Origin of the sequence: Streptacidiphilus alkalitolerans, assembly GCF_042511045.1 — a bacterium.
GTDB lineage: Bacteria > Actinomycetota > Actinomycetes > Streptomycetales > Streptomycetaceae > Streptacidiphilus > Streptacidiphilus alkalitolerans.
Map to the genome: position 1 here is coordinate 168,723 of NZ_JBHEZX010000005.1, position 115,343 is coordinate 284,065.

General features: G+C 71.3%; 91 protein-coding genes, 1 tRNA gene and 3 pseudogenes (2 of these 95 cut by a window edge). 53 read left to right on the forward strand and 42 right to left on the reverse strand.

The window, feature by feature from the left end:
- Positions 1–975, forward strand: partial view of a PucR family transcriptional regulator gene (locus ACEZDG_RS12995; RefSeq protein WP_380507388.1) — the 3' portion only. The gene continues 114 nt to the left of window position 1, outside the view; 975 of the gene's 1,089 nt are visible here — the last part of the coding sequence; its start codon lies off the left edge, out of view; it ends in the stop codon at positions 973–975.
- Here the strand turns inward: ACEZDG_RS12995 and ACEZDG_RS13000 are convergent.
- From ACEZDG_RS13000 to ACEZDG_RS13010, 3 genes are read right to left on the reverse strand one after another with little or no spacing between them, the layout of a single operon-like run.
- A complete protein-coding gene (locus ACEZDG_RS13000) occupies positions 960–5,720 on the reverse strand; it encodes a DNA repair ATPase (protein ID WP_380507391.1) in 4,761 nt (1,586 codons plus the stop codon). The two genes, ACEZDG_RS12995 and ACEZDG_RS13000, sit on opposite strands and share 16 nt — an antisense overlap.
- Positions 5,721–5,775: 55 nt before the next feature.
- Positions 5,776–7,800, reverse strand: a complete 2,025-nt coding sequence (locus ACEZDG_RS13005) for an SPFH domain-containing protein (protein WP_380507393.1) — start codon at positions 7,798–7,800, stop codon at positions 5,776–5,778.
- Between the two features lie 55 nt (positions 7,801–7,855).
- Positions 7,856–8,275, reverse strand: a complete 420-nt coding sequence (locus tag ACEZDG_RS13010) for a hypothetical protein (RefSeq protein ID WP_380507396.1) — start codon at positions 8,273–8,275, stop codon at positions 7,856–7,858.
- Positions 8,276–8,712: 437 nt separating this feature from the next.
- On the opposite strand from ACEZDG_RS13010, the gene ACEZDG_RS13015 reads away from it, so the two are divergent.
- A complete protein-coding gene (locus ACEZDG_RS13015; RefSeq protein ID WP_380507399.1) occupies positions 8,713–9,555 on the forward strand; it encodes an arylamine N-acetyltransferase family protein in 843 nt (280 codons plus the stop codon).
- Between the two features lie 34 nt (positions 9,556–9,589).
- On the opposite strand, the gene ACEZDG_RS13020 is transcribed toward ACEZDG_RS13015, so the two are convergent.
- Both ACEZDG_RS13020 and ACEZDG_RS13025 read right to left on the reverse strand, forming a co-directional pair.
- The gene (locus ACEZDG_RS13020; protein ID WP_380507402.1) at positions 9,590–10,231 is read right to left on the reverse strand and encodes an alpha-ketoglutarate-dependent dioxygenase AlkB; all 642 of its coding nucleotides are present in this window, start codon (positions 10,229–10,231) and stop codon (positions 9,590–9,592) included.
- Between the two features lie 37 nt (positions 10,232–10,268).
- Positions 10,269–11,408 (reverse strand): epoxide hydrolase family protein, encoded by a 1,140-nt coding sequence (locus ACEZDG_RS13025; RefSeq protein WP_380507405.1) that lies wholly within the window; start codon positions 11,406–11,408, stop codon positions 10,269–10,271.
- A 63-nt stretch (positions 11,409–11,471) separates the two neighbouring features.
- Here ACEZDG_RS13025 and ACEZDG_RS13030 point away from each other — a divergent pair, with 63 nt between their 5' ends.
- A complete protein-coding gene (locus ACEZDG_RS13030) occupies positions 11,472–12,437 on the forward strand; it encodes a helix-turn-helix transcriptional regulator (protein ID WP_380507408.1) in 966 nt (321 codons plus the stop codon).
- Here the strand turns inward: ACEZDG_RS13030 and ACEZDG_RS13035 are convergent, their stop codons facing one another.
- Together ACEZDG_RS13035 and ACEZDG_RS13040 are read right to left on the reverse strand one after the other, a co-directional pair.
- Positions 12,438–13,544: a calcium:proton antiporter gene (locus ACEZDG_RS13035; RefSeq protein WP_380507411.1), complete on the reverse strand. Its 1,107-nt coding sequence runs from the start codon at positions 13,542–13,544 to the stop codon at positions 12,438–12,440. It lies immediately after the preceding gene.
- 44 nt (positions 13,545–13,588) lie between these two features.
- A complete protein-coding gene (locus tag ACEZDG_RS13040; RefSeq protein ID WP_380507414.1) occupies positions 13,589–15,046 on the reverse strand; it encodes an MFS transporter in 1,458 nt (485 codons plus the stop codon).
- Positions 15,047–15,135: 89 nt separating this feature from the next.
- On the opposite strand from ACEZDG_RS13040, the gene ACEZDG_RS13045 reads away from it, so the two are divergent.
- The 4 genes from ACEZDG_RS13045 (at position 15,136) to ACEZDG_RS13060 (ending at position 21,572) form a co-directional block, all read left to right on the forward strand.
- Entirely contained in the window at positions 15,136–16,137 is a 1,002-nt protein-coding gene (locus ACEZDG_RS13045; RefSeq protein ID WP_380507417.1) for a helix-turn-helix transcriptional regulator, read from the forward strand.
- A gap of 96 nt (positions 16,138–16,233) precedes the next feature.
- A complete protein-coding gene (locus ACEZDG_RS13050) occupies positions 16,234–18,216 on the forward strand; it encodes an APC family permease (RefSeq protein ID WP_380507420.1) in 1,983 nt (660 codons plus the stop codon).
- A gap of 247 nt (positions 18,217–18,463) precedes the next feature.
- The gene (locus ACEZDG_RS13055) at positions 18,464–19,480 is read left to right on the forward strand and encodes a PP2C family protein-serine/threonine phosphatase (RefSeq protein ID WP_380508520.1); all 1,017 of its coding nucleotides are present in this window, start codon (positions 18,464–18,466) and stop codon (positions 19,478–19,480) included.
- Positions 19,481–19,727: 247 nt separating this feature from the next.
- A complete protein-coding gene (locus ACEZDG_RS13060) occupies positions 19,728–21,572 on the forward strand; it encodes a cellulase family glycosylhydrolase (RefSeq protein WP_449341731.1) in 1,845 nt (614 codons plus the stop codon).
- Between the two features lie 100 nt (positions 21,573–21,672).
- On the opposite strand, the gene ACEZDG_RS13065 is transcribed toward ACEZDG_RS13060, so the two are convergent.
- Positions 21,673–21,858, reverse strand: coding sequence for an antitoxin (locus ACEZDG_RS13065; RefSeq protein ID WP_380507426.1), 186 nt, complete (start codon positions 21,856–21,858; stop codon positions 21,673–21,675).
- Between the two features lie 269 nt (positions 21,859–22,127).
- On the opposite strand from ACEZDG_RS13065, the gene ACEZDG_RS13070 reads away from it, so the two are divergent.
- The 8 genes from ACEZDG_RS13070 (at position 22,128) to ACEZDG_RS13105 (ending at position 29,912) form a co-directional block, all read left to right on the forward strand.
- Complete coding sequence (locus ACEZDG_RS13070; RefSeq protein ID WP_380507429.1) at positions 22,128–23,345, forward strand: hypothetical protein; 1,218 nt, start codon at positions 22,128–22,130, stop codon at positions 23,343–23,345.
- A gap of 159 nt (positions 23,346–23,504) precedes the next feature.
- On the forward strand, positions 23,505–24,224 hold the full coding sequence (locus tag ACEZDG_RS13075) for an MIP family channel protein (RefSeq protein WP_380507432.1): 720 nt from the start codon (positions 23,505–23,507) through the stop codon (positions 24,222–24,224).
- Positions 24,225–24,276: 52 nt separating this feature from the next.
- Positions 24,277–24,663 (forward strand): hypothetical protein, encoded by a 387-nt coding sequence (locus ACEZDG_RS13080; protein WP_380507435.1) that lies wholly within the window; start codon positions 24,277–24,279, stop codon positions 24,661–24,663.
- Between the two features lie 363 nt (positions 24,664–25,026).
- Complete coding sequence (locus ACEZDG_RS13085) at positions 25,027–25,785, forward strand: tRNA-dependent cyclodipeptide synthase (RefSeq protein ID WP_380507438.1); 759 nt, start codon at positions 25,027–25,029, stop codon at positions 25,783–25,785.
- Complete coding sequence (locus ACEZDG_RS13090) at positions 25,775–26,995, forward strand: cytochrome P450 (RefSeq protein WP_380507441.1); 1,221 nt, start codon at positions 25,775–25,777, stop codon at positions 26,993–26,995. The genes ACEZDG_RS13085 and ACEZDG_RS13090 overlap by 11 nt, the downstream gene beginning before the upstream one ends.
- Before the next feature lie 111 nt (positions 26,996–27,106).
- The gene (locus ACEZDG_RS13095) at positions 27,107–28,438 is read left to right on the forward strand and encodes a methyltransferase domain-containing protein (RefSeq protein ID WP_380507444.1); all 1,332 of its coding nucleotides are present in this window, start codon (positions 27,107–27,109) and stop codon (positions 28,436–28,438) included.
- Positions 28,439–28,709: 271 nt separating this feature from the next.
- Entirely contained in the window at positions 28,710–29,129 is a 420-nt protein-coding gene (locus ACEZDG_RS13100; RefSeq protein ID WP_380507446.1) for a TOBE domain-containing protein, read from the forward strand.
- A 15-nt stretch (positions 29,130–29,144) separates the two neighbouring features.
- Positions 29,145–29,912: an HAD family hydrolase gene (locus ACEZDG_RS13105; protein WP_380507449.1), complete on the forward strand. Its 768-nt coding sequence runs from the start codon at positions 29,145–29,147 to the stop codon at positions 29,910–29,912.
- Between the two features lie 4 nt (positions 29,913–29,916).
- Here ACEZDG_RS13105 and crcB read toward each other — a convergent pair whose 3' ends face one another.
- Both crcB and ACEZDG_RS13115 read right to left on the reverse strand, forming a co-directional pair.
- Positions 29,917–30,285: a fluoride efflux transporter CrcB gene (gene crcB, locus ACEZDG_RS13110; protein ID WP_380507452.1), complete on the reverse strand. Its 369-nt coding sequence runs from the start codon at positions 30,283–30,285 to the stop codon at positions 29,917–29,919.
- The gene (locus ACEZDG_RS13115; RefSeq protein WP_380507454.1) at positions 30,285–30,938 is read right to left on the reverse strand and encodes a fluoride efflux transporter FluC; all 654 of its coding nucleotides are present in this window, start codon (positions 30,936–30,938) and stop codon (positions 30,285–30,287) included. The genes crcB and ACEZDG_RS13115 overlap by 1 nt, the downstream gene beginning before the upstream one ends.
- Positions 30,939–31,338: 400 nt before the next feature.
- On the opposite strand from ACEZDG_RS13115, the gene ACEZDG_RS13120 reads away from it, so the two are divergent.
- Positions 31,339–34,479: a SpoIIE family protein phosphatase gene (locus ACEZDG_RS13120; protein ID WP_380507457.1), complete on the forward strand. Its 3,141-nt coding sequence runs from the start codon at positions 31,339–31,341 to the stop codon at positions 34,477–34,479.
- 3 nt (positions 34,480–34,482) lie between these two features.
- Here the strand turns inward: ACEZDG_RS13120 and ACEZDG_RS13125 are convergent, their stop codons facing one another.
- Complete coding sequence (locus ACEZDG_RS13125) at positions 34,483–34,893, reverse strand: cupin domain-containing protein (RefSeq protein WP_380507460.1); 411 nt, start codon at positions 34,891–34,893, stop codon at positions 34,483–34,485.
- Between the two features lie 52 nt (positions 34,894–34,945).
- On the opposite strand from ACEZDG_RS13125, the gene ACEZDG_RS13130 reads away from it, so the two are divergent.
- From ACEZDG_RS13130 to ACEZDG_RS13145, 4 genes and pseudogenes are all read left to right on the forward strand, one after another.
- Positions 34,946–35,995 carry a GlxA family transcriptional regulator gene (locus tag ACEZDG_RS13130; protein ID WP_380507463.1) on the forward strand — a complete coding sequence of 350 codons (1,050 nt, stop codon included), beginning with the start codon at positions 34,946–34,948 and terminating at the stop codon, positions 35,993–35,995.
- A 208-nt stretch (positions 35,996–36,203) separates the two neighbouring features.
- Positions 36,204–37,967, forward strand: a complete 1,764-nt coding sequence (locus tag ACEZDG_RS13135; protein ID WP_380507466.1) for a hypothetical protein — start codon at positions 36,204–36,206, stop codon at positions 37,965–37,967.
- Positions 37,968–38,334: 367 nt separating this feature from the next.
- Positions 38,335–38,565, forward strand: a pseudogene (locus tag ACEZDG_RS13140) (hypothetical protein); the annotation flags it as partial.
- Positions 38,566–38,598: 33 nt separating this feature from the next.
- Positions 38,599–39,174: an FtsX-like permease family protein gene (locus ACEZDG_RS13145; protein ID WP_380508523.1), complete on the forward strand. Its 576-nt coding sequence runs from the start codon at positions 38,599–38,601 to the stop codon at positions 39,172–39,174.
- Positions 39,175–39,309: 135 nt separating this feature from the next.
- Here ACEZDG_RS13145 and ACEZDG_RS13150 read toward each other — a convergent pair whose 3' ends face one another.
- On the reverse strand, positions 39,310–42,366 hold the full coding sequence (locus ACEZDG_RS13150) for a protease pro-enzyme activation domain-containing protein (RefSeq protein WP_380507468.1): 3,057 nt from the start codon (positions 42,364–42,366) through the stop codon (positions 39,310–39,312).
- Positions 42,367–43,212: 846 nt separating this feature from the next.
- Here ACEZDG_RS13150 and ACEZDG_RS13155 point away from each other — a divergent pair.
- From ACEZDG_RS13155 to ACEZDG_RS13165, 3 genes are all read left to right on the forward strand, one after another.
- Entirely contained in the window at positions 43,213–43,932 is a 720-nt protein-coding gene (locus ACEZDG_RS13155; protein ID WP_380507471.1) for an LppX_LprAFG lipoprotein, read from the forward strand.
- The gene (locus ACEZDG_RS13160; RefSeq protein WP_380507474.1) at positions 43,929–45,479 is read left to right on the forward strand and encodes an MFS transporter; all 1,551 of its coding nucleotides are present in this window, start codon (positions 43,929–43,931) and stop codon (positions 45,477–45,479) included. The genes ACEZDG_RS13155 and ACEZDG_RS13160 overlap by 4 nt, the downstream gene beginning before the upstream one ends.
- 224 nt (positions 45,480–45,703) lie before the next feature.
- On the forward strand, positions 45,704–46,183 hold the full coding sequence (locus tag ACEZDG_RS13165; protein WP_380507477.1) for an ADP-ribosylglycohydrolase family protein: 480 nt from the start codon (positions 45,704–45,706) through the stop codon (positions 46,181–46,183).
- Between the two features lie 1,031 nt (positions 46,184–47,214).
- On the opposite strand, the gene ACEZDG_RS13170 is transcribed toward ACEZDG_RS13165, so the two are convergent.
- Positions 47,215–47,556: a hypothetical protein gene (locus ACEZDG_RS13170; RefSeq protein ID WP_380507480.1), complete on the reverse strand. Its 342-nt coding sequence runs from the start codon at positions 47,554–47,556 to the stop codon at positions 47,215–47,217.
- Positions 47,557–47,575: 19 nt separating this feature from the next.
- On the opposite strand from ACEZDG_RS13170, the gene ACEZDG_RS13175 reads away from it, so the two are divergent.
- Positions 47,576–48,955, forward strand: coding sequence for a hypothetical protein (locus ACEZDG_RS13175; RefSeq protein WP_380507483.1), 1,380 nt, complete (start codon positions 47,576–47,578; stop codon positions 48,953–48,955).
- Between the two features lie 393 nt (positions 48,956–49,348).
- On the opposite strand, the gene ACEZDG_RS13180 is transcribed toward ACEZDG_RS13175, so the two are convergent.
- From ACEZDG_RS13180 to ACEZDG_RS13205, 6 genes are all read right to left on the reverse strand, one after another.
- The gene (locus ACEZDG_RS13180) at positions 49,349–49,738 is read right to left on the reverse strand and encodes a protein NO VEIN domain-containing protein (protein WP_380507486.1); all 390 of its coding nucleotides are present in this window, start codon (positions 49,736–49,738) and stop codon (positions 49,349–49,351) included.
- Positions 49,739–49,942: 204 nt separating this feature from the next.
- The gene (locus ACEZDG_RS13185) at positions 49,943–50,551 is read right to left on the reverse strand and encodes a HEPN domain-containing protein (protein ID WP_380507489.1); all 609 of its coding nucleotides are present in this window, start codon (positions 50,549–50,551) and stop codon (positions 49,943–49,945) included.
- Between the two features lie 6 nt (positions 50,552–50,557).
- Positions 50,558–51,775: a DUF262 domain-containing protein gene (locus tag ACEZDG_RS13190; RefSeq protein ID WP_380507491.1), complete on the reverse strand. Its 1,218-nt coding sequence runs from the start codon at positions 51,773–51,775 to the stop codon at positions 50,558–50,560.
- 1,200 nt (positions 51,776–52,975) lie between these two features.
- Positions 52,976–53,326 (reverse strand): hypothetical protein, encoded by a 351-nt coding sequence (locus tag ACEZDG_RS13195; RefSeq protein ID WP_380507494.1) that lies wholly within the window; start codon positions 53,324–53,326, stop codon positions 52,976–52,978.
- Complete coding sequence (locus ACEZDG_RS13200) at positions 53,317–53,754, reverse strand: ATP-binding protein (protein ID WP_380507497.1); 438 nt, start codon at positions 53,752–53,754, stop codon at positions 53,317–53,319. Before ACEZDG_RS13200 ends, ACEZDG_RS13195 begins: the two co-directional genes overlap by 10 nt.
- A 46-nt stretch (positions 53,755–53,800) precedes the next feature.
- Positions 53,801–54,232, reverse strand: a complete 432-nt coding sequence (locus tag ACEZDG_RS13205; protein WP_380507499.1) for an NUDIX hydrolase — start codon at positions 54,230–54,232, stop codon at positions 53,801–53,803.
- Positions 54,233–54,315: 83 nt separating this feature from the next.
- On the opposite strand from ACEZDG_RS13205, the gene ACEZDG_RS13210 reads away from it, so the two are divergent.
- The 3 genes and pseudogenes from ACEZDG_RS13210 to ACEZDG_RS13220 all read left to right on the forward strand — a co-directional run.
- Entirely contained in the window at positions 54,316–55,104 is a 789-nt protein-coding gene (locus ACEZDG_RS13210; RefSeq protein ID WP_380507502.1) for a GntR family transcriptional regulator, read from the forward strand.
- Positions 55,105–55,284: 180 nt separating this feature from the next.
- Positions 55,285–55,656: an SCO3933 family regulatory protein gene (locus ACEZDG_RS13215; protein WP_380507505.1), complete on the forward strand. Its 372-nt coding sequence runs from the start codon at positions 55,285–55,287 to the stop codon at positions 55,654–55,656.
- Positions 55,641–56,319: pseudogene (locus ACEZDG_RS13220) on the forward strand (FtsK/SpoIIIE domain-containing protein); the annotation flags it as partial. The gene ACEZDG_RS13215 and the pseudogene ACEZDG_RS13220, both read left to right, overlap by 16 nt.
- A 60-nt stretch (positions 56,320–56,379) precedes the next feature.
- Here the strand turns inward: ACEZDG_RS13220 and ACEZDG_RS13225 are convergent.
- Positions 56,380–56,453: transfer RNA gene (locus ACEZDG_RS13225), tRNA-Gly, on the reverse strand.
- Positions 56,454–56,788: 335 nt separating this feature from the next.
- On the opposite strand from ACEZDG_RS13225, the gene ACEZDG_RS13230 reads away from it, so the two are divergent.
- A complete protein-coding gene (locus ACEZDG_RS13230; RefSeq protein WP_380507508.1) occupies positions 56,789–57,007 on the forward strand; it encodes a hypothetical protein in 219 nt (72 codons plus the stop codon).
- A 411-nt stretch (positions 57,008–57,418) separates the two neighbouring features.
- Here the strand turns inward: ACEZDG_RS13230 and ACEZDG_RS13235 are convergent, their stop codons facing one another.
- The 3 genes from ACEZDG_RS13235 to ACEZDG_RS13245 all read right to left on the reverse strand — a co-directional run bounded on the left by ACEZDG_RS13235 (position 57,419) and on the right by ACEZDG_RS13245 (position 61,819).
- Positions 57,419–58,453 (reverse strand): metal-dependent hydrolase, encoded by a 1,035-nt coding sequence (locus ACEZDG_RS13235; protein WP_380507512.1) that lies wholly within the window; start codon positions 58,451–58,453, stop codon positions 57,419–57,421.
- Positions 58,454–58,518: 65 nt separating this feature from the next.
- Positions 58,519–59,466: a Yip1 family protein gene (locus tag ACEZDG_RS13240; RefSeq protein ID WP_380507515.1), complete on the reverse strand. Its 948-nt coding sequence runs from the start codon at positions 59,464–59,466 to the stop codon at positions 58,519–58,521.
- Positions 59,467–59,587: 121 nt separating this feature from the next.
- Positions 59,588–61,819, reverse strand: coding sequence for a heterodisulfide reductase-related iron-sulfur binding cluster (locus tag ACEZDG_RS13245; protein ID WP_380507517.1), 2,232 nt, complete (start codon positions 61,817–61,819; stop codon positions 59,588–59,590).
- Positions 61,820–62,102: 283 nt separating this feature from the next.
- Here ACEZDG_RS13245 and dnaK point away from each other — a divergent pair, with 283 nt between their 5' ends.
- From dnaK to ACEZDG_RS13265, 4 genes are all read left to right on the forward strand, one after another.
- A complete protein-coding gene (dnaK, locus tag ACEZDG_RS13250) occupies positions 62,103–63,968 on the forward strand; it encodes a molecular chaperone DnaK (RefSeq protein ID WP_380507520.1) in 1,866 nt (621 codons plus the stop codon).
- A complete protein-coding gene (grpE, locus tag ACEZDG_RS13255; RefSeq protein ID WP_380507523.1) occupies positions 63,965–64,600 on the forward strand; it encodes a nucleotide exchange factor GrpE in 636 nt (211 codons plus the stop codon). Before dnaK ends, grpE begins: the two co-directional genes overlap by 4 nt.
- Before the next feature lie 99 nt (positions 64,601–64,699).
- Positions 64,700–65,878: a molecular chaperone DnaJ gene (dnaJ, locus tag ACEZDG_RS13260; RefSeq protein WP_380507526.1), complete on the forward strand. Its 1,179-nt coding sequence runs from the start codon at positions 64,700–64,702 to the stop codon at positions 65,876–65,878.
- 4 nt (positions 65,879–65,882) lie between these two features.
- Complete coding sequence (locus ACEZDG_RS13265) at positions 65,883–66,419, forward strand: heat shock protein transcriptional repressor HspR (RefSeq protein WP_380507529.1); 537 nt, start codon at positions 65,883–65,885, stop codon at positions 66,417–66,419.
- Between the two features lie 166 nt (positions 66,420–66,585).
- On the opposite strand, the gene ACEZDG_RS13270 is transcribed toward ACEZDG_RS13265, so the two are convergent.
- The gene (locus tag ACEZDG_RS13270; protein WP_380507531.1) at positions 66,586–67,392 is read right to left on the reverse strand and encodes an AfsR/SARP family transcriptional regulator; all 807 of its coding nucleotides are present in this window, start codon (positions 67,390–67,392) and stop codon (positions 66,586–66,588) included.
- Between the two features lie 385 nt (positions 67,393–67,777).
- Between ACEZDG_RS13270 and ACEZDG_RS13275 the strand changes: the two genes are divergently transcribed.
- From ACEZDG_RS13275 to ACEZDG_RS13300, 6 genes are all read left to right on the forward strand, one after another.
- Positions 67,778–68,830, forward strand: a complete 1,053-nt coding sequence (locus ACEZDG_RS13275; protein ID WP_380507534.1) for a hypothetical protein — start codon at positions 67,778–67,780, stop codon at positions 68,828–68,830.
- Positions 68,827–69,948, forward strand: a complete 1,122-nt coding sequence (locus ACEZDG_RS13280; protein WP_380507536.1) for a hypothetical protein — start codon at positions 68,827–68,829, stop codon at positions 69,946–69,948. Before ACEZDG_RS13275 ends, ACEZDG_RS13280 begins: the two co-directional genes overlap by 4 nt.
- Positions 69,949–69,979: 31 nt before the next feature.
- A complete protein-coding gene (locus ACEZDG_RS13285; RefSeq protein ID WP_380507539.1) occupies positions 69,980–71,089 on the forward strand; it encodes a hypothetical protein in 1,110 nt (369 codons plus the stop codon).
- Entirely contained in the window at positions 71,086–72,186 is a 1,101-nt protein-coding gene (locus ACEZDG_RS13290) for a hypothetical protein (protein WP_380507542.1), read from the forward strand. Before ACEZDG_RS13285 ends, ACEZDG_RS13290 begins: the two co-directional genes overlap by 4 nt.
- 360 nt (positions 72,187–72,546) lie before the next feature.
- The gene (locus ACEZDG_RS13295; RefSeq protein WP_380507545.1) at positions 72,547–73,563 is read left to right on the forward strand and encodes a helix-turn-helix transcriptional regulator; all 1,017 of its coding nucleotides are present in this window, start codon (positions 72,547–72,549) and stop codon (positions 73,561–73,563) included.
- Positions 73,564–73,754: 191 nt separating this feature from the next.
- Positions 73,755–74,333 carry a hypothetical protein gene (locus ACEZDG_RS13300; protein WP_380507548.1) on the forward strand — a complete coding sequence of 193 codons (579 nt, stop codon included), beginning with the start codon at positions 73,755–73,757 and terminating at the stop codon, positions 74,331–74,333.
- A 40-nt stretch (positions 74,334–74,373) separates the two neighbouring features.
- Here ACEZDG_RS13300 and ACEZDG_RS13305 read toward each other — a convergent pair whose 3' ends face one another.
- Positions 74,374–75,486, reverse strand: a complete 1,113-nt coding sequence (locus tag ACEZDG_RS13305) for an SLAC1 family transporter (RefSeq protein WP_380507551.1) — start codon at positions 75,484–75,486, stop codon at positions 74,374–74,376.
- A 94-nt stretch (positions 75,487–75,580) separates the two neighbouring features.
- Here ACEZDG_RS13305 and ACEZDG_RS13310 point away from each other — a divergent pair, with 94 nt between their 5' ends.
- The gene (locus ACEZDG_RS13310) at positions 75,581–76,528 is read left to right on the forward strand and encodes a LysR family transcriptional regulator (protein ID WP_380507554.1); all 948 of its coding nucleotides are present in this window, start codon (positions 75,581–75,583) and stop codon (positions 76,526–76,528) included.
- A 35-nt stretch (positions 76,529–76,563) separates the two neighbouring features.
- Here ACEZDG_RS13310 and ACEZDG_RS13315 read toward each other — a convergent pair whose 3' ends face one another.
- Positions 76,564–77,364 (reverse strand): carbon-nitrogen family hydrolase, encoded by an 801-nt coding sequence (locus ACEZDG_RS13315; protein ID WP_380507557.1) that lies wholly within the window; start codon positions 77,362–77,364, stop codon positions 76,564–76,566.
- A gap of 178 nt (positions 77,365–77,542) precedes the next feature.
- Here ACEZDG_RS13315 and ACEZDG_RS13320 point away from each other — a divergent pair, with 178 nt between their 5' ends.
- A complete protein-coding gene (locus tag ACEZDG_RS13320; protein WP_380507560.1) occupies positions 77,543–78,373 on the forward strand; it encodes a maleylpyruvate isomerase family mycothiol-dependent enzyme in 831 nt (276 codons plus the stop codon).
- A 29-nt stretch (positions 78,374–78,402) separates the two neighbouring features.
- Here ACEZDG_RS13320 and ACEZDG_RS13325 read toward each other — a convergent pair whose 3' ends face one another.
- The 5 genes from ACEZDG_RS13325 to pdhA all read right to left on the reverse strand — a co-directional run bounded on the left by ACEZDG_RS13325 (position 78,403) and on the right by pdhA (position 84,738).
- The gene (locus tag ACEZDG_RS13325; RefSeq protein ID WP_380508526.1) at positions 78,403–79,737 is read right to left on the reverse strand and encodes an MFS transporter; all 1,335 of its coding nucleotides are present in this window, start codon (positions 79,735–79,737) and stop codon (positions 78,403–78,405) included.
- A 181-nt stretch (positions 79,738–79,918) separates the two neighbouring features.
- Entirely contained in the window at positions 79,919–81,037 is a 1,119-nt protein-coding gene (locus ACEZDG_RS13330) for a M64 family metallopeptidase (RefSeq protein WP_380507562.1), read from the reverse strand.
- 127 nt (positions 81,038–81,164) lie between these two features.
- Positions 81,165–82,604 (reverse strand): dihydrolipoamide acetyltransferase family protein, encoded by a 1,440-nt coding sequence (locus tag ACEZDG_RS13335; protein WP_380507565.1) that lies wholly within the window; start codon positions 82,602–82,604, stop codon positions 81,165–81,167.
- A 17-nt stretch (positions 82,605–82,621) separates the two neighbouring features.
- Positions 82,622–83,605 (reverse strand): alpha-ketoacid dehydrogenase subunit beta, encoded by a 984-nt coding sequence (locus tag ACEZDG_RS13340; protein WP_380507568.1) that lies wholly within the window; start codon positions 83,603–83,605, stop codon positions 82,622–82,624.
- Entirely contained in the window at positions 83,605–84,738 is a 1,134-nt protein-coding gene (gene pdhA / locus ACEZDG_RS13345; protein ID WP_380507571.1) for a pyruvate dehydrogenase (acetyl-transferring) E1 component subunit alpha, read from the reverse strand. Before pdhA ends, ACEZDG_RS13340 begins: the two co-directional genes overlap by 1 nt.
- 268 nt (positions 84,739–85,006) lie before the next feature.
- Between pdhA and ACEZDG_RS13350 the strand changes: the two genes are divergently transcribed.
- On the forward strand, positions 85,007–85,669 hold the full coding sequence (locus tag ACEZDG_RS13350; RefSeq protein WP_380507574.1) for a response regulator: 663 nt from the start codon (positions 85,007–85,009) through the stop codon (positions 85,667–85,669).
- 47 nt (positions 85,670–85,716) lie between these two features.
- Positions 85,717–86,787 (forward strand): phosphotransferase enzyme family protein, encoded by a 1,071-nt coding sequence (locus tag ACEZDG_RS13355; protein ID WP_380507577.1) that lies wholly within the window; start codon positions 85,717–85,719, stop codon positions 86,785–86,787.
- 29 nt (positions 86,788–86,816) lie between these two features.
- Here the strand turns inward: ACEZDG_RS13355 and ACEZDG_RS13360 are convergent, their stop codons facing one another.
- The 4 genes from ACEZDG_RS13360 to ACEZDG_RS13375 all read right to left on the reverse strand — a co-directional run bounded on the left by ACEZDG_RS13360 (position 86,817) and on the right by ACEZDG_RS13375 (position 91,845).
- Positions 86,817–88,364: a protein kinase domain-containing protein gene (locus tag ACEZDG_RS13360; RefSeq protein ID WP_380507579.1), complete on the reverse strand. Its 1,548-nt coding sequence runs from the start codon at positions 88,362–88,364 to the stop codon at positions 86,817–86,819.
- 191 nt (positions 88,365–88,555) lie between these two features.
- Positions 88,556–90,151: a protein kinase domain-containing protein gene (locus ACEZDG_RS13365; RefSeq protein ID WP_380507582.1), complete on the reverse strand. Its 1,596-nt coding sequence runs from the start codon at positions 90,149–90,151 to the stop codon at positions 88,556–88,558.
- A gap of 141 nt (positions 90,152–90,292) precedes the next feature.
- Positions 90,293–90,868, reverse strand: a complete 576-nt coding sequence (locus tag ACEZDG_RS13370) for a bacterial proteasome activator family protein (protein WP_380507585.1) — start codon at positions 90,866–90,868, stop codon at positions 90,293–90,295.
- Between the two features lie 83 nt (positions 90,869–90,951).
- A complete protein-coding gene (locus ACEZDG_RS13375; protein WP_380507587.1) occupies positions 90,952–91,845 on the reverse strand; it encodes a hypothetical protein in 894 nt (297 codons plus the stop codon).
- 462 nt (positions 91,846–92,307) lie between these two features.
- Here ACEZDG_RS13375 and ACEZDG_RS13380 point away from each other — a divergent pair, with 462 nt between their 5' ends.
- Positions 92,308–93,063: a helix-turn-helix transcriptional regulator gene (locus ACEZDG_RS13380; RefSeq protein WP_380507590.1), complete on the forward strand. Its 756-nt coding sequence runs from the start codon at positions 92,308–92,310 to the stop codon at positions 93,061–93,063.
- Positions 93,064–93,120: 57 nt separating this feature from the next.
- Here the strand turns inward: ACEZDG_RS13380 and ACEZDG_RS13385 are convergent, their stop codons facing one another.
- Positions 93,121–94,077 (reverse strand): UbiA family prenyltransferase, encoded by a 957-nt coding sequence (locus ACEZDG_RS13385; RefSeq protein WP_380507593.1) that lies wholly within the window; start codon positions 94,075–94,077, stop codon positions 93,121–93,123.
- 191 nt (positions 94,078–94,268) lie between these two features.
- On the opposite strand from ACEZDG_RS13385, the gene ACEZDG_RS13390 reads away from it, so the two are divergent.
- From ACEZDG_RS13390 to ACEZDG_RS13425, 8 genes are all read left to right on the forward strand, one after another.
- A complete protein-coding gene (locus tag ACEZDG_RS13390) occupies positions 94,269–95,489 on the forward strand; it encodes an ATP-grasp domain-containing protein (protein WP_380507595.1) in 1,221 nt (406 codons plus the stop codon).
- Positions 95,482–96,141 carry an HAD-IA family hydrolase gene (locus ACEZDG_RS13395; protein ID WP_380507599.1) on the forward strand — a complete coding sequence of 220 codons (660 nt, stop codon included), beginning with the start codon at positions 95,482–95,484 and terminating at the stop codon, positions 96,139–96,141. Before ACEZDG_RS13390 ends, ACEZDG_RS13395 begins: the two co-directional genes overlap by 8 nt.
- A complete protein-coding gene (locus tag ACEZDG_RS13400) occupies positions 96,138–97,271 on the forward strand; it encodes a hypothetical protein (protein WP_380507602.1) in 1,134 nt (377 codons plus the stop codon). Before ACEZDG_RS13395 ends, ACEZDG_RS13400 begins: the two co-directional genes overlap by 4 nt.
- Positions 97,268–100,783: an amino acid adenylation domain-containing protein gene (locus tag ACEZDG_RS13405; RefSeq protein WP_380507605.1), complete on the forward strand. Its 3,516-nt coding sequence runs from the start codon at positions 97,268–97,270 to the stop codon at positions 100,781–100,783. The genes ACEZDG_RS13400 and ACEZDG_RS13405 overlap by 4 nt, the downstream gene beginning before the upstream one ends.
- Positions 100,784–100,785: 2 nt before the next feature.
- The gene (locus ACEZDG_RS13410) at positions 100,786–104,373 is read left to right on the forward strand and encodes a type I polyketide synthase (protein ID WP_380507608.1); all 3,588 of its coding nucleotides are present in this window, start codon (positions 100,786–100,788) and stop codon (positions 104,371–104,373) included.
- A gap of 28 nt (positions 104,374–104,401) precedes the next feature.
- Positions 104,402–105,658 carry an MFS transporter gene (locus ACEZDG_RS13415; RefSeq protein ID WP_380507611.1) on the forward strand — a complete coding sequence of 419 codons (1,257 nt, stop codon included), beginning with the start codon at positions 104,402–104,404 and terminating at the stop codon, positions 105,656–105,658.
- A 38-nt stretch (positions 105,659–105,696) separates the two neighbouring features.
- Positions 105,697–106,923, forward strand: coding sequence for a cytochrome P450 family protein (locus ACEZDG_RS13420; protein WP_380507614.1), 1,227 nt, complete (start codon positions 105,697–105,699; stop codon positions 106,921–106,923).
- Between the two features lie 78 nt (positions 106,924–107,001).
- Positions 107,002–107,703, forward strand: coding sequence for an SDR family oxidoreductase (locus tag ACEZDG_RS13425; protein WP_380507616.1), 702 nt, complete (start codon positions 107,002–107,004; stop codon positions 107,701–107,703).
- Positions 107,704–107,782: 79 nt separating this feature from the next.
- On the opposite strand, the gene ACEZDG_RS13430 is transcribed toward ACEZDG_RS13425, so the two are convergent.
- The 3 genes from ACEZDG_RS13430 to ACEZDG_RS13440 all read right to left on the reverse strand — a co-directional run bounded on the left by ACEZDG_RS13430 (position 107,783) and on the right by ACEZDG_RS13440 (position 110,274).
- Entirely contained in the window at positions 107,783–108,418 is a 636-nt protein-coding gene (locus tag ACEZDG_RS13430) for a hypothetical protein (RefSeq protein WP_380507619.1), read from the reverse strand.
- 27 nt (positions 108,419–108,445) lie between these two features.
- The gene (locus ACEZDG_RS13435; protein WP_380507623.1) at positions 108,446–109,213 is read right to left on the reverse strand and encodes a hypothetical protein; all 768 of its coding nucleotides are present in this window, start codon (positions 109,211–109,213) and stop codon (positions 108,446–108,448) included.
- A 95-nt stretch (positions 109,214–109,308) separates the two neighbouring features.
- Positions 109,309–110,274, reverse strand: a complete 966-nt coding sequence (locus ACEZDG_RS13440; protein WP_380507626.1) for an NAD(P)H-quinone oxidoreductase — start codon at positions 110,272–110,274, stop codon at positions 109,309–109,311.
- Between the two features lie 241 nt (positions 110,275–110,515).
- On the opposite strand from ACEZDG_RS13440, the gene ACEZDG_RS13445 reads away from it, so the two are divergent.
- Positions 110,516–111,910 (forward strand): hypothetical protein, encoded by a 1,395-nt coding sequence (locus ACEZDG_RS13445; protein ID WP_380507629.1) that lies wholly within the window; start codon positions 110,516–110,518, stop codon positions 111,908–111,910.
- 84 nt (positions 111,911–111,994) lie between these two features.
- Positions 111,995–112,360, forward strand: a complete 366-nt coding sequence (locus ACEZDG_RS13450; RefSeq protein WP_380507632.1) for a hypothetical protein — start codon at positions 111,995–111,997, stop codon at positions 112,358–112,360.
- Between the two features lie 21 nt (positions 112,361–112,381).
- On the opposite strand, the gene ACEZDG_RS13455 is transcribed toward ACEZDG_RS13450, so the two are convergent.
- From ACEZDG_RS13455 to ACEZDG_RS13465, 3 genes and pseudogenes are all read right to left on the reverse strand, one after another.
- The gene (locus ACEZDG_RS13455; RefSeq protein ID WP_380507635.1) at positions 112,382–113,503 is read right to left on the reverse strand and encodes a potassium channel family protein; all 1,122 of its coding nucleotides are present in this window, start codon (positions 113,501–113,503) and stop codon (positions 112,382–112,384) included.
- Complete coding sequence (locus ACEZDG_RS13460) at positions 113,500–114,708, reverse strand: molybdopterin molybdotransferase MoeA (protein WP_380508530.1); 1,209 nt, start codon at positions 114,706–114,708, stop codon at positions 113,500–113,502. Before ACEZDG_RS13460 ends, ACEZDG_RS13455 begins: the two co-directional genes overlap by 4 nt.
- A gap of 314 nt (positions 114,709–115,022) precedes the next feature.
- A pseudogene (locus ACEZDG_RS13465) lies at positions 115,023–115,343 on the reverse strand (NTP transferase domain-containing protein) (it continues 593 nt past the right edge of the window).

Sequence of the window (115,343 nt, forward strand, 5' to 3'; positions counted from 1 at the left end):
CAGGGCCTGGCCGAGCTGATAGACGAGCAGTTGGCCGCGACCGGCACGGTCTGGGTCGGACGGACCGTGGACGCCGCGTCGCTGGCCGCCCTGCGCGCCGCCGTGGCCGCGCTGGCCGCCGGGCACGGACGGGCCTACCGGCAGCGGCTGCACCAGGAGGAGGCGTCCCGGCGGGAGTTCCTGGCCGATCTGCTGAGCAGCCGCAGCGACCAGGGCCGACTGGCTGAGCACGCGGAGCGGTTCGGGCTCAATCTGGCCTGCGGGCATGTGGTCGCGGTCGCCGAGGGCGACGGCTACGACCTGGAGGACCCGCTGGTGCGCGGGGTGGAGCGGCAGTTGCTCGGCCGCTTCGGCGACCAGGAGGTGCTGCTCGCGGTGAAGCACGGGCGGCTGGTCTGCATCGTCCCCAGCGGTCCCGGCGAGGCCCCGGCGGTGCAGGCGTTCGCGGCGCTGACCGAGGGGCGCCGGGTGGTGGTCGGCCGGCCCCACAGCGGCCCCGGCGGGGTGGTCCGCTCGTACGAGGAGGCCAGGAACGCGCTGGAGCAGGCGAACCGGCTGAACCTGCCGGGGCGGCTGCTGCGGGCGGCGGACCTGCTGGTGCTGCCGGTGCTGCTGCGGGACCGGGAGGCGCTGGAGGACCTGGTGCACGGCGTGCTCGGCCCGCTGGTCACCGCCAGGGGCGGCGCGAAGCCGCTGCTGGAGACGCTGGCCGCGTACGCCGAGTCCCGCTATGTCGCGGCGGAGGCGGCCAGGCGGCTGGGGCTGAGCGTCCGGGCGCTGTCGTACCGGCTGGAGCGGATCGCCCAGCTGAGCGGGCTCGACCCGGACGACGCGCTGCAGCGCTACACCCTGGAGACGGCGGCGCTGGGCGCCCGGCTGATGGGCTGGCCAACGCCGTCACCGTCACCCACACCGACGTCAACGCCGTCACCGTCACCCACACCGACGCCCGCGCCGGGTCAGGGCGCGGCGTAGTCGGCGGTGAGGGCGGCCCAGCGTCGTTGCTGATCCGGCGTCATCCTCCCCCGCAACAGGGCGAGTTTGTGCAGGTTGGCCTCCGCCGCCGCGCCCAGGGTCTGCGCCTCGGCCAGGTAGTGGTCGTCCACCAGCGCCTCCAGTTCGGCGTCGTCGAGTATCGGGTCGACCCGGGCGGCGAGGGCGGCCATGGTCCGGTAGGAGCCCTGGAGCAGGAACGGCGGCTCGGTGCGGCTGCTGTCCTGCTGGGCGGCGGAGGCGATGTAGGCGCGGTTCACCGCGAGCACGGTCTGCTGGATCCGGCGCAGCCGGGTGAGCACGGCCAGGGTCCGGTCCAGGTCGGGCAGCGGACGGGAGAGCTGGTCGGCCTGGGCGGCGGGGTCGCCGGAGGCGATCCGGACCAGCAGCCTGAGGTCCGCCGGGTCGCCCCCGGCGAGCGGGGCCAGCACCGGGTTGGCGGCGAGCGCGTTCTCCAGGAAGCTCAGCGCGAACAGCTCCTCCCGGCCGGTGAGCACCTCGCCGAGGTTCCACACGTCGGCGCGGTTGGCCAGCATGTCCGGGATCTGGAACCGGCTGCCTGAGCCGGTGTAGGGGTTGCCGGACAGGCAGACGGCGAACCGGCGTCCGCGCAGGTCGAAGCTGCGGGCGACGCCGTCGCTGACGGCCTCGATCCGGCGCTGGGCGTCGCAGAGCGGGATGAACTTCTGCAGCAGTTCCGGCGAGAGGTGCTGGATGTCGTCGATGTGCAGCAGCACGTTGCTGCCGGCCTCCAGTGCGAAGACGATCTGCTCCAGCTCGCGGCTGGCGGCGGCGTCCGGGGCCCGGTCCGGGTCGAGCGAGGTGGTGCCGGTGCCGAGGGCCGGGCCGTCGACGTGCACCATCAGCAGTCCGAGCCGGTCGGCGACGTATTCGAGCAGGGTGGTCTTGCCGTAGCCGGGCGGGGAGAGCAGGAGCAGCAGGCCGCTGCGGTCGGGGGTGCGCGAGTCGGCGGCGCCGAGCTGCTTGGCCAGGTTGTCGCCGATCAGCGGCAGGTAGACCTCGTTGATCAGCTGGTTCCGGACGAATCCGGCCAGCGGACGGGGACGGTACTCGTCCAGGCGGAGCCGGGAGCGCTCGGCCTCCAGGGCCACCGCGCGCTGTCGCTGGAAGGCGCGGTGGGCCGGAACCCGGAGTTCCCGGAACTCCTGAGCCCGGAGCGGCAGTTCGTCGATGCGGACGGTGAGCCTGCCGTCCTGGATCCGGGGGTGGTGGCCGAGCAGGCCCTCGACCGTCTCGGCCAGCGGGGCGGTCAGCTCGTAGCGGGGCAGCTCGGGGGCGCAGAGCAGGGCGGTGGCCTCGGCCAGGTCGTCCGGGCCGGTGGTGGTGGCCTGGGCGTAGGAGCCGAGCCAGGCGGTGGCGAGCTGGTGCCGGGCGGCCAGGTCGGGGCCCAGGTCCCTTAGGTCGTCGGTGAGTTGGGAGCTGCCTAGGGTGTGCTGGAACTTGTCGACCAGGGTGCGGGCGGCGGCGCTGCCGGCGAAGCCCTGCGGTGCCGCGGCCAGCTCCTCCAGCAGGTAGGCCCCGGCACCGGGACGGGCGGGACAGGCCGGAAGCCCGCGCGACGCGGTGAACGCGCCGACCGCGTCCGACAGTTCGGCGGCGAGGTCGGCCAGCGCCGGGCTGGGACCGAAGGTGCTGCGGGCCAGCGCGAGCGAGCGGGCCCGGCGCTGCCAGCCGGCCCGGGCGGTCTCGTCGGCGCCGTAGGCCCAGAACAGCTGGGCCGCGGCGCGCTGGACGGCGGGGTAGCGCAGCAGCCCGGCCCCGGCGCGCAGCCGCAGCAGTGCGCCGAGGATCAGCGCCGCGTCCTGGTCGTGCACGCCCCGCTCGTAGCCCTCGTCGTACGCCCCCTCCGCGGCCCGGCGGACCAGCGGCAGCAGCGGTTCGCCGGGGGCGACGTCCAGCAGCGAGGAGTCCAACAGCGAGGAGTCCAGCGCCGAGGCGTCGAGCAGCGAGGCGGCCAGGTACTCGGAGCGGTAGAGCTCCGGGGACTCGCTGACCAGCGGCTGGTTCCAGAACGGTCGCCCGGCGAGCAGTCCGGGGCTGGTCGCGGCCCGGCGGTAGGCCGTGCCGGTGACGCTGAAGACCAAGCCCTCGCCGTCCCGGTCCGGGAGCAGGGCCAGTTCCAGCGGCTCCCGGCGCACGGCGAAGCGGTGCCGGCCGAGCCGTACGGTGGCGCCGCCGTCGGCGGAGAGGTCGGCCTGGTCGCGCAGGGCCCGGACCGCCGACTGCGCGGCGGCGGTGAGTCCGTCCTCCAGCTCGGCCGCTCGGACCGGGTCCGCGAGTTCGCGCAGTTCGGCGGCGGCGGCGCGGACCCGCAGCGCCATCGGGTCGGCGGCGAGGGCGGTGTGCACCTCCGCCGGGTCCCGCAGCCCGGCCAGCCGGCGGCCGAGGGCGGTGAGCGCCCTGGCGGCCGAGGCGGCGAGCCGGTCGGCGCGGGCGGCGGCCTGGTCCAGCAGGGTCTGCCGACGGGCGGCGAAGACCTGGTGCACCTCCTCCCGACGGACCGTCAACTGCTCGGCCAGGTCCTCGGCCTCGGCGAAGCGGGCGTCCAGGCCGTCCAGCCGGAGCAGCAGCCTGGCCAGCTGGTCGTCGGCCCCGGCGGGGGTGTCGGCGGCGGCCAGGGCGGCGGTCGTGGCCTGGGCCAGCAGCGCGGACTCGGCGGCGAACCCGGCCCGGTGCTCGCTGTCCAGCAGGGTGCGGCGGCGTCCGTCCAGGATCGCCCGGGCCCGGTTGACGGCGGCCAGCACCTCGCCGATGGCGAGCAGTACCGCGGTCGCCGCGGCGGCGGCCCCGGGGTCCGCCGGTTCGGTCAGGGTGCCGGTGACCAGGTCGGTGACCCCGGCCAGGGCGTCGGCCTGCTCGGCCAGCCGGTCGGCGAGCCGGGTGGCCGCGGCGGCGGTGTCCACGGCGGCGGCCTCGTCGGCGGCGGCCCTGGCGGCGGCGAGCGGTGCCGCGAAGGCGTCCGCGCCGGGGTCGGAGAGGTAGGCCAGGGCCCGAGTGGTGGCCGAACCGAGCTCCCCCGCGAGGGTGACCTCGACCGCCTCCAGCGCCACCGGGTCCAGCTGCGGCAGTTCGCGCAGCAGGCTGGTCCGGCCCTGGGCCCGGCGCAGCTCGGTGAGCAGTTCGGTCCAGCCGTCGGCGCTGCTGGGGGGCTCGCCCTGGGAGCGGCGGAGCAGCGCCGCGGCCTGCTCCCCGGCCTCGGCGACGGCTGCGGCGGCGCGGGCGGCGAGGGCGCCGATCCGGGCCTGTTCGGCGCCCATCTGCTCTGCGGCGGACCGGAGTTCGGCCAGCGGTTCGAGCAGTCCGGTGTCGGCCAGCCAGTGGTGCCGGTCGACGGCCTTGGCACAGACCTCCAGCAGCACCCCGTCCAGCACCGCCCCGCCGGCCGAGGCAGCCCCGGCGTCCGACGCGGCCCCGGCGGCAGCCTCGGCGGTGCGGACCACGTCCAGGCAGTCGGCGATGCCGCGCACCAGGTCGGCGTTGCCGATGCGTTCCAGCGGCCCGCTGCCGACCGGCTGGGCGGCGGCGTACTCGGCGGTGCTGAAGGGCGTGCGCCAGAGCTGCACGTCGTGGCTGCGCACCGGCTCCTGCGCGGGCTTGAGCAGCACCAGCGCGCCGTCCGCGAGCAGCGCGTGCCCCGCACCGTAGAGCGGTGCGGCGGCCTCCCGGCGCAGGGTGTTCCAGGGCAGCAGCAGTACCTGGGAGCGGCCGGGGCGGCGCAGTACGTAGAGCAGGTCCTCGCCGTTGGGCGAGGCGACCACGGCGTCGAAGCGCAGCCCGGAGGTCTCGGTGCGGAAGCCGCGGTGGGTGCCGTCGGCGAGTTCGTAGCCGCCGGGGAAGATCAGGCCCTGCTCGGCGGGCAGCAGCCGGCAGCCCTGGGCCAGCGTGTCCCGGCGGCGGACCGCGCCGGTGCGGGTGTTGACGACCAGGTAGCGGTCTTCCGCCTCGTTGTAGGGACGGACCCGGAGCAGCAGCAGCGGCGTCAGCGGCGCGTAGGCGATCTCGGCGTCGGCGAGGCTCTGCAGCGGCTCGTCCACCGGCTCCTGGTGCAGCAGCCGGCCGTCGGCGGCCTGGACCGTGAGCCGGCCCCCGGTGGTGGCCACCGTGATGCCCTCGGGGCCGGTCAGCACCCGGTTGTCGCGGTACTGCTCGCGGTCGGTCAGGGTCCAGTCGAGCTGTTCGAAGGCCGGCGGCCGGGGCAGGTCCCGCTCGCCGTAGTTGTCCAGGTAGCTGACCTGACCGTCCGTCACCTGCCAGCGCAGCACCCGGAGATCGGACCCGGCCGGGTCGGTGGCGAAGACCGCCAGCAGCCGCCCGGCGGCGGTCCGGCAGAGGTCCACCAGCCGGGCGTCCCGGTAGTAGCGCAGCAGCTCGGCCAGGTCGTGCTGGAACCGCTCGTCGTCCAGCAGGCCCGGGACGGCGGCCGGTTCGACCGGCTCGCCGTCCGGGGTGTGCAGCGAGAGCAGACCCTCGGCCAGGGTCGGCGCGGACGTCCCCAGCAGCAGGACGCCGGGCCGTACCACCACGATCCCGCAGGTCAGCGCCTCGCTTGCGGTACGCAGCCGGACGGATCCGGCCAGTTCCAGCGGGGCGGCGCCGAAGACCTGCTGCCGCCGGGCGTTCAGTGCGGCGACCCGCCGCCCCAACTCGGCGGCCCGGTCGGCGAGCCGGGCCCGCAGTACCTGGTAGGTGCCGTCCTCGACGCCCATGGCTGTTCCGACTCCTCGTTCAGTGCGGGTTCTGGTAACGCGTGTTGTGGCAGGGCTACTTGGAGGTGCCGTTGAGCAGCGGGGCGGCGATGTCCCCGGCGGGCGCGTCGGCTCCGCCGTGCAGCAGCCGCTGCAGTGCCAGCAGGTTCATCGGGCCGCCCTTGCCCAGCGCGGCCAGCACCTCGGTGGCGTCGGTGCCGAAGCTCCGCTCCCCGTTCAGCCACTCGGCGCCGAGCGCCTGCAGGGTGTCCGAGCTCTGGACTGCCCCGTCGATGCCCTTGCCGAAGGACACCGCGCCGACCAGCCGCTCCAGGAACATGCTGTCGCCGCCCACGATGTCGATGTCGGCGCTCTCGAGCCCGGCCGCGAGCACCGCGGCCTGCGCCTCGGCCACCTGGCGCTGGACGTCGAGACCGGCCAGCCGGATCTCCTTCTCCGCCGCCAGCCGCATCCGGAACTCCTCGTGGGTGCGGGAGGACTCGTCCAGCGCGGCCATCGCCGCCGCCTTCTCCTTGAGGCCCGCCGCCTCGCCGAGCAGCCGCTCCCTGATCCCGGCGGCGTCCGCGATCCCCTTCTGCTCGGCGACCGCGGCCTCGGCCATGCCGACCTTCTGGATGCCCTCGGCCTTCCGGCTCAACCCCTCGGCCTCGGCCTCCAACCGGGCCCGGATCCCGACCGCGTCGGCCAGCGCCTGACGCTCCGACACCTCGGCCGCCGCCAGTCCGGCCGCACCCGCGGTGGCCCGCGCGCCCTCGGCCAGCCGCACCGCGGCGTTCGCCTCCAGCTCGGCGCTCTGCTGCCCGGCCTCGGCCAGCACCAGCTGCTCCCTGGCCCGGAAGTGCGCGGACTGCTCCGCCGCCTCGGCCGCCTTGATGTCCTTGACCAGCGACTCCTGCGCCTCCGCCTCGGCGGCGATGACCACCGCCTGCCGGGTGCGCTCGGCCTCCTGGACCACCCGGACCCGCTTGATCTCCTCCTCCTGCTCGGCGACGGTGCGGTCCACGGCGACCCGCTCGCGGACCACCTCGGCGACGCCCCGGCGCTCCACCTCCAGCTGCTTGTCCTTGCCGGCCCGGGAGAGCTCGACCTCGCGTTCCCGGTTCACCACCTCGAGCAACCGGTCCTTCTCGATCCGCTCGGTCTCGATCGCGATCACCCGCTCGCGGTTCTTCTCGGCCACCGCGATCTCCCGCTGCTGGTTCTCCCGCTGCACACCGAGCAGTTCCTCGGTGCGCAGCAGCGCGCTGTGCGCCTTGAGCCGCTCCTCCTCCTGGACCTGGGAGGTGGTGGACTCCTCCTTGGCCCGCAGCGTGTCGACCTCGCGGCGCTGCCGGATCTCCGCCTCGGAGCGGCGGCGCTCCAGTTCCAGGACGGCCTCGCGGGCGTCCACGTTCTGCCGGGTGATCTCCTTCTCCTCGTTGCGCTGGAAGTCGTTGGTGCGGATGTGCTCCAGCGCGGTCAGCTCGGTGATCTTGCGGATGCCCTGGGCGTCCAGGATGTTCGCCGGGTCCAGCTGGACCAGCGGGGTCTGCTCCAGGTGGTCGATCGCCGCGTCCTCCAGGTGGTAGCCGTTGAGGTCGGTGCCGATGGCGCCGATGATCCGGTCCCGGAACTCCTCGCGCTTGGTGTAGAGCTCGACGAAGTCCAGCTGCTTGCCCACGGTCCGCAGCGCCTCGGCGAACTTGGCGGCGAACAGGGTCTGCATCGTCTCCTGGTGGCTGGCCCGGTCGGTGCCGATGGCCTGGGCGACCTTGATGACGTCCTCGGCGGTCTTGTTGACCCGGACGAAGAAGGTGATCTGGATGTCGGCCCTGATGTTGTCCTGGCAGATCAGGCCCTCGCGGCCGGTGCGGGTGATCTCGATCGTCTTCACCGAGATGTCCATCACCTCGGAACGGTGCAGCACCGGGATCACCAGCGCGCCGGTGAAGGTGACCTCGACGTGCTTGGGTTTGGAGACGATCAGGGCCTCGCCCTGGGTGACCTTGCGGAACAGGCGGCCGAAGAGCAGCAGCGTGCCCAGGCCGATGAGCAGGAGGACGGCGACGAGCACGCCGATTCCGATCGTGACAACAGACATGGCTGGTCCTTCTCCGGACTGGTGCGAGCGAGCGGTACGAGAATGTGAGGGTGTCTCAGAGCAGGGCAGGGAGGTCCGGGATGACCCGGAAGAACTCGCCCTCGGCGTCGTAGTCGTAGATCAGGGCGTACGCGCCCGAGGTCAGCACGCTGCCCGCGCCGGTGGCGTCGTCCGCGCTCTGCCTGACCTGCACCACGGCGGAGGACCCGTCCTCGGCGCGGACCTCGGCCTGGCCGAAGTCGGGGCCGACCCGGCCGGTGCGGATGACGCACCCCCGGCCGACGAAGTCCAGCCGGGACGGCGGCGGCGCGGGGGCCGGCATCAGCCGCCGAAGCGGCCAGGCCAGCACCCGTGCCCCCAGCCATCCCCCGACCAGTGCCGCCGGCAGCAGGACGCCCCCGTGCCTGCCGTCCAGCAGCACCGTTCCGGCCAGCGCGCTGAACCAGGCGAAGGCGATCAGCAGTGACACCGCCACTGTGACCGGGACTCCGCCGAGGCCCAGCGTGCGCTGCAGTCCCCCGTGACCGTGCCGGCCGCCGTGACGGGTACCTCCCCCGTGGCCCTGGTGTCCCCCACCGTGTCCCCCGCCGTGGAGGTGGACTCCCCCGATGAGCACCAGGCCCCAGTACCCGACGACCACCACGAGAGCGAAGCTGAAGACTGCGGTGGGAAAGCCCGTCACCACCCCGATGAAGCCGCCCACCGTGCCCCAACTCCGCCCCTGCAGTGACCGGTACGACCACCACGGCCGTACCTGGCCGAGGGACAGATTGACAGCGCGGGGCGGCGGGTCGCACTGCATGATCCCGGCAATCTTGACGGGTTCTTGACGTCCGGGATCACACCTCCGCCGGAACCGGTACCGGTCGGTTCCCGTCCACTTCAGCGCGTTGCTGTGTGACGATGCACGTCATGACCGACGATCAGGCCGAGTACGACGAGTGGGAGACCGGGACGCTCGATCTGGACGCGTATCTGCGCCGGATCGGCTGGACCGGCGGGCTCCGTCCGGACGGGGCCGTGCTCACCGCGCTGCACCGGGCGCACCTCGCCGCGATCCCGTTCGAGAACCTGGACCTGATGCTGGGTCGCGGGATCCGGGTGGACCTCGGCAGCGTGCAGGCGAAGCTGGTGGGGCAGCGCCGGGGCGGGTACTGCTTCGAGCACGGCACCCTGTTCGCGGCGGTGCTGACCCGCGCCGGGTTCCGGGTGCGGCGGCTGCTGGCCAGGACCGGGGACGATCCGCTGCGGCCAAGGGCCCGGTCGCACCTGGTGCTCAAGGTGGCCGGCGAGGGCGGGGAGCAGTGGCTCGCGGACGTCGGCTTCGGGTCGGGGCTGCTGGAGCCGCTGCCGTTCCGGGAGGACGCCCCGCGCAGCCAGGGCGGCTGGACCTACCGCCTGGTCCGGGACGCCGAACCCGACGGCTGGTGGCTGACCGAGCTGCAGAACGGGCAGTGGGCCCGCCTGTACCGGTTCACCGAGGAGCCGCAGCACGCGATCGACGTGGAGGTGGCCAACCACTACGTCGCCACCCACCCGGCCTCGCCCTTCCTCCGCCGCCCGGTGGTGATCCGCAAGGACGACCGGGCCACCCGGGAGTTGCTGGGCCGCCACTTCGCCGTCGTCCGCCCGGACCGGGCCGCCACCAAGCGGGACCTGCCCGACGGCGAAGTGGCCGCAGTGCTGCGGGAGGAGTTCGGCATCGAGCTCTCGCCGGAGGAGGCGGAGGCGGTGGTGCGGAGGATCCCGGCCTGAACGCCTTTGCCGGCTGCTCAGGACCCGCCGCTGCTCAGGACACCCCGCGCGGGCGGAACTGGATGCTGATCCGGGGCCCGACCGGCCGCGCGGTCTTGGGCACCGCGTGGTCCCAGGTCCGCTGGCAGGACCCGCCCATGACCAGCAGGTCGCCGTGCCCGAGCGACAGCCTGACCTGGGCCGGGCCGCCGCCCCTGGGCCGCAGCTGCAGCGCCCGGGGCTCGCCGACCGAGAGGATGGCGACCATGGTGTCGTGGGTCCGGCCCCGGCCGGACCGGTCGCCGTGCCAGGCGACGCTGTCGCGGCCGTCCCGGTAGTAGCAGAGCCCGGACGTCCGGAACGGCCCGCCCGACTCGGCGGCGTAGCGGACGTTCAACGCGGTGCGGGCCCGGGCCAGCAGCGGGTGCGGCAGTTCGGCCTGCTCGCCGTAGTGGGCCAGCAGCCGGGGGACGCCGACCACGCGCTCGTACATCTCGCGTTCCTCGGCGCGCCAGGGGACGGTCTCCGCCAGGTGTTCGAACAGTGCGTCCGGGTCGGGCAGCCAGCCCGGCAGCAGGTCGATCCAGGCGCCGTGGGCGAGGACGGTCCTGCGCACGCCGGAGAGCGCCGGGAGGCCGCCACCGGAGGCCTCCGGCGGCGATTCCGAGAACAGCGAACCCTGGAACACGACTGCCATGTGTTCCAGGGTACGCCTTGTTCGAATAAGTGTTCTATTAGCTGGAGAGCGTGTCGAAGAAGGTCCGGACGTCGGCCACGAAGGCTTCCGGCTGCTCCAGGGCGAGGAAGTTGCCGCCCCGCTCCAGCTCGGTCCAGTGGGTGACGTTGTGGTCCCGCTCGGCGAAACGCCTGATGGCGATGTCGGTGGTCAGGGCGACGGCGACGCCGGTGGGGACGGTGCCGCGCGGCTTGGGGGCCCAGGCAGCCCCGTCGTGGCCGGCCTCGTAGTAGAGGTTGGCCGAGGACCCTGCCGTGCCGGTGAACCAGTAGACGCTGATATTGGTCAGCAGCCGGTCCAGCCCCACCGCGTCCTCGGGCAGCTCGGCCGCGGCATCGGTCCACTCCTTGAACTTCTCCGCGATCCAGGCCGCCTGGCCGACCGGCGAGTCGTGCAGCCCGGCGGCCAGGGTGTGCGGGCGGGTGGACTGGATCGCGACGAAGCCCATGGCGTCCTGCTGGAAGGCCTCCAGCTTGGCCAGCCGCCCCTGCTCGGCCTCGGTCAGACCCTCGAACTCGGCCGGGTCGCCGGAGGGGAAGGTGACCAGGCCGTTGACGTGGACGCCGACCACCTTCTCCGGGGCCAGCCGGCCCATCTCGGCCGCGATCCAGGCCCCGCCGCCGGTGCCCTGCACCCCGTACCGGGCGTAGCCCAGCCGGGCCATCAGCTCGGTGAACGCTCCGGCGATCCGCCCGGTGGTCCAGCCCGCCTCGCCCAGTGGGCCGGAGAAGCCGGTGCCGGGGGTGGAGGTGACGATGACGTGGAAGTCCTGCGCCAGCGGCCCGATCACGTCGGCGAACTGGACGAAGGAGCAGGGCCAGTCGTGCATCAGCAGCAGCGGCAGCGCGTCCGGGTTCTGCGAGCGGACGTGCAGGAAGTGCACGTTCTGCCCGTCGATGGTGGTGGTGAACTGCGGGAACTCGTTCAGCTCGGCCTCGGCCTTGCGCCAGTCGAACCCGTCCGCCCAGTACCCCACCAGGCCCTTGAGGTACCCGGTCGGCACGCCCCGGCTCCACCCGGTGCCGGGGACCTCGCTGCCCCAGCGGGTGCGTGCCAGCCGGTCGTGCAGGTCGTCGAGCTCGGCCTGCGGGACATCGATGCGGAACGGGCGGATCTCGGTGCTCTCCGTGGTCTCCATGAGGAGAACAGTAGGATCGATATAGGCACGGCAGCTTCCTAATGAAGGCGCAGACTGCAGACCATGTTGGATACCTCGGCACGCCTGCTGCGGCTGCTGTCCCTGCTGCAGACCCCCCGCGAATGGCCCGGGTCCGAGCTCGCCGAACGCCTCGGCGTCAGCGGCCGGACCGTGCGCAAGGACATCGACCGGCTGCGCGAGCTCGGCTACCCGGTGGACGCCAGCCGCGGCGCCACCGGCGGCTACCGGCTGGGCGCCGGGGCGTCCATGCCGCCGCTGCTGCTGGACGACGAGGAGGCGGTGGCGGTGGTGATCGCCCTGCGCACCTCCGCCCAGGGGGCCGTCCCCGGCACCGAGGAGACCGGGCTGCGGGCGCTGGCCAAGCTGGAGCAGGTGCTGCCCTCGCGGCTGCGCCGCCGGGTCCGGGCGCTGCAGGCGTACACCGTGGCGGTGCCGGCCGACCGGCCCGGGCCGACCGTCACCGCGGAGCTGCTGACCACGCTCACCGCCGCCTGCCGGGACCGGGAGCGGCTGCGCTTCGACTACCGGAGCCACGACGGCACCGCGACCCGGCGGGTGGTGGAGCCGTACCGGGCGGTGAACTGGGGTCAGCGCTGGTACCTGGTCGGCTGGGACGTGGAACGCGAGGACTGGCGGACCTTCCGGGCCGACCGGATCACGCCCCGTCCGCCGGCCGGCCCCCGGTTCCCCCCGCGCGAGTTCCCCGGCGGGGACGTGGCGGTGTACGTCTCGCAGCGGGTGTCCGGCGCGGCCTGGCGCTACCGGGCCCGGGTGACCGTGCACGCCCCGGCGCAGCAGGTGGTCGAGCGGATCAACCCGGCCGTGGGCACGGTGGAACCGGTGGACCAGCACAGCTGCGTCCTGGACACCGGCGCGGACACGGTGGAGGTGCTGGGGGTGTACCTGGGCATGCTTGGCCTCGACTTCGACGTCACCGAACCACCGGAACTGGTGGCCCACCTGCGGGAACTGACGCTCCGTTACGGACGCTCCACCGCTTCCGAATGATCAGGGGTTGATCGCGAGGAAGACGAAGGCCGCGAGCAGCACCAGGTGCACCCCGCCCTGCAGCCGGGTGGCCCGGCCGGGGACGACGGTCAGGATGCTGACGCAGACGGTGATCGCCAGCAGCACCAGCTGGGTGGAGCCGAGCCCCAACAGCAGCGGGCCCTTCAGCCAGATCGAGGCGACCGCGATCGCCGGGATGGTCAGCCCGATGCTGGCCATCGCCGAGCCGTAGGCCAGGTTGAGGCTGATCTGCACCTGGCGCCGCCGGGAGGCGCGCCCCGCGGCCAGCGTCTCGGGCGCCAGTACCAGCAGGGCGATCACCACGCCGACGAAGGAGGGCGGGAAGCCGACCGCGTCGACGGCGGACTCGATGGTGTGCGACTCGACCTTGGCCAGGCCGACCACGCCGACCAGCGCGACCAGCAGCAGCCCGAGGCTGACCAGGGCGGCCCTGGTGGTGGCGGGCGGCGCGTGGCCGTCCGGGTCGGCCGACCCCCTGCTCTCCACCGGCAGGAAGAAGTCGCGGTGCCGCCCGGTCTGGGTGAACACGAACATCCCGTAGAGGGCCAGCGAGGCCAGTGCCGCGAAGGTCAGCTGGCTGCCGGAGAACTCCGGCCCGCGGGCGCTGGTGGTGAAGGTGGGCAGCACCAGCGCCAGCGCGCTCAGGGTGGCCACGGTCGCCAGCGCGGCGCCGCTGCCCTCCGGGTGGAACCGGGCGGTGCCGCTGCGGATCGCGCCGAGCAGCAGGGACAGTCCGACGATGCCGTTGGTGGTGATCATCACCGCGGCGAAGACGGTGTCCCTGGCCAGCGAGGCGGTCTCCGACTCCGACCCGCCGGAGATCATCAGCGTGACGATCAGCCCCACCTCGATCACCGTCACCGCGACCGCGAGCAGCAGCGACCCGTACGGCTCCCCCACCCGGTGCGCCACCACCTCGGCGTGGTGCACCGCCGCGAGCACCGCGCCGGCCAGCACCAGCGCGATCACCACGGCCAGCCAGGTGTCGATGTGGTGACCCCAGGTCAGCGCCAGGACCAGCAGGGCGACCGGCGGGGCGAGGACCGTCCAGGACAGCAGCGGGGAGCGGCGGCGGGCATCTGACATGGGATCACAGTGACACAGGAGAACGGACAAACAGCCCATTTCGATCAGTGCGAAAGACCTCGCCGACCCTGGACGGCCAGGACCGACACGGCCACCGCGGCCAGGGCGAAGCAGGCTCCGACGAGGAACGCCTCGTGGAACACGCTCGCCCTGGCCGCCAGCACCAGCGCCGGATCACCGTGGGCGGCCCGGGTCAGCGCGGGCACCCGACTGAAGGCGACGGTCGCGGCGACGGCCACCCCGAGCGCCCCGCCCGCCTCCTGACTGGTGCTGATCAGTCCGGCAGCGAGCCCCGACTCGGCCTTACCGACCCCGGCGAACGCCGCCACCTGCAGCGGGACGAAGGACAGCCCGAGCCCGAGGCCGCCGATCAGGAACGCGGGCAGCAGGTCCACCGGGTAGCTGCCGTGCGCCGGTACCCGCCAGAGCAGCAGCATCCCGACCGCGGTCAGCAGCAGGCCCGCCACCAGCACCGGCTTCGCCGCCAGCCTGGTGACCAGCTGGGAGGCGACGCCCGCGCCGACCGAGACGATGACCGCGAGCGGGACGTAGGCCAGTCCGGTCCTGATCGGCGAGTAGCCCAGCACCTGCTGCATGAACAGGCTGGCGAAGAAGAACAGCGTGACCAGCGTGCCGAACAGCAGCACCGCGGTGGCGTTGGCGGCGCGCAGCACCGGGAGCCGGACCACGGCGGACGGGATCAGCGGCGCCTCGGCCCGCCGCTCCACCAGCAGGAAGGCCGCCAGCAGCGCGGCAGCGAGGGCGAAGCCGCCCAGGGTCGGCACCGAGCCCCAGCCCGCTTCGGCGGTCCGGCCCAGGGTGAAGATGGTCAGCACCAGCCCCGCGGTGAGCAGCACGGCCCCGGCCGTGTCGAAGGACCGGCGCCGCTCGGCGGCCCGGCTCTCCGGCACCACGAACGGGGCGAGCAGCGCCGCGGCCACCCCGATCGGCACATTGACGAAGAAGATCCAGCGCCAGCCCGGCCCCTCGGTGAACAGACCGCCCAGCACCACCCCGGCGACCGAGGCGACGCCGCCGACCGCGCCCCACACCCCGAGCGCCCTGGTGCGCTCCGGGCCCTCGGCGAAGGTGTTGGTCAGCAGGCTGAGCGCGGACGGGGCGATGAACGCCGCGCCGAGCCCCTGCAGCCCGCGGGCGGCGACCAGCAGGACCGGGCCCTCGGCCAGGCCGGCCAGCAGCGAGGCCGCCGCGAACAGCAGCAGGCCGGTCCGCAGCATCCGGCGGCGTCCGAAGGTGTCGGCCAGCCGTCCGCCGAGCAGCAGGAAGCCGCCGAGGACGGTGCCGTAGGTGGTGACGACGTACTGCAGGTAGCTCTCGGAGATGCCGAGGCTCTGCTCGATGCTCGGCAGCGCCACGTTCACGATGGACACATCGAGGAAGGTCATGAACCCGGCGACGCAGAGGAAGACCAGGACGAGCCCGGGACGGGCCGCCCCGGCGCCGGGCGCCGGGGCCTTGGACACAGCTGAAGTGGTGGTCATGCGGCCACTCTGGAAGGTTAACTGTCCACCTTCTGGCCAGTTTCCGGAGGAGGATTCCAGGCATGGGAGCCGAGCATGGGAGGTGAGCCGTGAGAGCCGACCGGCTGGTGGCCGCGCTGCTGTTCCTGCAGACCCGCGGCCGGGTGACGGTGGCCGAGGTGGCGGCGGAGCTGGAGGTGTCCGAGCGCACCGCCAGGCGCGACCTGGAGGCGCTGGCCACGGCCGGCATCCCGGTCTACTCGCAGCGCGGGCGGGGCGGTGGCTGGTCGCTGGTGGGCGGGGCCAGGACCGACCTCACCGGGCTGACCGCCGGTGAGATCCGGGCGCTGTTCCTGGTCACCGGCCCTTCCTCGGCCACCACCCCGGAGCTGCGGGTGGCGCTGCGCAAGCTGGTCCGGGCGCTTCCGGCGACACTGCGCTCCGGTGCCGAGGCCGCGTCCAGGGCGGGGGTCGCCGACGGCACCGACTGGTCCGGCTCGCCGGACGCCTCGGCGTCCCCGTACCTCGACGCGCTGCGGCGGGCGGTGCTGGAGCAGACCCAGGTCCGGCTGGGCTACACCCGTCCGGGCCGGCCGCCGAGCGAGCGTACGGTGCACCCGCTCGGCCTCGCCGCCAAGGCGGGCGCCTGGTACCTGGTCGCCGGTACCGCGGACGGCCTGCGGCCGTTCCGGCTGGACCGGGTCACCGCCGTGGCGCCGACCGGGGAGCCGGTGGTCCGCCCGGACGGGTTCGACCTCTCCACCGCCTGGCGCGCCCTGGCCGGCCGGATGGAGGACCGGATGCTCGCGGCCACCGTCCGCGGACGCGTCGAGGTCAGCGCCGAAGCCGTCCTCGAAGGGCTGTTCGGCAGTCGGCTGCGGCTCGGCCGGACGCTCGCCGACGGCTGGGTCGAGATCGAGGTGGACGGCCCGTCGGCGGAGGTGCTGGCGGCGCAGCTGGCCGGCCTCGGCGCCCGGGTCGAGATCCTGGAGCCCCCGGCGGCCCGGGCCCGGCTGGCCGCCCTGGCCGCCGAACTCGCCGCGCTCTACGGGCCGACGCGGGTTCTCCCGGGCGGCGTTAGGGAGTCGCTAAGATCCGAGACGATTCCTTAACGATAGCCCTATTTGTCCGATTATTCGGGGATGCGGTGGGAGCACTCTTGGCTCCGACACACCCGCACTGCGCCTCTCGGATCGGACGACCACGCCATGGAACTGCCGGAAAGCCTCGCCTACCGGGTGAAGCGGCGATTGCTGGGCAAGCCCCTGGTCACCGAGGAGCTCAGCCACGAGAAGCTGTCCAACCCGGTCGCCCTGGGCGTGCTCGCCTCCGACTGCATCTCCTCCTCGGCCTACGGCTCGGAGGCGATGCTGACGATCCTGATCCCGGTCATCGGCATCGCCGCGTTCACCCTGCTGCTGCCGGTCACCCTGGCCATCCTCTGCGTGCTGACGCTGCTCACCCTGTCCTACCGGGACGTGGTGATGGCCTACACCCGGGCCGGCGGCTCCTACGTCGTGGCCAGGGAGAACTTCGGGCCCAACGTCGCCCAGGTCGCCGCCGTGGCGCTGCTGATCGACTACATCGTCACCGTCGCCGTGCAGACCGCCGCCGGGACCACCGCGCTGCTGTCGCTGGTCCACCTGCTCGGCGGGGACGCCTACAACTGGGTGGACCGCTACCAGCTGCCGATCTCGCTGGCCGTGGTGCTGCTGCTCTGCTGGGGCAATCTGCGCGGCATCCGCGAGGCCGGCAAGGCGTTCGCGCTGCCCGCCTACCTCTTCATGGGCGGCATGGGCCTGCTGTTCGCCGTGGCCGGGATCCGGCTGCTCTCCGGCGACCTGCCGCACGCCGACGTCCACGCGAAGGGAGCGCTGGCCCTCGGCGGCGCGGGCAACCACACCAGCCTGCTGATGGGCGCCTCGGTGTTCCTGGTGCTCAAGGCGTTCGCCAACGGCGGCACCTCGCTGACCGGCCTGGAGGCGATCTCCAACGGCGTCAGCGCCTTCCGCAATCCGCAGGGGCCCAACGCCAGGAAGACCCTGGTGGCGATGTCGGTCACGCTGGGCACCCTGGTGCTCGGCGTCTCCGGGCTGGCCTACCTGACCCACTCGCTCCCCTTCGGCTCCGGCAACCCCAGCGTGCTGTCCCAGGAGGCCAGCCTGGTCTTCGGCGGCAGCTGGCTGGGCCAGGCCGGGCTGGTGTTCCTGCAGCTGGCCACCGCGCTGATCCTCTACACCGGCGCCAACACCTCGTTCAACGGCTTCCCGTTCCTCGCCAGCTTCGTCGCCGAGGACTCCTTCCTGCCGCGCCAACTCACCAGGCGCGGACACCGGTTGGCGTTCTCCTCGGGCATCCTCACGCTGACCGCCGTCTCCATGGCGCTGCTGATCGGCACCGACGCCCGGCTGGACAGCCTGCTCGGGCTGTACGCGATCGGCGTCTTCACCGGGTTCTTCATGGCCGGCACCGGCCTGGTCAAGCACCACTGGACCCGCCGCGAACGCGGACGCACCGCGAAACTGATCGTCAACGCGCTGGCGGCGACCGTCTCCCTGGGCATCGTGCTGACCTTCGCGGTCACCAAGTTCACCGAGGGCGCCTGGCTGGTCGTGGTGCTGTTCCCGGTCGGGGTGTGGGCCCTGATCCGGGTCAACCGCCGCTACCGGGAGGAGGCCGAGGCGCTGGCCGCGGCACCGGCCGACACCACCACCCCGCTGTACCGGCGCCAGGTGGTGTACATCCTGGTGGACCGGGTCGACCTGGCCGCGCTCAAGGCGATCCGCTACGCGCGCTCGCTGCGCCCGCAGGAGATCCGCGCCGTGCACTTCATGATCGACAGCCGGGAGGCCGAGAAGCTGGCCGCGCAGTGGACCGACGCCCAGGTCGGCGACCTGCCGCTGGAGATCGTCCAGTGCCCCGACCGCAGGATCACCCGCGCCCTGCTGGAACTGATCCACCGCAGCACCACCGACCGGCGCAGCCAGATCACCCTGCTGATCCCCGAGCGCAACTACTCCCCGGTGCTGGGCCGGCTGCTGCACCGGCGCACCGCCGACCACATCGCCCGCGCCGTGGGCAAGCTGCCGCACGTGGTGGCGACGATCGTGCCCTTCGACGTGGTCGAGGCCCACGAGGAACTGGCCGTCGCCGAGGCCGCCGGGGCCAGGCTCAGCAAAGTCAGCGGCTGACCGCGGCTGACCGCGGCTGACCGCGGCTGACCGCGAAGCCGAAACCGCCGCACGGACCGGCTCCGGGCGGCGGAAAAGCCGGTCGGCGGGCCCCTTCCCCGCTGCCGGTTTCCTGGGAACCGCTTGCCCGCATCCCCACCGGATGCAAGGGTGCGGGTGAGGGAGCCACGTCTCCTGGAACCAGGAGGGGACCGTGGAACCGAAGGGACTGGCCAGGCAGCCGCTTCTGGTCGGGCTGCCCTTCGTCATGATGGCCGCGGTCGCCGCGGTCGACGTGTTCACCGGGCCCGACGCCGGCTACCTCGCCCTGTTCTCGCTCGGCCCCGCGTTCGCCTGCGTCACCGGCTCGATCCGGCGGGCCCTGCTGGTCGGCGTGCTGGGCCTGCTGCTGTGCCTGGGGGTGTCCTGGCACGACAGCCTGCTGGGCACGCACCGGGCTGCGGTGGCCGTGCTGTCCGTGGCCGGCTCGACCGCGGCGGCGGCCCTCGCCGCGACCATCCGCCGCCGGCACGAGCGTGAGCTCGCCGACGTCCGCTCGGTCGCCGAGGCCGCGCAGCGGGTGCTGCTGCGCCCGGTGCCGCTGCGGGCCGGACGGATGCGGATCGCCGTCTCCTACACCTCCGCCGCCGCCTCCGCCCGGATCGGCGGCGACCTGTACGAGGTGGTCCCCACCTCCCGGGGCACCCGGGTGATCGTCGGCGACGTCCAGGGCAAGGGCCTGGAGGCGGTGGAGACCGCCGCGCTCGTGCTCGGCGCCTTCCGCGAGGCCGCGCCGGACGAGAAGACCCTGCAGGAGGTCGGCGACCGGCTGGAACGCTCGCTGAACCGCCGCCTCAGCGGCGAGGAGTTCGTCACCGCGGTGCTGGCCGAGATCGACGCCGACCACACCATGACCCTGCTCAACTACGGCCACCCGGCGCCGCTGATCCTCCGCTCCAACGGCGCCGTCGAGTTCGCCGAACCGGCGCTGACCGCACCCCCGCTCGGCCTGGCCGTCCTGGGCCCGGAGGGCCCGATCCCGCACCAGGTCGAACTGGGCTCGGGCGACCAGATGCTCTTCTACACCGACGGCGTCACCGAGGCCCGCGACAGCGAACGCACCTTCTACCCCCTGGCCGACCGCGCCTTCCTGCTCGACCAGGACGACCCCGACGAGGCCCTGGAAACCCTCCGCCAGGACCTGGTCATGCACACCGGCGGCCCCCTCCACGACGACGCCGCCATGCTCCTCCTCCGCTACCGCGCCGACCCCGCCTCCCTCTGAAGCCCCTCTGAGCCGACGGGCCGTCTCAGCCCGGTATCCAGGCGCACCCGACTGGGAACGCTCCCATCCGGGGCGGGTTCTGACGCTGCGGCATGGGGCGAAGTTGGGCGTAGGCGTTGACGCGTCCATGATCGTCTGGCTTTATGAGTAGCGGCCAGAGCCGGTAACCCCATCTCCCAGCGAACGCATGGGTCTTCGCTGTCGAATTGGGAGCGCTCCCATCAACTCCAAGAAAGGCAGGTGCGACGTGCGCCACCCCCTACGTCGCCTTCGCAGAGCCGTTGTGACAGTCGCCGCCGCAGCGCTGGTCCTGGTCCCGCTCGGGGTCAGCCAGAGCGCCGCCGCGGCAGCGGGTCGGGCCGCAGCCACCCCGGCGGCTGCCCCCGCCGCGGCCGGGTCGGGCTACTGGCACACCAGCGGTCGGCAGATCCTGGACGCCAACAACCAGGCGGTCCGCATCGCCGGGATCAACTGGTTCGGCTTCGAGACCGACAACCACGTGGCCCACGGCCTGTGGTCGCGCGACTACAAGAGCATGATCGACCAGATGAAGTCGCTGGGCTACAACACCATCCGGCTGCCCTACAGCGACGACCTGTTCAAGGGCACCATGCCCGACAGCATCAACTTCTCCTCCGGGATGAACGCCGACCTGCAGGGCCTGAACTCGCTCCAGGTGATGGACAAGATCGTCAACTACGCCGGCACCGACGGCCTGAAGGTCATCCTGGACCGCCACCGCCCGGACTCCAGCGGGCAGTCGGCCCTCTGGTACACCAGCGCGGTCCCGGAGTCGACCTGGATCGCCGACCTCAAGGCCCTGGCCACGCGCTACCTCGGCAACTCCGCCGTGATCGGCATCGACCTGCACAACGAGCCGCACGACCCGGCCTGCTGGGGCTGCGGCGACACCACCATCGACTGGCGGCTCGCGGCCGAGCGCGGCGGCAACGCGGTGCTGTCGGTCAACCCCAACCTGCTGGTCTTCGTCGAGGGCGTGCAGACCTTCAACGGCAACTCCTCCTGGTGGGGCGGCAATCTGCAGGGCGCCGGGCAGTACCCGGTCGTCCTGAGCGTGGCCAACCGAGTGGTCTACTCCCCGCACGACTACGCCACCAGCGTCTCCAGCCAGCCGTGGTTCACCGATCCGACCTTCCCCGCCAATATGCCCGGCATCTGGGACAAGAACTGGGGCTACCTGTTCAACCAGAACATCGCCCCGGTGTGGCTCGGCGAGTTCGGCACCACCCTGCAGTCCACCACCGACCAGACCTGGCTGCGCACCCTGGTGCAGTACCTGCGGCCGACCGCGCAGTACGGCGGCGACAGCTTCTCCTGGACCTTCTGGTCCTGGAACCCGGACTCGGGTGACACCGGCGGCATCCTCAACGACGACTGGACCACGGTCAACACCGCCAAGGACGCCTACCTCGCCACCATCAAGGCCCCCGGCTTCGCCGGTGGCGGCGGAGGCGGCACCGGCGGCGGCGACACCACCCCGCCGACCGCCCCGACCGCGCTGACCGTGACCGGGACGACCGCCAGCACGGCCACGCTCTCCTGGACCGCGTCCACCGACAACACGGCCGTCACCGGCTACCAGGTCTACCGGGCCGGCAGCCAGGTCGGCAGCACCACCGGCGCCACCACCTTCACCGACACCGGCCTCAGCGCGGGCACCGGCTACAGCTACACCGTCCGCGCCGTGGACGCCGCCGGCAATGTCTCGGCGAGTTCCGCGGCGGTCACCGCGACCACGTCCACCACCGGCGGCGGGGGCGGCGGCAACTCCGGCTGCACCGCGACCCTGCATGTCGACAACCAGTGGACCCCCGGTTTCACCGACACGGTCACCGTCAGCAACACCGGCACCGCCGCCACCCACTCCTGGACGGTCACCTGGTCCTGGCCGAACGGGCAGCAGATCAGCAACGCCTGGAACGCGACCGTGCAGCAGACCGGCAGCGGGGTGACCGCGGTGAACCTCTCCTACAACAATGTGATCGCCGTCGCCGGGAACACCACCTTCGGCGTCCAGGGCGCCTGGACCGGCAGCAACGGGGCGCCCGTCCTCAGCTGCACCGCGACCTGACCGACCTGACCCGAGCTCGACCGCGCACACCACGGCGGCCGGTGGCACCCGACACGGGTGCCACCGGCCGCCTCACGCGGGAAGTCGTCATGCAGTCGGTTCAGGTCGGGTCCGCCGGCGGCTTGTCGCCGATCTGGTTGTGGGCCTGCTTCTGGGCCATGTCGACCTGTGAGCTGAACTTGTTGCCCGTCTTGGCGTCGAACATGTCACCGGCCTTCTCGACCGCCTGGTGGGCCTGGTCCTCGTGGCCCTTCAGCATGCCTTTGATCTTGTCGATAACGGACATGAATTCCTCCTTGCGCACTTACGGACACCTCCAGGGTCCGTGCATCCGGGCCCGTCCGCATCCCGGCAGGGCCCGGTCGCCCCCGCAGCACCCCGCTGCATGCCCACGGCACCCCCGCGGCACGCCCACGAACGGGCGAGTGCAGGGCAATCCTCACGCTCCGTGTTCGGATGATTATCCGATCTTGAGTAAACCGAGAGGATCCTGTGGACCACCGCAACGTAGGCACCCGCCCGTCTTCACGCAGACTGTTCCGGACGGCCGCTGCCGTGGCCGTCGCGACCGTGGCCGTCGCGACCCAGATGGCCATGGCAGCCAGCTCAGGGGCGGCCGCGCCCGAGCGTCCCGGCCCTGCGCACTCGCACCAGTCGCACCAGCTGCGGGCCGGCGACGAAACCGGCCAGCACCCGCTGCCGATGACCACCCGCTTCCAGGCGGACATGCACGGGTCGATCACCCGCATCGGCAACACGCTGATGACCTGCGACGAGAAGCAGGCCCCGCTCACCAAGGGGGTCGCTTCCTGCACGGACGCCCGCAAGGGTGTTGGCCAGGGCATCTACAACAACAACTACAAGATGCGCTACATCAACCAGTACCCGGGCAAGTTCCCGCTCCCGCCGTCCGAGGGCGGCGGCTTCGAGACGCTGTACTCCTCCAGCGGCGCGACGCTCAACCTGATCCCCGGCTCCACGGTCAAGTACGCCCGGCTGTACTGGGGCGGCACCCGAGGCCTCGGCAAGACGATCCTGCCGCTGACCCAGGTCGACGGCGTGCTGTTCAAGACCCCGGACGGCAAGCAGTACCACGAGATCAACACCGACCCGTCCTACAAGGACCTCGGCTACATGACCGGGGTCGGCGAGGGCAACGCCCAGGAGCACGGCTACCAGGCCTCGGCCGACGTCACCGACCTGGTCAAGGCCTCCGGCAACGGCAACTACATCGTCGCCGACATGGACTCGGTCGTGGCCGACCACAGCTGGGGCGGCTGGTCCCTGGTGGTGGCGTACGAGAACTGCGACAAGCCCTACCGCAACATCCAGCTCTCCGACGGGTTCCAGATCGAGCTGCCCGACTCGCCGCCGATCGACTCCAAGGTCACCGGCATCAAGGTCCCCGCGACCGGCCAGATCGCCGCGAACCTCGGCTTCATCGCCTACGACGCCGACCGGACCTACGTCGGCGACACGGTCAGCGTGAAGTCCACCAACGGGCCGCGCACCGTCCTCTCCACCAAGGACAAGCCGGCCAATGACTTCATGAACTCCACCATCAGCGAGTCCATCCCCAGCGACGAGTTCGTCCGCAGCCCGAACTACGTCAACCAGCTGGGCTACGACTCGGACCGGATCGACATCTCCAAGCTGCTGCGCCCCGGTGACACCGACCTGGACTTCACCTTCGACACCAAGAAGGACGGTTACCAGGTCGGCGCGATCTTCTCCTGGGTCAACCTGGACGACAGCGGCGAGACCAATACCTGAGTCGCTGACCTGCAACGATTCCGCGCCCGCGGTACCGGTCGCCCCACCCCGGGGCGCTCCGCCGCGGGCGCGGACCGCTGCCTCCCGAATGGCCCTCCGCCTGCTTCCGGGTGACGCTGAAGAACCGGCAACGTTCAGGACGTGAGGGATGTGACAGGAATGAACCAAGATCTGGACAGGCGCGCGATAGTCAGCGAGTTCCTGGGAACCCTGCTGCTGGTGCTGTTCGCGGTGGGGGCGGCAGTCGTCGCCGGTGACCGCATCGGCGACCTCGGAGTGGCCCTCGCCTTCGGCTTCACCCTGCTGGCACTCGCCTACGCGTTGGGGCCGATCTCCGGCTGCCACGTCAACCCGGCGGTCACCCTGGGCTTCCTGGTGGCCAAACGCATCAATGTGACGACGGCGGTGTCCTACTGGGTCGCGCAGTTCGTCGGCGGGATCGCCGGGGCGGCGCTGGTCTTCTGGATCGCCAAGACGATCCCCGGACTGCAGACCCACGGGAAGATGGGCAGCAACGGCTGGGGTGACCGCTCCCAGGTGCACATCAGCCTGGGCGGCGCGTTCCTGGCCGAGGTGCTGCTGACGTTCCTGCTGGTGTTCGTGGTCCTCGCGGTCACCCACCGGGTCGCGGTCACCGGCTTCGACGGCCTGCCGATCGGCATGGCGCTGGCCGTCATCCACCTGATCGGCATCCCGCTGACCGGCACCTCGGTCAACCCGGCCCGAAGCCTGGGCCCGGCCCTGTTCGCCGGCGGCCCCGCACTCTCCCAGCTGTGGCTGTTCATCGTCGCCCCGCTGGTCGGCGGCGCCATCGCGGCGGCAGCGCACCTGTTCACCCACCCCCAGCCCAACGTCCTCGGCGCCGACCAAGCCGCCTGACCGGTCTTCCGCCGGTTCCGGCAGGTCCGCCGCGGCTCGCCCGGAGGTCCGCATGAAGTACCCCCGCCCGATGCCCGGACAGAGCGCAGTGATCGCCGGCGCGGCACTCGCCGCGGTCCTGATGGCCGCCACACCCGCAGCCGCCGCGTATCTGCGCTGCGACAGCGTCAGGACCATCCTCCGGGACTGCATCGGCACGGAGGGCGGGGCCGAGGAGGACTCCTGCCAGCCCGCCGTGGACCAACTCGCCCTGGCGGTGGGCCCGCAGCCGCTGGCCCGGGCGTCCGCCTGCGTCTGCGTGCACGACATCGAGAGCCAGGAACTGCACTACCACCCCAACCGCGACGTCGCCGCCCTCAACAAGCGGCTCGCGGACAGCGGCCTCTACGCCTGGGACTGCGGACTGCTGGTCACCCAGGCCATGCCGGACGCGCCCTAGGGTCTGCCCGGGGGTCGGCCCGGTCGCCGACCCGGTCGCCGGTCCGGGGGCCGTCTGTGGAAAGACACGAACCTTGCCCGGGCGGGGGCGGGTTGCGGGCCGCCCGGGTCCGGCCGCGGCTGCTTCGGCCCCGCGCGGGCGCGGCGCATTCCGGACACGGAAGCCGTCGGGGCGGCTCCGGCCAGGGCATCTTCCGAACGCCGGGCCGCCCGCGACGGCCTTTGGATGAACCGTGACTGCCTCAAGGCGCGTGGAACTGCCCGTCGTTGACACTGTCCGCGTTCGATCGTTTACTTCTCGTGTCGTCGCCACACCGGGAGCACAGGGCTCCGCCGGGACTTGCGACGCGAAGGACAATCCCTGTTGACGACAGCGACCGAAATCTTAGCGATTCAGTCCTGCCCGCCGGCCGCGACCACGGCCGAAGTCTTCGAGGTACGGCCCTACACCCCGCACTGCCAGGTCATCCAGGCCGAGGGCGACCATGCCGTGATCGGGGTCTCCCCGGGAAACAGCTACTTCTCGGCACAGCGACTTGTCGACCTCGCCCGCTGGGGCGTGGCGCACTTCGACCAAGTCGACTTCGTCTACACCGACCTGCACGTGGCCGAGATGTACGAGGCCCTCGGCTACAGCGCCGACGACGCCCGGCGCAAGGCCGTCAAGAACCTGCGCGGGGTCCGCGCCAAGGTGAACAGCGCGGTCGGGACCGTCGGCTCCGGGGGCGGAAGGCTGCGCGCCCACCCCATGTCGGAGTTCGTGGACAATCCGGCCTACCGCGGCATCCACGACCGCATCCGGACCCTGCTGGACACCGATCCGGAGTTCCGCGGGACCTGCGACACCCTGGTGGACTCCTTCCTGACCTCCAAGGTCCTCGACGGAAGGGCCGGCACCCGGCGGCAGCGCGAGGTGTGCCTGGAGTACGTCTGCGCGGAGGCCCCGCTGTTCCTGGACACGCCCGCGATCCTGCGGGTCCCCTCCTCCCTGAACTGCTATCACCAGCTGCTGCCGATGGCCGAGTTGCTCTACTCCCGCGGATCCGGCCTGCGCGCCTCCCGCAACCAGGGCCATGCCGTGGTCACCCCGCAGCAGCCGAAGGAGAACCCCGATGTCCGTTGAGACCCTGTCGGAACTGCCCGAACCCCCGGCGCTGCCGGAACTGCCCGACTTCCCGTTCTCCTGGCGCGGCGACCGGTTGCCGGACGAGATAGCCGCGTTGCGCGCGGAGCCGGTCAAGCGGGTCCGGACGATCGCCGGGGACCAGGCCTGGCTGGTCTCCTCGCACGCGCTGTGCACCCAGGTGCTCGAGGACCGGCGGTTCAGCCTCAAGGACACCTCGGCGCCCGGCGTGCCGAGGCAGTACGCGCTGACGATCCCGCCGGAGGTCGTCAACAACATGGGCAACATCACCGGGGCGGGGCTCCGCAAGGCGGTGCTCAGGGCGATCAACCCCAAGGCCGACGGCCTGCTGGAGTGGATGCGCTCGTACGCCGACGAGCTGGTCGACGGCCTGCTGGCGCAGGGCGCGCCGGTGGACCTGCGGGCGCGGTTCGCCAACCCGTACGCGGAGGCGCTGCACTGCCGCATCCTCGGCATCCCGCTGCGGGACGCCGCCCGGCTGGCGCCGAGCCTGGACCTCGCGTTCATGAACTCGGCCTGCCCGGTCAGCGGCGCCAAGCTGAACTGGGACCGGGACATGGCCTATATGGTGCAGCGCCTGGACGACCCGTCCACCACCGGTCTGATGGCCGAGATCGCGGCCCTGCGCCAGGACCCGGAGTACGCCCACCTCACCGACGAGATGCTGGCCACGGTCGGCGTGACCATGTTCGGCGCGGGGGTGATCTCCACCTCGGCCTTCCTGACCATGGCCGTGGTCTCGCTGATCCAGCACCCGGAGGCCTGGGCCGAGTTGCGGGCGGACCCGGGCCGGATCCCGGCCGCGGTCGACGAACTGCTGCGGATCAACCTGTCGATCGGCGACGGCCTGCCGCGGCTGGCCCTGGAGGACGTCACCCTGGGGGACGTCCTGGTCAGAAAGGGCGAACTGGTGCTGGTCCTGGTCGAGGGCGCCAACTTCGACCCCGAGGTGTTCGCCGATCCGCACCGGATGGACATCGACCGCGCGAACAGCGTCGCCCACCTGTCCTTCGGCGGCGGCCAGCACTACTGCCCGGCAACGGCGTTGGGCAAGAAGCACACCGAGATCGCGCTGGAGACCCTGCTCCGCCGGATGCCGGACCTGCAGCTCGCCGTCCCGGTCGAGCAACTCGTCTGGCGCACCGGCTTCATGAAGCGCATGCCGGAACGGCTCCCAGTCATGTGGTGATCCGGTGATGTGACCGTCGGCCGCAGCTGCGGGCTGGAAGCAGCGGACCTCCTCGCACGTACAGTTGCACTGGACTGGACGGCTGGTATCTGCGAGGGAGATGACGGTTCGGTGAGTGTCCTGGTGGTGCAGCATGTGCCGGGCGAGGGCCCGTATGTGATCGGGACGGCCCTGGAGAACGCCGGGCTGCGGCTGCGGCACTGCCGGGTCTGGGCGGGGGATCCGGTGCCGGCGGACCTCGAAGGGGTCGAGGCGCTGGTGCTGATGGGCGGCCCGGCCGCCGCCCACAGCGATGACGGATTCCCCACCCGCCGGGCCGAGTTGGCGCTGCTGCGGGCCGCGCTGGCGGCGGAGGTGCCGACGCTGGGGGTGTGCCTGGGCGCGCAGTTGCTGGCCGTGGCGGCCGGTGGCACGGCCCGGGTCGGGAGCGGCCTCCAGGTGGGCTGGGGCTCGGTGCGGTCGACGCCGGCCGCTCGGACCGATCCGCTGCTGGCCGGCCTGCCCGAGCAGTTGCGGGTGCTGCACTGGCACGGCGACACCGTGGACCTGCCGGCCGGGGCCACGCTGCTGGCCTCCTGCGACCAGTACCCGGTGCAGGCCTTCCGGGTCGGCGGCAGCGCCTGGGGGACGCAGTTCCACCCGGAGGTCGACGCCGAGGCGGTGGACGCCCTGGCCACCGCCTTCCCCGAGGAGGCCGCGAGCGCTCCCGGCCTGCGCGAGTCGGCCGCGGCGGAACTGGCCGTCATGGCACCGCAGCGGGACCTGGTCCTGGCCCGGTTCGCCTCGCTGGCGGCGGCCAGGGCGTCCCACACCGCGACCCGCACCTTCTTCGCCCCGCGCGCCGACAGCTGGGAGACCCGTTTCGCCGACGACGCACCCGCCTACGCCGCGGCCGTCGCCCGGATGGACCTGCGCCCCGGACAGACCGTGCTCGACCTGGGCTGCGGCACCGGCCGTGCGCTGCCGCCGCTGCGTGAGGCCGTGGGGGCCACGGGCACGGTCCTCGGCCTGGACGTCACCCAGGCCATGCTCACCACCGCGGCCAAGGCGGGACGGGACCAGCTGGCCCGGCTGCTGCTGGCCGACTGCACCCAACTCCCGCTGCCGTCGGGCGTGGTGGACGGGATCTTCTCGGCCGGGCTGCTCGACCACCTGCCCGATCCGGAGCAGGCCCTGCGGGAGTGGGCCCGGGTGTCCGCCCCCGGCGCGGCCCTGCTGCTCTTCCACCCGTCCGGACGGGTGGAACGGGCCGCCCGGCACGGCCGCCCGCTGAGCCCGAGCGATCCGCTGGCCGAGCCCAACCTCCGACCGATGCTGGAGCACAACGGCTGGCAGCTGGAACTCTACGACGACGCCCGCGAACACTTCCTGGCCCTCGCCCTCCGCAGCGCTGACGCCACGTCAGCACCGTCCGGAACGACCGAGCCGGCGAGGAGCGCGTAGTTACGGGGCTGCATCGCCGGGGCGCACCGGCGGCGGGGGCCACATCTCGGAGCCGCAAGCCGCGCCACACAGCGGGGCCGCGCGTCCGGGGCCGCACAGGCCTCGCGCCGCACGGATCACGCACCGCACAGGCGACGCTGCGGCCCGGTAGGGCCCTTCCGCCCCGCACATGCGAGAGGCCCCCAGCAGACCCGACTCTGCCTCGCTACGGTGGGAGGGACACTGCAGGAACGATCCTGCAGACGCCCCTTCACGTGAGGTCGAACAACTCATGAGCCTGAGCATCCGCAACCAGATCCCCGGCACCGTCACCTCGGTCACCACGGGCGAGGTCATGGCCACGGTCAGGACCCGGCTGGACGGCGGCCAGCACATCACCGCCGCCATCACCCTGGAGGCCGTCAAGGAGCTGGGCATCGCCGAGGGCAGCGCCGTGCGGGCCATGGTCAAGTCCACCGAGGTGTCGCTTGCCACCGGCCCGGTCGCCGGGTTGAGCATCCGCAACCAGATCGCGGGCACGGTGACCGACATCGCCACCGGCGGCGCCATGGCCACCATCAAGATCAGCATCGACGGCGGCGAACTCACCGCCGCGATCACCAAGGACGCCGTCTCCGACCTCGACCTCGCGGCCGGCACTCCGGTCGTCGCGCTGATCAAGTCCACCGAGGTCTCCCTCGCCACGGTCTGACGTAAAGTCAGCCCCATGGGCGAACCAGTGAACGGTCCAGGGCTGGTGCTGTGGGACGTGGACGGGACCCTGCTGGATCCGGCCGGGTTCGGCCGCGACGCGATGCACACCGCGTTCGAACGGCTCTACGGCCGACCGGTCACCACCCAGGTGGCCTTCGCCGGACGCACCGACCGGGCGATCGTCCGGGACCTCCTGGCGCAACTGGGCTCCGGCCACACCACCGCGGACACGACCTCGGACGCCACCACGGACACGACCTCGGACACGACCTCGGCCGAATTCCAGGACCTGGCCGGCGCCATCGCCGAGGAGCAGCGGGACGACTTCCTCGCGGGCGGCGGCCGGGTCCTGCCCGGCGCCGCGGAGGCCCTGGCCGCCCTGGCCGCGCTGCCCGGCCTGGTCCAGTCGGTGCTCACCGGCAACGCGCGCCGGATCGGCCTGGTCAAGCTCGCCGCCGCCGGGCTCACCGACCGCCTGGACCTGGACGTGGCGGCCTTCGGCGACCACCACCTGGTCCGCGCCGACCTGGTCGACGTCGCCAGGAACCTGGCCACGCGCAAGTACGGCGTGGCCTTCCCGCCCGAGGCGGTCGTCCTCGTCGGCGACACCCCGCTGGACGTGCAGGCCGCGCTGGCCCGAGGCGCCACGGCGGTGGCCGTGGCCACCGGCAGCTTCGGCGAGGCGGAGCTCAAGGCCGCCGGAGCCCACACCGTCCTGCCGGACCTGACCGACCTTCCCCGCTTCCTCGCCGCGGTCCGCCCCGCGCCACCGCGCCGCTGACGGCTCACACCCAGGTCAGCAGCCCGTAGCCCAGGGCTGCCGCGGCCAGGCCGAGGGCCAGCGAGCCGACGGCGTTGAGGCCGGCCTCGGCGAGTGAGCCGTCCTCCATGAGCCGCACGGTCTCGAAGGAGAAGGTGGAGAAGGTGGTCAGGCCGCCGCAGAAGCCGGTACCCAGAAGCAGGCTGAGGTCGGCGGGCAGGTGGTGGTGCGCCGAGGCCGCGGCGAGGGCGCCCAGGATGAAGGACCCGGCGATGTTGATGACAAAGGTGCCCCAGGGGAACACGCTGTCGTGGCGCTGCTGGACCGCCTTGTCGGTGAGGAAGCGCAGCGGTGCGCCGACCATCCCGCCGAGGAAGACCATGAGGACGGGCATCAGGCGTTCTCCTGGGCTTCGACAGCGGGGACAGCGGGAACAGCGGTGACAGCGGTGGCGGTGCGTCCGGCCTGGCTGCGGCGGCTGGGGCCGCGGCGTACCGGCAGGCCGGAGACGCGGCGGGCCAGGGCGATCCCGGTCCACACCGCGGCAAGACCGGCGATCAGGCTGGTCAGCGCATAGGCGTCGGCCAGTGCGACCTGCCCGGAGGCCAGCAGGCCGCGGGTCTCGTTCATATAGGTGGAAAAGGTGGTGAAGCCGCCGATGATGCCGACCCCCAGAAAGGGACGCCGGTAGCGGGACGGCGGCCAGACCTCGACCACGTAGACCATCAGCAGGCCCAGGGCCAGGCTGCCGAGCACATTGGTGCTGAACGTCGCCCAGGGGAAGCCGCCGGCCGGAGTGGTCCAGACCCGGGCCAGTCCGTAGCGGGCGATGCTGCCCAGGCCACCGCCGACCGCGACCACGGCCACGACGTCCCACTGCCGCGTGCTGCGGCCGCGGCCCTGCGGTGGCGCCGGCTGGGTGTCCGGGTCCAGCGGGAGGCATTCGGCGGGGAGCCCGCCGGGGGTCGGGTCGGAGGTCGGGTCGGGGGTCGGGTCGGGGGGAAGGCCGTCGCCGGCCTGCCCCTGCGCCGGTTCACGTGCGGGCATCAGTCCTCCTGCCGCAGGGGCCCGCCATGGGCGGACGGGCCGATGGTGGGGTGTGCGGTGTGGATCGGGGCATGGTCCTCCTACCTGAGTCGAGGATCGCCAGGACAGGCGACCGCCAGGTAGGGACCGTTGGCACCCGGGACCAGCCCGGCTGCGGTTGTACGGCGAGCCCCTCCGCCGTAGGCACGAGGATAGCGGCCCGGACGTGCGGAAGCCCGCACCGGGGTATCACCCGGTCGGACGCGCCGCCCGCCACCACCGGCCGCGCGGTACCCGCCCCGCTCCCAGCCGCCTCAGCGCCGCGCGGCGCCGCACCGCCCGTACCGGCAAACCCGCGGTGGCGGGGCTGAGGTGGGAGGATGGCAGGGCGGAATGACGACCTCCGGGTGGTTTCCTGACCATGGACAGCAATGAGCAGCGCGTGGACGAGGCGGACGGCGGTCGCACAGCGGCGAGCCGGGACGCCCATGACGGCACCCTGCTGGCCGTTCCCATCGCGACGGCCCTGATCGAGGGCAGCGGGCGCATCCTGCACTGGAACGCCGACGCGGAACTGCTGCTCGGCTACACCGCCGACGAGGCGGTGGGGGCGTTCGCCGTCCAGCTGCTGGCCACCCCGGAGCAGCGGCCCGGTGTGCTGGACCTCTTCGGTGGCATCGTGGCGGGGCAGCCGTGGTCCGGGGTGTTCCCGGTGCGGCACCGGGACGGACACCTGGTCAGCCTGGAGTTCCGCACCTACCCCATCGCCGGCCCCGGCGGCGCCCCGCTGGTCCTCGCGGTGGCCTCGGACGTCAGGGCGCTGCGCCGGGTCGAGGCCGACCTCACCGTGCTCGACAGCTTCTTCAGCCAGTCGCCGGTGGGCATGGCCGTCTACGATCCGGACCTGCGCTTCGTCCGGCTGAACAGCGCCCTCGCCCAGATCAACGGCGTGCCGGTGGAGGAGCACCTGGGCCGCCGGACGGCCGATGTGCTGCCGGGGATCAACGGCGCCGAGATCGAGACCGTGATGCAGCACGTGCTGGAGAGCGGCGAGCCGGTGGTCGACGCCCGGTCGCACGGCCGCACTCCGGGCGATCCCACCCAGGACCGGGCCTGGTCGGCCTCCTACTTTCGGCTCGAGGAGCCCAGCGGGCGGGTCCTCGGGGTGAGTTCCACCATCGTCGAGGTCACCGCGCGCTTCCTGGCCGAGTCCCGGGCGGCCAGGGCGCGGGACCGGCTGGAGCTGCTGGTCGACGCCACCTCGCGGATCGGCACCACGCTGGACCTGGGGCAGACGGCCCGCGAGCTGGCCGAGGCCATGGTGCCCCGGGTCGCCGACCTCAGCGGTGTCTTCGTCCTGGACCGCCTCGTCGCCGGGCACACCAGCCAGACCGGGGAAACCGCCGAGACCGCGGAAACCACAGAAACCGCCGAAGGCGCCGAGCGGGTGCGCCAGCTCGCGCTGGTCAGCTCGGATCCCGGGTTCGACGCCCCGGTCACCGACCTGTCGGCCGGCGCCGTCTACGACGTCCCCGCGGACTCGCCGTACGCGGAGGCGATGGCCACCGGCCGGACCGTGGTGGTCCCGGCGCAGAGCCTGCCCCCGCTCACCCCGACCGTGCCGTCGGAGCATCCGCAGGCCGACCTCGGCCTGGGCTCGCGCGCGGTGCGGGTGACCCCGCTGGTGGCGCGCGGGATGGTGCTGGGCATGGTGGTCTACTCCCGGCGCAGCGACCGGGACGCCTTCGAGTGGGAGGACATCACCCTTGGCGACGAACTGGCCTCCCGTGCGGCGGTGGCCATCGACAACGCCCGGCTGTACCTGCGCGAGCACGAGACGCTGATGGCACTGCAGCAGGCGCTGCGCGAGTCCGGCACCGCCCACACCCGGCTGGCCCTGCTCAAGGACGCGAGCACCCGTATCGGCACCACGCTCGACCTGCAGCGGACCGCCGAGGAACTGGTCGAGGTGGTCATCCCGCGCTTCGCCGACTTCGCCACGGTCGACCTGCTGGAGTCGATCGTCCAGGGCGGGGAGCAGGAGCGCGAGCAGGCCCCGGTGCCGGACGACGGCCGGATGCTGCTGCGCGCGATGGCCGTCGGGGAGGCGTCAGGGGCCGGTGTGACCGGGGCCGCGGACCAGATCGGGCAGACCTCGTGGTCGGCCAAGCTCTACGCGGAGAGCCTGCGCAGCGGCCGGTCGATCCTGGTCCCGGTGGTGGACGAGGCGGCCATGCACCGGATCACCGGCCACCCGGAGCGGGTGCAGCCGGGCCTCGACGCGGGCATCCACTCCTACCTGATGGTGCCGCTGCTGGCCCGCGGCACGGTGCTCGGCGGTGCCGAGTTCATCCGGACGAACAACCCGGAGCCCTTCGGCCCGGCCGACATGGCGCTCGCCGAGGAGCTGGTGGCCCGCGCGGCCGTGTGCTTCGAGAACGCGCGCCTCTACCGCCGGGAGCGCGACACCGCGCTGACGCTGCAGCGCAGCCTGCTGCCGCAGGAGGTCCACCGCACACCGGGCCTGGAGATCGCCTACCGCTACCTGCCCAGCAGCGTGGTCAGCGAGGTCGGCGGCGACTGGTTCGACGTGGTCCCGCTCTCCTGCGGACGGGTCGCCCTGGTGGTCGGCGATGTGATGGGCCACGGCATCCGCGCCGCCGCTACCATGGGCCAACTCCGCACCGCCGCACGGACATTGATCACCATGGACCTCACTCCCGACCGGCTGCTGCAACGGCTGGACGAGACGGCGTCGGCGATCGGCGAGGGGCAGTTCGCCACCTGCGTCTGCGCGGTGTTCGACCCGGTGGACCGCAGTTGCAGCATCGCCAGCGCCGGGCATCCGCCACCCGTGGTGGCCGAACCGGACGGCTCCGCACGGCTGTTGGACCTGCCGCCCGGGCCGCCGCTCGGGGTCGGCGGGGTGTCCTTCGAGTGTGTGGAGTTCACTCTGCTGGAGGGCAGCCTGCTGGTGCTCTACACCGACGGCCTGGTGGAACGCCGCGACCGCGACCTGGACGTGGGCCTGGACCTGCTGTCCCGCACCGTGGCCGAGCGGCGCGGATCGCTGGAGCAGAGCTGCGACTCCGTCCTCGCGGCCATGTCGGCCGGGGACAGCGACGACGACATCGCCATGATCATGGCCCGCGCGCTGCCGGTGCACGAGGACTGGATCGCCGGCTTCCCGCTCTCGGCGGACATCGCCGTGGTGCGCAAGGCACGGGAGTTCGCCCGGGCCACGCTGGCCGACTGGGGCCTGTCCTCGCTCTCCGAGTTCACCGAATTGCTGGTCAGCGAACTGGTCAGCAACGCCCTGCTGCACGGCGGGGCGCCGACGCAGTTGCGGCTCTTCCGCGACCGGGTGCTCACCGTGGAGGTCGCCGACACGGACACCCACCCGCCCAGCCTGAACCGGGCCACGGCGGAGGACGAGGGAGGCCGCGGCATGCACCTGGTCAATGAGCTGGCCCACCGCTGGGGCAGCAGGGCCACCCGCCACGGCAAGGTGGTCTGGCTGGAGCTGGAGCTGCCGCTCGGCTTCGCCCACCGGGTGGGGTAGGGCTCACGGCGCGACCAGCGGGTGGCCCGTCGTCGCGTCCACATGGTCCGGGAGTTCGCCGCCGTAGCGGTCGGCACGGTCGCCGACGGTCAGGGTTCCGGTGGGTTCGAACATCAGGATCGAGGCTCCGGACGCGGAGGACGGCCGGTGCTCGGTGCCGCGCGGGACCGTGAACACGGACCCCGTGGGCAGGGTGACCGTGCGCTCGCCGACGGGCTCGCGCAGCGCGATCCGCAGTTCGCCGTCGACCACCAGGAAGAACTCGTCCGTGTGCTCATGGACGTGCCAGACGTGCTCGCCCTCGACCTTGGCGACGCGTACGTCGTAGTCATTGACCCGGGTGACGATCCGGGGGCTCCACAGGGCGTCGAACGAGGCCAGGGCTTGCCGCAGGGCGATGGGTTCGTGGCTCATGGGTCCATCCTCGGCGGTGGAACACTGTCGCCGTGAGTGCTAGAAATCGCATATGACGCAAGAATCCTCGCAGTCGGCCGATGCTCCGGAGCCGGAGCGCCCGCACCGGGTCGTGGTGATCGTCGACGAGAACTCGAACCCCTTCGAGCTGGGCTGCGCGACCGAGGTGTTCGGCCTGCGCCGCCCCGAACTCGGCCGGGACCTCTACGAGTTCACGCTGTGCTCGCCCACTCCCCGGACCCTGATGCGGGACGGCTTCTTCACCCTGACGAATGTCGCCGGGCTCGACGCGGCCGACACCGCGGACACCCTGATCGTGCCCAACCGGCCGGACACCGACGTCCCGCGCCGTCCGGCGGTCCTGGCTGCCGTCCGCAGGGCGCACGCCCGGGGCGCCCGGCTGGTGGGCTTCTGCAGCGGCGCGTTCACCCTGGCCGAGGCCGGGGTACTGGACGGCCGCCGGGCCACGGCGCACTGGCAGTGGGCCGACTCCTTCCGGGAGCGCTTCCCCGCCGTGCGGCTCGAACCGGACGTGCTGTTCGTGGACGACGGCGACATCCTCACCTCGGCCGGCAGCGCGGCGGCGCTCGACCTCGGGCTGCACCTGGTCCGGCGCGACCACGGGGCCGAAGTCGCCAACTCGGTCAGCCGGCGCCTGGTCTTCGCCGCCCACCGGGACGGCGGCCAGCGGCAGTTCGTGGAACGTCCGGTCCCCACCGTCGCGGACGAGTCGCTGGCCCCGGTGCTGGCCTGGGCCCAGGCCCGGCTGGCCGACCCGCTCACCGTGACCGCCCTCGCCGCCCGGGCGGCGGTCAGCCCGGCGACCCTGCACCGGCGCTTCCGCGCCCAGCTCGGCACCACACCGCTCGCCTGGCTCACCGGCGAACGGGTCACCCTCGCCTGCCGCCTGATCGAACGCGGCGAGGACCGCCTGGACGTGGTCGCCCAGCACAGCGGGCTTGGCACCGGAGCGAACCTGCGCGCCCTGCTCCGCCGCGAGACCGGCCTCACCCCCTCCGCCTACCGCCGCCGCTTCGCCCCCACCCCGAGGCCGAGCGGCGGCCCGGGCGGCCGGAATCCCCAGGGCCTGTCCGGCCGATGAGCGCCGTTCTACGCAGTGGTACAGTCCAGTCGCTCTGCGATCTTCACCGCGGAGAAGGCTGCACGGACAGCGGACGGGCGGCCGGGGGCGCGGGGGGCCGCAAGCCATTCATGGCAGTCATCGCGCGCACGGCCGAGCCGGCGCGCACTTCCGGCTCACGGCCATGGACCACACATTGACCGGACGAGTCCGGCCGGAGGGAATGCACGTGAACCGAACCGCGCGCCGTCGAGGATGGCTCGCGCTGCTGCTGACCGGAGCGCTCTTCGCTGTGCTTCCGGCAGCAGTTGCCACCGCGGAGACGCCGATCGATCCGACGATTCCGGCTCCAGCCCTGCCAGGGCCCAACCCGCGCACCACTCCCGCAGGGGCCGACGGCTGCGGCAACGACAGCATCGGGTGGCTCCAGTCGGGCTCGTTCACCCTCGCCGTCCCGTGGTCGCCCTTGAACGGGGTCAACTTCCAGGGAGCAGTGCACGTATGGGACGTGGACGGCTCACAGCAGGCCGACGCCTTGGCACCGTGGTCGGGAAACGGCATGACCGTCAACCTGAACGCCGACATCGACCTGCAGGACGGCCACACCTACGGATGGAACGCGTCCACCTACAACGGGACGGCGTACTCGAACCCGACCGCGACCTGCTATTTCAAGGTGGACCGCAGTTCCCCCGGCACGCCGACCATCAGTAACCCGGACTTCCCGCAGGTCGGCGACCCGGGAACACCGCAGAAGGCCGCAGGGCAGCCGACCACATTCAGCCTCAGCTCCAGCGGCGACACCCTGCCCAGCGGTTGCACCGCAGCAGGCACGCCCGACTGCCAGGTCAGCGGCCTGGACCACTTCCTGTACTCGCTGGACCAGCCACTCAGCCTTGGATCCGCTCAGGTCTCCCCCAGTAGTGACGGCACAGCCGAGGTGACAATGACCCCGAGCTGGGGCGTCCACACCCTCTACGTTGCTTCCGTCGACGCGGTGGGGAACCAGTACAACGAGAGCAACTACACGTTCATGGTTCCCTGGCAGCTCCCGCCCCCTGCTGAGACCGTCATCAGTCTCACCGCACCCGCAAAGAGCGGAAGGGCCGCCCCGCTCACGCTCTCCGGTCAGCTCTCGGTCGGTTCCTTCGGTCCCGGCGAGGTCGTTCATGTGACCAGGACCGATGCGGGTCACCCGACCGGCGTGGTGCTGCCCGACGCCGCGCTTTCGGCGGACGGAGCCTTCCAGCTCACCGACACGCCCCAGACCGGCGGCGCGAACACGTACCGCGTGAGCTACCCGGGCGATGCCACCCACCTGGCCTCCTCCGCCTCCGCGACGGTCCAGGTCTCGCGTGTCAGCACCGCTCTGACTGTCAGTACCAATGCTTCGGCGTACGCCTACAGCGCCACCGCCAAGGTGACCGCGCACCTCGGCACTAGCTACAACAGTCGCGTGGTCTCGATCTACGCCCAGCCCTACGGCGGCATGAAGACCCTGGTCAAGACCGGGACAGTGGACAGCCATGGCAACCTGGCGGTTAGCTACAAGGTCTCCCGCAGGACGACCTTCACCGCGACCTTCGCCGGTGACGACCGCTACTCGCCCGCCACGGCAACGCGTGTCGCCTGGGCCTACGCGAAAGTGTCCGACATGCTGAGCTCCTACTACACCAGCACCCACTACGGCACTACCAGCTACCGGGTCTACCACCGCACCGCCAAGGCAGTGCTCAAAGCGGCTGTGACACCCGACAAGGCCCGCCAGTGCATCCGCTTCCAGGTCCAGCGGTACTACGGCCACACCTGGCACACGGTCAGCACCTCCGGCTGCTACAGCCTCAGCACCGCCAGTACCGGCTACGGAAAGCTGACCCTCACCCACTCAGTCGACGAAAAGTTCCGCATGCGTGCCGAGTACGTGCACAGCAGCAAGGACACCACCAACCTCAGCACCTGGGGAGCGTGGCAGTACTTCACCGTCCGCCGGTGAGCACGCAGCCTGCGACCACCGCATAGGAGCACAAAGGGCCCGTCCGTCCCCGGACGGGTCTTTTGTGCTCCGCTGAATTCGGTGGCCGGTTCCGGGACTTGCACGAACTCTTGACACCCCTTCCTTCGCGCGGGCAGGCTCGCCCCAGCTCGGAGAGCGCTCTCTCATTTCCAGGGGACGGAGACGGTGCTGCTGCGGGAGCGGGCCGACCTGCTGATCCTCGACGAGCCCTCGTCCGGCCTGGACGCCCGCGCCGAGCACCAGGTGCACCGGATGCTGGCGACCAGCCGCACCGGGCAGACCCGGCTGCTGGTCTCGCACCGGCTGAACACCGTCAGGGAGGCCGACCTGGCGCAGCCGGGCCACCGAACTCGGGGTGCTGGCCTGCCTGGGCTGGCCCCGGCGGGCGCTGTTCGCGCTGATGCTCGGCGAGGCGGCCGGGACCGGGCTGGTCGCAGGGGTCGCGGGCACCGCGCTGGCCCTGGGCGCCGGGCCGCTGCTGGGCGTGGGGCTGCGCGCCGGGCCGGTCGAACTGGCCGCCCCGGTCGCGCTGCTGCTCAGCCTCGCCGCCGGGCTGCTGCCGGCCTGGCAGGCGACCAGAGCCGACCCCGGTGTCGCGGTCCGCCCGGCGGTGGCCCGGGTCCGGCGCGCCGGAAACCCGCACCGGGTCAGCGGACTGGCCCTCGGCAACCTGCTGCGCCGCCCGGGACGCACCCTGCTGGGCACGCTCAGCCTGGCCCTGGGCGTGGCCGCGCTGACCCTGCTGGCGGTGGTGGACCTGGCCTTCCGCGGCACGGTCGCCGGCACCCTGCTGGGCGACGCGGTCACCGTCCAGGTGCAGGGAAGCGACTACATCGCGGCGGCCATCACCGCGCTGCTGGGCGCGGCCACCGTCGCCGACGTCCTCTACATCGCCATCGACGAACGCTCGGCGGAATACGCCCTGCTCAGCGCGACCGGCTGGACGGACCGGCTGCTCGCCACGCTCGTCGGCTACGAGGCGCTGGGCCTCGGCCTGGTGGGCGCCGTGACCGGGGCGGCAGCCGCCGTCGGCATCGCGGCCGCGATCGACGCGCCCTGGCGCACCGCTCTGCTGCTGAGCGCCTCGGTCGGAGCCGGCGGCACCCTGCTGGCGCTGCTCGCCGCGGTACTGCCGCTGCGCGCCCTGCGCAGGCTGCCGACAGCCCGGCTCCTGGCCGAGGAGTGAGGCTGCCGCACGTGCGAGGGGCCGCCGGTCAGGTTCGACCGGCGGCCCCTCATTGTGCGTGGTGCTGGTTGTGCCTCAGTGGTGCTGGCGGTGCCTCAGGGGTGCTGACGGTGCCTCAGTGGTGCCGGCAGTGCCTCAGGGGGCGTAGTAGCCCAGCACGTCGGCGGCCACATTGGTGGTGCCGAACCGGTTGTAGAAGTCGACCTGCCCAGCCGTGACGCTGACGACCACCATGTTGGAGATCGTCTGCTTGGCGGAGAAGTCGATCCCGGTGGTGGCCGCGGGGATCGGGCCGTGCGGGAAGATGCTCACGTACCCGGTCGCGGTGGGACCGACGACGGTGACGTTGAGCACCACGGCGGTGGCGTTGCCGGGAACCCCGCCGATGCCGGTGACCGGCACCGCCATGGTCTTTCCGGCACCGAGGGCCTTGAAGCCGCCGGTTCCGCCACGGGTGTCGACCAGGTGCGTCGGCGCGAGAGCGTTGAAGCTGGCGCCGGTGGCGGCACTGTAGTAGCCGGTGACGTCGGCCGTGGCATCGACGATGCCGGCGTGGTTGCTGATCGTGATGTTGCCGTCGCTGTCCACCGGGACGATCACCGTGTTGGCGAGGATCTGCTTCGCGGAGAAGCTGACGCTGGTCGCGGCGGCCTGGCCGGCGTTGCTGGGGTAGATCCCGAGGTAACTGCCGATGGTGCCGTTGATCGCGGTGACGTTCAGGGCGAGCGCGGTGACACCGGCCGGGATGCCGGGGGTGTCGGTCGCCTTGATGGTCACCGTGGAGCCGGCGCCGAGCTTGGCGGCCGTGCCGCCGGGCTCACCGACACCGGAGCGGGTGTCCAGCATGTGCGCCGCCGGAATCGGGGTGAAGCCGGAGCCGCCGGTGCCCGTGCTGCTGTAGTAGCCGGTGATGACGGCGGCGACGTCCACGGTGCCGAAGCGGTTGTAGAAGTCGACCTTGCCGTTCTTGACCGGGACGACCACCGCGTTGGGAACGATCTGGCCCTTGACGAAGGTCAGCGTCGCGGCCCCGTGGCCGATGCCGTTGCCGGAGACGCTCACATAGCTGCTGGTGCTGGGGTTGATCGCGGTGACGCTGAGGGCGACCGCGGTCACGCCGGTGCTGGGCACGTTGTCGCCGGCGGCGTTGCCGGTGACCGTGGCGGTGTAGGTGGTGTTGGCGGGAATCGGCGTGGTGTAGCTGCCGACGTGGTAGGCGGCCCGGGTGTCGAAGACGCGGACGGGCGTGATCGGGAAGAAGCTGCCGCCCGCGCTGCTGGCCTTGGTGCCGCACAGCTGACCCACCAGCCCGGCGTACTTGGGCGTGCCCAGGCCGGTGGCCATGTCGTAGCCGGACGTGGAGGCGTACTTGCCGCCCCTGTAACCGGAGGGGGTCCAGTCGTTGTTGCCGGTGGTGATGTCGGTGAAGGAGGTGCCGTAGCTGGAGCGGGCCGCGTTGTAGACGATCGGGTTGAGCTGGCCGACCCGGCCGTTGGCCTTGCAGTCGGCGGTGGTGGCGGCCAGGGCGATCATGGCGGCCCAGGTGGGTGCCGCGGCGCTGGTGCCGCCGATGGTGCCCCAGTAGCCGTCGCCGATGGTGACCACGTAGCCGACGCTGGGGTCGGCCAGGGCGGAGACGTCGGGCACCTGCCGGCAGACCTGGCCGGAGGCTGCGGCGCAGGTGTTGCTGTAGCCGGAGCCGGTGAAGCCGGTCTGGTAGAGGAGAGGACCGTTGCCGCTGTTCCACACGTTCGAGACGCCGCCGCCGCCGGCTCCGCCCAGGCTGGAACCGTAGTTCCAGGTCGCCTGCTTGAGCGTGGAGCCGCTGCCGTTCATCCAGGTGCCGCCGACCCCGGTGACGTACGGCTGGCTGGCCGGGTCGTCCACGGACAGGTTGGCGCCGTTGCTGCTGCCGTCACCGGAGCAGTCGGTGGAACCGGCGTCGCCGGAGGCGGAGACCACGGTCTGCCCCTGAGCGGCGGCCTGGGCGAAGATGGTGTTCTCCGCCGCGAGCTGGGCCGGGTCGGCGTCCAGGTCGCAGACGCCCCAGCTGATGGAGAGGACCTGGGCCTTGTTGTCGTCAACCATCTTCTGGTAGATGTCGAGGACGTTCTGCTCGGTGGCCAGGTCAGCGTCGGGGCCCTCGTAGTCGATGACCGAGGCGCCCGGGGCGAGGGCCATGACGTCCTCGATGTCCAGGGCGGCCTCATTGCCCACGGTGGCGTCCGGGCCCGGGACGGCCGTCACGGTGTGGCCACCGTCGACGGTGACGGTGCTCCAGGCGGAGCTGATGCCGAGGCAGGACTTCCAGTCGCTGATGGCCGACTCGAAGACGTCCTCGAGCTCGAACACTGCGACCGTCGATCCGGCGCCCGCCGTGGTGGTGTGGGGCAGGCCGTAAGCTGCGGCGAGGGCGGGAGGGCTGTAGTAGTCCCGGGTGTCGACCAACCCACGATCTTTGAGCATGCTGGTCGCGGCGGAACAGCTGGGGGTGGGTCCGGAGGCGTGGGCGCTGAGCGCCCGGGAGCCGACCCCGGTGCCGGCGGCCTTCCCCGCCAGGACCGGCTTGGTGTGGTGGCTCTTCATCACGCTGAGGTTGTTGAGCCCGGTGATGCCGGACACCTCGGCGGCCGCTCCGCTGGGCAGCGCGGGGGCGGAGGTGTTCAGATAGCTCTCGGTGCCGTCGGTCAGCTTCACCGTCGCGAAGCCGGTGCCCAGCGCGTGCGAGGCCGTGGCGACGCTGGCGGTGACCGGGATGGACAGGCCGTCCTTGCTGAGCGCGCCCGGCTTGAGCCCGGCCGCGCGCAGGGCCTTGGTGACACTGTCGACGGTGCTCTTGGTGGGGCCGAACGTCGAGGCGAACTGACCCGTTGCGAGGTACCGGTGGTAGTTCGCCGACTTCGGGTCCGAGACCTGGGCGACGAAGGCGCTCAGGGCCGCGGGGTCGCGCGGCTTCAGGTTCACGGCCAGGTGCAGCGTGGTGTCGGCTGCGGCGGAGCCGGTGCGGACCGCTCCGGCAGGTATTCGGGGTGCGCTGCCCACTCGCTTGGGCGTCAGTTTGGCCGCGTTGTCACCCGCAGTGGAGACCGCTTGGGCGGTGCCGGCGACGCCGGCGACAAGGCTGAAGGCAGCGATGGCCGACAGCGCCGCGCCAGCGGCCGTCCGAGTGGAACCGGACCAGAGGGAGGGCATATGCAGGAGTCTCCTCGAAGCAAGGGATGTTGCACGGGCTCAATGGCATGAGCCTGGCCAAGAAAGCACACGGGGCAGGCGTCAACCTCTGCGGCGGTGCGCCGCATATTACTGATGCGCTTATCTGATGAGCCGCCTATTACTACCAGAACCTGTGAAGCCTCCTTCCGCCGGGGTGGCTTCCGCTCGTCGGCAACAACTCGACGCACCCTTTGGGATAAAGCGCTCTTGAGACGAAAGAAGGTGCCTTCGGCAGAAAACGGACTCCCTCCAGAGGAACTTTCCGGTGCCATAGACCTCTGGCGTTACGAGCCCGGTGGAGGGGTCAGTCGCGGTCGGCGCGGTGGCGCGGCGGCCCGGTGGCGCAGCGGGGGGGGCGGTGGCCCGGTGGCCCGGTAGCGCGGTCAGAGGCGGGTGATGTGCGGGCGCGGGCGCGGGCGAGGTGACGCCGAGCAGCAGGACGTGTGCCCCGCTGAGCATGGTCCCGCTGCCGTCCAGGAGGTGCTGCGCACGCTCGACGACATAGCGCGGCGTCCGGGCGCTGATCTCCTGGGCCGGTTCGGACACCCGCGGCAGGCACTCGCTTCGTGCCAAGGACCCCATGGGCGGCACCTGGTGCGTCGCCGACGTCCGGCCCGACGCGACGCATCTGACCGGGGACGGTCCGATGGTCCGGGTGGGGGTCCACTGTGTGCCATTGCCCTGGCACCGCTGGCGGAGGTGGCGCGGAGCGAGAGCCGCCCCCGCGAGGCCACCCGGCACCGGTAGGTGATGCCCCGTCAGCTGATTGCTTGTTGTGCCCTGGAACCACTGCCGCTGACCTCGTGCGACGTCTAGCATCCGACTATGCGAAACCCCCGGGCCCTGGTGGCCGTCACAGCCGTCACGGCCGCACTCGCGCTCCCGCTCTCCGCCTGCTCCAGTGGCGGCGGCAGCGGAAGCGGCAGCAAGGAAACCGCCAACCTTCCGGCAGCCTCGCAGTTGCTGGGCGACGGTGCGACGGCGATGACCGCGGTGCAGTCGGTGCGGTTCTCGATCGACGCGAGCGGCCAGATCTCGGGCCTCGCCCTGCGCAGTGCCACCGGCCAGCTGACCCGGGCCGGGAACGCGCAGGGCAAGGCGTCCGTGTCGGAGAGCGGCGCGCTGGTGGAGATCAACTTCGTCATCGTGGGCTCCACGGCCTACATCAAGGGCGCGACCGGCGGCTACAGCAAGGTCCCGCTCCAGGTCGCCACCGCGGTCTACGACCCCGAGGCGATCCTGGACCCGGACAAGGGCGTCGTGAAGCTGCTGCAGACGGCGACGGGCGGCCGGACGGTGGACCGGGAGACTCTCGACGGGCAGGCCGTCTACCACGTGAAGGCGCTGCTGGCGCAGCCGGTGCTGGCCACGCTCGTACCCGGGGACTCCCAGAGCGAGCAGGGCGACCTGTGGCTGACGGTGGCCTCGTCGCAGCTCGTCCGGGTCTCGTTCCCGGTACGGACGGCATCGGGCGGCAGCGGCTCGGTGACGGCCTCGTTCTCCGACTTCGACGCGCCGGCCACGATCACCGCTCCGCCGTCGTGACCGCCGTCGACACCGGGACGGCGGTCGCGCGGCGGCACGCCGTCCTCGGTGTCACCGGCGTGGTCACGCTGCTCGGGTCGCTGGACGCGTACGTCATCGTCACCCTGCTGAACTCGATCACCAATGACCTGGACATCCCGCTCAACCATCTGGAGCGGGCCACTCCGATCGTCACCGCGTACCTGCTCGGCTATGTCGCCGCCATGCCGCTGCTGGGGCAGACCGCGGACCGGTTCGGGCCGCGGCGGGTGCTCCAGTCCTGCCTCGTCGTCTTCGCGGCCGGCTCGGCGCTCACCGCGAACGCGCACAGCCTCCCCCTGCTGGTCGCGGGGCGGCTGGTGCAGGGCGCCGCGGCAGGTGCGCTGCTGCCCGTGGCGCTCGCGCTGGCCGGGCGCCTGTTCCAGGGCGGGGCAAGGCCCGTGGCACTCGGTTCCGTGGGCGCCGCACAGGAGTTGGGCAGCGTGCTGGGCCCGCTGTACGGAGCCGGCGTCGCGGCGCTGACGGGCTGGCGCGGGGTGTTCTGGGTGAACGTCCCGCTCGTGCTGGTCGCGGTGGTGGTGATGGAGTTCACGGTGCCCGCCGCCCCGATGTCGCCCCAACCGGGCGAGACGGGCGGGACGGGCGGGACGGGCGAGCCGACCGGGAGTCGGCGCACCGACCTGGTCGGCGGCGGTCTGCTGGCGGTGGCGCTGGCGCTGCTGGTGGCGGCCCTGGACAACCAGGATCCGCAGCAGTCGGTGCTGCCGAGCTGGGGCCTGCCCATGCTGCTCGGCAGCGCGGCGGCGCTGGCGGCCTTCGTGCTGTGGGAGCGCCGCAGCCGGACGCGCCTGATCGACATCGGCCGGATGCGGCGGCGCCCCTTCGCCGCGGCGATGGCGACCAGCTTCTGCGCCGGCGTGGCGCTGCTGGTCACGCTGGTGGACGGGGAGTTGGTGGCGCAGTCGCTGCTGGGCAAGAGCTCGGTGGGCGGCGCGCTGCTGCTGATGTGGTTCCTGGTGGCACTACCGGTGGGTGCCGTCATCGGCGGCCTGGCCGGGCGCCGGCTGGGGCACTCCGTCGTGGCCGCGGTCGGCATGGCGGTGGCAGCCGGGGGCTACTTCCTGATCGCGGCCTGGCCCCTGGCGGCTCTGACGTCCCACCTCGGACCGCTTCCGCTGGCACAGACCGACCTCGTGATCGCGGGCCTGGGTCTGGGCCTGGTGATCGCGCCGGTGGCGGGCGCGGTGCTGGACTCGACGGAGCCCGGGCAGCACACGGCGGCCTCGGCCGCAGCGGTGATCTCCCGGACCATCGGCATGCTGGTCGGCGTGGCGGCGCTGTCGGCATGGGGACTGCACCGCTTCCAGTCACTGACGGCCCACCTCAACATGCCCATCCCGGGCACAGCCAACTTCGGGAAGGCGTGGCCGGCCTACCGCCATGCGCTGGACGTGGCCCTGCACACCGAGTACAGCGACATCTTCCGGGTGACGGCCATCGTCTGCGCACTGGGCGCCGTCTGCGCACTGGGACTTGCCGCCCGAACGTCCAGCAACCCGCCACGCTGACCCGCCCGCCGACGGCCGCCTGCCGAGGGCGCCGTCACACAGTCCGACGCCGCCCGGCAGACCAGGGAGCAATGACCGTGCAGCTGTCAGCGTCCTCAGCACATCGACAGCACATCGATCACCTCGCTCGGTCCGCACTGAACACCGCCGGCCTGCGCTGAACGCTGCCTCACCGCGTCAGAAACCCCGTGCCATCACCCACTCACTGCACCTACGCTGCCGCCATGGATCGTGACCAGCGGGTGGCAGGCGCCGTGGTCGGCTCGGCGGTCGGTGACGCGCTGGGTGCGCCCTTCGAGTTCAGCAGGGAGCGCACCTTCTCCGCGCGCTTCCCACAGCCGGACCCCGACAACGAGATGTGCGGAGGCGGAAGCTGGGAACCCGGTGAGGCCACCGACGACCCCGACCAGGCCACCGAGTTCAACGGCGCCGTCTGGCCCTGCCTCGGCTCCGCCGTCTGGGCCCTGCGCACCACCACCTCCTTCGACGCCGCCCTCCGTACCGCCGTCGACCTCGGCGGCGACACCGACACCGTCGCCGCCGTCACCGGCGGTCTCGCCGGAGCCGTCTACGGCCTCGACGCGATACCCGCCCCCTGGACCCGCCCCCTCCACCTCCTGCTACCGGGAACCGGCGGCCGAGAGCTGGACCTCGCTGACCTGACGACACTCGCCGCGCGCCTGGACAAGCAGCCGACCGAGTAGGCCAGGCAGGCCCCGTCATGGAACCAACCCAGGCGACTGATCAGCACACGGTTCACGAACGGCAGGAACGACGGCCCGCCCAAGTGGAGTTGAGCCGCTGCCCGGAATCTCTGCTGCTCTCTCTTCCTACTAGGCAACCCGCAACCTCAACCAGGAATCCGGCAGCCTGGTGCCCGACAGAGCCCCACTCGACAGCCGCAGACATCTCGCGTCCACCTCGGGCAGACCTGATATCAGCACGCCAGCAAAAAGACGACGACGAGAGCAGAGCAACTGGTCTGCCTGTTCCGGTCCGCCTGGGACAGGCTGGCCTGGAATCGGTCATGACACCAGAACCCCCCCAAGCCTTTTGACGGGGGGGTTCTGAGTCGGACGGGGGCGAGAAATGAGCAAGAGAAAGCGCACACCAACCTGGACACGGGCGCCCACGGGGATCACGATCCTCGCAACGCCGGAAGGTTGGCGACACACCATCTGAGCGGGCGGGTTCCTCTGCGGACGCCTAGACCTGCCAGCAGAGGCCAGCGATGACGACGCCGAAGCAGCCGCCCGAACGGTGATCGTCAGTCTCGCCGCGAACTTCCATGACGTCCCCCTGGAGATCGACTAGACCGCCGGCGAGACTCCCCACTCCTGGAACGGTGAAGCACGCCCAGTAGAACTGGTGAGGCCAGACACAGGCTTCTCCACCGCGCGGGGCCCCTCCGAGCAATCGGGCCGCAACGGGCGTGGGCCTCGGAGTGCTCTAGCTAGCAAAGAACCCCCAGTCGCTTGGCCTGGGGGTTCTACATGGAGCGGGTGACGAGAATCGAACTCGCGCTCTGAGCTTGGGAATCACAGCAGGTGACGGCCTGATGAGCCGCATGACCTGCTCAAACGTCGCCATGTGATCTCCCCCAAAGGCTTGCCGATCCTCGTGCTTTACCGCGGTTGACCGTCCCTTCTGGTGCGCATCTGGTGCACGCGGCGGCGAAGAGGGAGTGAGGTCGAGCCCCTATTCCGACTCCCACAGGCTGGGGCGGCTATGCCGCTCACCCTCTGGTGCCTTCGGTGAGAGAAAGCGAGCCAGGCGGCTCCTGGACGGCAGGTTGAGGCGTCTGGCCCACTCCGGCGGCTGGGGTGTGACGACAACCTCCGATCGCGAAGATCGGAAGGATGATCGGCACCGCCGTGGTGGTCACGATACCGGCCACCCAGGGCTGGCCGAGTGCCACGAGCAACACAACTGCCGAGAGCGTGATGATCAGAGCCCAGAATTTCAGACCCTGCGCCCGCTTGGTGATCGCCGCCCAATCGCTGCGTTCTCGATCTTCGGAATCTCCGGAAGAAGAGCAAAGCGCCTGGTGCTCGGTGTGCATGTGGTTGTTCTCCATGCCCTCGTATACTGCCCAGATGGGACATTGGTCCGAGAGCCTCATTGATGAGGTTGCCAGGCAGGTCGGCGGCAACCCCGACCGCAGCCGAATCATGGAGATACTTGGCCAGGTCGGTCGGGAGATAGATACGCTGTCGGGCCGCAGCTTCCACGCGGCGCGTCGGACGACGTCGACGTTCGAGCCCAATGGCCTACCGTTCGTCGAAATCCCGGACCTGCAGGTCGGCTCGATGGAGCCGGTAGACGGCGCGTGGCCGATCCCCGATCCGGTCAACCCAGAGCTTGCAGCTGTCCTGCAGGTGGCATCGGTGGCCGTGCCCGCTGCGACGGCCGCACCCATCGCCGATGCACTCTGGATATCTGGCCAGTTGCTTGCGGAAGCGTCTCAAAAAGGGTGGCTTTCTAGAGACTCCGTCCTGCGCGGACTCGGTGCAGTGGACCCCGAGCAGCGCATGGGGATCATGCGGCGAGCGATGGATCCTACTGTTCGGTTCAGCATCCCGATCCTCGGCGTTGCCGTCAGAGGCTGGTGGATCCAGATCTCCCGCCGACTCATATGGGTGACAAGCGAGACCGAGACTGAAGGACGGCTCCTCGAACTGCTGCTGGACGAAGAGGTGACCGGCAGCAAACCGATCCCGCTCGTTGCCACCGAGCCCGTCTTGATCATGGCTCCAATGACGCGGCAGCCGGCAGATTGGGCATTCACTGCGCGCGTCTGGACCAACGGGGTTCAGCAGTCCAATAATCGACCCTGGGCCAAGCTCGCCAAGGCAATTCACGGCCACGGGATACCGACAGTCACTCTCGACCCCGAATCGACTCCGTACAAAATCGCCTGCCAACTAATTCTCAAAGGTTACTGGCATGGCTACATCGGTGGTAACGAACCAGCTTTGGCCAATGCCCTCGCCATTGCCTACCGACCGCAGGTCGAGCGGATCAAACGCGAAACTCGCGCTCCGAACCTAACGTCTGCAGCAGCAACACTACTCGAACAACTGGTCCGTCCCGGCTTCGACCCGGCACAAGGCGCAGAAGCAACCCGCCGCTACGTGCGCCGGAAAGCAAGCATCGCGATCAAAGAGCACAAGAAGCGCGAGTCACCAGACCGCTACCCCTGGACCCAAGTCGGGATCAGCGAACGTCGCTACTACAAGTTGCTCCCTCTGTTCGCACAGAAGGTTAATGGCCGCTACGAATTGGATCAGACCGAGGTGGTGGCGCGCATGAAAACCCACCTGGACCATCTGGACAATATGCGGGAGGTTCGCGCCCTCGCCCTTGGTCTGCTCCAATCGCGCGGCTTCGGGGAGGCGGCTGCACGCAAGTGGCTGCAACGACACCCTCCTCAAGACGCGGTGAACGCGTGGCCGCGTGCCCAACATTCGTCTTAGCGATGCAACCACGGGACGCCGGGGGCCTCGGGGTCTCCGCACCTAGCGTCTTGAGTGCTTCGTGCGGCTTTGACCTCACCCCCCTCTCCTCAAACTGAGAGTCGAAGTTGGGCGCTTGTTGCGCAGGAAGTGACGACCCGCCTCCCTGGCCTGCGGACCCGTCATTGACCACACCCCTGAGCTGCACCGCAATTGTCGGCTGCTGTCATCGCCGTACGCCCTTGACTGACGTCGCACGGCCCCGGGACGGCCCCGACGCCGCGCCTACTCGGGTTGCTGATGTTCCCGGAGTACGGTGCGACGCCGCCATCGTCGGCGGGACTGTCCAGCCGCTCTCCGTTGCGCTCTCAAGATCGCAGCTGACATCGGATCACTCACTTCATCACAGTCGAGCTATTGCAGCCGCTCCGCAGCATCGTACTCAGCTACTCGGAGGGTCGACCAGTAGGTGCGGGACGGTTTGGCTCGTTCGATCAGCCCCCTAAGCACCTGGCCGTGAAGTACTCGCACGCTCATGGCGCCGTCGGACTGCCCCACGTTGTCGACCACGTAGACGTAGTAAAGTTCCGGATTCTGCTCGAACTCGGCCAACTGCCGCTCCTCAAGGGGGACCGGCGCACCACGCGCCGACCTCCCAAAGGCTTTGACCTCGATCTTGCGAGGCGGACTGTGGACGTCATAGCCATACCCCTTCGTACTGACGTCCGTTGGCTTGCGGCCTTCCGCACGCTCCAAAGTAAGGACGTAGTTGATGGCTATGCGCTCGATTTCCTGATTGCCCATGTCCCTCTCCGCCCGGCTCCCGGAGCTTTCTACAGCAACTCCGCTCGACTCCACTGCCCCTAGTCGTGAGTCTCAAGGTTTCCTTGGACGGCAGCTCTTGCGCGGCCTGGAAATTCCTCCAGGAACAGGAGGGAATGGAGACCCTGAAGCTGCGCAATCTTTTACAGAAGGCCTTTACTATTCACGAAATGCTCTGCGCGATAATTACTTTCGGTCCAAAATTTTGTCTATGTCGGAAAATCCGCTTGATATAGACAGAACCCTCGAATACTCCCCGCGTGGATCCGGACGAGTCTTTACCTTTCCGCTTTGATGAGCCGTGTCGCCTCGCAATGTCGCCCAAGTTTCAACATCATTTAGCCAGATCATGTCAAGCTCGGATGACTCGACACCAACAGCAAGGAGAATCCTCAAAAGGTTCTTCTCTTTGATTCCATTATTCATATTTCGAATATAATTAGTGAGCTCATCCCGGGCGAACTTGGCTCGATCAATAAGCAAAGGGGCTTGCTTCTGCGGCGGCCGAAGCAACGACGTCGGGCCCAAGAATACCTTCTCGGAGTACGCTGAGATCGCCAAAAGGCTAGGTCTGATTCGACCCGTTGCCTCGTATGCCTTTATGGCCTCATTGGCGACATCATAAGCCCTATCCTCAATGAAGGCTTCGAATTCAGCATGAGCTAGCAATCGAAATCCAAGCGTTCGATCGTAAACTCGATCAGAATATAGGCCAGTAGGGCTGAATTTCGACGGCAGTAGGCCGTTCCGCAATTCGGTAATTCGACGCGAAAGTTCCCCATAGCGCGCAGACATTTGATCTTACTCCGAAGGGAGGACCAGTCGGTTTTCAACAAGTGCGGGAACACTCAAATCCATCTCGATAGCCTCCCCCAGCGCCTGACCCCATATAGACAGACGTCGCTGTGTTGCCTCGGTTGTCTTTGTCGTGGTTTGGATCGACTCGACGAACTGGCGATTCCCGGCACAGATGCGCTCGAAAGCAGCCCTGACAAATTCTTCTCTTCCGGAGACCTTTTCGCGAACATCTTTCTTGCTGAAATAGAATGTCATGATATCGAAGACTGCTCGATTGAATCGTCCTTCATATCCGCCGTAAGACCACCTATAGAAGGCCTGATCTCCAAAAACTTCAAAGGTCGTTTCAATCGCAATCTCACAGCTACGCGCCAATCCCTCAATTTTCTCCCTGCATTCAACCCAGGAATCATTTAGAGAGTTGACTGTATTGTCGAGAAATCTCTTCAGGTTTCCCGAGTAATCCTCCAGGAAGAACTCAAATGCGAAATACCTCAACAGCACTTCAACGTCACGCATTCGGAAATCTGGCTTATCGAGACGCAACGCTTTCTGAAGCGACGTGCTCGCCGAGGCCTTATCGTCAAGATAGTCTGTAAACGGACCTGGATGCAGAGCCTGGCGAAGCTCCTGTGGAGACAGCCTAACGCTTCCGGTGTTCAGGCGAAGAAAAACGAGGTTCAGGAATTCTTCGTTCGGCCAGCTCCGCACAACAACTGTTCTGATTGTTTGATTTAGGAATGCATTTAGATCATCGACTAGCTCTGGACTATCCTCAAGCCTCTTTAGGGTGACAAGCCGAAGGTCACTACGTACCTCCAGACCAGTGAGCCCGAATCCCTGAAGTGTCTCACTGTCGGAGTCGGCCGAAGAAATAGACGAACCAACAGCAAACTGCTGGAGTGTGAGAAGGCGCTGCTTCCCATCCAGAACAATAAACTTTCCCCGCCTATTTCTATCCTCCGCAAGGACAATTTGAGGAATTGGCAGTCCTAGAATAAGAGACTCAATAAATCTGCTCTTTCGCGTTTTATCCCAAGCATCACGGCGCTGAAATCTTGGATTGAGCTGAATATTTCCGCGCCGCAGCTGACTAAGGATTGTCTCTGCAGTCCAGTCTGTATCGGTAACGACTGTCCGTGTAATGTCTACAGATCGAACCTCCTCTGGATTTGAATTTTCTTCACCATCTACATCATCCCAATCCGGTTGAGTATTCATTAATTTCTCCATTCTCTAAATAGTACCCATGTGTCGCCTGTTCCCCAAGCAGCATCCTAAGCGCTGATGACACGTAGCGAGTTAAAATCTGCAAATCTCTTGATCCCAATGCTCCGGTAGAGCGAGGGCTCTGCCTACTCAGCACCTGGCTGGCGTCAGGCTCGGGCAAAGTCAGAGGCTTGAACTCACCCGTCTCCCCGGTAGCGAAGGCAGATGCACTTTGCCGGCAACGTCCTCCATCGTCCTCTCTCCGACGATAGCTGCGGTCTGCTGCGCGCGCATGGGCCGCCCGTCTCTTCTGGGCATGTGGTGCAGATCAAGATCCTAGGAGACCAATGGGCTGCTGGGCCCAATAGCTCTGCAGGAACAACAACCCTTTTGCTGCCATCCCGTCTGCCGTCGTCCCACACACCGTGGAGCGGGCTTGCCCCCTGGTGTCCAGGTGGAGCGCCCAACTGGACGAACGACCTGGACACCAGGGGGCAAGGCTGCTCGGCTCTGCCTGGGACGACGGCAGACGGGATGGCGGCTCCCCACCTCAACCACGATCAACCCGAGCGCGCCGGCTGCACCGTGGCCATCCCGGAGCCGGAGCGTCCCCGCCGGAGGCATCGTCTGAAGCCGGTGCCCGCGGGAACGGCATTCGGATGGGCGGAGCTCACCTTGGATGCCCTTTGGCCTATCTCTTGTGGGCGCGGGGGCCGGCGAGCCGCGCGGAGCGGGGCGAAGACAGGAGCGGCGCGCGAGCGCGCCGGGACCCGCGCCCGGCGGAGCGGCAGCGACGCCGGGTGCCTTGAACTAGTAGAGAAAGTTGTTACTCAGTGATCCTCAACCGTGCAGAGCACAGGGGGAGTTCGTCCCTCGACGGGTGTGCCATCGGCAAGAACAGAGCGGGTCGGGCTGTCCAGGCGACGTGTGTGTCTGCGTAGCTGATGGATAAAGCACACGGCTGGTTCCGGGCCAGGGCCTGGACGTCGTCGGTGTAGCCCGTGGCAATCCAGGACCGCGCCCGTTCGGCTGCGGGGGCTTCGAGAGCCGGGGCCATGGTTCGGAGTGCCAACCGGATCCAGCGGACGGCTTGAGCGGCGGTGGTCGTCCTGAAGCACGCGAGAAGGGCGGGGGCTTCTCCGGTGGTCGGACTGTTCGTCCAGCACTCACACCAGAAGCCGCGGTAGGTCGTCGTCACTGTGTCGATCGTGGTCACGGGGTGCTCCTGGTGGGGCGGGCCGACAGAATGTAGCGCGTGGTGTCTTCGCGGATGGAGAGGGAGTACATCTCGCCGCACGCCAGGCTGGAGAGCGCTCGTTCGTGCTCCGCGTGGTCGTCGAGCCATTCATGTGCCGGCCAAGCGGCAGCGGCGTCGAGCTGATCGAGAACGTCTTTGGTCCGCTCACGGAGCCAGCGCAGGGCCAGGCGCGGACTCGGCGTGCTGGTCGAGCCGAGCCAGAAGCTTCGGTCATCGTGGGGCGTGTAGGCGAGTGCCTCACACCAGTAACCGGTGCTGAGCGGCGGTTCGCGTAACCAGTGGAGTCGGTCCAGGGTCAGCAGCACGCCACACCGTCCCTCGTGGGCTTGGGCTCCATGGTCAGCTCTGCCGTCACCGTCTGGCCCTGAGGACCGGAGCGGACGTCGATGTGCGCTGTCAGAGCCGAGATCATGCCGAGCCCCCGCCCCTGTGTCGCCTCGGGGCCGGGTCGCTTGATCTCCGGGGTGGTGTCCGCCTGTCCGTCGTCAGTCACAGAGATGGCGAGGACGTGGCTGGACAGGGCCATCACCACGTGGAAGGTGCCGCAGGGGCGTCCGCTGGCAGTGTGCCGAAGCGCATTGGTGCCCAGCTCGCTCACGATCAGCGCGGCGTCCTCGGCACACGGCCGCTCACCGAGGATTTCGCGTACCCAGCGGCGGGCCCGGCCGATTTCTTCGGGCAATCCTGGACAACTGAGCCCCCAGACCCGTGGGTTACTCATATACTCGTCCATACAAGTTCCTTTACGCTGGTAGGCCGCCATGGGTAGTCGATCCGAGCTAGATGAGTTTGATGCCGTCGTGCGCCCGGACTGCGGGCGGGGATGTGGCATCCAGCGCGTCCAGGACGCGGATGGCGTATGCCTCATCGGCAAGATCGGCGACTTCGTCGCGGGTGGCCCAGCGAAGGGCGCGCGTCTCGTCGCCAGTGGTCAGATTGCCGTCGATCGCTTCGCAGCGGAAGACCAGGGAAACGATCAGGCCGGTCATGTTCTTGTACACGCCGGTGAGGGTGGCCGGAAGAGCGATCTTGATGCCGGTCTCCTCCAACACCTCACGCATGAGGGCGTCGGGGATCGTCTCGTCGGGCTCCAGCACGCCGCCCGGCGGCTCCCAATGGCCGTTGTCCCGCCGCTGGACCAACAACGCGCGGCCCTGGTCGTCGATGACGACCCCGGCGACACTGACGGAGTGAGGGCGATCAGCGTTCACGTTCCTCGGTCCCCTCGAATAACTAGGCTCTCCACCGTAGCAACAAAACTCAGCTGCTCGTCTAGATACCTAAAGGAGTGCCCATGCCGCCTCGCTCCACCGGCCTGCTCGGCGCACTGGACTCGACCAGTGATCGCGCCGTGTTCCGGCAGATCGCCGACCAGCTCCGCGAAGCGATCGACAAGGGTCGGTTTGCCGAGGGTGACAAGCTTCCCTCTGAGACCGAGCTGATCGACCACTACGGCGCGTCGCGGATGACCGTCCGCAACGCCATCTCCCTCCTACAGGGCGAGGGACTGGTCGTCTCCGAGCATGGGAAGGGCGTCTTCGTCCGACCACGTCCCCCAGTGCGCCGGCTGGCCTCGGACCGCTTCGCCCGTCGGCACCGCGAGCAAGGCAAGTCCGCCTTCACCGTGGAGGCGGAAGCGGTAGGAAGCCGTCCCGAGGTTGACGACCTGGTGGTGCGGGAGGAGAGGCCCTCGCAGGACATCGCCACTCGCCTGGGAGGGGCTCGCAAGGTACTGGCGCGCCGCCGCCGCTACCTGCTCGACGGGCGGCCGGTCGAGTTCGCCGTCTCCTACCTCCCGCTTAACCTGGCGCGGAACACCCCGATCGCCGAGCCCAACCCCGGCCCCGGCGGCATCTATGCGCGGCTCGAAGAGCTCGGCCACCGCCTCGACCACTTCGAAGAAGAGATCCGGGCCCGGATGCCCTCTCCGGAAGAAGCCAAGACTCTGCGACTCGCCTCCGGGGTGCCGGTGATCCACCTCATCCGCACGGCATATGACACCGAAGGGCGCCCGGTGGAGGTCTGCGACACGCTGATGGCTGCTGACGCCTACGTCCTGGCCTACCAACTGCCAGCCACCTGAGGGTGGATGGGGTCGCTGACGCATGCCTGGTGTTGTCGTCCAGAACTCGTACACGACAATACGCAAACTCATGTAGACGAGTGGCCCACTTCTATGGCGCAGTGGTTCTCGCAGCCGCTTCAGCGAGTGCAATCAGAGCTACTCATATAGACGAGCAGCCGTCTTGACGAGGAGAATGCGTTGCGTTCCATCCGAGCTGAAACCTCCGCGGCCACGATCCTGCCGACCGAGGCCCCCGAGACGAAGGTCAAGGACCGTCAGACCGGTGAGGTCGCCAAGGACGCCGTCAGCGGCGAGACCCTGAAGACAGTGGGCGTCGTCTACATCGAGGACGGCGAGTCCTCCCTCCTCAAGGTCGCCATCCCCGAGAGCGGGGTGGGGGACGGGCTGGCGCTTGGAGCTCCGGTCTCGCTCCCCGGCCTGGTGGCCCGGCCGTGGGAGAGCACGTTCAACGGTCAGCAGCGGCACGGCATCGCGTTCCGCGCCACTGCCGTGATGGCCGGTACGTTCCCAATAGCCATGGGGGGCCTGACGACATGTCGGAGCTCCTGAGGCTCATGGAGGTGGGTGGTCCGGTCGCCGCATTCGGTGGCGGGGCCGCCTACCTCCGGGCTCGAAACCCTTCCGCCTACTGGTGCACGGTCGGACTGCCGATCTCCACGGCTCGCCTACTCGACTCCTACGCGTCAGTCATGGACGCCTGCGGGCTGACTGTGGCGCCGTCCCGGCTGCGGGCCCTGGCGGTCCGGTCCACCACTCGCCGCGGCGTCCGACCGGTACCGCCGCGACGCGGGCTCATCCGCCCCACTTCGACCGGCATGCGCGTCCGCCTGCGCCTGGCACCGGGCCAGGAACCTGCGGATGTCGCAGCTGCGGCCGAACGCCTCCGGCACGCCTGGGGTGTTCAGGCCGTGTATGTCTCGGAGATCAAGCCAGGCGTGGTCGAGCTGCGCTTGGTCGGCTTCGACGTCCTACGGAGGGCGCGCGGATGCCCCGGCGGTCCGCGGCCTCCTTCCTCAAGGTGCCAGTGGTCTTACAAGGGGGGATGGCACCGCGTTTGTCCGGGACTATCAGGCGGTTCCCCATCAGCTCACACTCGGTGCGACGCTGTCCGGCAAGTCCATGCACCTTCGACACCTGGTGGCCAGGCTGGAGGCGATCCGGTCGACCGGCGTCGCGCCGCCGGTGGAGCCAGCTGGTGCGGATCTGGTGCGCAGGACCTAGAGAGGTCTAGACAACAAGAAACCCCCGGGCCGTTGGCCTGGGGGTTTTGTCTGGAGCGGGTGACGAGAATCGAACTCGCGCTCTGAGCTTGGGAAGCTCATGTTCTACCATTAAACTACACCCGCGTGATCAGCCGTCAGGTATGGCCGACGGCCTTTACTCTACCCCATCGGCGCGGGCGGTTGCAGCGGCCCCGTGGGGAGTCTCGGGTCGGGTTGGAACTGCCGGGTGGCAGTGGTGGACCGCGGGCGTACGGGCATAGTGTGGCGGGCGGTTCCCGAGGTGCTCGTGGTCGGCGCGTCATTGGGCGCGATGTCCGGAACATCCCCTAATGTGACAACGCCGTGCCCCCAGGGCAGGCAGTCGGCCAGGTACCCGGAGACCTCAGCGAGTCGGTCCAGGTCAGCTGCTGTCCGTGCGGGATCTTGGTGCGGCGAGTCGTCCGATGGGGAAGGAAGCAATGGAGCGCACTGTCGTCCGTTGTGCCGAGGGGCACCTGTTCAGTACCGCCACGTTCCCACTGCAGAATCTCGGGCCGGGACGGATCGGCCCCGGGCGGCTCATCCGGTGTCCCCTGTGCGCGAGACTGCGGAGCTCCGTGCCGGCCGACCTGGGCACCCTCACCGGTGAGCAGATTCAGCTGGCGCTGCGGCGGGAGGCTGTGGAGTTTCTCGCCTGATGGGCAAACGCCCTTGTGGCATACACGTGGACGGGCTCCTGCCGGGGATTCTGGCGGGAGCCCGTCCGTGTGCGTATCCCCCGCGTTCGGGGTGGGACGGAGGAGCGGGGGTGGGGATGAGGGGCGGCGTCGGAGGGGCTGGATCGGAGGGGTCGGCGCCAGGGGTTGGAGCTGGAGGGCCGGGGACGGTCGGCCGGGGGGCCGGGCAGGCGGGGGTCAGGGTCGTACGGCCGAGGCCGGGCAGCCAGGGGTTTAGGGCAGGGGTTTAGCGCAGGCGGCTTCGGGACGCGCGGCGGCTCGAACGGCTCAGTTCGGGGCGGGGCGGGTCAGTTCGGGCCGGCTCGGGGCGAGGCGGCCCGGCTCAGGCCGGAGCGGCTCGGGCCGGGCCGCCTCGGCTCAGCGCGGGGCAGGTCAGCGGGGCTTGGGGGTGGTGGTGGCGGTGAGTTCGGTGCCGTCGTCGCTGAGGCGTAGTTCGGTGCGGAGTTCGGCGAGCTGGCCGAGGTGGTGCAGGTGTGTGCCGCCGCAGGCGATGGACGCCTGGCCTTCCGGAAGGTCGCAGGCCCAGCGGCGGCGGGCGGTGAGCTCCGGGCCGGGGGCCTCGACCCTGACCGGTGCGTCGGCGGCGACCCAGGCGGCGAGCCGCTCGTTGACGGCGGCGGTGAGCGCGGGCAGGTCGGCGGCGAGGTCGTCGGAGGTGAAGCCCTTCTTCCGGAGGGACTTGCCGATCCGGTAGACGTCGGTGCTGGCGTGGACGTCCATCCTGGACGAGTCCATCGCCAGGCTGTCGAAGTCCGGGTGGCCCAGCGCGTCGGTGCGGCCTGGGTCCTTGCGCCAGCGCGGGGCGAGTGCCTCGTTGAGGGCCAGCGCCAGCAGGTGGCAGCCGGTGTGGGCGGCGCTCAGCGCGGTCCTGCGGTCGGCGTCCACCCGGAGCTCGACCTCGGTGCCGACGGCCACCGGCTGGTCCGTGACATGGACGACCAGCCAGGCCCAGCCTTCCTCGCCGCGGCGGACCGGGATGTCCGCGCCGAGCAGCAGCAGTGGTGGTGTATCGGTGGGCGGAAGACCGTCCGTCGGCCCGTCCGTCGGCAGGGCAGCGGAACCGTCGGTCGGTCCGGCCGCCGCCCCGGCCGCGTCCGCAACCCCGCCTGCCAGGGCTACTGCGCCGGTGACGCAGTCGCGGACCGGGACGCCGCCGAGGGTGCCGGTGTCGGCGGGTTGGTCGGGCCAGCTGTGGTCCAGCGGGTGGAACGGGGTCTCGGCGGTCACCACCGCCCAGCCGCCGGCTCCCTCGGTGCCGCCACCGGGGATCGGCACGGCGGCGAGGACGGTCGAGCGGCCCTCGACCGACCCGCCCGGGAAGCTCACCCGGGTGGACACGCCGGGGAAGTCGGCGGGGAGAGGAACCGGCAGCGGAAGCGGAGCGGAGAGGGGTGGGGGGACGGGCACGGGGGGCTCCTGAGCGGGACCTGAACGGGGTGGACGAACAGATCCATCCTGCCTGATGGCCGCGGTCAGCCCAGGATCGGCAGCTTGATCAGGATCAGCAGGGCGATCAGCTGCAGCGCCGCCGCACCCGCCGCCTTGCCCCAGGGCAGGTCGTGCAGTTGCCGGACCATCGACGTCAGCAGTCCCGCGCAGAGCAGCCAGGACGCCCACCCCAGCAGCTGGACGAAGGCGTTGTTCGAGGCCAGGAAGAAGGTGAACAGCAGCCTTGGCGCGTCCGTCGTCCAGGTGATGATCATGGACAGGCCGATGGTGGGCGCCCAGGCGCCGTCGCCGCCGAGCCTGCGGGCCAGCACATGAGTGACTCCGCCGAACATCAGTCCGGCGACGATGATGCCGACGGCGCTGGAGATGATGATCGTCAGCGCGATCGAGAAGGTCGCGTCCAGGACCTGGCTGCGGGTGTCGGCGAAGCCGAAGACCGCCAGCGCGCCGTAAACGGCGGAGACGATCAGCGCGGGGGCCCACACCTGGTGCCAGCGCATCTGGGCGAAGGTCCGGTCCGGGTGGCGGTAGATGCCGGCCAGCAGCGGGCGCCAGGCCAGCCGTACGCCGCTGACCTGCGGGTGGCGCTGGCCAGCCCGGTAGGTGGTGACATTGCCGCGGGCGGCGGTCGGTGACTCCTCGGCCGTGCCGTCCGGCGCGGATCCGTATCCGGGACCGGATCCGTCCGACGCGGGTCCGTATCCGAGACCGGATCCGTCCGACGCGGGTCCGTATCCGTCCGGCGCGGGACCATATCCGGGACCGTATCCGTCGGCCGAGTTGACCGAGTCGACCGAGAACGCACGGGTGCTGCCGGGGTTGTCGTCGTCGCGCGTCAGACCGCTCGGCGGCTGAGGCCGGTACGGGGGCTGCTGCGGATGCTGCGGCGGCGGAGCACCCTGGGACCTCGGCGAAGCCCCGTTCCGCTGGGAGCCTTCACTGCGCCTGAGCCTGAATCCATTGGTACCCACTTGGCGAATGTACCCGTAGCAACTCCCCCGGCGCCGGGAAAGGCCATCGCATGCACAAGGTGTGCCCATACTCATTTCGCGAGCATGGGCACACCACGTACTACCGACGTACCGCCGGCTCCTACCCCGCAGGGGCGGGCTCGGGCTCCTCCGCCGGGGCGGCCGGGGCCGCCTTGACCGAGTCGAGCAGCAGCTGCGCCACGTCGACCACCCGCAGGGACTCCTTCGCCGCGCCCTCGCTCTTCTTGCCGTTGGCGCTGTCGGACAGCATCACCAGGCAGAACGGGCAGGCGGTGGAGATGATGTCGGGGTTGAGCGACAGCGCCTCGTCCACCCGCTCGGTGTTGATGCGCTTGCCGATCCGCTCCTCCATCCACATCCGGGCGCCGCCCGCGCCGCAGCAGAAGCCGCGCTCCTTGTGACGGTGCATCTCCTCGCTGCGCAGGCCCGGGACGGACGCGATGATCTCGCGCGGCGGGGTGTAGACCTTGTTGTGCCGGCCCAGGTAGCAGGGGTCGTGATAGGTGATCAGACCCTCGACCGGGTTGACCGGGACCAGCTTGCCCTCGTCGATCAGGTGCTGCAGCAGCTGGGTGTGGTGGATCACCTCGAAGTGGCCGCCCAGCTGCGGGTACTCGTTGGCGATGGTGTTGAAGCAGTGCGGGCAGGTGGCCACGATCCGCTTGACCGGGGCGTCTTCGAGAACCGTGTTCAGGGTCTCGACGTTCTGCGCGCCGAGCATCTGGAACAGGAACTCATTGCCCAGCCGCCGCGCCGAGTCACCGGTGCAGGACTCCTCCTTGCCGAGGATCGCGAAGGAGACGCCCGCGGTGTGCAGCAGTTCGGCGAAGGCCTTGGTGGTCTTCTTCGCCCGGTCCTCCAACGCGCCCGCGCAGCCGACCCAGTAGAGGTACTCGACCTCGGCCGGGTCGATGTCTTCGCCGATCACCGGCACCTCGATGCCGGTCTCCTTCTTCAGCTCCTTCACCCAGTCGAGCCGGGCCTTGGTGGCCATGCCCCACGGGTTGCCCTTGTTCTCCAGGTTCTTGAGCATGGTCCCGGCCTCGGTCGGGAACGAGCTCTCGATCATCACCTGGTAGCGGCGCATGTCGACGATGTGGTCGATGTGCTCGATGTCCACTGGGCACTGCTCGACGCAGGCGCCGCAGGTGGTGCAGGACCACAGCACATCGGGGTCGATGACGCCGTTCTCCTCGGCCGTCCCGATCAGCGGGCGCTCGGCCTCGGCCAGCGCCGCCGCGGGCACACCGGCCAGCTGCTCCGCCGTGGCGGTCTCATTGCCCTCGGCGTCCTTGCCGCCGCCGGCGAGCAGGTACGGCGCCTTGGCGTAGGCGTGCTCCCGCAGGTTCATGATCAGCAGCTTGGGCGACAGCGGCTTGCCGGTGTTCCAGGCCGGGCACTGCGACTGGCAGCGCCCGCACTCGGTGCAGGTGGAGAAGTCCAGCAGGCCCTTCCAGGAGAACTGCTCGACCTGGGAGACGCCGAACACCGCGTCGTCGGCAGGGTCCTCGAAGTCGATCGGCGCGCCGCCGGAGGTCATCGGCAGCAGCTCGCCGAGGGCGACCTCGCCGCTCTCCTCGCGCTTGAAGTAGATGTTGAAGAAGGCCAGGAAGCGGTGCCAGGCCACGCCCATCGAGGGGTTGATCCCGATGGTGATCGCCCAGGTGAAGGAGATCGTGATCTTCAGCATCGCGAAGAAGTAGATCAGGTTCTCCAGCGTGGACGCGCTGAGCCCCTTGAAGGCCAGCACCAGCGGGTAGCTGACCGCGTACGCCGCCTCGTAGTGCTGCACGCCGGCCAGCGCGCCCTCCAGGCCGCGCAGCACCAGGATGCAGATGCCGATGCCGAGGATCACGTACTCGACGAAGAAGGCCTGCCAGGCGATCGACCCGGCGAAGCGGCTCTTGCGGCCGGCCCGCCCGGGCAGCGACAGCAGCCGGACCACGATCAGGGTGAGGATGCCCAGCGTGGTGAAGAGGCCGACCACCTCCTCGAACAGCTCGTACGGCCACCAGTCACCGATGACCGGCAGCGACCAGTCGGCCTGGAACAGCTGGCCGAAGGCCGTGACCAGGGTGAGCACCAGGCAGAAGAAGCCGGTGGCGACGAACCAGTGCGCCACTCCGACCACGCCCCAGGTGGTCATCCTGGTGTGCCCGAGGAACTCCTTGGCCACCGTCTTCACCCGCTGCGCCGGGTTCCCGGTCCTGGCCCCGGCCGGGACGTCGGCGCCGAGCTTGACGAAGGTGTAGATGTACAGGGCGGCGCGCGCGGCCAGCGCGGTACCGACCAGTGTCGTGACCAGTGAGATCACGATCGCGGCGAGCTGCATCGCTCCGTCTCCTAAGGCTGGCGGCATAGCGTTCCACCGATAGTACCGGCCGGTAACTTAAGCCGTCACCGCAGGGTGCCGATCCGGTCCCGATCAGGCGGACGATACCGCGCGCACCCCGCCCCCGCGCACTATGCGGCCGGTCACACCGCCCCTGCGCCGCCCCATTCGGCGTAGGGGCTGCATAAAGTTGAGCCGCTAACACTCACCTCTGTTGACGTTATCGGATCCAGCAGGCATGCTTGAGCCTGTTCAGCTCAACTTCCCTCTGGAGGGTTCCACGATGGCTCGTGCGGTCGGAATCGACCTCGGTACGACGAACTCTGTCGTCAGCGTCCTCGAAGGCGGTGAGCCCACCGTCATCACCAACGCCGAGGGCGCCCGGACCACACCGTCCGTCGTCGCCTTCGCCAAGAACGGCGAGGTGCTCGTCGGCGAGGTGGCCAAGCGCCAGGCGGTGACCAACGTCGACCGGACCATTCGGTCCGTCAAGCGTCACATGGGCACCGACTGGAAGGTGGCCATCGACGGCAAGGACTTCACCCCGCAGCAGATGAGCGCCTTCATCCTGCAGAAGCTCAAGCGCGACGCCGAGGCGTACCTGGGCGAGAAGGTCGAGGACGCGGTCATCACCGTCCCGGCCTACTTCAACGACTCGGAGCGCCAGGCGACCAAGGAGGCCGGTGAGATCGCGGGCCTCAAGGTCCTGCGCATCGTCAACGAGCCCACCGCCGCCGCGCTCGCGTACGGCCTCGACAAGGAGGACCAGACGATCCTGGTCTTCGACCTCGGCGGTGGCACCTTCGACGTGTCCCTGCTGGAGATCGGCGACGGCGTCGTCGAGGTCAAGGCGACCAACGGCGACAACCACCTCGGTGGCGACGACTGGGACCAGCGGGTCATGGACCACCTGGTGAAGCAGTTCCAGAACGGCCACGGCGTCGACCTGTCCAAGGACAAGATGGCGCTGCAGCGTCTTCGCGAGGCGGCCGAGAAGGCGAAGATCGAGCTCTCCTCCTCGACCGAGACCACGATCAACCTGCCCTACATCACGGCCTCCGCCGAGGGCCCGCTGCACCTGGACGAGAAGCTCACCCGCTCCCAGTTCCAGCAGCTGACCTCGGACCTGCTGGACCGCTGCAAGACCCCGTTCCACAACGTCATCAAGGACGCCGGCATCGCGCTGTCCGAGATCGACCACGTGGTCCTGGTCGGCGGTTCCACCCGGATGCCCGCCGTCGCCGAGCTGGTCCGCGACCTGACCGGCGGCAAGGAGCCCAACAAGGGCGTCAACCCGGACGAGGTCGTCGCCATCGGCGCGACCCTCCAGGCCGGCGTGCTCAAGGGCGAGGTCAAGGACGTCCTGCTGCTCGACGTCACCCCGCTGTCCCTCGGTATCGAGACCAAGGGCGGCATCATGACCAAGCTGATCGAGCGCAACACCACCATCCCGACCAAGCGCTCCGAGATCTTCACCACGGCCGAGGACAACCAGCCGTCGGTGCAGATCCAGGTCTACCAGGGCGAGCGCGAGATCGCGGCGTACAACAAGAAGCTCGGCATGTTCGAGCTGACCGGCCTGCCGCCGGCCCCGCGCGGGCTGCCGCAGATCGAGGTCACCTTCGACATCGACGCCAACGGCATCATGCACGTCTCCGCCAAGGACCTCGGCACCGGCAAGGAGCAGCGGATGGCCGTCACCGGCGGCTCCGCCCTCCCCAAGGAGGACATCGCGCGGATGATGCGCGAGGCCGAGGAGTTCGCCGAGGACGACCACAAGCGCCGCGAGGCCGCGGAGACCCGCAACACCGCCGAGCAGCTGGTCTACACGACCGAGAAGTTCGTCAAGGACAACGAGGACAAGGTCCCCGGCGACGTCAAGGACGAGGTCGCGGCTGCGGTCGCCGAGCTCAAGGAGACCCTGAAGAAGGGCGAGACCAGCGAGAACTCGGCCGAGATCCGGGAGGCCACCGAGAAGCTCTCGGCCACCTCGCAGAAGCTCGGCCAGGCCCTGTACGCGCAGGCCGGAGAGGGCGCGGCCGCGGCCGGCGGCCCGTCCGACGCCCCGCAGGACGCTGCCGCCGCCGACGACGACGTCGTTGACGCCGAGATCGTCGACGACGAGAAGCGCGAGGGCGGTGCACAGTGACCGAGGAGAAGACGCAGGGCGACTCCAAGGAGCCCGGCGCCGACTCCGCCGCCGAGGCTGAGGGGGCCGCCGAGGCCCCCGAGGCCGCGGCGTCCGGTGCCGAGGGCGCAGCCGCCCAGGCCAAGGAGCTGGCCGAGGCCCGCAAGGGGCTCGCCGAGCGCACCGCCGACCTGCAGCGGCTGCAGGCCGAGTACCAGAACTACCGCAAGCGGGTCGAGCGGGACCGGGTGACGGTGCGTGAGATCGCCGTCGCCGCGCTCCTGGAGAACCTGCTCCCGGTGCTGGACGACATCGGCCGGGCGCGTGAGCACGAGGAGCTGACCGGCGGGTTCAAGTCCGTCGGTGAGTCGCTGGAGACCGTGGCCTCCAAGCTCGGGCTGCAGCAGTTCGGGAAGCAGGGCGAGCCCTTCGACCCGACGCTGCACGAGGCGCTGATGCACAGCTACTCGTCCGACGTCACCGAGACCACGTGCGTGCAGATCCTGCAGCCGGGGTACAAGATCGGCGACCGGATCATCCGTCCGGCGCGGGTCGCCGTGGCGGAGCCGGAGCCGGGCGGCTCCTCCGACGCCGCGGACGCGACGAACGACGCCGCTGCCGACGCCAAGGGCGACGGTGGCGACGAGGACTGACCCGAGGGCGACTGTGGGGCCGTACACCGGTGGTACCGGAGTGCGGTCCCGCCGTCCCCTCACCGTGACGGCAACTGGAGCGGGAAGGAGGCGATTCCGTTGAGCAGCAAGGACTTCGTGGAGAAGGACTACTACAAGGTCCTCGGTGTGCCCAAGGACGCCTCACTCGCGGAGATCAAGAAGGCGTACCGCAAGCTGGCCCGGGAGTTCCACCCCGACGCCAACAAGGGCGATCCCAAGGCCGAGGAGCGCTTCAAGGAGATCTCCGAGGCCAACGACGTGCTCTCGGACACCAAGCGGCGCAAGGAGTACGACGAGGCCAGGGCGCTCTTCGCCAACGGCGGCTTCCGCACCGGCGGGGGCGGCACCGGCGGCTTCGGCTTCGACTTCGGCGACCTCTTCAACGGCGGCCAGCAGGGCGGCCAGAGCGGCACCTTCGGTGGCGGCGGCGGGATCGGCGACGTCTTCGGCGGGATCTTCAACCGCGGCGGCGGCAGTACCCGTACCGCCCAGCCCCGGCGAGGCGCGGACGTCGAGTCCGATGTCACGCTGAGCTTCATGGAGGCGGTCGAGGGCACCACCGTGCCGCTGCGGATGACCAGTCAGGCCGCCTGCAAGACCTGCGCCGGAACCGGTGCCAAGGCCGGCACCACGCCGCGGGTCTGCCCGACCTGCGTCGGCACCGGCCATGTCCAGCGCGGCCAGGGCAACTTCGCCCTGTCCGACCCGTGCCGCGACTGCAAGGGCCGCGGTCTGATCGTCGACGACCCCTGCGAGGTCTGCCACGGCAGCGGGCGGGCCACCTCGGCCCGCACCATGCAGGTGCGGATCCCGGCCGGGGTCTCCGACAACCAGCGGATCCGGCTGAAGGCCAAGGGCGCCCAGGGCGAGCGCGGCGGCCAGCCGGGCGACCTGTACGTCACCGTGCACGTCCAGGACCACCCGGTGTTCGGCCGCAAGGGCGACAATCTGACGATCACCGTGCCGGTCACCTTCCCCGAGGCGGCTCTGGGCGGCACCATCAGGGTGCCCACCCTGGGCGGCCCCCCGGTCACCCTGAAGCTCCCTCCGGGCAGCGCCAACGGCCTGACCATGCGGGCCCGCGGCAAGGGCGCGGTCCGCAAGGACGGCACCCGCGGCGACCTGCTGGTGACGGTGGAGGTCTCGGTGCCCGAGGAGATCGAGGGCGAGGCGCTGTCGGCACTGGAGAAGTACCGCGAGGCGACGACTGCGGAGAACCCGCGGGCTGCACTGTTCAAGGCTGCAGAGGAGGCCTGAGGTGATGGACGCCAGAGGAGACGGACCGGGCGGACCGGTCGGACCGGGCCCGGTGATCGGCGTGGGAATCGGCGTCGGCCTGCCCGGCGGGCGCGGCGCCTCCGGCGGCCGTGCGGCCTACCAGCTGACCGAGCACACCCCGGTGTACGTCATCTCGGTCGCCGCCCAGCTCAGCGGGCTGCACCCGCAGACGCTGCGGCAGTACGACCGGCTCGGCCTGGTCTGCCCCGACCGTACGGCCGGGCGCGGCCGGCGCTACTCCGCCCGGGACATCGAGCAGCTCCGCGAGGTGCAGCGGCTGTCCCAGGAGGACGGCATCAACCTGGCCGGCATCAAGCGGATCATCGAGCTGGAGAACCAGGTCAGCGCGCTGCAGGCGCGGGTGGCCGAGCTCCAGGGCGAGGTCGCCAGCGCGGGCGCGGCGGCGACGCAGCGCGAGGCCGCGGTGCACGCCAGCTACCGCCGCGACCTGGTCCCGTACCAGCAGGTGCAGCAGAGCAGCGCGCTGGTGGTCTGGCGCCCCCGCCGCCGCAGCGAGTAGTTCCGGCAGCGGGCGCGAAGCAGCGGACCGGCAGGCGCGGAACAGCAGCACGGACCGAAGGCCCCACAGCCCCACGGACCCCGGCAGGAGGATCACCACCCTCCCGCCGGGGTCACCTATTCGCTCCAGGCGCTCGGGGTCAGGTGGCGCAGGGGCACGGGCGCCGTCACCGGGCTGCCTCGGCGAGCATCAGCTGGTGCACCCGGCGGATCAGGAGGCCTGGTTCGAGGCCGTCGCGCGACAGACGGTCGCGCAGATCGTCGTAGACGCCAAGGGCCTCGCCCGTGCGGCAGGTGCGGTGCAGCGCGGTCATCCGGAGCAGGGTGAGGCGTTCCCGGTGCAGATGCTGCTCCGCGAGCTCTCCGATACGGTCCACGACGGAGACCGCATTGCCCAGCGCGAGTTCCGCCTCCGCCCATGACTCGAACACGCTGATGTAGCGGGCGTTCAGGCGTGCGGCCGATTCCTGGAGCCGGTGCGAGTGCTTGAACTCCTCGAACGCCGGACCCCGCCACAGGTCGAGGGCGGCACGTAGCTTCTGGACGCCGGCCTGCAGGGCGCCGTGCGTCACCTCGTGGGACCCCGCCCGGGCCAGCGTCCCGAACTGCTCGACGTCGAGCCGGCCCCAGGGGACGGCAATCCGGTAGCCGGCCTGGTCCAGGAGGATGGACGCCGCACCGGCCCCGGCGCAGACGTCCTTGCGTAAGTTGGCGATGTAGGCCTGGAGGTTCTTGCGTGCGGTGCGCGGAGGCTCCTCCTCCCACAGTGCCTCGATGAGTTCGCCGACGGGCACGGCGCGGTTGACGTTGCTGAGCAGGACCGCCAGGAGCAGACGTTGCCTGGGCGCCCCGAGCTCGATGCTCCGTCCGTTGACGCGCACCTCCAGCGGCCCCAGGACGGCGAACCCTCCGGCGGTTCCCGAGAGCGGCTCCGGGGGCTTGACGTCGCGGAACGAGGCCATGACGGGGTTCATAGCGGTGTCGCCTCCAAGTGTCCCAGCGGTGTCCCCAGCGGTGTTCCCAGCAGGGAAGTGGATGAATGGTTCTCTCTTTCTCCAGGCCCCGGATTCGCGAGCAAAAGCTCTGCTGGAAGCCCTGTCGGCATACGCCCTGCGTCGCTGGAGCAGGTCGTTGCGCGCATCTCAAGCAATTCTCAACGTGTCCATGACACAAATGTGCTCTTCAGGGTTCGCCTGACGGCTGATACTCCTGGATTGTCGGTACCAGTACGCGGGTGTGTTCCGGTTCCGAAATCTCGGACTACGTGGTGAGTCACTACTGTTTATGCACGCAACATGACCGGCAAGTGCTTACGGTGTTCCTGTTCCTGAACGTTCACGAAGAGGAAGGGAATATGGAGTGGGCATATCTGATGAAAGCGATTCAATACGGGCACTGCGACCACTTCTGACCCGGTCGGAGATCGACCTGTACCGACGCCTGGCGGAGTCGCAGTCCCTCGGGTTGGCAGCACCGGAACCGCTCGACCTGGCCGCAGACGACCCCGCCCTGCTGCGCCTGCTGGCCCTCGGTGTCCTGGTCAAGGACCCTTCCGCACCCGGAGGCCACCGCCTGGTCGAGCCGCTCACGCTGGAGCACGAGTTGGTCGACCAGGCCAGGGAACGGGCAGTGGCCGAGCAGGAGGAGGCCGCCGCGGATCTGGCGGCGGTGCAGCAGCGGACCGAGGTCCTGGCCGAACTGCAGGCGGCCTACGCCCACGGCCGGCGCAGCAGCAACGAGGGGACCCACGAATACGTCACCGGGATCGTCACGATCAACAATGTGCTGACACAGCTCATTTCACGCGCGAGCCGGGAACTGCTGACCGCCCAGCCCAGTCAACGGCGGAGCGCGACTATCGAGTTGGCAGAGAACCGCGACCTGAAAGCGCTGGAGCGGGGGGTGGCCATGCGCACCCTGTACACATCCGCCGCCATCGAAGAGCCTCACCTCCGCGCATATATGCAAACCGCCGTGAACTTGGGCGCACAGATCCGGGTCCTCGATCCACCGGTTCCGTTCCTGCGGATGATCTGCGTCGACCGCACCTGGCTGGTGACCGAAGTCCGCGACCCGGAACAGGCCCAGCACGACCCGCGCACCCACACCGCCCAGGCCCTGGTCACGCGGGATCCCGCGATCGTGGCTGCGTTCGTCCACAACTTCGAACGCGACTGGGTGCAGGCCCGACCGCTCGTCCTGTCCCCGACCGGCGAACGCCGGAACCCGATCCAGGACGCTGTCGTCGCTGCTCTCAAGACCGGCGCCGACCACGAAGCCGTCGCCAAGCAACTCAACATCACCTCCCGCACCGTGACCAAGTACGCCACCGCCCACCGAGCGGCCCTCGGCGCAGCGCCAGGCTTCCAGCACGGCTACCTGATGGCGCAGCAGGAAGGTGACCCGAAGTGAGCATGTCGGACAGGGGCAGGGTGGAAGGACTGCGGCAGCCGCTGCTGACCCAGGACGAGATCGACCTGTACCGACAGGTAGCGGATCTTCAGACACTCGACACGGCCTGGCGCAGCCTGGGCGCCGTGCGTCGTCAGGCCTTCGGGTACACCACGCCCGACCCGCCGCACTTCTCGGCAGAGGATCCCAGGGTGCTGCGCCTGCTCACCCTCGGACTGCTGGCCGAGGACCCGTCCCAGCCGGGCGGATACCGTCTGATCGAACCGGTCGCACTGGAGCCCGCGCTGGTCCACAGTGCCAGGGAACAGGCGCTGGCCAGGCAGGTGAAAGCGGTCACGGATCTGGCGACAGCACAGCAGCACGCCGACGTCCTGGCCGAGCTCCAGGCCGCCTATGTGCACGGCCGGCGCGAGAGCAACGAGGGAAACCGCGAATACCTGACCGGGATCGAAGCCATCAACGACCTGCTGGACCAGCTCATCTCCCACGCAAGCCGGGAACTGCTGACAGCTCAGCCCGGCCGACGCAGGGCATCGGCGCTCAAGCTGGGATTCAACAGCGACATAGCCGCGCTTGACCGCGGAATGACCCTGCGTACTTTGTACATGCAGCAATCCGTCAGCGATCCGGAATCCATTCGGGAGTACGTGGAAGCCGCGGCAAGCAGGGGCGCGCAATTCCGTGTCGTCGATACGCCGATTCCGTTTCTGCGGATGATCTGCATCGACCGGACCTGGCTGGTGACCGAGGCCCGCGACCCGGAACAGGCCGAACACGACCCGCGCACCCACACCGCACAGGCCCTGGTCACCCGCGACCCCGCCACCGTCGCCGCCTTCATCCACAACTTCGAACGCGACTGGGCACAGGCCCGACCACTCGCCCTGCTCCCGCCCGCCGAACAACGCAACCCGATCCAACAGGCCGTCATCAACGCCCTGAAAACCGGCGCCGACCACGAGACCATCGCCAAACAGCTCAACATCACCTCCCGGACGGTCACCAAGCACGCCACCGCCCACCGCGCCGCCCTCGGCGCAGCCCCCGGCTTCCAGCACGGCTATCTGACGGGACGCCAAGAGATTCTGGATCAGCAGCGGAACGATGCCCCGCATTGAGCAAACAAGGAAGGTGATCTGAGAGGTGCCCATGTCGGACGAGAGCACGTCAGCAGAGGACCAGCCGCTGCTGACGCAGGGTGAGATCGACCTGTACCGAAGCCTGGCGGATCTGCAGACTCTGGATACCGCATGGCGCAGCATCGGTTCAGCACAACGTCAGGCGTTCGGATACACCGCCCCGGAACCGCCGGACCTGTCGCCGGACGACCCGTCCCTGCAACGCCTGCTCGCTCTCGGGCTGCTGGCCGCGGATCCTTCCCAGCCGGGCGGATACCGTCTGGTCGAACCGGTCACGCTGGAACCCGAGTTGGTCAATGACGCCAAGGAACGGGCGCTGGCCAAGCACCAGGAGGCCTTCGCCGAACTGGCGGCAGCCCAGCAGCGCGCCGGCGTGCTCGCCGAACTGCAAGCGGCCTATGCCTTCGGCCGACGCGGAGACGGCGAGAGCAGCCGCGAATACGTCACCGGGATCGAAGCCATCAACGACGTGCTGGAGCGGCTGGTCTCGGGGGCCAGCCGGGAAGTGCTGGCCGCCCAACCCGGTCAACGCAGCGCATCGTCCCTCAAGACGTCCAGCGGTCGCGACCTGGCGGCCTTGGACCGCGGGGTCGCCATGCGCTCCCTCTACATGCGCACGTCTGTCAGTAACTCGGAAACCACTCGGAAGATCGTGGAGGCCGCGACGAGCAGGGGAGCCCAGTACCGAGTCCTGGACGCGCCGATTCCGTTTCTGCGGATGATCTGCATCGACCGGACCTGGCTGGTGACCGAGGCCCGCGACCCGGAACAGGCCGAGCACGACCCGCGCACTCACGTCGCGCAGGCCCTGGTCACCCGCGACCCCGCCACCGTCGCCGCCTTCATCCACAACTTCGAACGCGACTGGGCCCAAGCCCAACCGTTCACCCTGCTACCACCGGCCGAGCAACGGAGTCCGATCCAGGAAGCCGTCATCAGCGCCCTCAAAACCGGCTCCGACCACGAGACGATCGCCAAACAGCTCAACGTCACCTCCCGCACCGTCACCAAGCACGCCACCGCCCACCGCGCGGCCCTCGGCGCAGCCCCCGGCTTCCAACACGGCTATCTGACGGCCTTGAGCGAGCTGCCGAACCAGGAGGAGGAGAGCCCCGCATGAGCACGCCCCACAACACCCTGGAGCCCGAGGCACCACGACCGTTCCTGACCCAGCAGGAGATCGACCTCTACCAGCGTCTGGCGGACCTGCGGACCGCCCAGGCAGCCTGGGACGGCATGAGTCAAAGGGCCCGTGCGGCCTACGGCAGGCAGCAGCCGGAGGCTCCCCCGCTCGATCCGCAGGATCCGGCCCTGCTGCGGCTGCAGGACGTCGGGCTGCTGGAAACCGACCCTGCACAGCCCCTGGGGTACCGTCTGGTGGATCCGGCCGTCCTGGAGGCCGTATGGCTCGTCGAGGCCCGTCAGCGGGCCTTGAGCAGGCACCTCGAAGCCCTCGCCGAGCTTGAGACGGTACGACAGGTCCCGGGCGTGCTGGCCCGGTTGAAGTCGACCTACGACTACGGGAGCCATGAGGTCCGCGGGACGCGCCATGAGTACGTGACCGGACTGGACGCGATCAACGAAGCCGTACGGCAGCTGACCGGCCAGGCGACCGACGAGATCCTGACCGCCCAGCCCGGTCCGCGCCCGGCCGGCGCGGTGGCCGATGGGAACAGGCTCGCCGCCGAGGCGCTGGCCCGCGGAGTGGGGATGCGCACGATCTACGGACGGGAGTCGTTGACGGCGCCCGAGCCCCTGAGCCAGTTCGCGGAAGGCGCCACCGCGTCCGGGGCCGAGGTCCGCATCCTGGACGAGCCGTATCTGCCGTTCCTGCGGATGATCTGCTTCGACCGGACCTGGCTGGTCGCCGAGGTCCGCGACGCGCGCCCGGTCGAGCACTCGGAGCTGACGCGGTTCGTCCAGGCCCTGGTAACCGACGATCCCGCCACCGTCGGCGCGTTCGTCCACAACTTCGAACGGGACTGGCAGCGGGCCAGGGCCTTCCAGCTCGGTCCGTTCCACGACCAGATCATCGCCGCGCTGATCGCCGGCGCCGACTACGAGGCGGTCAGCCGGTCATTGAAGGTCACCACGCGGACGATCAACAAGAAGGTGGCCCAGCACCGCGAGGCGCTCGGGGCCAGCACACCCTTCCAGCACGGCTACCTGACCGCCTGGCGTGAGCGGGCGCGTCAGCCGCAGGAGGACAGGTTGTAGGAGTGCCGCGTTCTACCGGGAATTCACGGCGGTAACGCGCATGGCGTTCGAGTTCCATACGGTATCGGCCGATGCCGCACCCGCGCCGACCAGAAGGATCGCAGCGCACATGCTGACGGCAAGAGCAACACTACGAATGAAGCGACGCGAGGAACGCATGGCACCACTCCTTTCCGATCGAGGATCAGCGGGGCGAGTCGACCCCTTGGTCCCAAAACAAGGCGCGGCCTCCCAACCCGGGCGGTCATCCCTCACAATGATGTACAAGATGCCCATCGTCTGACTGTTCGGCTATGGCAACAAGTTGCTGGTCCCTTTTTGACCAGAGAACGAATCGCAACAAGAGGGGATAAAAAAGACATGGTGGACGTGCCCTCTCCTCCAGATCTCAGTCCCAGTGCCATAGCCATCTACCTGAGGGCCCTGGCCGACAGCGAGTTCCGGTGGGAGGCTGCGGCATCGGCGACTGGACTGAGTCATGAAGAGATCGCCGCGTGCAGGGACGAGCTACTGGCATCCTGCCTGCTTAGTCCAGTACCTGACAAGGAGGGCCGTCTGGTACCGGTTAACCCCGAGCGGGCGGCGGCGAACCTCGCAGAGCCTCTGGAAGAAGCGATACGGACCTACCGCAACGCCGTCGAAACGACTCGAGAGCAGTTGCTTCGGCTCATGCCGGCCTACAGCAGCCGTACAGTCTCCGGGACCGTCGACGGTGGCCTGGAGATCGTCTCCGACCCCACAGAGGTCCAGTGGTTGGTGAACCAGGCCGCTGAAAAGTGCACCAAGGAGATGCTGACGGTCCAACCGGGGGGCTACCGCGATCCGGTGGCTCTCCAGGGAGCACTGCCCAAGGAACTGGAGGCGGTGAACCGCGGGGTCCGCTTTCGGGTCCTCTACCAGCACACCACCAGGACCCAGTTGAGCATGCGCTCCTACGTGTCGGCGATCGTCGAGGCGGGCGCCCAGGTACGCACGGCCGATCAACTGGCCGAGCGCATGTTCATCTTTGACCGTGAAGTCGCTTTCATCCCCAAGCGCAGCCGTTCCGATCAGGCACCAGGTGCCGTGGTGGTCCGGGAACCGGTGTTGATCTCCTTCCTGTGCGCCCTTTTCGACCAGTTCTGGGTCAGCGCCGTCCCCTTCATCCCCGAGGGGCCCGGCTACCAGAACGTCTCGGATGACCTACGCCGCGCCATCCTCGGGCTACTTGGCCAGGGGCTCAAGGATGAGGTGGTCGCCCGCCGTCTCGGCATGTCCGTCCGCACCTGCCGTCGCCATATCGCAACGCTGATGCACGAGCTAGGCGTGGAAAGCCGGTTCGAGGCAGGAGTGAGAGCAGCCCAACTCGGACTGATTGAGCAGGCCACGCAGGAGTAATACGTACCGAGATGCCACCGGCTGGTAACTAGATGACACAGGGGCTCCGTGGACGCACGCCCGTACGTTCGGGGAACATCGAGACATCCCCCCGAAGGGCCGCCGGCGCCGGTTGCTCGACCATTCGCACAGGTTCATTGCACGCTAGTGGACTTGATGTTCATAGGTCAACTATCTCGATGGAGTCCCTCATGAACGAGCTGCATGACGTCGGCCTGAGCGTGGACCCCGCCACGGCCGCCGCCGCCAACGACGAGCTCGCCGCCGACGCCCGCCGCAGCCTTCGGGTGTTCCTGGCCGCCCCCTCCCTGCGGCTCACCGGTCCCGCCGACGGTGTGTTCACGCTGGCTCTGCGCGGGCGCGTGACCGCTCTCAGAGAAGCCCTGCTGGACGCCGGCGTCACTGTGTACAGCCAGCACCACGACGACTGCTGGACCACCCGCGGTCTCGGCACCGGCTACCGGGTCCCCTCCGCGTTCCGCGGCATGCAGTCCGCCGACCTCGCCTTCGCCTACGTCGGTTCCCCGCTCTCGGCCGGGGTCGGCATGGAGCTCGGCTGGGCCACCGCGCTGCGCAAGCCGGTCGTCCTGCTGGTGGACGAGGCCGTGGCGCACAGCCCGATGATCTCCACGCTCGAAGAGGTCTCCCCGGTGCTGCCGATCCACTTCGACACCGGCTGGAGCGCCCAGGCCCTGCGCCACGCCGTGATCACCGCGCTGGACTGGGCCGACACCTCGGTGATGTACCCGGAGACCGCCGAGTCCGCCTGACACCCCATGCCTGAGAGGGCGCAAACGCCCTGTCGCTCCGTCACCGTGCGGTGAGCTCCCCGCTCACCACCCCTCGCACAGTGCGGAGGCCGACCACCGCCCAGGCGGTGAGCAGCAGGGCGAACAGGGCCAGGGCGAGGGCGGCGAAGAGGTCGAGGCCGGTGAGCCGCCACAGCCCGGCCGCACCGGTGACGCAGGTCCCGACCGGGAAGGTGTACGCCCACCAGGTCATCGCGAACGGCAGGCCGCCGCGCAGGGCCCGGACCGTGACCGCGCCGGCCACGCCCAGCCACAGCAGTGCGAAGCCGGTCACCGCCGCCCCGTAGCCGAGCGCGAAGCCGCGCACGGTCGGGGCGACCGCCGCGAACTGGGTGACCGCGGTCACCGACTGCCCGAGCGGGCCCAGTACCAGGAACAGCGTGGGCACCAGCACCGGCGGCAGCGGCCCCTCGTGCACCAGCCGGGACCAGATCGCGGGCAGCAGCACCAGCACCGCCAGCAGGCTCGCCCCGAACAGGGCCACGCACAGCGTCAGCAGGGTCTCCCTGGCCTGGCCGCCGGCCGGCAGGTGCGGGATCAGCGCCGGGCCGAGCGCGGCAGACACCATCGGCGCGACCACCGGCAGCAGCCAGCTGGGCGCGGAGTCGCCGCGGCCGACCCGGTAGCGGGTTAGCAGCAGGTACAGCACCCTGACCGCCACACCGAGCCCGTAGAGCGTCCCACCGGCCCACAGCGCCGCGTCCAGGGCGACCCCGGCGGCCGGACCCACGGCGCCGACCAGCGGCGCGCCCGCGCCCAGCGCGCCGGCCCCGACCGCGAGCATCGCCATCGGCGGGCAGCCGAGGAAGACCGCGGTGGACGGGGCGTCCAGGGCCCTGACCCGGTCCGGCAGCCGCCGGGCGGCCAGCCGGGTGCCGGCCAGCGCGACCAGCAGCAGCAGGGACAGCAGCCACACGCCCGCCGCCGCGTCGTCCAGCGCACTGGACCTGACCAGCGGCAGCGCATGCGCGCCGTTGCCGACGATGGCGGTACCCATCACGGCGGCGTACCAGTTGGGACCGAAGCGGCCGGCCGCGGCCGGTACCCGGAGCAGCCCGCGGGGACGGGCGGTTCCGGCGGCGGCGTCGGCGGCGGAAGGAGTGAGGGTGGCCATGGACCCACCGTCGTCCTCACGGGCGGTGGCCGGTAGCGGACACCCGTCTATGAGCCCATAAACGCCCTCTATGACCAGGGCCTAACCTGGACCTATGAGCCCCAGCCCCGACCCCAGCTCCAGCCCCGACCCGAGCCGGCCCGGCCGGCTGTCCCCCCGCCTGCCCGAGCTCGGCGCGCTGGAGCTGCTGCTCGCGGTGATCCGGCTGGGCAGCCTGGGCCGGGCCGCCGCCGAGCTGGGGATCACCCAGCCCGCCGCGTCCTCCCGGATCGCCGGGATGGAGCGGCAGATCGGCGTACCGCTCCTGGAGCGCTCACCGCGCGGCTCACGCCCCACCGAGGCCGGCTCGCTGGTCGCCGAGTGGGCGGCGCCGGTGCTGGCCACCGCGCAGGCCCTGGACGCCGGCATCGCCGCGCTGCGCGAGCGCCGGGACACCCGGCTCCGGGTCTCGGCCAGCCTGACCGTGGCCGAGTACCTGATGCCGCGCTGGCTGATGGCCCTGCACACGGCCCTGCCGGGGACGGCCGTCACCCTGCGCGCCGCCAACTCGGCGGACGTGGCCCGGCAGGTGCTGGCGGGCGAGGCGGACCTGGGCTTCGTCGAGGGGCTGCGCACCCCGGCCGGTCTGGACGAGGTGCAGATCGCCGCGGACCGGCTGCGGCTGGTGGTCGGCCCGGACCACCCCTGGGCCCGCCGCCGGGCCCCGGTCACCGGCGCCGAGCTGGCCCGTACGCCGCTGGTGCTCCGGGAGGAGGGTTCCGGCACCCGGGAGGTGCTGGACCGCGCCCTGGCCCCGTACGGCGGGACGACCACGCCGCTGCTGGTGCTCGCCTCCACCACCGCGCTCAAGGCGGCGGCGGTGAGCGCGGGCCCGGCCGTGCTCAGCGAGCTCACCGTCGCGGACGAGCTGGCCCGGGGGCGGCTGGTCTCGGTCCCGCTGGCCGATCTGGACCTGAGCCGGCCACTGCGGGCGGTCTGGCCGACCGGCACCCGCCCGGCCGGGCCCGCCCGGGAGCTGCTGGGGCTGACCCGGCAGGGCTAACCCGCCGGGCCCGGCGCACCGGAGATGACGCTGCGTCAGGCCCGTTCGATCGGGGCCTGAATGCCCATCAGCCGGTCCCGCAGCACCGGGAACTCGGCCCGTGCGGTGGCCACCACGCCCGGGTCGAGCTCCACCGTCAGCACCTGCTCCCCCGGGCCGGCCTCGGCGAGGACGACGCCCCAGGGGTCCACCACCAGGCTGTGGCCGCCCTGTTCGACCCCGCCGTGGGTCCCGGCGGTGTTGCAGGCGATGACAAACGCCTGCTCCTCCACCGCGCGGGCGCGGGCGAAGAGGGTCCAGTGCTCGCGGCGGCGGGCCGGCCAGGCGGCGGGGACCACGAAGATCTCGGTCCCGGCGTCCAGCAGCGCCCGGAACAGCTCGGGGAAGCGCAGGTCGTAGCAGGTGGCCAGGCCGAGGGTGCCGAACTCGGTCGGGACGGTGACGAGTTCGGTGCCCGCGCCCATCACCACCGCCTCGCCGTGGTCGAAGCCGAAGCGGTGGATCTTGCGGTAGCTGCGGACCAGTTCACCGGCGGGGGAGTAGAGCAGCGAGGTGTTGTAGATCGGACCGTCCGGATCGCGTTCGACGATCGAACCCGCGTGCAACCACACCCCGGCGTCCTTGGCCGCCGCCGCCATGGCCTCGGCGGTGGGCCCGTCCAGCGGCTCGGCACCGTCCGACCAGGCCTCGTAGGCGAAGCCGCCGAGCAGCCACAGCTCCGGCAGTACCACCAGGTCGGAGCCCTGCTGGGCGCGAACCAGGGCCGCCGCGCGGGCTCGTCGGGCAGCCGCGGACTCGGCCGGATCGACGTCGAGTTGGATCAGCGAAACACGCACGTTACCAACCTCCCTGCAAGGAGCCTGTACGAGGGCCATACGATCTTTGCGATCAACACGTGAAAGCGCTGACCCGGTGACAGGGGTGAGCGTAACGTGCCATTAGCGCATTCGGCGGACGGCGCCGGTGCGACCACACCGTCAGCCAGCCTGTGCATGTGGCCAAGGGGTCGAAAACGTGACCGACACGCAGATCGTCCAGGCGTACACCGACGCCTGGACCCAGTCCATCGAGGCCGTCTCCGAACTGGTGGCGCCGCTCACCGAGGGCGAGTGGAACCGCCCCACCGAGTGCCCCCGCTGGTCGGTGCGCGATGTCGTCTCGCATGTCATAGCCATGGAGCTGGAACTGCTCGGCGACCCCCGCCCGATCCACACGCTGCCCCGCGACCTGCACCATGTCGTCGACGAGTTCACCCGCTACTGCGAGGTCCCGGTCGACAAACGGCGCTGCCACACCGCGCCGGAGATGACCTCCGAGCTGGAGTACACCATCATCCGCCGCTCCCGGGCGCTGCGGGACAACACCCGCTACGGGCCGATGGACGAGATCCGCTGGCCGATGGGCCCCTACAGCCGGGACATCCCGTACCACCAGCTGCTCCGGGCCCGGGTCTTCGACGTCTGGACCCATGAGCAGGACCTGCGCCGGGCCCTGCGCAGCCCCGGCGACCTGGACTCGGCCGCCGCGGTGATCACCCGCGACTACCTGGTCGAGATGCTGCCCAAGGCCGTCGCCAAGCTGGCCGGGGCCCCGGCCGGGTCGACCGTGGTGCTCGAGGTGCACGGCCCCATGGAGTTCATGCGGACGGTGCGGGTGGACCAGAACGGCCGCGGCAGCGTGGACGAGCAGGTCCCGCTGGCCCCGGACGTGCGGCTGACCACGGACTGGGAGACCTACGCCCGGCTGGCCTGCGGCCGGCTGCCGGTGGTCACCGCGAACGTCAAGGTCGAGGGCGACGAACTGCTGGCCCGGCGCATTCTGGCCAACTTCTCGGTCACCCCCTGAGCAGCTGAGCCCGCCGAGCCCCCGACCCGCTAGGCCGCGGCCCGCAGCGCCCGGAGTTCCGCCTCGCGGCGGGCCGCCTTGGGCCGCAGCCGCAGGATCTGGCTGAGCCCCAGCGCCATCGGCAGGTAGAGGGTGCAGAAGGCCAGCCGGAAGGCGTGCGGGGTGTAGTCGGCCCCGCCGCCGGGGGTGAGCAGGTCGAGCACCAGGCCGATCCCGAACAGGGCGAGCACGGTGGCGATGAAGCCGCCCATGTTGACGATCCCCGAGGCCGTCCCGAGCCGCTCCGGCGGGTTCACCGTGCGGGCGAAGTCCAGGCCGACCAGGGACGCCGGGCCGTTGCTGCCCATGGCCGCGGTCAGCACCAGCAGCAGCCACATCGGGACGTGCGTCCCGGGCCAGCAGAGCACCACGCCCCAGAGCGCCCCGGTGCCCAGCACCACGATGAGCACCAGCGGCACCCGGACCCCGGGACGGCGCGAGACCAGCTGGCCGACCAGCAGCGCGAAGCCCATGTTGCTGACGATGATCAGGCTGAGCAGCGACCCGGCCAGGCCCCGGGAAAGCCCCTGACCGTCCATCAGGAACGGCATGCCCCAGAGCAGCAGGAAGGCCGAGGCCGGGAAGGCCGTGGTGAAGTGCACCCACAGGCCGAGCCGGGTGCCCGGCTGCTCCCAGGCGGCGCTGATCTGCGCCCGCAGCGAGGGCCGGTCCCCGCCCGCCAGGTGCGCCGGAGCGGTGACCGGTTCGCGGCCGAACAGGGTCTCCCTGGCCGCGCTGTCCGGGGTGTCCCTGAGGAACAGCAGCACCAGGGCCAGCACCGCGAGACCGAGCAGCCCCGTGGTGGCGAAGGTCGCGGTCCAGCCCGCACTGTGCAGCACCTGGGACAGCACCATCGTGCTGACCAGGTTGCCGAGGGTGCCGACCAGGCCGGTGAGCTGGGCGATGAAGGGGTTGCGCCGGGCCGGGAACCAGCGTGCGCCGAGCCGCAGCACGCTGACGAAGGTCATCGCGTCGCCGCAGCCCAGGACGGCGCGGGAGACCAGCGCCGGGGTGAAGGAGGTGGAGAAGGCGAAGCCGAGCTGTCCGAGGGTGAGCAGCACCAACCCGGTGCAGAGCACCCGGCGCGGGCCCAGGCGGTCGACCAGCAGGCCCACCGGTATCTGCATCCCGGCGTAGACCAGCACCTGCAGGATCGAGAACGTGGACAGTGCGGACGCGCCGATGCCGAAGCGGGCCGCGGCGTCGAGCCCGGCGACGCCCAGGCTGGTGCGGTGGACCACGGCCAGGACGTAGACCGTGACGCCGATCCCCCAGGCGCACCAGGCCGCCCGGCCGCCGAGCCGCGGGTCGGCGGCGGACCGCAGGGCCTGCGGCAGCACCGGCGGCCCCGGCGGCAGCAGCGGCTCGGCGGCGCGGGCAGCCGGGATCGCGGGCGTCGCGGGTGTCGTGGGCTGGGCAGGCGTGGCGACCGGGTCGGCAGTCATGATGCCGCCATCCTATGGTGGGATGAATTGATCCATTTCGGCGGCCTCAGCTTCGACGGCCTCAGCCCGACAGGCTCCAGCGGACCGTGCTGGTCATCCTCAGCCGGCGGAAGGTCTCGTCCCTGACCCAGGGAGTGGTGTCCCGGACCATCGCGGTGATCTCGGTGGACCGGCCCGGCACCAGGGTGAGCCGGCCGGTGTCCAGGCTGCCGCCGTGGACCGCGGCGGCCGGGGCGGCGTGCCCGTCGACCTGCCAGCTCACCTGGATCCAGCGCTGGCCCGCCAGCCGGACCGGGAAGACCTGGAGCCGGGGGCGCCCGTCCACCGCTCCGGCGGCCGGGGCGGTGCGGTCGACCAGCCGGACCTGACGGTAGATCGACTCGATGATCGCCTCGCGCGAGGGCAGGTTGTAGACCCCGCCCAGGGTGCGCATGATCGAGTCCTTGGTCGGCCGGTACAGCCCGTTGGCACTGCGGTACGCGCCCACCTTGCCCCCGGTCGGGTCGGTAGCGCCGATCCAGCGCCACCACTTCACCTGGTCCGCGCGCATCAGTGCCGCGCCCGCGGTGGAGAGGTTGGGGTAGTCGGCGTCGCTGGGCGCGGAGTCGTACTCGTCGCCGAGGCCGCCGACGGTGTGGCCCATCTCGTGCTGGACGATCCGCCCCGCGTACGGCGACGCCGCCGCGAGCGTGGTCGTCCCGTCGCCGCCCTCGCCGCCGTAGACGGCCGAGTCGGCCAGCGCGATGGTGTACTGCGGGCCGCCGGAGCCGCCCGCGATCCGTTCCACCGCGCCGTCGTCGGCGCAGAGCAGCCGGGGGGTGCCCTCGCAGCCGAAGTGCATCCCCAGCGGGGAGCCCGGCTTCAGCCCCGACCTGGCCGAGACCACGTCCACCCGGCGGACATCGAAGAGGTACTGGTAGCTGCGGAACGGCTCCACCGCCGTCAGCGCCTTCCAGACCGCCGCCGCCTGGGTCCGGAAGGCCGGCAGCTGGGCGCTGGTGTAGCCGTCGCCGAGCAGCACCAAGGTGATCCGGTTGGCCGCGTCGCCGTTGTCCACCAGCACGGTTCCGCCGCCGACGGCGTCCTTGGCCTGGACGACCGCCGGACGCGCCGGCGACAGCACCAGCAGCAGGGCGAACAGCACAGTCAGCACTACGGGCACACACAGCCTGCGGCGCACGGGTACTCCTCCGTCGGATCGGGGACGCGGTCCGCGAGGGAGTACCCATGGCGAAGGCCCGACCACGCGCCGCCGGTCCGGCTTCACCCGGACGGGTCGGCGGGCGGTCGGGCCCCCAACTCCTGTGCTATCCCCAGCTGATCAGACGTTTGGGCTGTTCGAGGACGGCCGCGGTGTCGGCCAGCAGCCGGGAGCCCAGCTCGCCGTCGATCATGCGGTGGTCGAAGGACAGCGCCAGGGTGGTGACCTGACGCGGCACCACCTTGCCCTTGTGGACCCAGGGCAGCGGCCTGACCTGGCCGAAGGCCAGGATGGCGGCCTCGCCCGGGTTCAGGATCGGGGTCCCCGCGTCGACGCCGAAGACGCCGACGTTGGTGATGGTGACCGTGCCGCCGGCCATGTCCGCCGGGGAGGTCTTCCCCTCGCGGGCGGTGGCGATCAGCGCGGTCAGCGACACCGACAGCTCGGACAGCGACATCGAGCCCGCGTCCTTGATGTTGGGGACGATCAGCCCGCGCGGGGTGGCCGCGGCGATGCCGAGGTTGACCCGGCGCTTGACCACGATCTCCTGGGCCGCCTCGTCCCAGCTGGCGTTGACCTCCGGATGCCGGTGGATCGCGGTCAGCAGGGCCTTGGCCACCAGCAGCAGCGGGCTGACCCGCACGCCCTCGCCCAGTTCGCCGCTCTCCTTGAGCCGGGCCACCAGCTTCATGGTCCGGGTCACGTCGACCTGGACCCACTCGGTGACGTGCGGGGCGGTGAACGCGGAGGACACCATGGCCTGCGCGATCATCTTGCGCACGCCCTTGACCGGGATCCGCAGGTCGCCCTCGGCGGACCCCGCCGCGACGGGGGCGGGTGCGGCGACCGGTGCCTCCGCCGGAGCGGGGGCGGGAGCGGCGGTCGGCGTCGGTGCGGACACCGGCGCGGCGATGCTGGCGTGCAGGTCCTCGCGGGTGACCGTGCCGTGCGGGCCGGTCGGGGTGACCGTGCTGAGGTCGATGCCCAGGTCCTTGGCCAGCTTCCGCACCGGCGGCTTCGCCAGCGGTCGGCCTGCGGCCGGCGCGGCGGCAGGCGCGACCACGGGAGCAGGCGCGGTCGCGGTCGCCGGTGCGGTGGCCACCGGTCCACGGGCGGCGGCGGACGGGGGTGCCACGGCCACCTTGCGGGGGCGGCGCTTGCCGGCCCCGGTCCGGGGGCCGTAGCCGACCAGCACCTCGCGGCGCTCGGGTTCGGCCTCCGGTTCGGCCTCGACCACGGCAGGCGCAGCCTGGGCCTGGGCCTCGGCTTCAGCGGCAACCGCCGCCGTTCCGGACACGGCCACGCTGATGATCACCTGGCCGACGTCCACCGTCGTGCCGGCCTCGAAGAACAGCTCGCGGACCACCCCGTCGAACGGGATCGGCAGCTCCACGGCCGCCTTCGCGGTCTCCACCTCGCAGACCACCTGCCCGTCCTCGACCGTGTCACCGGGCTGGACGTACCAGGTGAGGATCTCGGCCTCGGTCAGGCCCTCGCCCACATCGGGCATCTTGAACTGGCGCACAGTCTCCACTGCGGTACTCATGACGTCTCCTCAACCCCTCAGAAGGCCATGGCGCGGTCGACGGCGTCGAGCACCCGGTCGAGATCCGGCAGGAAGGAGTCCTCCACCCGCGACGGCGGGTAGGGGGCGAAGTAGCCGCCGACGCGCAGCACCGGCGCCTCCAGCGAGTAGAAGCAGCGCTCGGTGATCCGCGCCGCGAGCTCCGCGCCCATGCCGAGGAACACCGGCGCCTCGTGCACCACCACGGCGCGCCCGGTCCGGGAGACCGAGGCGGCCAGGGTGTCGAAGTCCACAGGGGACAGCGAGCGCAGGTCCACGACCTCCAGGTTCAGCCCGTCCGCGGCGGCGGCCTCGGCCGCCTCCAGACAGACCTTCACCATCGGCCCGTAGGCGATCAGGGTCAGATCGCGCCCGGGGCGGGCGACCCGCGCCTGGTGCAGCCCGATCGCGGGGGCCGTGCCGGGGTCGAACACCGCCTTGTCCCAGTAGCGCCGCTTGGGCTCCAGGAAGACCACCGGGTCGTCGGAGGCGACGGCCTGCCGCAGCATCCAGTACGCGTCCTCGGGGTTGGAGGGCGCGACCACCTTCAGCCCTGCGGTGTGCGCGAAGTACGCCTCGTGCGACTCGCTGTGGTGCTCGACCGCGCCGATACCGCCGGCGAAGGGGATCCGGATGGTGACCGGGAGCTTCACATGGCCCAGGGCCCGGGCGTGCATCTTGGCCAGCTGGGTGACGATCTGGTCGAAGGCCGGGTAGACGAACCCGTCGAACTGGATCTCGACCACCGGGCGGTAGCCGCGCAGGGCCAGGCCGATCGCGGTGCCGACGATGCCGGACTCGGCCAGCGGGGTGTCGATCACCCGCTCCTCGCCGAAGTCCTTGTGCAGCCCGTCGGTGACCCGGAAGACACCGCCCAGGCGGCCGACGTCCTCGCCCATGATCAGCGTCTTGGGGTTCTCGTCCAGGGAGCGGCGCAGCGCCTCGTTCAGCGCCTTCACCATGGTCCACTTCTCGGCGGCCATCAGCCCTCCTCCCCGTCCTGGTCGTCGTCGGCGCCGTCGGTGAACGAGGCGGCGTAGGCGAGGTACTCCGCCCGCTCCTCGGCCACCAGCGCGTGGTCCTCGGCGTAGACATGGTCGAAGATCGAGCTCGGGTCCGGGTCGGGCATGGTTCGCACGCCCTCGCGCACCCGGCGCGCCAGCTGCTCGCTCTCGGCCTCGAGCGCGTCGAAGAAGGCGCTGTCCGCCCAGCCCTCGCGGACCAGGTAGGCCTTCAGCCGCTCGATCGGGTCCTTGAGCTTCCAGGACTCCAGCTCCTCCGCGATCCGGTAGCGGGAGGGGTCGTCCGAGGTGGTGTGCGCGCCCATCCGGTAGGTGAACGCCTCGACCAGCACCGGGCCCTCGCCGTTGCGGGCCCGGTCCAGGGCCCACCGGGTGACCGCCAGACAGGCCAGCACGTCGTTGCCGTCCACCCGGACCCCGGGGAAGCCGTAGCCGGAGGCGCGCTGGTAGAGCGGCACCCGGGTCTGCTTCTCGGTCGGCTCGGAGATGGCCCACTGGTTGTTCTGGCAGAAGAACACCACCGGCGCCTGGTAGACCGAGGCGAAGGTGAAGGCCTCGGCCACGTCGCCCTGGCTGGACGCGCCGTCACCGAAGTAGGCGATCACCGCGTCGTCGCTGCCGTCCTTGGTGATGCCCATGGCGTAGCCGGTGGCGTGCAGCGTCTGCGAGCCGATGACGATCGTGTACAGGTGGAAGTTCTTCTCGTACGGATCCCAGCCGCCGTGGTTCACTCCGCGGAACATGCCCAGCAGGTTCAGCGGGTCCACGCCCTTGCACCAGGCCACGCCGTGCTCGCGGTAGGTGGGGAAGGCGTAGTCGCCCGGCCTCATCGCCCGTCCCGAGCCGACCTGCGCGGCCTCCTGGCCGAGCAGTGAGGCCCAGAGGCCCAGCTCGCCCTGGCGCTGCAGCGAGGTCGCCTCCGCGTCGAAGCGGCGGACCAGGACCAGGTCCCGGTAGATGGAGCGCAGCTCCTCCGGGGTGGTCTCCAGCGAGTAGTCCGGATGCTCGACCCGCTCACCCTCGGGGGTGAGCAGTTGCACCAGCTGCGGGGTCACTGTGGGTACCCCAGCCGTGCTTGTGACGGTCACGTTCACTCCTCGGTCTCTCCGGCGTCCGCCTGCAACTCTGGGTAAGAGCCAGTGCCGGCCACCGGTCCGGTCGCCAATCCGTACTCTTCGCGCGGGGTGTGCGCTGGGTGCGGATCGGTGGTGGATGTGCCCTGATCCTGCAGGAGAACGTTACCCAGCGGAAGGGCTTACCGCTTCTGTCGTAGGACGTCCACGTACCCTGAACCGCCGCAAACACGGGCATTGCCTGTCATTCTGCCGGGTTCTCGCCGGGATGCTGTGCCAATCTGGGGCTATGAGACAAAGCGGACAGATCAGGGTGTTCCTTCTCGATGACCATGAGGTCGTCCGCCGCGGGGTCCATGAGCTGCTCTCGCTGGAGGACGACATCGAGGTCGTCGGCGAGGCCGGGACCGCCGCCGAGGCGCTCGCCCGGATCCCCGCCACCCGCCCCGACGTGGCCGTTCTCGACGTACGGCTGCCGGACGGCAGCGGGGTGGAGGTCTGCCGGGAGATCCGCTCGCGGCAGCCGGACCTCAGGTGCCTGATGCTCACCTCCTTCTCCGACGACGAGGCGCTGTTCGACGCGATCATGGCCGGGGCGTCCGGTTACGTGCTCAAGGCCATTCGGGGCACCGACCTGGTCTCCGCCGTCCGGGACGTGGCCGCGGGCCGCTCGCTGCTCGACCCGACCGCCACCGGCCGGGTGCTGGCCCGGCTGCGCGACGGGGGCGGCGGCAAGGAGGAGGACGAGCGGCTGTCCGGGCTCACCGGGCAGGAGCGGAAGATCCTGGACCTGATCGGCGAGGGGATGACCAACCGCCAGATCGGCGGTGAACTGCACCTCGCCGAGAAGACCGTGAAGAACTACGTCTCCAGCCTGCTCGGCAAACTCGGGATGGAGCGCCGCACCCAGGCCGCCGCCTATGTGGCGAAGCTTCAGACCGAGCAGCGCTGAGTCAAGTCGATCAGAGCACCTCCTGAAACACCAGTAACATCAGCAACGTGACGCAGAGTCAGGTGCGGGGTCAGGTACGGGTCGAACGGCTGGACCGGATCCGCGGCATCCCGGTCGCCGGGGTGCTGGAGCGCTACCCCCTCGCGGTTCCCTTCGAGGCGCTCACCGTGGCGCCGGTCAGCCAGGGACTGCTGAACCGCGGCCTGCGGCTGACCGCGCCGGACGGCGGCGGCTGGTTCCTGAAGCAGTACCTGGACGACGCGGGCCACGCCTCGGGCTCCGCCATCGCCGCCCAGCACCGGGCCATAGCGGCGCTGCGCGAGCACGGCCTGCCCACCGCGCCGCCGCTGGCCGCCCGTGACGGCCGCACCTTCGTCCTGGTGCGCGGGCGGCGCTACGCGATGTTCCCCTGGGTCGAGGGGGCGCACCGCACCGGACGCTCGCTGGACCACGCCCAGTGCGCGGCCCTGGGCACCCTGCTCGGCCGGATCCACCGCACCCTGGCCGAGCTGCACCCCCCGGTCGACCAGCCCGCCGCGGTACCGAGCGCGAACCCGGACGACACCTGGCGCACCATCGACGACCTGCTGGAACGCTCCCGCCGCCACGATCCGCAGCAGCCCTTCGACGCCCTCGCCCGGCACCGGCTGCGGGAGCGCCGCGAACTGCTGGCCGCCTACCGGCACCGCCGTCCCGGACCCGCCGCCGCGCCGCCCACCGGCTGGGTGCACGGCGACTTCCACCCGCTGAACCTGCTCTACCGGGGGACGGAGCCGGTGGCGGTGCTCGACTGGGACCGGCTCGGCCTCAAGCCGCGCACCGAGGAGGCGGTCCGGGCCGCGACGCTGTTCTTCCACCACCCGGAGACCGGCGTGCTCGACCTGCCCCGGCTGCGGCACTACGCCCGGGCCTACCGGGAGGCGTCCGGCAGCAGCCCGGAGCAGGTCGCCGCCGGGGTGCACCGGGTCTGGTGGGAGCGGCTGAACGACTTCTGGATGCTGCGCTGGCGCTACCAGCGCCGGGACGAGCGGGCCGACCCGCTGTTCCCGGCCGCCGCGGCGCAGACCGTCTGGTGGTGCGAGGAGTACGAGCAGGTGCTGGACGCCTGCGTGAACTGAGCCGGTCCGCCGGGCTCAGGCGTTCGGGCTCAGGCGTTCGGGCCCTGGGCGCCGTTGCCGCCGGCCGCGCCCGCGGTGCCGCCGTCCGCGGATCCGCCGGCGGTGGCGGAGCTCGTGGCGGTGGCCGTCGCGGTGGCGGTCGGAGTCGCGGTCGCGGTCTTGGTCGGGGTGGGCGTGGCGGTCGGCGTCGGCGTGGTGGTCCTGCTGTGCGTCGGCGTCGGGGTCGGACTGAAGCTCGGCGTCGGGCTGGTGGTCGGGGTGGGCGACTCGGTCACCGTGGGGGTGTCCGTGGTCGGCTCGGTGGTCGGCTCGGCCGGGGTGGAGACACTGGTCGAGGTGCCCGGCGTGGGCGTCCCGCCGTTGTTCCCGCGCATGGCCAGGGCCACCCCGACGGTGATCGCCGCGATGGCGACCAGGACCGCGATCACCGCGAAGAGCCCGCGCCTGCCGTGCGGCTCGTCCGCGCCCTGCTCGTACGGGTCGGCGTAGTTCGGCGGGACCGCGCTGCCCGGGTTCGGCGGCATCGCCTGGGTGCTGCCCATCGGCGGGGTCACCGCGCGGGTGACCATGGTCGGCGCGCTCATCGCCGCGGCGGCAGCGGCGGCCACGGCGGCGCCGCCGGGCAGCAGTTCGGTCGGACCGGTCGCCTGGTGCATGGTGCGCAGCGCGTGCTGAAGGTGGGCCCGGAACTCGTCGGCGCTCTGGAACCGGTCGTCCGGGTCCTTGGCCAGCGAGCGCAGCACCAGCGGGTCCAGCGAGGCCGGCACCCGCGAGTTGGCCTGCGACGGCGGCACCGGCGGGTCCTGGACGTGCTGGTAGACCACCGAGAGCGGGGTGTCGCCGGTGAACGGCGGACGCAGCGTCAGCAGCTCGTAGAGCATGCAGCCGGTGGCGTAGAGGTCGGAGCGGTGGTCCACCGCCTTGCCGAGGGCCTGCTCGGGGGAGAGGTACTGCGGGGTGCCCATGACCATGCCGGTCTGGGTCATGGTGCTGGAGGCGCCGGTCAGCGCGCGGGCGATGCCGAAGTCCATCACCTTGACCGCACCGGTGTTGGTGATGATCACATTGGCGGGCTTGATGTCGCGGTGCACGATGCCGTGCCGGTGGCTGTAGGCCAGCGCCTCCAGGATCCCGGCGGTGATGATCAGCGCCTGGTCCACCGGCGGCGGCTCGTCGCCCTGCAGCAGCTCGCGGACGGTGTGGCCCTCGACCAGCTCCATCACGATGTAGGGGACGGTCTCCCCGGCGTGCGCCTCCTCGCCGGTGTCGTAGACCGCGACCACGGCGTGGTGGTTCAGCGAGGCGACCGAATGAGCCTCACGAGTGAACCGGATCCGCGCGGTGCTGTCCTCGGCGAGCTCGGGGCGGAGCACCTTGATGGCGACGGTACGGCCGAGCCGGAGGTCCCTGGCGGCGAAGACCTCGGCCATGCCGCCCCGGCCGAGCCGGCCGGTCAGCCGGTAGCGGCCCTCGCCGAACACGGCGAGACCGCTGGTGGAGACCACGGCCGGCTCGAACGGCGGTTCGGCGCCCTGCTGGTAGCCGGGCTGCTGCCCGCCCTGCTCGTTGTCTGCCATTACTCTCCGCCGTCGGTCCTTCGCCTGTGCGCCGCTCCCGTGTGCTGCCCGGGCCTGGACGTGTACCCGATCCCACCCGGTCGATGCCCGCCCCGTGTGCGGACCGGTGGGGTCCAGCAAGTGCACGCTACCGGTTTCGCGGCCCGCGTGTTGTGGACGATCATCCTTGCGGCCCCGCCGCGGAGCCCCGGTCAGCCCAGTCCGGTCGCGACCGGACCGGCGCCCGCCGACCCGTTGTAGTTGGTGTTGTCGCTGCTCGACGTGTTGTTCTCGACCACCAGCACCAGGATCAGGACGATCACCACGAGCAGCCCGACGATCACTCCGGTGATCACCAGCGCGGTACCGCAGCCCTTGCCGCTGTTCCGCGCCCCCGGCCGGGCGCCCTGCGGGCCGACGTAGGGACGCGGAGCCGCCTGCGGCATCTGCCCGGTGGGACGGAGCTGCGGCGGCGGGGTCGGCATCGGCGGGGGTGTCGGCCGCGGCGTCGGCCGGCCCTGCGGCTGCCGGTACGGGGCCGGCGGCGGGGTCGGCACACCGGGCCGCTGCGCCTGCGGGTAGGGCGGCCGGGGCCCTCCCTGCGGACCGGGCGGCGGCGTCCGCTGCGGCCCGGGCATGCCGGGACGCTGCTGCGGGTGCTGCTGCTGGGGGTACGGCGGCCGGGGCGCTCCCTGCGGGCCGGGCGGCGGGGTCCCCTGCGGGGCGTACGGCTGCGGGGTGCGCATCCCCTGCTGCTGCGGGTAGGGCGTGCCCAACGGCTGCTGCTGGTAGGGCTGCTGCGGCGGCATGGTGCCCAACTGGCCCTGCGCGGCCGGGAACACCGCGTTGGCGCCGCTGCCTCCCACGCCCACCCGCGGGCCGCCGCCGATGATCAGCGGGGTGTTGGCGCCGGTGCCGCCGGTGCCGGCCAGCCGCTCGCACTCCTCGCGCATCGCGTCGGCGTCCTGGAAGCGGTGCGCCGGATCCTTCCGCAGCGCCTGCGCGACCAGCGCGTCCACCCCCGGGGGGACGGCGGCGTTGAAGCTGGACGGGGGCGGCGGCGTCTCCTGGACGTGCTGGTAGGCCATGCCCAGCGCGCTGTCCGACTCGAACGGCAGCCGCCCGGTGAGCAGTTCGAACAGCAGGCAGCCGACCGAGTAGAGGTCGGAGCGGGCGTCCACCGCCTTGCCCAGCGCCTGTTCGGGGGAGAGGTACTGGGGCGTGCCGACCACCATGCCGGTCTGGGTCATCGAGGTGACCCCGGACTGCATCGCCCTGGCGATGCCGAAGTCCATCACCTTGACCACGCCGCGCCTGGTCAGCATCACATTGGCGGGCTTGATGTCGCGGTGCACCAGGCCCTGCTCGTGCGAGGCGGCGAGGGCGGCCAGCACATCGGCGGTGATCTTCAGCGCCTTGTCGGTGGGCATCGCGCCGTGCGCCGCGATGTCGTCCCGCAGCACCGAGCTGAGCGAACCGCCCTCGACGTACTCCATCACTATGAAGGGGACGTGCACGCCGTCGTCGTTGACGTCCTCGCCGCTGTCGTACACGGCGACGATATTGGTGTGGTTGAGCCGGGCCACCGCCTGCGCCTCGCGGCGGAAGCGCTCGCGGAAGGAGGGCTCCCGGCTCATGTCGCCGAGCATGCTCTTGACCGCGACCGGGCGGTCGAGCACGGTGTCGTCGGCGAGGTGGACCGTCGCCATGCCACCCTGCCCCAGCAGGTCCCGGAGCAGGTACCGGCCGTGTCCGACCGTCCGCCCCGCTCCCTCGTCGCCCTGCCCGGTCGCGCCCTGCTCAGTCATCAGTTCTCTTCTCCCCCACGGCACCCGGAAGCGCACACCGGCGCCGCTGTCGGTGAGCCGTTCGGTGAGCCATCAGGGGCTAGGCTAGCGGGCCGCACCGACGGGTTGCCCCCGCACACCCGTTCCGATTCCGCTCCGTTACTACAGGTAGGGGCCGGAGCGGATCCCGTGGTCCTCGTCCGGCTCGTCCGGCCCGGCACCGCCCGCACCGGGCGGCAGCGCCCGCCGCATCTGCTCCAACTGGGCCCTGGCCGCCATCTGCTGGGCGAACAGCGCGGTCTGGATGCCGTGGAACAGGCCCTCCAGCCAGCCCACCAACTGGGCCTGGGCGATCCGCAGTTCGGCCTCGCTGGGGATGGCCTCCTCGGTGAACGGGAGGGAGAGCCGCTCCAGCTCCTCCACCAGCTCGGGGGCGAGCCCGGCCTCCAGCTCCTTCACCGAGCTGGCGTGGATCTCCTTGAGCCGGACCCGGCTGGCCTCGTCCAGCGGAGCCTGCCTGACCTCCTCCAGCAGCTGCTTGATCATGCTGCCGATCCGCATCACCTTGGCGGGCTGCTCCACCATCTCCGTGATCGGGAGTTCACGGGGTGCGCCCTCCTCCCCCTCCGCCGAGGAGGGGCGACGCCCGCCACCGGGAAGTGCGCCGAGGGGCATCCCGTCGGGGCCGACGATCAGGACCTGGGGGCCGTCTTCGGGCCGCGCGTTCGGGCTGTTCATGGTCGTCATTCTGCCCCAACGGAAGCGGATCGGGAGTGTCACCCCACAGAACAGGTGTGCGTCACTCGGATTCCCGCCGGACGCTACGGCCGCCGCAGCCGCCAGCCGAACAGGCCGGCGCCGCCGCCGATCAGCGCCAGGCCGATGCCCAGCGGCAGCAGTCTCGGGTCCCGCTCCCAGCGTGTCGCCTGCGCCGAGCGGCCCCCGCCGAGCACCACCGCCAGCGGGGGCACCGCGCCGAGACCGCCCGGGGCCGCCAGCGCCTGCGGGCCGAGCGGGGGCGGGCCCGCGCCCAGCGGGCGCCAGGCCCGGCGCCCGTCGCCGCCGGGCGACACCTCGTCGGGAGGCATCCGGCTCGCGGCGGCAGCGACGGCCGAGGCAGCCGCGGCGTTGGCCCGGGCGTCGGCCCGGGCCTGCACCACCGCGGGCGCGGGCGGCCGGGGCGCCTTCGGGAACAGCGGGTCGAGCAGCGGGACCGGCAGCTCGGGCAGGGTCACCGGGGGACGGTTCTGGCCGCTCCGCTCCGGCGCGGGGCTCGGCGGCAGGCTCGGCGCCAGGTTCAGCCCCGGGCCGGGGCCGGGCCCCTGGCCCGGAGCCGCGCTCTGACCGGCGCTCGGGTTCGGTCCGGGCCGGCCGACCGGCGGGAAGCTCGGCGGGGGGTCGGGCTGGGAACCGGTCGGCGAGCCGGGCTGGGAGGCGCTGTCGGAGCCGAACGGGGGAGCCGGCTGCGATCCGGGCGCAGACGCCGGGTTCGGCGCGGCGGCTGCCGCCTGCGGAAGCACCAGCCGTACCTGCCCGCCGCCCGGCAGCGGGACCAGCAGTCCGCCGTGCCCGTACGGGTCCCAACCCCTTCCGGCCTGCTCCGCCGCGGCGGCCGGCGGCAGTGGCGCCGCACCGTAGAGGAGGACGGTCCCGCAGAGCAGCGCCAGCCCGGCCAGGACCGCCTTCACCTGTGCGCCACGAGGAGTCCCGGCCACGCCGCGTGCCCTCCAGACCGCTGCGGACACCGCCCCGCCGGGGGAGGTCGACCGGCCAGCTCTCGACAACAGCTACCCAGCCGACCATCCCATATCACTTTAATTCCGGCATTCCGGACGCCCCCGGGCTGCGCCGGTCGGGTCGGTCCTCCCCGGGCCGCGCCCTCCCCGGCCCTCACTGGCCGACCCGGGCCGCCGACCGGAAATCACTCGCCGCGGGCGCCGCCCGGAAAGCATTGGTTCTTGCGCGAATAGCACCTAAATGTCACGGTCGGCACCGATCCGGCCGACGCCCGGACGACCCGCCCCGCAGCTTTCGGGACCGGCGGTCCGGGGGCGTCGGTTAACCTGCCTATCAGCGGAGTCGGGGCCCACGGCAGAACCTGGCGGCACTCGACGCCGCCGTTCATCACGGCTGCCCTTTCACAAAAGGGGTGCAATCGGGAATGGGGAGGCAATTCAGTGCACTATCACGCCACAGCACAGTTCCTGAAAGCCTCCATTCCCGAGGTCGTCCACTCCTACCGGACCGCGCTGCTGGCGGTCCGCAGTCCGCTGGCGACGCGCAAGGACGCCTGGCCGAAGTGCCGCGAACAGGCGCAGACGATCCTGGAGGACTGCGTCACGGCGCTGTCCGGGAGCCAGCCGCCCGAGGCCGCCGAGGCCCGGAGGTACTCGCAGCTGGTGGGGGCCGATCGGGCCTCGCAGGGGATCGCCATGGCGGAGTCGATCCGCGCGGTGGAGATCCTCTGGAGCGCCATGCAGCCCGCCGTGCGGAAGGCGGTCCAGTGCGAGCCGGCGGCCCGGCAGCCCTCGGCCCAGCTGCTGATCAGCACCGCCTTCCGGTCCAGCGCCGGCAACCGTCTCTACGCCGGGGCCATCGGCTACGGGGAAGCGGTCAACCGGGGGGCCGGCGGTACCGCGGACGAGGCCGCCGAGGCCGGGGCTCCCGGCGCGGTGCCGGCCCAGGCGGCGGCCTACGCGGAGCTGTCCCAGCGCGAGCGGGAGGTCCTCGACGGAGTCGCCCGCGCGCTGACCAACGGTCAGATAGCACGCGAGCTCGGGATCCAGACGGCGACGGTGAAGCGGCATCTCAACAACGTCTACGGAAAGCTGCAGGCGCAGTCCCGCATCGACGCCGTCAACAAGGCGTTCGGGCTGGTCCACGGCCGGAGCGGGCCCGAGGAGGACCAGGGGGCGGAGCCCCCGGCGCGGTGATCCGGGCCGCCGGGACGTGGCGCTCGGCTCAGTCGGCATGACGGCCCGCCCGCTCGTTCACCGCATCGGCCCGTCCAGCAGCAGGGCGAGCAGCATGGCGGTGTTCGCCGCGTACTGCGTCCGCATGAACGCCCGGTAGGCGCTGCGGCGCGTCCTCTTGTCCGCGCCCCCGCCCCCGGCGGTACGGACGATCTGGACCACCACGCAGACCGCCCCGACCGCCACCGGGGCGGTTCCGGCGAGCGCGAACGGCGCCCAGGCCGACGGGGCCAGTACCGCGGCCGTCCCGACGGTCAGCGCGCCGGCCGCGGCGACCCGGCGGGTCAGGGTGTCACCGCGCCTGACGGCCAGGGTGCGGCGCCCTCCGACAGCATCCCCGTCGAGGTCGCTGAGGTCCTTGACCACCGACCCCACCAGGGCCATCCAGGCGCTCATCACACCGGCGAAGACCAGGCCGATCCGGTCCTGGCCCCCTCCCGCGGCGGCGGTCCCGGCCGCGAACGAGGTCCAGCCGAGACCGAGGACCACCAGTGCGCACGCGCTGCTCCACTGCTTGGCCGGAAACGGCGGCGCCGAGTAGAGCCAGCCCAGCAGCAGGAACGCCGCCACCCAGACGGTGAGTCCGGGGACGAAGACCGACAGCGCGAGCGAACCGAGGGCCGCGAGCGCGGTGATCCGTGCCGCCGCCCGTTCCGGCAGATCACCCCGGGCGATCGGACGAGCCGACCCGTTGGCACGGTCCTCCTGGACATCCATCACGCCGTTGAGCAGGTAGGCGGCGACCACGGCCAGCCACCAGGCGAGCAGTCCGCCCACCAACTGCAGCGGATTCGCCGGCTGTTGGTGCACGGAGAGGGCGGCGCCCACGGCGAACCGCAGCAGGAAGACGACCTGAACGGCGGGACGCGCCTCCGCCAGGCTGAGACGTGCGTAGCGGAGCGAGACGCGGAGCTGTGATTCAGCGAGGGAAATTCCATGGGTGATCTCGGCCACGTCGGCAAGGTTACGAGACATTCGGCCCGGTTCCCGTGGACTGCACCCTAGGGTGCATCGGCCCGCGCACAGCGCCCCGCACCCCGCACTGCACCCTTGGGTGCAATCACGGCCCGGGAATCCGGAAGTCTTGTACCGTCGATTTCGAAATCAACAATTCCGACCGGGTGGATATGGACGGCGCACGACGTGGAGAAAGGCCCTGAATTTCTTTGCCGGTACTTCTGGTGGTCTACGACAGCGGCAGCGTCGGGCCCGCGCGATTGGCGCGGGCGGCGGCCGAAAATGACTGCGAACTGATTTTCCTGGCGGCCGATTCCCAGCACGCCAGGGCGATGGTCCCGGCCCTGGAGGCGTTCGGCGGGGTCGTGGACGGGGCGGCGGTGCCGCGGTCCGAGCTGCTCCGGACGCTCACCGCGGCGGGGGTCGACGGCATCGTCACCTTCAGCGAGTTCCAGATCGGCGCCACCGCCGAGCTCGCCGAGGACCTGGGCCTGGCCTACCACTCCACCGCCGACGTGGACGCGATCACCCGCAAGGACCGGCAGCGCCAGCGGTTCGCGGAGCGGGGGGTGGACAGCGTGCGCCATCGCACGATCACCTCCGTCGACCAGATCCCGGACGCGCTCGCGCACGTCGGCCTGCCCGCGATCATCAAGCCGATCGTCGGCGCGTCGAGCCGGCACACGGTGGCTGTCGCCACCGCCGAGGAGTGCCGGGCCGTCGCGGGACCGTTCCTGCTCGCCGAGACCGCGCTGCTGGTCGAGGAACTGCTGGTCGGCCGGCCGACCCCGGCCCCGTGGGGCGACTACATCGCCGTGGACTGCGTGGCCTCCGGCGACGACGTCGCCCCGGTGTTCGTCACCAGCAAGTTCGCGCTGGCCGAGCCGTTCCGGGAACGCGGCGGCTACGGCGCGCGGTCGATGGTGGACGAGACCGGGCTCAAGGAGGTCCAGGAGCTGGCCTGCCGGGCGGTGAAGGCGCTGAACATCCGGACCGGCCTGGCCGATGTGGAGATCAAGCTCACCGCGGCCGGCCCCCGGGTGATCGAGGTCAACGGGCGGCTCGGGGGCTGGGTCGACGACCTCGCCGTCCGCTCGCACACCGCGGCGCCGGTGGACCTGGCGGTCCGCTCCGCGCTCGGCCGCGAGGTCGGGCCGCCGACCGGCGGCGACGGCCCGATCGCCTTCCACTACCTGGTCGTGCCCCCGATCGGGGCGACCAGGGTGCGGCGGATCGGGGACAGCGCGCCCCTGACCCGGCTCGCCCACGTCGACCGGGTCGCGGTACTGGCCGAGCCGGGCGCGTCCGCCGACTGGCGGATCGGCGCACCGGCCTCGGTCGCGGCGGTCCTCGGCACCGCCGAGGACCACGGGCAGCTCGCCGAGACAGTGGCCGCCATCGAGCGCACCGATTGGATCGACTATGAGTGACACACCGTACGAGGGCGGGGTCGAGCTGGTCATCTTCGACCTGGACGGGGTCCTGGTCGATGTCCAGCACGCCGAGAACGCCGCCCTGGCCCACCTGGCCGGACTGATGGGACTGCGGCTGACCGCGGCCGAGTCCACCGCGCTCTTCTCCGGCCGGAAGCTCCAGGAGTGCATCGACCTCATCGAGGACCGGTCGCACACCGGCCCGCCGGAGGACGCGGTCCGGATCGTCCGCGAGACCTGCGAACGCCTCATCGGCCCTTCGCTGGAACCGATCGCCGGGGTCAGGGAGGCACTGGCCGGTATCGACGCCATCAAATGCGTGGCGTCGAACAGTCCCCCGGACATCATCCGGCACCGGCTCGGCGCCGCCGGTATCCACGGGCAGTTCGGCGCCCGGGTCTACTCGGCGTACGACATCGACGCCTGGAAACCGGATCCCACGCTGTTCCTCTGGGCGGCCGACGACCTCGGCGCGGCCCCGGAGCGGACCGTGGTGGTCGAGGACAGCGCGGTCGGGGTCGCCGCGGCGCTCTCGGCCGGGATGCGGGTCCTCCACTTCTGCGCCGAAAACAGCGGGCCGCACGACACCGCGGTTCCGACTTTCTCCTCGATGCACATGCTGCCCGAATTGATAGGACGCACAGGATGAATGAAATCCGGAAAATCCAGGTCATCGGCGCCGGGGACATCGGCCGGCAGGTCTTCCAGGGCCTGGCCCTGAGCGACGCGTCCCGATCGGTGCAACTGGTCGGCCGCGACGAGGAGGCGACGCTGCGGGCGGCCAACCTCACCCGGTTCTCCAGTGTCCAGCGCGGACACTCGGCCCGGGTCAGCCATGCGGTCACCGACCTGTTCGACGTCGAGCGCACGGCCGAACGGATCGCCGCGTTCCAGCCGGACATCATCTTCCTGGCCGCCAGCCTGCAGTCCTGGTGGGTCATCACCACCCTGCCGGAGCAGGCGTTCCAACGGCTGTACCAGGCGAACTACGGCCCCTGGCTGCCCATGCACCTGGTCCCGGTGATGAAGGCGATGCAGGCGGTCCGGCTGGCGGACAGCCCGGCCGTGGTGGTGAACGCGGCCTATCCCGACGCGGTCCATCCCGCGCTCAACGCCGTCGGCCTCAGCCCGGAGATCGGCATCGGCAATGTCGCCAACAACGTGCCGGGGATCCGGGTCGGCGCGGCCGACCTGCTCGGCGTCCACCCGTCCGAGGTCGAGGTGCGGCTGGTCGCCCACCACTACGTCTCGCACCGGCTGTCCAGGACCGGCGACGCCGGCGCGGCCAGCATGGGCCTGGCCGTGCTGCACCACGGCCGGGACATCACCGCCGAACTGGACATCGGCGCGCTGCTGGGCAGTCTGCCGCACCGGTACCGGCGCACCGGCGGCCTGGCCGGCCAGGTGATGACCGCCGCGTCCGCGCTGAGCGTCCTGGAGCCGCTCGCCACCGGCCGGGACGCGCTGGTCCACGCACCCGGCCCGCTCGGCCTGGTCGGCGGGTACCCGGTGGCGCTCGAGGGCGGCCGGATCCGGCTGGAACTGCCGCATGGCCTCTCCGCGGACGACGCGGTGAAGATCAACGAGAGCGGCCAGCTGCAGGACGGCATCAGCGACATCCGTCCGGACGGCACGGTGCTGTTCGAGGAGTCGTCGATGGCGGTGCTGACCCGTGAACTCGGCTACGACTGCGCCGAGATGCCGCTGGACCAGGCCGAGGGACGCGCGCGGGAGATAACCGAGCGGCTCGCCGCCTACCGGCAGCGGGTGACCCGGTGACCGAACCGAACGACGCCGAACGGCACCTGCTGCTGGACGTGTACAACAACACCGCGGTGCCGCTCGCGGACACCACGGTGCCCGCGGCCTTCGACGCCCAGGCCGCCCGCACCCCGCAGGCGGTCGCGGTCGAGTACGGCGACGAGACGCTCAGCTACGCCGAACTCGGCGGCCGGGTGCGGCGGCTGGCCGCCCGGCTGGCCGCGGCCGGGGTACGCCCGGGCCACACCGTCGGGGTGCTGCTGGAGCGGACGCCGGAGCTGGTGGTCGCGCTGCTCGCGGTGACCCGGGCCGGCGCGGCGTACCTGCCGCTGGATCCGCGCTACCCGCTGTCGCGGGCGCGGGCCATGCTGCGCGGGGCCGGGGCCGGGCTGGTCCTGGTCGACCCGGCCGGCCGGGAACGGGCGGCCGGCTACGGCGTACCGGTCCTGGAGACCGGGCCGGCCGACGCGGCCGGGGCCGGACCGGAGACGTTCCAGGACGCGACGACGGACCCGCACGCGCCGTTCTACCTGATGCACACCTCGGGCTCGACCGGCGAGCCCAAGGGGGTCGTCACCACCCACCGCAACGTCCTGGCCCTGGCCAGGGACCGGATCTGGTCCGGCGGCAACCACGACCGGGTGCTGTTCCACTCGCCGTACGCGTTCGACGCCTCCAGCTACGAACTGTGGGTTCCGCTGCTGAACGGCGGCCGGGTCGTCATCGCCACCGAGGCGGTCACCTCGGTGCTGCTGCGCAAGCTCGCGGGCACCGGGCGGATCACCGCCCTCTGGCTGACGGCCGGACTCTTCGCGGCCTTCGCCGAAGGCGACCCCGGCTGCCTCGACGGGGTGCGCGAGGTGTGGACCGGCGGGGACGTGGTGTCCCCCCGGGCGGTCCGGCGGATCACCGAGGCGTGCCCGGACATCTCCGTCTACAACGGCTACGGGCCCACCGAGACCACGACGTTCGCCACCCGGCACCGGATCCACCCCGGCGGGTCCGCCGCCGACGGGTCCAGCACCGGCAGGTCCACCGCCGACGCGGACCTGCCGATCGGCACTCCGATGGACAACACCCGGGTCTACCTGCTGGACGACGCGCTCCGGCTGGTGGCGCCGGGCGAGGCGGGCCAGCTCCACATCGCCGGCGAGGGCACCGCACGGGGCTACCTGGGCCAGCCCGAGCTGACGGCGGAACGCTTCCTGCCGGACCCGTTCGGCCCGCCGGACTCGGTCATGTACGCCACCGGCGACCTGGCCCGCTGGGACGAAGCCGGCCGGTTGCGGTACCTGGGGCGGGTGGACGACCAGGTGAAGATCCACGGGTTCCGGATCGAGCCCGGCGAGATCGAGTCCGCTCTGGCCCGGCACCCGCAGGTGTCCCAGGCCGCGGTCCGGGCGGACAAGCACGAAGGGGGCAGCGGCCGGATCGTCGCCTATGTGGTCCCGTCGGATCCGTACTCGACGCCGGACTCCGCGGTGCTGCTGGAGTTCCTGGCCGAGCGGCTGCCGCGGTACACGGTTCCGGCCGCGATCGTGTTCCTCAGCGAGCTGCCGCTGACCGCCAACGGCAAGGTGGACCGCAGGAGCCTCACCGAGCCCGCCCGCCCGCAGGCGCCGGCCGCCCCGCCGGAGGGCGGCCTCTCCTCCGGGACGCAGCGCCGGCTCGCCCGCGAGTGGTCCGACCTGCTCCAGGTCCCGGTCAGGTCGGGGGACGCGTCCTTCTGGGACCTGGGCGGGCACTCGCTGCGCGCGGTCACCCTCATCGCCCGGATCCAGGAGGGATTCGGGGTGCGGCTGAGCATGCGCGACCTGTTCCGGGTACCGCGCCTCGCCGACCTCGCCGACCTCATCGACACCAGGGCCGCGGCGGCGCCGGACGCCGGTCCGGCACCGGAGGAACGGCCGGCGACGGACTTCCAGCGCCGGGTCTGGGTCGCCCAGCAGCTCGAGGCCGCCCCCGGCCTGTACACCGTGCACTTCGCCTGGCGGGTCGACGGCGAGCTCGACCCGCTGCCGCTCGGCGCGGCCCTGGCCCGTGTGATCAGCCGTCATGAGACGCTCCGGACCACCTTCGTGGAGCACCGGGGCGATCTGCGCCAGGTCGTCGGCGCGCCGTGGCGGCCGGAGATCCGGCGGGAGTACTGCGCGGACGACGCCGCGCTCGCCGACTGGCTGCGGGCCGAGGCGGACCGCCCATTCGACCTCGCCGCGGGGCCGCTGCTGCGCGCGTCCCTGGTCGCCACACCGGCCGGGCAGGTCCTGTCGATCGCCGTGCACCACCTGGTCTTCGACATCTCGTCGCTGTCGATCCTGCTCGAGGAACTGGGCCGGGCCTACGCCGACGACGGGTCCGCGCCCTGGCCGGCGCCGCCGCAGTACCGCGACCTGGCCGACCCCGCGTCCACCGCCGACGGCGGACTCGCCCGCTGGGTGGACCGGCTGCGCGGGGCCCCGAGCCGGCTGCCGCTGCCGCCGGTCCGGCCGGTCGAGCCGCACGGGTCGGTGCCGCTGGAGCTGAGCGCGGACCTGCTCGACCGGATGCGCCCGCTGCAGCAGGAACTGGGCATGTCCTGGTTCATGGTGACCGCCGCGGCCGTCGCCGCGACGCTGCACCGGTGGACCGGTCAGGACGACCTCACCTTCGGCTTCCCCGCCGACACCCGGACCGGCGGCGCGCTCGCCGGGATCCTCGGCCCCTGCTTGAACACCGTCGTGGTGCGCTCCCGGTGCGAGGCCGGCACCACCCTCGACGCGTTGCTGGAACAGGTCGGCGACGGCGTGCTGGCGGCCTTCGAGGACCGGACCGTACCGTTCGGCACGGTCCTGGACGCGGTCGGCGCTCCCCGCTCCGCGGACGGCACGCCGTACCTGGATGTGATGCTGGCCCCGCAGGTGCTCGATCCGGAGCCGGCCACCGTCGGCGGGCACCGCCTCACACCGCTCGACGCCTTCGACAGCCCGGCCACCATCGGCAAGTTCACCCTGACCGTGGGCCTCACGGTCGCCGGCGGGAGGCTGGCCGGGAACCTGCTGTACCGCGGCGACCGGATCTCCGCCGCGACCGCGCGCGAGTTCGCCGCCGCCTACGCCGGTGCCCTGGAGGCGCTGGTGGGCGACCGCAGCGTGCTGGTGGCCGCCGCGGCACCGGTGGCGCCGGTAGCGCCGGTAGCACCGGTGCCGCCGTCGGCCGCCCCGGCCCGGGAGGCCGCGCCCGCGGCGCTGGAGTCACGGGTCCGGGAGATCTGGCTGAGCCTGCTGGACCTCGACCGGGTCGGCCCTGACGACAACTTCTTCGACCGCGGCGGCAACTCGCTCAAGCTGGTGGCCCTGCACGCCGAGCTGTGCCGCGAGTTCGGGGTGGACCTCGCCATTCAGTCGCTGTTCGAGAACTCCACGGTCCGCACCATGGCCGACTGCCTGGCCCGGGCCCGCGGCGAGCGCGGCGGTCCGCAGGACCCGGGGCCGGACCCGCGCGACCGGGCCGAGGCGCGCCGCCGGTCCCTGGGCCGGCGGGGAGGGCGGTGACGGTGGACGCCGAAGGAGCCGTCGCGGTCGTCGGCCTGGCCTGCAGGTACCCCGGGGCGGAGGACGCCTCGGGGTACTGGGCGATGCTCCGGGACGGCGTGGAGGGGATCACCCGGTTCGACCCGTCCCGGCTGACCAGCGCGGGCGTGGACCCGCAACTGGTCGCACGGGACGACTACGTGGCGGCACGGGGCGTACTGGCCGGGGCCCGGGACTTCGACTGGCCGCTGTTCGGCTACAGCCGGGCCGAGGCCGCCACCATCGACCCGCAGCAGCGGGTCTTCCTGGAGTGCGCCTTCGCCGCGCTGGACGACGCCGGGATCGACCCGGCCCGCTTCCCCGGCTGGATCGGCGTCTACGCCGGCGCCGACGGGCCCGGCCCCGGACGGCACGACCAGCTCGACCCGCTGACCCGGATCATCGGCAACCACCAGGACTTCCTGACCTCGCGCGCCGCGTACAAACTGGGCCTGCGCGGCCCCGCGGTCACCGTGCAGACGGCGTGCTCGACCTCGCTCACCGCCGTGCACCTGGCGGTGCAGAGCCTGCTCGGCCACGAGAGCGACGCGGCGCTGGCCGGGGGCGTGTCGGTAGCGCCCCCCGGCGAGTGGGGCTACCTGTACCAGGAGGGCGGGATCCTCTCGCCGGACGGGCACTGCCGTCCGTTCGACGCCGAGGCCGCCGGCACCGTACCGGCCGAAGGCGTCGGTGTGGTCGTCCTCAAGCGCCTGCCCGACGCGCTGGCCGCCGGGGACCGGATCGCGGCGGTGATCCGCGGGTCCGCGCTGAACAACGACGGAAGCGACAAGATCGGCTACACCGCGCCGTCGGTCTCCGGCCAACGCGAGGTGATCAGGCTCGCGCAGGAGGTGGCCGGCGTCGATCCGGCGGACATCGGCTACGTCGAGGCGCACGGTACCGGCACCCGGCTCGGAGATCCGGTCGAGCTGCAGGCACTCACCGACGCCTTCGGGTCCGCGGCGGCCCCCGGCAGCTGCTGGATCGGCGCGGTCAAGGGCAACATCGGGCACACCGGGGCGGCGGCCGGCGTGGCCGGCCTGATCAAGACGGTGCTGATGCTGGAGCACGGCGCGCTCGTGCCCACCCTGCACTTCCGTACCCCGAACCCCTTGCTGCGCATCGACTCCACGCCCTTCCGGGTGAGTGCCGCGCACCGGCCCTGGCCGTCCCGCGGCACCCGGCTGGCCGCGGTCAGCTCGTTCGGGGTGGGCGGCACCAACGCGCACCTCGTCCTGTCCGACGCACCGCCGCGGGCCGGGTCGGCGCCCGACCGGAGGGACGGGCGGGCGCGGGTCTTCGCGCTCTCCGGCGCGTCCCCGGAGATGCTGGCGCGCCACCGGCAGGACCTGGCCGACCACTTGGGCACGGAGCAGGGCCCCGACGCCGACGCGGTGTGCCGCACCCTGGCCGGGCGCCGCCGGCTGGACCTGCGCCAGGCGGTCGTGGCGGCGACCTCGGAAGAAGCGGCGCGGCTGCTGCGTGCCGCGGGGGACCCGCCCGAGGGACGACGGCTGGACCGGGTGGCGTTCCTGCTGCCCGGACAGGGCACCCTCACCCATCCGGCCGGCGCCGCCGCGTACCGGCTGCTGCCGGGCTTCCGCAAGGCGTTCGACGAGATCGCCGGCGCCGCGTCCGGCCCGGACCTGACGCCCGTCGTCAGCGCGGACGGCACACCGCCGGACTGGTTCGCCGACACCGTGCACCAGCAGCTCGGCCTGTTCGCCCTCGGCTACGCGCTGGGCCGGCAGCTGCTCGACTGGGGGATACGGCCGACCGCCCTGCTGGGCAACAGCATCGGCGAGTACGCCGCCGCCGCCCTCGCCGGACTGTGGACGCCCGACCGGGCGGTCGCGCTGGTGCAGCGGCGGGCCGCGGCGATGGGCGCCACCGGGCCCGGCAGCATGGTCGTGGTCGACACCGACGCGGCGCAGCTCGCCCGGCTCGTCCCGGCCGGGGCGGAGGTGTCGATCGCCGTCGCCGGTCCTGACCGGACGGTGCTGTCCGGCAGCGCCGCCGGGATCGCCGGGATCCTCGCCGACCCGGCCGTCGCCGCCCTGTCGGTCCGTCAGCTGGACGTCCGGCACGCCTTCCACTCCGAGCTGATGGCACCGGCGGTCGGCGCGGTCCGGCAGGCCGCGGCCGGGGCGCCGACACAGGTCCCCACCATGCCGATGGTGTCCACCGTGACCGGTGGCTGGGCCGCCCCGGAGGAACTGCGCTCGGCGGACTACTGGGCCGACCAACTGCGCCGCACGGTGCGGCTGGACGACGCGTTCGGCACCCTGCTCGGCGCCGACTGCGACACCTTCCTGGAACTCGGGCCGGGAACCTCCATGGTCGGCGCGGGCCGCCGGCACCGGGACTGGCACCCGGGCCTCGCCACCGTGCCGATGCTCGGGCGGCCCGAGGAGGACGGCGAACGCGCGCTCCTGCGCGCGGTGGCGTCGCTCTGGGAACTGGGCGCGGACCTCGACCCGGACCTGGTGACCGGTACGGAGCGGCCGGTGCGCTGCGCGCTGCCCGGACGCCGCCCCGACCCGCGTGACCCGGACGCCCTCCCGGCCCCGGCGCAGCAGCCGACGCCGTCGACCGGTGCGCCGCCCCCCTCCGGTATGCCCTCGGTACGGGACGCAGTCGCCGCGCTGTGGTGCCGGGCGCTCGGCGTGCCCGCGGTCGCGGACCAGGACGACTTCTTCGCGCTCGGCGGCGAATCCCTGATGGCCGTTCAGTTCGTCAGCCGGGTACGGGCCGAGACCGGGTCGGCCGTCGCCGTCGCCGAGTTCACCGTCGCGCCCACCTTCGGCCGACTCGTCGGGCTGGTCGAACCGATCGGGCTGGTCGAACCGCAGGCGAAAACAGCTGCGCGGGACATTCCAGGCGTGGTGCGGCTGCGTCAGGGGGACTCCGGGCGACCGCTGTTCCTCGCCGCCGACGCCAGGGGCAGTGCCTCCAGCTATCGCGTGCTCGCCGAACTCCTGGACACCGGACGGCCCGTCATCGGCCTCGAACCGGTGGGTCCCCACCGCGGGATCGCCGAGCTCGCCCGCGGCCATGTGGACGCCCTGCTCCAGGTGCAACCGGACGGCCCCTACACGGTCGGCGGCTGGTCCTTCGGTGCCGCCGTGGCCCATGAGATGGCCATCCAGCTGACCGCACGCGGCGCGACCGTCGACCACCTGGTCCTCCTGGACGGGTATGTGCCCGACCGGCGCGGCCGGCTGGGCTTCCTGGCCGCCAACGCGCGGCTCCAGGCCGAGGTGGCCCTCGGCGTCGGCCGGGTCGGCCGTCCGCTGCGCGCCGACCCGGCCGCACGCCGCACCTTCGTGGCGGGCATCGGCGCACTGCTGCGCTACCGGGTCCGCCCGGTGCCCTGCCCGATGGCGCTGTTCGTGGCGGGCCCCGGCACTGCCGCGCGGCTGACCCGGGACCTCGGCGCGCTGTACCGGGACGTCCAGGTGACCGAAGTCGACGGCGACCACTGGTCGATGCTCGTCCGACCGCACGCCGGGGATCTCGCCGGCAAGGTCGGCGCACTGCTCCGCGCCACTCCGATCCCGACCGGGAGGTGAACGGATGGAATCAACCGAGTCCAGGTCCGTGAGCGAGCCCGTCGAGGCACCGCGCCCAGACGTCCCGCTGATCCGCAACGCCGCCTTCCAACTGCTCTGGGTCAGCCGGTTCGTCGCCGGGATCGGCAAGGAGGCCGCCGACGTCGCCTACCCCCTGCTGATCCTGGCCACCACCGGCTCCGCCGCCCTGGCCGGCGCGGTCGGCGCGACCGAGATCGCGGTGGCCGGCCTGGTCGCGATCATCGGCGGGAACCTCGCCGACCGGGTGGACCGCCGCACCCTGCTGCTCATCTGCGACGCGGCCAGGGTGATCATGCTGGCGCTGTTCGGCACCCTGGTGGCGACGCACCACGCCGACGACCCGGTGGTCTTCGCCGTCGTCGTCGGCGCCGGGTTCTTCCTCGGCATCTCCGACCCGCCCGCCGTGGCGGCGATCAAGCACCTGGTCCCGGCCTCCCAGCTCACCAGGGCGACCACGCAGAGCCAGATCCGGCCGCTGGGCGCCACCGTGGTCGGCTCGCCGCTGGGCAGTTCCCTGTTCGGCGTGGCGAGCGCGCTGCCGTTCCTGGCCACCGCGCTCAGCTTTGTGGTCTCGTCCGCGCTGCTGCTGTTCATCAAGAAGCCGATGCAGGCCGTGCGCACGGTCCACGGCCGGCCGCGCGGAACCGGCGAAGGGCTCCGGTTCCTGGTCCGCCAACCGGTCCTGCTCAGCTGGATGATCTGGATCATGGGCTCGAACATGGCGTTCAACCACGTCGGAGCCTTCCTGGCGCTGATCGCCACGGCCCGGGAACGGCACGCGTCCGGGTCCGAGATCGGGCTGATGCTGGGCATCGCCGGAAGCGGCGGACTGATCGGCGCGGCCCTCGCGACCTGGGCGATCCGGCGGCTCGCCCCATCGGCGATCTTCATGATCGCGGCGTGGTCCGGGCCGGTCGCGGCGGTACTGCTCACCTTCGTCCCCGGCACCGTGTCGCTCGGTGTCATCCTCGCCGCCGTCTTCGTCCGCGGTCCGGCGGTGAACGCGCTGTTCTTCGCCTACATCGCCGTACTGGTCCCGGACCGGCTGCAGGGCCAGGTGATCGGGGCGGTCACCGCGGTCGCCTACATCGCCCAACCGGTCGGGATCCTGGGCGTCGGGGCGATCTTCGACGCCGGCGGACCGCGCTGGGTCTTCGCGGTCATCGGCGTCGTCTCGGCGCTCGCCGCGCTGCCGACCCTGGGCCGTCACATCCGCAGGCTTCCCGCCCCGGACGACCTGGCCGAAGGCCCTGCCCCGGCCTGACCCGCCCCCTCATCTCCCATGGAATGGAGCCCCCTTCGATGTCACACCCCGTCAAGACCGAGCTCATCACCCGGCCAGGGCCCGATCCGCACACCGAGATCGCCCAGCTGCGGCAGCGGTGCCCGGTGCACCCGATCGACTTCCCCGCGGGCTCGCAGGCCTACCTGGTCGTCGACCACGAGACCGCGGTCCGGGCCTTCAACGACCCCCGGCTGAGCAAGGACATCAACAACGCGCCGGACTGGTTCCGTGACCAGGCCGTCGACAACAGCGCGGTGCTCTCCAGCAACATGATGGGCGCCGACCCGCCCGAGCACACCCGGCTGCGCAAGCTCGTCGGCCGCGCGTTCCTGCCGAGGCCGATGGAACGGCTGCGCCCCCGGATCCAGCAGATCACCGACGACCTCATCGACGCGTTCCCCGCATCGGGCGAACTGGACCTGCTCACCGCGTTCGCGTTCCCGCTGCCGCTGATGGTGATCTGCGAGTTCCTCGGCATCCGCTACCAGGACCGGGCCCTGTTCCAGCGCTGGGGCAATGTGCTGAGCCAGGACCCGGGCCGGGAGACCGAGGCGGAGACCCGGGCCCGACGGCTGGCGAACGACGAGGTCGACGACTACTTGACCGAGGTGCTCGCCGAACGCCGCGCCGAACCCCGTGACGACTTCATCGGCGACCTGGTCAAGCTGGCCGACGCCGAGGACGGGTACACCGACGCCGAGTTGGTCTCCACCATCATTTTCCTGATCATCGCCGGTCACAAGACCACGGCGAACCTGATCGGCAACGGTACCGAGGCGCTGCTGCGCCACCCCGACCAACTCGCCCTGCTGCGCGCGGAACCGGGCCTGGTCGACTCCGCCGTGGAGGAGTTCCTGCGCTACGAGGGCTCGGTGGACCGGGCGACGGTCCGGTTCGCGGCCCAGGACCTGTCCCTGGCGGGCGTGGACATCCCCCGAGGCAGCTTTGTGCACCTCTCGGTCCAGGCAGCCGGCCACGACCCGGCCATGTTCACCGACCCGGAGCGGCTCGACATCACCCGCTCACCCAACCGGCACATGGCCTTCGGCCACGGCGCGCACTTCTGCGCCGGTGCGCCGCTGGCCCGGCTGGAGGGCCAGGTGGCGTTCGCCACCCTGCTGCGGCGGCTGCCCGAACTGAGCCTCGCGGTCCCCGTCGAGGAGTTGGAATGGGTCGCCGACAGCTCCATCAGCCGTGGCCTGCTGAGCCTTCCGGTCCGGATGGCCGACAAACGCCCACGCTGACCGGCCGGAACACACCCTGCCGGTAGAGTCCGCCACGGACCCGGGCCGGCGTGAACCAAGGAAGCGAGACCCCTCTCTATGACGACGACTCAGGTTGCCCTGATCACCGGCGGTTCCAGCGGCATCGGCGCGGCGACCGCGCACAGGCTGCTCGACGCCGGACACCGCGTGGCCGTGACCGGTCGCAACGCCGATCGGCTCAAGCGGTTCGCGGACGAGGCCGACGCACCGGAGCGCCTGCTCACCATCGCCGGGGACGCCGCCGACCACATCGCGGTCGCGGACGCGGTGCAGGCGACCCTCCAGGCGTTCGGGCGCCTGGACACCGTGATCGCCAACGCCGGGTACGCCACCCACGACGCGCTCGACGAGGGTGATCCGGCCGGATGGCGGGACATGGTGCTGACCAACGTGCTCGGCCCCAGCCTGCTGATCCGGTCGTCGCTGGACGCCCTCAAGCAGAGCAAGGGCCGGATCGTGCTGATCGGCAGCGTCGCCGGCCTGGTGTACACCCCGGGCAACATCTACGGCGCCACGAAGTGGGCAGTCACCGGACTCGCCGAGAACACCCGCCGCATGGTCGCCGCGGACGGGATCGGCGTGACGCTGATTGCGCCCGGCCGGGTGGAGACCAACTTCTGGGAGGCGGCCGGCGGCGCGCCCGACGACGTCAACCTCACCGCCGACCAGATCGCCGAGGCGATCACCTGGGCCATCAACCAGCCGCACACCGTGGACGTGAACACCATCGTCGTCCGCCCCCGCGGCCAGGCCGTCTGAGTCGAGTCCCGCCCGCCCGGAGGCAGGACGGAGGTCTATGGGGTGCTGGTCCGGCAGGCGGGTCCGGCGGGCGGGCGGCTCAGCGGGCGGTGACCCGGCGGTGGTGGCTGCCCGCGAGTGCGAGCAGTTCGGCGGCGGTCCGGACCGGATCGGCCCCGGCGACGGTGGCCCGTCCCTTGGGCAGGTAGCGGACCCCGTCGATCTCGCAGACCAGCGGGCCCACCCCGGAGTCCCGCACCAGCGCCTCCCCCACCGGCGGGGGCCCGCCGAGGGCGCGGCGCTGCCCGGAGCGGGCCCACATCAACGGCTGGACCAGCACCGGCGCAGCCACCGCACCGCCCTCCGGCCGGAACAGCACCAGCACCGGGTAGCGCCAATGGCCGAGGTGGAAGTGGTCGTCGGCCGCGGCGGCGACGGCAAGGACGAGCAGCCCCCAGGTGCTGGTACCGAGCAGAGTGGCCGCCGCCCAACGGCGCGGCGAGCCGGAGAGCCGGTCGGGCCTGGCGCGCGGCGGCACGACCGGGGTGCGGGGCCGGTGCAGGTCGCCGTGGCGGGCGGCGGCGGCCAGGCTCCCGTAGCCGGTGTCCCGCGCCTCGGTCGGCCCGTCCACCTCGTCGGGGGCCGCGTCGTCGGGGGCCGCGTCGTCGGGGTCCGCCTGGGCGTCCGTTTCCGCAGGGGGCGGTTCGGGCGACAGAGCCGGCCCGGCCGCGCGCACCCGGCGCACCCGGCGGGCGGCGGGGGCTCAGCACCAGCGCCCCCCGCCCAGGCCGAGCAGGGCCAGGCCGCCGCCCGCGCCCGCGGCGGCCGGCACCACCACGGCCGGGTCCACGGGGGTGTTCTGCAGCGGCCACGGCAGGATCAGCGCGGTCATCCGCTCGCCGGGCCGGACCCCCGCGTCGGCGCAGGACGTGGCGTCCGAGTGCCCGTTGTCCCAGCGCAGCACGCAGGTGCCGGCGGCCCGGTCGACGCTGAACGCCTCCGCGGCGGTCCGGTGGCCGAGCAGCGTGACGTCCGCGGCAACCAGCGCCACCAGCGCGGCTCCGGCCAGGGCCAGCACCGCCCAGAGCGGCACGACCGGCAGCCGCCGGGCCAGCGGTCCCCGGGCGGCGGCTCGGGGACCGGCGACGGCGCGGGCGGAGAGCCAGTCGCCAAGGGTGGCCGAGTCGTAGCTGGTCAGCCCGAGAGGCAGCGGCATACCACCGGGTGGACGGTAGCGAAGCGTCACCCGCTCGACGCCGTTGCCGCCGGCGCCCCGCGGTGCCACGACGGCGTCCAGCGCCTTGCCGCCGCGCGGCACCCCCATGACCCTCCCGGTGCCGCTGTCGAGAAAGACCGGCACGCCGCCCAGCCGGGGGTCGCACAGCAGCCGGCCGCGTCGGCCGGCCAGCCTGGCCCGGAAGTGCACCGGCCGCCCGGCGGCCAACCCGAGCCGCCGCCGCGACGCCGCCCACCGAGCCAGCCCGGCGATCAGCACCGGGGCCAGGACCATCCCGACGATCTGTACGAGCACAGCGCCCTCCCCCGCAAACCCGCACCTCGTGGCGGTCGAGGCAGTCTAGGAGCCGCCCCCGCCCACCGAACCGAGGAGGGGTCGGCGAACCCCGCTCAGGCCCGGAGCAGGATCTTGCCGATGTGGGTGCTGGACTCCATCAGGCGGTGGGCCTCGGCGGCGTCCGCGAGGGGGAGGACGGTGTCGATGATCGGGCGGACGCGGCCGTTGTCGATCAGCGGCCAGACGTGCTCGCGCACTTCCGCGACGATCGCGGCCTTCTCGTCCAACGGGCGGGCGCGCAGGCTGGTGGAGACGATGGCGGCACGCTTGGCCATCAGCTTGGCGATGTTGAGCTCGGCCTGGACGCCGCCCTGCATACCGATGATGACGAGCCGTCCGTTGACGGCCAGCGCGTCCAGGTTGCGGTCCAGGTACTTGGCGCCCATCACGTCCAGGATCACGTCCGCGCCGTCCGGGCCGAGGGCCTCGACGAAGTCCTGCTCGCGGTAGTTGATCAGCACGTCCGCGCCCAGGGCTCGGCAGGCCTCCAGCTTCTCGGCGGAACCGGCGGTAACGGCGACCCGCGCGCCGATCGCCTTGCCCAGCTGGATCCCCATCGTCCCGATGCCACTGCTGCCGCCGTGCAGCAGCAGCGTCTCACCCGGCCGCAGGTGTACGGCCTGGAAGACGTTGGACCACACCGTCGCTGTGACCTCGGGGAGTGCGGCGGCGTCGACGAGGCCGACTCCCTTGGGGACGGGGAGCAGTTGGCCGGCCGGGACGGCGACCTTCTCGGCGTATCCGCCGCCCGACAGCAGGGCGCAGACCTCGTCGCCGACCGCCCATCCGCTCACACCGGCCCCGAGCGCGGCGATGCGGCCGGAGCATTCCAGCCCGGGGTACGGGGAGGCGCCGGGGGGCGGGTTGTAGAAGCCCTGCCGCTGCAGCACATCTGCCCGGTTGACGGCCGTGGCGGCCACCTCCACCAGGACCTCGCCCTCCCCGGGCAGCGGGTCGGGGACCTCGGCCAGGGTGAGGACTTCAGGACCGCCGGGCTCTTTGATCGTGATAGCTCGCATGCAGCCGACGCTACCCCCAGCGGGCCCGTCGAAAGCCGAAGCCGGGCGAGGCGCGTGGCCACGAGGCCACGGCCATTGCGGTTGGGCAACGATCGCCCGCCTGATGTGTCGACAATTCGGACACCGTACGAATCGGGGTCGCACGGCCCGCCTAGGATCCGGACCCTGGCTCTGGATCAAGAGCTTCGAGAAACGGCTCATGAATGTCACTCACCACCTTGAAGGCGGTAGCCCGGTGAGAATGCGCACCTCCCTCCCCGCGATGGCCGCCACCACGCTGTTGACCGCCGCCCTGGCGCTGCCGACAGCCACCGCGTACGCCGACCCGACCCCGACCCCGACTCCGACCCCCGCGGACGTCGTCGCCGCTCCACCGTGCCGGGGGAGTAAGACCGACGGCACCATGCTGGTCTTCGTCGATCCCCAGTTCTCATCCGGTCTGCTCACGTACGGCAACGAGACCGTGACCGCCACCGGAAAAGTCATGGTCCAGGAACCCGACGGAACCCTGGCCCCCTACGCGGGCCCGTGGACCGTCCGCGCTCAACTGAACGGGACCACCGGCAAGGAGACCGGCGGGAACGTGGCCGCCGACGGCAGTTTCACGGTGTCCGTTCCTGTGCAATGGTCGTCGGGCCATGAGCCGCTCACACTCGCGGCTGCCGTCAACCACATGTTCTTCTGCGGGCCTTCGATGTCGCCGGACCCGGTCTCCGAACCGACCCGGGTCGTGCTGGACCGCTCCAGCGTCGCGGACGTCGCCGCCTGGAAGTCCACCACCGTCTCCGGAATCCTGGAGTACCAGGCCCAGGACGGGATCTGGCGCCCCGCCGCCGGCCAGCCCCTCTCGCTCTTGGGTACGGACGTGGTGCAGTACGCCACCACGGGCAGCGACGGTCGCTTCTCGTTCACCCAGACCGTGGAGGACACGCCCACCCACTGGATCCTGGACGCGCGTGATGTCCCTGGCTGGGACCGCTATCTGACCGGCAGCTCCGCCGGCTTCGACGTCACCTCGATCCTCGACAGCGCCACGCTCCACCTGGCCTCGGCGAAGGTCGACGCCCACTCCCGGCTCTCCGTGTCCGTGAGCGCCGACAGCACCAACGCCACGGTGCCCGGCAACGTCCTGTACCTGCAGCAGTCCGCCAACGGCAGGACCAGCTGGACCACGGTGGAGCGCATCCCGGCGAAGCCGCTCCCGTACGGCCGTATTGTCACCCTGGCCGTCACCAACCCGCACGGCTACTGGCGGCTGTACTCACCGGCCGGGGCCCACTTCCCCGCCGTCTACAGCAACACGGTGCACACCGCGGTCAACGCGATGGAGCTGACCGGCGGCAGGCCGAACCACACCACGGTCCGGAGGAACAGCTCCGTCAGCTTCAGCGGCCACCTCTACCAGCAGGGCGCCACCGGCCCCTGGAACCCGGTCGCCCGCAGCTATGTGACCCTGCTCTTCCGCCCGCTGGGCCAGAAGACCTGGCAGTCACGGGGCCGGGTGCGGACCGACAGCCACGGTGCCTTCCGCATCAGCGGCAAGGCCACCACCGGCGGCACCTGGATGGTCGCCTGGTACACCCCCGACAGCTCCCACGTGGACACCCAGGGCCCGCAGACCTACGTCCACGCCTGACGGTAACCCCCGGGATCCGGGACCCCCTGCCGTGCCGGGACGGTATGTAGTCTGAACGGGGGTCTCGGGAACGGGAGGGCGCGTATGGGCGGCTGGGTGTGGCTGATCATTCCTGTGGTGCTGATCGGCGGGGGCCGGATCAGCGAGCTCGTCCAGAACGCGCTGAAGACCCGGCACGCGCGCAAGTTGGAGCTGATCAAGGCCAATGAGAAGCGGCAGCGGGCGCTGGAGGCGGCGAACCGGCCGCCCGAGCCGGTCTGCGGCTGCACGCACCATCTGGCCAAGCACGACCGGACCGGCCGCTGCCACGAGGTGGTGGAGGCCCCGACGGCCTGGGACTCCCAGCGCAAGCCGACCCAGTACGAGGCCCGGCCCTGCAACTGCCAGCAGTACATCGGCCCCGAGCCGCTGGGCACGATCTTCGCCCAGGAGATCGTGGACCCCGGCTGACACCGGCCGTACGGGCCGGGGTCAGGTCTCCTGGGGCTCCGCGCGGCGGATGGCGATGAGCCGGTCGGTGGCCTTGAGGACGGCGGCCTCGGGGTCGGTGTAGGCGAGCCTGCGGTTGCCCCGGACCACGCTGACCACCAGGTCGGCGCAGTCGCGCGGGCTGCGCCCGGCCTCGGCGGCGGTGACCGGCCGGTCGATCACATCCAGGCCGTTGCCGACCGTGAGCAGGTCGTCGAGGACCGCCCCGGAGTTCGGGCTGAGCGAGGACATCCCGAGCAGCCGCCCGGCCGAGCCGGAGCTGGTGACGACCACGCTCGCCCCGCTCTGCCGCAGCAGCGGGGCGTTCTCGTCCTCCCGCACCGCGACCACGACCACGGCGTGCTTGTTGAGTTGACGGGCCGTCAGGGTGACCAGCACGGCGGTGTCGTCGCGCTGGGTGCCGATGATGACCTGCGCCGCCCGTCCGATCTCGGCGCGGCGCAGCACCTCGGTGCGGGTGGCGTCGCCGAGGATGCCGACCAGCCCGTCCTCGTTGGCGGTCTCGACCGACTTGGGCAGCGGGTCGACCACCACGATCCGGTCCTTGCTGACGCCCTTGAGCAGCAGCGTCGCCACCGCGTGGCGCCCCTTGGTGCCGTAGCCGACGACCACCACATGTCCGTCCAACTCGGCTCTCCAGTGCTTGATCCGCCACAGTCGGCGGGTGCGGGTGGTCAGCACTTCCAGGGTGGTGCCGACCAGGATGATCAGGAACACCACCCGCAGCGGGGTGATCAGCAGGATGTTGACCAGCCGGGCGCCGTCGCTGAACGGGGTGATGTCGCCGTAGCCGGTGGTGGAGAGGGTGACCGTGGCGTAGTAGGCGGAGCCCAGCAGGTCGAGGTGGTCGTGGGCGTTGTCGTGGTAGCCGTCGCGGCCGAGGTAGACCACGGCGATGGTGGCCGCCATCACCAGCAGCGCGAGCACGACCCGGCGGCCGACCTGCTTCAGCGGGGCGGCATCGGCCGCGGGCAGCAGGATCTGGTGCAGCGCGGCCTCGTCGGGGAGTTGCCCCCACCTGCGGCTGCGGGCCCGCCCGCGCCGGTCGCGCCGGTCGCGCCGGTCCGTCAAGTCGCGCCGGTCGCTCCGGTCGTCCCGGCTCATCCGGCGGGCACCTCGAGGACCTCCACCCGGGCCCCGGCCGGAACCCCGCCGGGCGGCACCACGGCCAGGCCCTCAGCCAGCGCCAGGCCGCGCAGCATCGCCGGGCCGTCGAAGGCCAGCGGCAGCACCCCGCGCTCGGGCAGCACCACCGGCAGCAGCCGGGTGTCCTGCGGGTGGCCCGGCAGCGCGACCGCCGCCTCGACCAGGTACGGCGCACCGGCGGACTGCCCGGCCAGCGCCCGCAGCAGCGGCTCGGCGAGGGTGACCGCACCGGCGACGGCGGCCAGCGGATTGCCGGGCAGGCCGACCACATGGCGTGCCCGCACGCCCGGTTCGGCGGGCAGCACGGCCAGCAGCATCGGATGGCCCGGGCGTACCCGCACCCCGTCCACCAGCAGTCTCGCGCCGGCCTCGGCCAGGGCCAGGTGCAGGAAGTCGACCGGTCCCGCCGCGGTGCCGCCGGTGGTGACGACCACGTCGGCGGGGCTGTGCAGCAGCGCGTCCCTGAGCAGGCCCAGGTCGTCGCCGACCCGGCGCACCGTGCCGACCCGTGCGCCGTAGGCCCGCAGCCAGGACGGCAGCAGCGGACCGAGGGCGTCCCTGGTCCGGCCGTCCCCGGGCAGCCCGGCGTCCAGCAGTTCGTCGCCCAGGACCAGCAGTTCGACCACCGGGCGGCGGTGCACCGGGAGCAGGTCGCAGCCGGCCGCGGCGGCGAGGCCGGCCACCGCGGGGGTGACCGGGGTGCCGGGCGGCAGCAGCGGTTCGCCGGTGCGGCACTCCTGGCCGCGCGGGCGGATGTCCCGGCCCTGGTCCAGCGGGGTGGCGCCGTGGTCGTGCAGCAGCTCTCTGCCGGAGCCGCCGCGGATCCGACCGTCCTCGCTGCGGAGCACGGCGGTGGCGCCGGGCGGGAGTTGGGCCCCGGTGGCGATCCGGACCGCGGTGCCGTCGGCGAGGGCGCCCGCGCCGTCCGGTGCCGCTCCGGCGAGGATGCCCTCGGCGGAGCGGTCCGCGCGGATCAGCCAGGGGCCGGGACCGGAGACGGCCCAGCCGTCCATCGCCGAGGTGTCGAAGGCCGGCAGGTCGGTGAGCGCCTCCAACGCGGCGGCGAGCACACCACCCACGGCGTCCGCGAGCGGCACACGCACCGGCGCCAGCGGCGCCCCACCAGCGTGCGCGGCCCGCGCACGCGCCTGCGCCCAGGACATGGGCGCGGCGTGCGGAGCAGTCTGCGCTCCCTCCGCGCCCGCCCCCTCCGCCGCGGCGTAGTCATACGGCCCCCCGCCGCTGTCGGCCCCCGCGCGCCCCGACGCACGCGGGCGCGGAGGCTCGGGGACGGACGGCGGCTCCGGCGCGGCGTAGTCGAACGGTGCGTCAGCAGCCGCCTCCGCCACGGGCACCGGCCCCACCCCGACCGTGGCTGAGGCGGAGTCGGCAGTCACCGTCACCGTCGCGCCGGCGGACCGGAGCAGGTACGGGTACGCGCCCAGCAGGTCGCCGTCGTCCTCCCCCCGGCCGCCGCTCACCCCGGCTCCTCGGCGGTCCAGCGGGCCGCCAAGGCGGCGATCTTGCGGTTGCCCTCGGCCACGGCCTCGGCACCACCGCCGGACAGGCCGGCCGCGTAGCCGACCAGAAAAGCCGTCAGCGGCGCGGCGGGACGGGCCACCCCGTGGGCGACGTCCCTGGTCATGTCGAGCAGGCCGGGCACATCGACGTCCAGGTCGATACCCAGCTCGGACTTCGCAGCGGTGATCCAGTCATCCAGCACAGGTCCATCGTCCCTGATCCCCGCGCCGGGAGCGCGCAAGGGGAGCTTTGCGCCTCGTGTCACGCCCCGGCCTCC

Bases quoted from the DNA above. Each gene is read 5' to 3' on its own strand.
- ACEZDG_RS13000 (WP_380507391.1), bottom strand. From the start codon at position 5,720: ATGGGCGTCGAGGACGGCACCTACCAGGTACTGCGGGCCCGGCTCGCC.
- ACEZDG_RS13005 (WP_380507393.1), bottom strand. From the start codon at position 7,800: ATGTCTGTTGTCACGATCGGAATCGGCGTGCTCGTCGCCGTCCTCCTG.
- ACEZDG_RS13015 (WP_380507399.1), top strand. From the start codon at position 8,713: ATGACCGACGATCAGGCCGAGTACGACGAGTGGGAGACCGGGACGCTC.
- ACEZDG_RS13020 (WP_380507402.1), bottom strand. From the start codon at position 10,231: ATGGCAGTCGTGTTCCAGGGTTCGCTGTTCTCGGAATCGCCGCCGGAG.
- ACEZDG_RS13025 (WP_380507405.1), bottom strand. From the start codon at position 11,408: ATGGAGACCACGGAGAGCACCGAGATCCGCCCGTTCCGCATCGATGTC.
- ACEZDG_RS13030 (WP_380507408.1), top strand. From the start codon at position 11,472: ATGTTGGATACCTCGGCACGCCTGCTGCGGCTGCTGTCCCTGCTGCAG.
- ACEZDG_RS13035 (WP_380507411.1), bottom strand. From the start codon at position 13,544: ATGTCAGATGCCCGCCGCCGCTCCCCGCTGCTGTCCTGGACGGTCCTC.
- ACEZDG_RS13040 (WP_380507414.1), bottom strand. From the start codon at position 15,046: ATGACCACCACTTCAGCTGTGTCCAAGGCCCCGGCGCCCGGCGCCGGG.
- ACEZDG_RS13050 (WP_380507420.1), top strand. From the start codon at position 16,234: ATGGAACTGCCGGAAAGCCTCGCCTACCGGGTGAAGCGGCGATTGCTG.
- ACEZDG_RS13055 (WP_380508520.1), top strand. From the start codon at position 18,464: ATGATGGCCGCGGTCGCCGCGGTCGACGTGTTCACCGGGCCCGACGCC.
- ACEZDG_RS13065 (WP_380507426.1), bottom strand. From the start codon at position 21,858: ATGTCCGTTATCGACAAGATCAAAGGCATGCTGAAGGGCCACGAGGAC.
- ACEZDG_RS13075 (WP_380507432.1), top strand. From the start codon at position 23,505: ATGAACCAAGATCTGGACAGGCGCGCGATAGTCAGCGAGTTCCTGGGA.
- ACEZDG_RS13080 (WP_380507435.1), top strand. From the start codon at position 24,277: ATGAAGTACCCCCGCCCGATGCCCGGACAGAGCGCAGTGATCGCCGGC.
- ACEZDG_RS13090 (WP_380507441.1), top strand. From the start codon at position 25,775: ATGTCCGTTGAGACCCTGTCGGAACTGCCCGAACCCCCGGCGCTGCCG.
- ACEZDG_RS13100 (WP_380507446.1), top strand. From the start codon at position 28,710: ATGAGCCTGAGCATCCGCAACCAGATCCCCGGCACCGTCACCTCGGTC.
- ACEZDG_RS13105 (WP_380507449.1), top strand. From the start codon at position 29,145: ATGGGCGAACCAGTGAACGGTCCAGGGCTGGTGCTGTGGGACGTGGAC.
- crcB (WP_380507452.1), bottom strand. From the start codon at position 30,285: ATGCCCGTCCTCATGGTCTTCCTCGGCGGGATGGTCGGCGCACCGCTG.
- ACEZDG_RS13115 (WP_380507454.1), bottom strand. From the start codon at position 30,938: ATGCCCGCACGTGAACCGGCGCAGGGGCAGGCCGGCGACGGCCTTCCC.
- ACEZDG_RS13120 (WP_380507457.1), top strand. From the start codon at position 31,339: ATGGACAGCAATGAGCAGCGCGTGGACGAGGCGGACGGCGGTCGCACA.
- ACEZDG_RS13125 (WP_380507460.1), bottom strand. From the start codon at position 34,893: ATGAGCCACGAACCCATCGCCCTGCGGCAAGCCCTGGCCTCGTTCGAC.
- ACEZDG_RS13130 (WP_380507463.1), top strand. From the start codon at position 34,946: ATGACGCAAGAATCCTCGCAGTCGGCCGATGCTCCGGAGCCGGAGCGC.
- ACEZDG_RS13150 (WP_380507468.1), bottom strand. From the start codon at position 42,366: ATGCCCTCCCTCTGGTCCGGTTCCACTCGGACGGCCGCTGGCGCGGCG.
- ACEZDG_RS13155 (WP_380507471.1), top strand. From the start codon at position 43,213: ATGCGAAACCCCCGGGCCCTGGTGGCCGTCACAGCCGTCACGGCCGCA.
- ACEZDG_RS13165 (WP_380507477.1), top strand. From the start codon at position 45,704: ATGGATCGTGACCAGCGGGTGGCAGGCGCCGTGGTCGGCTCGGCGGTC.
- ACEZDG_RS13170 (WP_380507480.1), bottom strand. From the start codon at position 47,556: ATGGAGAACAACCACATGCACACCGAGCACCAGGCGCTTTGCTCTTCT.
- ACEZDG_RS13175 (WP_380507483.1), top strand. From the start codon at position 47,576: ATGGGACATTGGTCCGAGAGCCTCATTGATGAGGTTGCCAGGCAGGTC.
- ACEZDG_RS13180 (WP_380507486.1), bottom strand. From the start codon at position 49,738: ATGGGCAATCAGGAAATCGAGCGCATAGCCATCAACTACGTCCTTACT.
- ACEZDG_RS13185 (WP_380507489.1), bottom strand. From the start codon at position 50,551: ATGTCTGCGCGCTATGGGGAACTTTCGCGTCGAATTACCGAATTGCGG.
- ACEZDG_RS13190 (WP_380507491.1), bottom strand. From the start codon at position 51,775: ATGAATACTCAACCGGATTGGGATGATGTAGATGGTGAAGAAAATTCA.
- ACEZDG_RS13200 (WP_380507497.1), bottom strand. From the start codon at position 53,754: ATGGACGAGTATATGAGTAACCCACGGGTCTGGGGGCTCAGTTGTCCA.
- ACEZDG_RS13210 (WP_380507502.1), top strand. From the start codon at position 54,316: ATGCCGCCTCGCTCCACCGGCCTGCTCGGCGCACTGGACTCGACCAGT.
- ACEZDG_RS13230 (WP_380507508.1), top strand. From the start codon at position 56,789: ATGGAGCGCACTGTCGTCCGTTGTGCCGAGGGGCACCTGTTCAGTACC.
- ACEZDG_RS13245 (WP_380507517.1), bottom strand. From the start codon at position 61,819: ATGCAGCTCGCCGCGATCGTGATCTCACTGGTCACGACACTGGTCGGT.
- dnaK (WP_380507520.1), top strand. From the start codon at position 62,103: ATGGCTCGTGCGGTCGGAATCGACCTCGGTACGACGAACTCTGTCGTC.
- ACEZDG_RS13265 (WP_380507529.1), top strand. From the start codon at position 65,883: ATGGACGCCAGAGGAGACGGACCGGGCGGACCGGTCGGACCGGGCCCG.
- ACEZDG_RS13270 (WP_380507531.1), bottom strand. From the start codon at position 67,392: ATGAACCCCGTCATGGCCTCGTTCCGCGACGTCAAGCCCCCGGAGCCG.
- ACEZDG_RS13285 (WP_380507539.1), top strand. From the start codon at position 69,980: ATGTCGGACGAGAGCACGTCAGCAGAGGACCAGCCGCTGCTGACGCAG.
- ACEZDG_RS13290 (WP_380507542.1), top strand. From the start codon at position 71,086: ATGAGCACGCCCCACAACACCCTGGAGCCCGAGGCACCACGACCGTTC.
- ACEZDG_RS13295 (WP_380507545.1), top strand. From the start codon at position 72,547: ATGGTGGACGTGCCCTCTCCTCCAGATCTCAGTCCCAGTGCCATAGCC.
- ACEZDG_RS13300 (WP_380507548.1), top strand. From the start codon at position 73,755: ATGAACGAGCTGCATGACGTCGGCCTGAGCGTGGACCCCGCCACGGCC.
- ACEZDG_RS13305 (WP_380507551.1), bottom strand. From the start codon at position 75,486: ATGGCCACCCTCACTCCTTCCGCCGCCGACGCCGCCGCCGGAACCGCC.
- ACEZDG_RS13310 (WP_380507554.1), top strand. From the start codon at position 75,581: ATGAGCCCCAGCCCCGACCCCAGCTCCAGCCCCGACCCGAGCCGGCCC.
- ACEZDG_RS13335 (WP_380507565.1), bottom strand. From the start codon at position 82,604: ATGAGTACCGCAGTGGAGACTGTGCGCCAGTTCAAGATGCCCGATGTG.
- ACEZDG_RS13340 (WP_380507568.1), bottom strand. From the start codon at position 83,605: ATGGCCGCCGAGAAGTGGACCATGGTGAAGGCGCTGAACGAGGCGCTG.
- ACEZDG_RS13350 (WP_380507574.1), top strand. From the start codon at position 85,007: ATGAGACAAAGCGGACAGATCAGGGTGTTCCTTCTCGATGACCATGAG.
- ACEZDG_RS13360 (WP_380507579.1), bottom strand. From the start codon at position 88,364: ATGGCAGACAACGAGCAGGGCGGGCAGCAGCCCGGCTACCAGCAGGGC.
- ACEZDG_RS13365 (WP_380507582.1), bottom strand. From the start codon at position 90,151: ATGACTGAGCAGGGCGCGACCGGGCAGGGCGACGAGGGAGCGGGGCGG.
- ACEZDG_RS13370 (WP_380507585.1), bottom strand. From the start codon at position 90,868: ATGAACAGCCCGAACGCGCGGCCCGAAGACGGCCCCCAGGTCCTGATC.
- ACEZDG_RS13385 (WP_380507593.1), bottom strand. From the start codon at position 94,077: ATGTCTCGTAACCTTGCCGACGTGGCCGAGATCACCCATGGAATTTCC.
- ACEZDG_RS13395 (WP_380507599.1), top strand. From the start codon at position 95,482: ATGAGTGACACACCGTACGAGGGCGGGGTCGAGCTGGTCATCTTCGAC.
- ACEZDG_RS13400 (WP_380507602.1), top strand. From the start codon at position 96,138: ATGAATGAAATCCGGAAAATCCAGGTCATCGGCGCCGGGGACATCGGC.
- ACEZDG_RS13420 (WP_380507614.1), top strand. From the start codon at position 105,697: ATGTCACACCCCGTCAAGACCGAGCTCATCACCCGGCCAGGGCCCGAT.
- ACEZDG_RS13425 (WP_380507616.1), top strand. From the start codon at position 107,002: ATGACGACGACTCAGGTTGCCCTGATCACCGGCGGTTCCAGCGGCATC.
- ACEZDG_RS13440 (WP_380507626.1), bottom strand. From the start codon at position 110,274: ATGCGAGCTATCACGATCAAAGAGCCCGGCGGTCCTGAAGTCCTCACC.
- ACEZDG_RS13445 (WP_380507629.1), top strand. From the start codon at position 110,516: ATGCGCACCTCCCTCCCCGCGATGGCCGCCACCACGCTGTTGACCGCC.
- ACEZDG_RS13450 (WP_380507632.1), top strand. From the start codon at position 111,995: ATGGGCGGCTGGGTGTGGCTGATCATTCCTGTGGTGCTGATCGGCGGG.
- ACEZDG_RS13455 (WP_380507635.1), bottom strand. From the start codon at position 113,503: ATGAGCCGGGACGACCGGAGCGACCGGCGCGACTTGACGGACCGGCGC.
- ACEZDG_RS13460 (WP_380508530.1), bottom strand. From the start codon at position 114,708: ATGTCCTGGGCGCAGGCGCGTGCGCGGGCCGCGCACGCTGGTGGGGCG.